The following is an 82630-nucleotide window of genomic DNA, read 5'->3' on the forward strand; positions in this document are numbered from 1 at the left end:
GCACGCTTCTGGCCCACGCCGTTGGCGCTGTCGTAGGCCTCGATGCGCAGGCGCCCCTTCTTGCCGATGTTCAGGTACTCGGCCAGGGCCTTGGCCTGGTTGCGGGCGCCACCCGACAGGCTGGAGGCGCCTGCGGCGAACGCGTCACCACCGAAGGTGAAGACCTCACCGCGAGCGTCGAACTTCGAACCGGGCAGCTTCTGCCCGGACACCAGCTCGGCTTCCTCCCGGGCCAGCCTGGCAGCGTTCTGCTGTGCGGCGCTCAGACGCTGCTGCTGCTTGCCGGCCACGCTGGTCAGGGCGTTCTCGGCGTCCTGGCGGGCCAGGGTCTCGGCTTCGGCGGCCTGGCGCAACCGTTCGGCCTCCTCGGCCTGCATCTGCGCCTGCATGCGCAGCTGCTCGGCTTCCTGGCGGGCACGGGCGGCATCGCGGCGGCTGGCCTCGATCAGCAGGTCACTGCGGGTACGATCGAGGCGATCGACCTCACGCGCGGCCAGTGCGGTACGCACGGCCGTCTCGGCGATCTCTACCCGGCGCTCGGCCAGGTACGTGGCCAGCTCCTGGTCGCGGCGCTTGGCCTTGTCCAGGGTGGCGATGGCCTGCTGCGCCTGCATGCGCTCGAAGGCGCCCAGCTCAGCGGTATCGGGGTTGGCCTGGATGGCCATCAGGCGCTGGCTCAGCTGCGCCACCATCGGGTTGTCGGCGGCCGTGGCCAGGGTCGGCAGCGCCAGCAGCGCGGCCAGGGTTGCGGCGGTCATCGGCTTCACCGGCGGTCCTCCCCGGTCGACAGCTGGCGTTGCAGCTGGTTGACCTCGTTGCGGCGCAGCTGCAGCTGCGCGCTGACGGTGGCTTCCTCGCTGCGGACGCGGGCCAGGTCGGCATCGGCGGCGGCGCGCAGGGCCATTGCCGGCGCATTCTTGCGCTCGCGGCGGTCGCCTGCGGCGCGCTGGGCCTGCTCCAGCCCCTGCCGGGCCAGCCCGATCAGGTCCGGGGCGTACTGGTCGGCATCGGCCTGGGTGGCCTTGTCGACCGCCTGCCGGGCCTGCGCCAGTTCCAGGGCGGCGTCCTGCGCCCAGGCGGGGGCAGACAGTGCGAATGCAAACGCCATCACATACAGGCCATGGCGCATTCGTGCGAAGCTAAGTCGTTTCATTGGGGAGGCCGTACCGGTTGTCGGTTCACGGCCATTGTCGTCAAGCCGACACCGTGCTGGCAACGGGCGTCGGCCGTTTCGTTGGGGAAAATTCGCAATGGATATCGGCTACTTCCTGAAGCTGATGACCGAAAAGAACGCTTCGGACATGTTTTTGACCACCGGGGCACCGGTCTACATCAAGATCGAGGGGAAGCTCTATCCGCTGGGCAACACCGGCCTGCCGCCGGGCATGGTGAAGAAGATTGCCTACTCGCTGATGGACGAGGGCCAGGTGCCGCAGTTCGAGCGCGAACTCGAGCTCAACATGGCCATCGCCCTGCCCGACGCCGGGCGCTTCCGCGTCAACGTGTTCAAGCAGCGGGGTGAGGTCGGCATGGTCATCCGCGCCATCCGCAGCCGCATCCCGAGCATCGAGGAGCTGAACCTTCCGCAGGTGCTGAAGGACGTCATCATGACCCCGCGCGGGCTGGTGCTGGTGGTGGGGTCCACCGGCTCCGGCAAGTCCACCTCGCTGGCGTCGATGATCGACCACCGCAACAGCACCACCACCGGTCACATCCTCACCATCGAGGACCCGATCGAGTACCTGCACAAGCACAAGATGTCGATCGTCAACCAGCGCGAGGTCGGCCTGGATACCCATGCCTTCCACAACGCGCTGAAGAACGCGATGCGTGAAGCGCCGGACGTGATCCTGATCGGCGAGATCCTGGATGCGGAAACGATGGAGGCGGCCATCGCCTTCGCCGAGACCGGCCACCTGTGCCTGGCCACCCTGCACTCCAACAACGCCGACCAGACCATCGAGCGCATCCTGAACTTCTTCCCGGAAAGCGCGCACAAGAACGTGCTGATGAACCTGGCGCTGAACCTGCGCGCGGTGATCAGCCAGCGCCTGGTGAAGAACAAGGAGGGCCGACGCCTGCCGGCCACCGAGGTGCTGATCAACACGCCGATGATCCGCGACCTGCTGCGCCGCGGCCAGGTGCACGAAATCAAGGCGGCGATGGAAGCCTCGCTGGAGGAAGGCATGGAGAGCTTCGACCAGTGCCTGTTCCGGTTGGCCAAGGCTGGCACCATCGAGCAGGAGGAGGCCCTGCGCGCGGCCGACTCGCGCGATGGCTTGGCGCTGAAGTTCCGCCTGTCCGAAGGCAGCAGCGGCGAACACGACCCGTACGCGGATTTCTCGGCCGGCGCGCCGAGCATCACCCACGGGTTCTGACCTGAAGGGTTCAGGGGCGGTCTCATCCAATGAGACCGCCGATCCGTAGGTTTCCGCAATGGAAACCATCCGCAAGCTTGCCATCCTGGCTGACGCCGCCAAATACGATGCCTCCTGCGCCTCCAGCGGCTCGGGCAAGCGCGACTCACGCGCCAGCGGCGGTATCGGCAGCACCGAGGGCATGGGCATCTGCCACAGCTATACACCGGATGGCCGCTGCGTTTCGCTGCTGAAAATCCTGCTGACCAATTTCTGCGTCTACGACTGCGCCTACTGCGTGAACCGGGTCTCCAGCAACGTGCCCCGTGCACGTTTCAGCGTGGATGAGGTGGTCACGCTCACCCTGGACTTCTACAAGCGCAACTACATCGAGGGCCTGTTCCTGTCCAGCGGCATCATCCGCAATGCGGACTACACCATGGAACAGATGGTGGAAGTAGCCCGGCAACTGCGCGAAGAACACCGCTACGCCGGCTACATCCACCTCAAGACCATTCCCGAGGCCTCGCCGGAACTGCTGGCCAGTGCCGGGCGCTATGCCGACCGCCTGTCCATCAACGTGGAACTGCCGACCGAAGCCGGCCTGAGCGCCTTGGCGCCGGAGAAGACGGTTCATTCCATCCGTGGCGCGATGGGCGAACTGCGTTGGCGCATCGAGGAAGCCAAGGAAGCTCGCAAGGCCCCCACAGCGGTGGCACCGACGTCCATCCGCAGCACTCGCCCGCGTCCTCCCCGTTTCGCACCGGCCGGGCAGAGCACCCAGATGATCGTCGGCGCGGACGGGGCAAACGACCGGCAGATCCTGGCCAGCGCCGACAGCCTGTACGGCAGTTACCGCATGCGCCGGGTCTACTACTCCGCGTTCAGCCCGATTCCGGACGCCAGCCGGCAGTTGCCACTGCAGCCGCCACCGCTGCAGCGCGAACATCGCCTTTACCAGGCTGACTGGCTGCTGCGCTTCTACGGGTACGGCGTGGATGAGATTACCGATACCACCCAGGACGGCATGCTCGACCTGGATATCGACCCGAAGATGGCCTGGGCGATCCGCCATCCCGAGCGCTTTCCGGTCGATCTGAACCGGGCACCGAAGGAGATGCTGCTGCGGGTGCCCGGCCTTGGCGTGCGCAACGTCAAGCGCGTGCTGATGGCACGCCGTCACGGGCGGCTGCGCGTGGCCGACATCGCGCGCCTGAAGGCACCGATGAGCAAGCTGCTGCCGTTCGTGCTGCTGGCCGACCATCACCCTCGCAAAGCACTGGACGACCCGGCGGCGCTGCGCGCGCAGCTGGCCCCGCCGCCGCGACAGGCTTCGCTGTTCGATGCCCCGTCCGCGGCCTGACGCGCAGCGCTGGTCGCTGCGGGTGGATCCACCATGGTCGCTGGAGGCCTGGCGCAGCGGTGCGCGCGAAGCCCTGCTGCGCGGCGTCGCGCCGGAGCAGCTGGACTGGCTCGAGGGCAGCGACGCATCACTGCTGGACGCGCCCGCGGTCACCTCGGCGCCCGCACAGGCCGATGCTGGCGCACCGACGGTACCGCGCGACTTCCTGGAACTGGCGGCCACCTGCCTGTGCCATCGCGACGGACAACGCATGGCCCTCCTGTACCGGTTGCTGTGGCGCATCGCCCATGGCGAACGCTCGGTGCTGTCAAACCCTGCCGATGCCGACGTACTGAGGGCGATGGCCATGGCACAGGCGGTCCGCCGCGACACGCACAAGATGAAGGCATTCGTGCGCTTCCGCGAAGTGCCTGGCCAGCCTGATGCGTTCATCGCCTGGTTCGAGCCGCAGCACCACATCGTCGACCGGGTCGCGCCGTTCTTCGCGCGCCGTTTCACCGGCATGCGCTGGGCCATCCTCACGCCTTCGCGCAGCGTCGCCTGGGATGGGCAGGCGCTTGCCTTCGGCCCCGGTGCACGGCGCGAGGACGCCCCGGCCGAGGATGCACGCGAGTCGCTGTGGCAGACCTACTACGCCAGCATCTTCAATCCGGCGCGACTCAACACACGGATGATGATGCAGGAGATGCCGGCCAAGTACTGGCGCCACCTGCCTGAAGCACAGTTGCTGCCACGCCTGGTGCGCGACGCCGCCGACCGCGTGCAGGAAATGCATGACCGTCCCGCGCAGGCACCGCAACGCAGGATTCGCCCACGTGCGAACGCTGCGGCGCCGGCAACCGATGCCAGCAGTCTGGACAATCTGCGCGGACAGGCCAGCGCCTGCCGCCAGTGCCCGTTGTGGGAGCAGGCCACGCAGACCGTGTTCGGCCAGGGGCCGGCAGGGGCCGGGGTGATGCTGGTCGGAGAACAACCCGGCGATACCGAGGATCTGCGCGGGCAGCCGTTCGCAGGACCCGCCGGCCAGGTGCTGGACCGCGCACTGGCGGAGCTGGGAATCGATCGCGCCCAGCTGTACCTCACCAACGCGGTGAAGCACTTCCACCATGAGCGGCGCGGCAAGGTGCGGCTGCACAAGCGACCGGAAAGCCGCCACATCCAGGCCTGCCGCCCCTGGCTGATGGGCGAGATCGCGCGTGTGCGGCCCCAGGTGATCGTATGCCTGGGCGCGACAGCGGCAGCCTCGGTATTCGGTCGTGACTTCGACCTCTCACGCGACCGCGGACGCTGGCACACCCTCGAAGATGGCACGCGCGGCTACGCCACGGTGCACCCGGCGTGGGTGTTGCGGCAGACCGACGATGCACGCCGCGAGGCCGGCTATCGGCTGTTCCGGGAAGACCTTCGGCAGATGTTGCGAGGGGATGGGGCATCCGCCGGGCATGGCCCGGCGCTACCACGGACCGGGGACCGGTAGCGCCGGGCCGCGCCCGGCGAGCGAAGCGGCCCGTCAGGCGGCGTCGGGCTGGTGTTCCGGACGCGCGCGGTCGAATGCGTCCAGCGCTTGGCACGCCGCTTCGATGCGGCGCAGGGTCGGGTACGGTGCCAGGTCCAGGCCAAAGCGGTGGGCGTTGTACAGCTGCGGCAACAGGCAGATGTCGGCCAGGCCAGGACGGTCGCCGTGGCAGAAGGTGCCGGTGTCGCGGCTGTTGGCCAGCATCGCTTCCATCGCGTCAAAGCCTTCGGCGATCCAGTGCAGGGTCCACTGCGTGCGGGCGTCGGCGGGCAGCTGCAGGTCGCGTTCCAGGTACTGCATCACCCGCAGGTTGTTGATCGGATGGATATCGCAGGCCACCAACTGGGCCAGCGCCCGCACCCGTGCGCGGCCCGCAGGATCGGCCGGCAGCAGCGGCATCTGTGGGAAGCGCTCTTCCAGGTACTCGATGATCGCCAGTGACTGGGTCAACGTGTGCCCATCATGCAGCAGGGTCGGCACCAGCTGCTGCGGATTGAGCGCGCGGTAAGCCTCATGGTGCTGCTCGCCACCGTCGCGCACCAGATGCACCGGCCGCGCCTCCCAGGCCAGGCCCTTCAGCTCCAGGCCGATGCGCACGCGGTAGGCGGCGCTGGATCGCCAGTAGGTGTACAGCACGATGCCGTCGTCGACCGGGATCTCCATCGCCGCCTCCATGCTCAGGGCCTGGCCGCCTGTTCGATGCGCTGCTCGATCGCACCGAAGATGCTGTTGCCGGCAGCGTCGAGCATCTCGATCCGGACCACGTCGCCGAAGGACATGAACGGCGTGCTCGGCTTGCCGTCACGCAGGGTCTCGACCACGCGCTGCTCGGCGAAGCATGAGGCACCCTTGCTGGTGTCTTCGTTGGCGATGGTGCCCGAGCCGACGATGGTGCCGGCACCCAGCGGGCGGGTCTTGGCCGCATGCGCGACCAGCTGGGCGAAGTTGAACTGCATGTCCACGCCCGCCTCCGGCGCACCGAACCACTGGCCGTTGATGTGGGTCAGCAGCGGCAGGTGCACCTTGCTGTCCTGCCACGCAGCACCCAGCTCATCGGGGGTGACGAACACCGGCGACAGCGCCGAACGCGGCTTGGACTGCAGGAAGCCGAAGCCCTTGGCCAGCTCGCCCGGGATCAGGTTGCGAAGCGAGACATCGTTGACCAGGCCGACCAGCTGGATGTGGCTGGCGGCCTGTTCCGGGGTGGCCGCCATCGGCACGTCGTCGGTGATCACCACGATCTCCGCTTCCAGGTCGATGCCGTAGTCCTCGCTGACCACCTTGACCGCATCGCGCGGGCCGTAGAAGCCCGCACTGGTGGCCTGGTACATCAGCGGGTCGGTGTAGAAGCTCTCGGGCACCTCGGCACCGCGGGCGCGGCGCACGCGCTCGACGTGCGGCAGGTAGGCGCTGCCATCGACGAACTCATAGGCACGCGGCATCGGTGCGGCCAGCGCCTGCGGATCGAGGTCGAACACGCCATCGGCGTCGCCAGCGTTGAGCGATTCGTACAGGGCGTTCAGGCGCGGTGCGATGTGGCTCCAGTCCTCCAGGGCCTGCTGCAGGGTGGCGGCGATGCCGGTGGCGCGCACGCCGTGGCGCAGGTCACGCGAAACGACGATCAGGGTGCCGTCGCGGCCGCCTTCCTTCAAAGAACCAAGCTTCATGGGTGGGTGTCCGGAGTCGTGGGCAAACAAGTTTCAAGTGTAATCAAATCTGCGGCGGCGCCAAGCTGCAGCGCGGCATCGGCCCACCCTACCGTAGTGGGGGCTTCGGCAGGGCTTGCAGCCCTGCACCTGCTTCAAGCCAGGGCAACAGCCGAAGCAACAGCAACAGCGGGCATTCCGTGGGATGGCGAGGCACTGTGGGTTTGCGGGGACACCGTAAACCCATCCATGGGGGCTTGGTCGCGGCATCCATGCCGCTCACACCCCGCAAACCCACAGTACCCCGCCTTCGACAGTAGGCCGGTGGCCAGTAGATCCACGCTATGCGTGGATGAAATCTGTCAGATATCGAATGAAATTCCGGGGTCAGATCCGTTTTCCTGCGGAAAACGGATCTGACCCCATGCCATTCCGACAGATCGCAGGAAACTGTCGAAGGCGGGGTGGGTCCGGTGGCGGGAGTGTCCGCGGCATGGATGCCGCGGCCAAGCCCCCAGGGACGGGTTTACGGCGTCTCCCGCCACCGGACCCACCCCGCCATCCCTCAGGAAACCCGCTTTTGACGTTGACGTCGCTTTGGCCTCTGCAGGTGCAGGGCGCAGCCCTGCAGAGAGAACCCCTTACCTGAACGGGGCTTTTTGCGCGAGGTCTCAGCCATCGGTTAGACTAGGCAGGTCTGCAGCGGCCGTCCGTTTCCCTCCGGGACCGCCGGCGACCAGGGTCCGCCCTCTTCGCCCGCCCCCACTCCGACGCCGTTCGTCACGCATTCCAGCCGGCGCTTCGTGCCGGCTGCACCCAACTTCTCGCAGCGCGGTTCACGGGAACGCTCCGAGTCAGCCGATCACTTTGATCTGCCCCCGTCTGTCCGTTCGGACAGGCGTTTCTTGTACTTGGAGCAATCTCAATGTCTTTTGAATCGCTGGGCCTGGCGCCCTTCCTGCTGCGTGCGCTTGCCGAGCAGGGCTACGAAAATCCGACCCCGATCCAGCAGCAGGCGATCCCGCTGGCGCTGGCCGGTCGCGACCTGCTGGCCGGCGCACAGACCGGTACCGGCAAAACTGCCGCGTTCGGCCTGCCGTTGCTGCAGCACCTGGGCACCGCCTCGCAGGAAGTGCGTGCCGGCCCGCGCAAGCCGCGTGCGCTGATCCTGGCCCCGACCCGCGAACTGGCCACCCAGGTGCATGACAGTCTGCGCGGCTACAGCAAGTACCTGCGTATCCCCAGCGCCTGCATCTACGGCGGTGTCGGCATGGGCAACCAGCTGGACATCCTGCGCCGTGGCGTGGACCTGCTGGTGGCCTGCCCGGGCCGCCTGATCGACCACCTGGAGCGTCGCAGCGTCGACCTGTCCGGCATTGAACTGCTGGTGCTGGACGAAGCCGACCGCATGCTCGACATGGGCTTCCTGCCGTCGATCAAGCGCATCCTGGCCAAGCTGCCGAAGCAGAACCGCCAGACCCTGCTGTTCTCGGCCACCTTCGAGGACAACATCCGCCAGCTGGCGCTGGAGTTCATGCGCAACCCGGAACAGATCCAGGTGACGCCGAAGAACACCGTGGCCGAAACCATCACCCACCGCGTGCACCCGGTCGATGCCGGCCGCAAGCGCGACCTGCTGCTGCACCTGCTGGCGCAGGACAGCCGCGAGCAGACCCTGGTGTTCGCCCGTACCAAGCACGGCAGCGACAAGCTGGCCACGTTCCTGGAAAAGTCGGGCATCAAGACTGCGGCGATCCATGGCAACAAGAGCCAGGGCCAGCGCCTGCGTGCGCTGGGCGACTTCAAGGCCGGCCGCGTGACGGTGCTGGTGGCCACCGACATCGCTGCGCGCGGCATCGACATCAACGAGCTGCCGAAGGTGATCAACTTCGACCTGCCGATGGTGGCCGAGGACTACGTGCACCGCATCGGTCGTACCGGCCGCAACGGCGCGACCGGCCAGGCGATTTCGCTGGTGGCGCAGGATGAAGTGAAGCTGCTGCGCGCGATCGTGCGCCTGCTGGGCCGCGACATGGACATCCGCGATGTACCGGGCTTCGAACTGCAGGTTCCGATCCGCTGGGGCAACAGTGCGCCGGGCAAGGCCGAGCACGATACCGGTGAGCGCGCACCGCGCAAGAGCCACGCGCGCCGTCCGCACGGTGATACTCCGCGCCATGCGCATGCCGGCCCGAAGAAGGCCGGCGGTGGCCGCCGCGAAGGCGGAGGAAATGGCCAGCAGCGTGCAGGTGCCGGCCAGGGCCAGCGCCGTGGCGGTGGCGGTAATGGTGGCGGCCGTGGTCGTGGCCAGGGCGGCGGCGGTGGTCGCGCTGGCTGATCCCAGCTGACATGGAGGGTGCTTCCCGCTGCGCGGGGGGCTATCGAAGGACGGCGCTGACGCGCCGTCCTTTTTTGTTGCTGGCTACCGTGAGTAGAAGCCGGCGGTGTGCTGCGCTGAGGGCGGATGGGCGTGGGGCCAGCGCAAAACACGCCGTAAACCCATCCATGGGGGCTCGGTCGGCGCATCCATGCGCCTCACGGTTTTGCGCTGGCCCCACGCCCATCCGCTTCAAGCATTGCCTGCGCCTTCTTCTCCCGCCGGGTAGCCGGGAGAAGAAAGATCAAATTCAAATTCAAATTCAAATTCAAATTCAAATTCAAGTTCAAATTCAAAGGCAAAAGCCGAAGTCGCAATTCCTGGCTTTGCTTTTGCTTTTGCTTTTGTATTTGCCCTTGCTCCCGCCTTGGGGTCTGATGCGTCCGCGCCCGCAGGAAACTGTCATGGGAGGCAGGGGGCCTCAGCCAGGACCGTTGGCGCCAAGGATGGCGCCATCGAGCCCCCATGGATGGGTTTACGGCGTGTCCTGGCTGAGGCCCCCTGCCTCCCAAGCACAACAGAAACTCGGCGCCAAACACCTCAACCCCGCGCTTTCGCCGGATTTACCAGATTCCCGAAGAAGATCGCGTTGATCAGCAGCCGATCCGTCCCGTGCCAGTACTTGCGGTGCGCCGGGTCATCGGCAAACAGCACCACGTTGCCCTGCCCCTGCGCCGACACCAGCAGCCACGCGCTGCCCGCTACCCGCGCACGGTTGCGCTCGGAAAGATAGCCATTCACCCGCGGCGGCGTGTCGATGCGTACCACCGTCGAGAATGGGTTCGCACTCGGCTGCAGCGTCACCGTGTTCTCCTTGTTGATCGCCAGTTGCCGGCGCGGCACGCCGAACGCCAGCGGATGACTGGTGTCCACATCGGCGCTGAGGATGTTGCCGCTGACCCGCTCGATCGCGGCGATGTCGCGCTGGTCGCCGAATGCACGGCGGCTCTCGTCGGCAGTCTCTTCGTCCTTGCCGAGCTTCTCGCCGTCGGCGAGCTTCTGTTCGATCGCCCACTTCGAGGCACTGCCATAGGTCACCAATGAACCACCGGCCTGCACCCAGCGCTTCAGTGCAGCCACCGCCGCGGCATCGACGCCGGTATAGGTGCCACCGGACAGCACGATCGTGGTGTAGCGGTCCAGGGACACTTTGCCCAGCTGCTGCGGGTCCAACTTGCTGGCAGGCAAGTGCAACTGCTGGTCGAGCAGGAACCAGGCCGAGCCGATCTCGGTGGCGGCCACCCCCTCCCCCATCACCAGCGCAACCGCGGGTTTGCGCAGCGCCTTGACGCCGTCACTGCCCAGATCGATGCCTTCGCGGCTGCGGCCACTGGACAGCGCGTGCACCTGCACACCTGCCTCGCGCGCGGCCGATGTCACTGTCTCAAGCAGGCCCGCGCCCTGCAGCGATTGCCCGGCAACCGGAATCACCAGGCTGCCGGCGGCGAAGCTGACGTCGCCCTGCGCGGTCGCGGTGGTGAACGGCTGGAATGCCGCACGTGCGCTCACGCCTTTGCCCTGCAGCGCGGCCAGCGCGCGCCCGGCGTTGTAGTCGCGCCAGTCGATCGCGTATGCGAATCCGGCCTGGCCGCCCAGCACCGCACCGTGCTCCGCCGGGAGCGCGGTCACGCGTGCGCCGCCTTCGATGCGGCTGCGGCTGCCCGCGAAGGCCACGCCGTAGGCCGGTGCGATTGCGTAGCTGGTGCTGCCGTAGAACACGTCGCCCTTGATCGGCGGCGTCTCGGCAAAGATCGAATGCACCAGGCGGAACTGCGCCTGCTGCATTGGCACCACGTAGGCGCTCCCCGCCTCGAAGCGCAGGCCATCGACGCTGACCGCACGGTCCAGCGCGCGCACCTCGATGCGGTGCAGCAGCAACAGTTCCAGCAGGCGACGGGTCAGCGCCGGATCATGCGTATCGCCGAACACGAAGCTCTTCACCGGCTGCTGCGCTGCCTGCTTCAGCGCACTCTGGAAGAACTGCTTCTGCAGGTCGAACAGGCCGCTGCGCTCGGCCACCGCGCCACGCACCGTGCCGAGGCCGGTAGCGACCTGGTTGCGAATGGTGAACGGGAAAGTCAGCAGGCCGTTCACCGATTCCTGCGCGCGGCCACGTGAACTGGCCTGCTCGACGGTGACGCCGACCGCGCCGTGGAAGTCCGGATAGGTCGAGCCGTACACCGGCGAGAAGTTGTCGAAATTCTCGCCGGTGTAGTACAGCGAACCCAAGGCATCCAGCGCCTGCGCGTGGTACTTGGCCAGGGTCTTGTTGAACTCGTACGACGGCGCCGGAATCAACGGGCTGTGCATGCTCTTCGGCGAAGGCTCGAAGTAGTACGTGCTGTCCTTGCCCATTTCGTGGAAGTCGATCTGCACGTTCGGGTACCACTGGTGGAACACCTCCACCTTCGGCCGCGAGTCCTGCTGGGTCAGGGCCAGCCAGTCGCGGTTGAGATCGGTGAAGTAGTGGTTGGTGCGGCCCTGCGGGAACGGCTCGACGTGCTCCTTGTCAGCCGGGTCGGCCGAGGCCGGATCGGAGGCCCACGCGTTGTGCCAGTTGGCGGCGCGATCGCGACCGTCCGGATTCTGCGCCGGGTCGAACAGCACCACCGCCTGCTGCAGCCATTGCTGGGTCTCGGCACTGCGGTTGGCCACCAGGTAGTAGGCGGTCAGCATCGCCGCCTCGGCGCTGGAGGTCTCGTTGCCATGCACGCTGTAACCCAGCCACACCACCACCGGGCTGTCGCCCGCCGCACTGCGCGGCTGCGCCGGATCGACCAGGGTCGCGTGCTGCTGGCGGATCTGTTCCAACCGCGCGTGGTTGCCGGCAGCGGTTACCGTGGCGATCAGCAACGGGCGGCCCTCGTAACTGCGGCCGATCTCGCGCACGCTGATCTTGTCCGAGCGTTTCGCCAGTTCCTGGAAGTACGCCACCAGCTGGTCGTGCCGGGTGTAACGGCTGCCGATCGGGTAGCCGAGGAACTGCTCGGGTGTGGGAATGGACGTATCGAACGCGGCCGCGTCGACGGCCTGCGGGAAGAAGTACGCACTCTGTGCCTGCGCTGGCTGCGGGCAGGACAGTGCGGTGGCGGCGGCGATCAGCAACGGAAGAACGGCACGACGATGCAAGGACACGGTGACTCCCCAGGACACAACGGCAGACGGTCGCGCGGCCGGCTCCCTGAAGAAACCGGCCGCAGCGGATGGATCAGAAGCGGTAATCGAAGCCCAGCGTGAAGTAGCGGCCGCGCAGGTCGTACTGGCTGAAGTCGTATGGCGCGCGGATGCCCGGGAACGAAGCGTCGTACGGCGGCGTCTTGTCAGCCAGGTTCTGCACCTTGGCATACAGCGTCAGCTTGTCGATGCCGGTGTAGCCCAGGTACAGGTCGTACTGGCTATAGCTGCCGACGCGCTGCTGCACGGCCTTGGCTGCGGTGCTGGCTTCCTGGCGGTAGCTGCTGGTGTAGTACCAGGTTACTGCGGCGTTGAAATCACCGTACTTCCAGTCCAGCGTGGTGGTGGCCTTGTCCTTGGGCAGGGTCGCGCCCAGGTTGCTGCCGGCGTAGTCCACCAGCGGGCCACCGACCACGGTCGGGCGACGGTAGTCGCGCACGTGGGTGTAGGCCGAGGACACGGTGAAGTCACCCAGCGCCGCGGTCGGGATGCGCTGGCGCAGTTCGACGTCGATACCCGAGGTCTTCAGCTCGCTCAGGTTCTGGTAGCGGTTGTAGACCGCCTGCAGCTTGCCGCGCTCATCGCGCTGCACCGCGCCAGCCACGTTGTCGTTGACCAGGGTCTGGGTATTGTTGGTGCCGACCAGGTTGTCCAGCTGGATGCGGTAATAGTCCACGCTCAGGTTGGTGTTGGCCCACGGTGACAGCACCACGCCGAAGTTCACGCTCTTGGTTCGCTCCGGCTTCAGTGCGTTGTTACCGACGGTGAAGAAGGTCGGGTTCTGGCGCGAGCCCGGCACGTCCGGATCACGCGGATCAACCACGCTGCCGTAGGCGATGCTGGTGCTGTTGGAGTTTTCCGACAGCGACGGTGCGCGGAAGCCCTTCGAAGCGGACGCACGCACCAGCAGGACATCCAGGGGCTGCCAGCGCAGGCCGATCTTCGGCGAGAACGCATCGCCGAAATCGTCGTAGTGGTCGGCGCGCGCGGCGGCGGACAGCTCCAGCGTCGAGGCCAGCGGCACGTTCACTTCGGCGTAGGCCGCACTGACCTGGCGCTTGCCGTGTACTTCGGCAATGGCCGGGCGCACCTGCAGGCCGGCATCGATCTGCCACGGGTTGTTGGAGTCGAGCTTTTCGCGGCGCCACTCGGCACCGGCCGCGAAGCCGATCTCACCCGCCCAGGTATGGCCCAGGCTGCCGGAAATCTTCGCATCGATACCCTGCAGCTTGGATTCGGCCGGACGCAGCGTGGCGATGTTGATCGAATCGCGCACCGACTGCGGCGTGGCCGCCGGGTTGAGCAGGTTGTAGCTGCCGGTGGCCAGCGCGTCGGCCAGCGCCCAGCGATTGGCGAAGCCGCCGGACACGCTCTCGCGCTCGCTGCTGCGTGCGCCGAACGCGGCCACTTCCCAATCCCACGACGCGGTGGTGCCACGCAGGCCGAACACGCCGCGGTAGGCGGTGGAACGGTTGGTCTTGATCGTGCCGCCGAGGTCGAAGAAGGTGTACTCGATCGGGATCGCGCGGCCGTACGGGTTGTACGGATTGTTGGCCGGCAGCAGCGACGACACCGGCTCGGCCAGGCCGCTGTTGGCGTTCAACGCGAAGCGGCCGCTTTCCAGGGTAAAGAACGGGCTGCTGCCGAACCAGGCGGCGCTCTTGATCTGGCTGTACAGCACTTCGCCAAAGGCCTCGACGTTGTCGTTCAGGCGGAAGGTACCGTTGGCATAGGCCTGGTAGCGCTTGGTCGAGGGAATCAGCGTGGTGAACGGCGCCTGGTTGAAGCCGCAGGTATCACCGGACAGGCCATCGATCGGCGCGCTGGCAACGCGGGTGGTGCCGGCCGGGCAGTTGCCGTTGGCATCGAGCATCGGCACCGAGACGCCGTTGACCAGGTAGCGCGCGCCCTTGGCCGACCAGCCGTTCCAGCGGCCACCCGGCTTGTCGGTGTAGATGCCGCTCCTGGTCAGGTTGCGTTCGTCCTGGTCCAGGCGCTCACGGTTGTACCCCTGCAGGCTGAAGAGGATGTTGTAGCCATCGGTGTCCAGATCACCCAGGCCGCCGACGAACTTCAGGTTCTGCTCGTGCAGGCCGCCCTGGTCGGCACCGCCGAAGCTGCCGCCGATCTCGGCGCCTTCGAAGTTCTGCCGGGTGATGATGTTGACCACGCCGGCCACGGCGTCGGAGCCGTACACCGCCGAGGCGCCGTCCTTGAGCACCTCAATGCGCTCGACCGCGACCAGCGGCAGCGCATTGAGATCGACGAAGGTGTCGGACAGGCCACCGGCCGGGAAGCCGTAGTTGGCCAGGCGGCGGCCGTTGAGCAGCACCAGCGTGTTCTTCTGCGACAGGCCGCGCAGGCCGATGCCGGCCGAGCCGGACGCCCAGCCATTGTTGGTGGTTTCGTTGGCAGCGTTGCCGGTGTTGGCCGAGATCGAGCGCAGCACGTCGGCGACGGTGGCCTTGCCGGTCTGTTCCAACTGCTGGCGGCCGATCACCTGCACCGGGTTGGAGGCCTCGGTATCGGTGCGCTTGATGTTGGAACCGGTGACGCGCACGGCGGCCAGGGTGCTGGCTTCGCCACTGGCGTCGGCGGAGGTTTCGGCGGCGGCGGACAAAGGCGCGGCCAGAGCGACGGCCAGGGCCGCCACGAGCAGGGTGTGCTTGGGCATGACGATGTGGGGGAGGTGGAAAGGGCGACGTAGTTCCGCAGTAGTCCATGCCAAGCCGGGGTCCGGCCAATAACATCTCTTCATACGGATATAAGAGAAACTATCATCTCTTCATCCGGATGGAAAGAATTACTTCACGAAAGTCCAACAATCGCTCAGGATGGCCGGCCACCTGCGGCGTACAATCGCGCCATGGAAATCTTCAAAGTCTTCATGCTCGAGGCGGCGCACCGCCTCCCCAACGTGCCGCCGGGGCACAAGTGCGCGCGCCTGCACGGCCACTCGTTCCGGGTGGAACTGAAGGTCGAAGGCGAGCCCGGCGCGCAGACCGGCTGGATCATGGACTTCGGCGACGTGAAGGCGGCTTTCCAGCCGATCTATGACCGCCTGGACCATCACTACCTCAACGACATCCCCGGCCTGGAGAACCCGACCAGCGAGAACCTGGCGGTGTGGATCTGGAACGAACTCAAGCCCAGCCTGCCGGCGCTGAGCGAGATCACCGTGCACGAAACCTGCACCTCCGGCTGTCGCTACCGCGGCCCGACGGCCTGATCAACCCATTGATCTGAAAGGCTTTTCAAAGGCGCCCTGAGCGCCTTTGTTATTTTTGTTGCATTGCCGCATCAACGGCGTATGCTGCAATGCATCAAGCCACTCCCTGATGCCCCCATGGCCGCCGCCTTCAGCGATCGCTTCAGTGATGCCACCCGCCAGTTCGCCGCCGCCGCAACGCGCGCAAACCGATTGGCGTTGGAGAACGCGGAAAGCATGTTCGGCGTGCAGTTGAAGGTGATGGAGCGCAACCTGACCGCGACCGGCGGCTGGCTGGGCGAACTGGCCCGCAGCGACGACGCGGCCGGGATGCTCAACAAGGGCGCACAGCTGTGGCAGGACAACCTGCAGCGGCTGGGCCAGGCCCAGCAGGACGTGGTCGGTCTCGGCCTGGTGGCCAGCAAGGCGTGGTCCGAACTGGTGCAGGGTTACAACGAATCAACGGCGGACGCGAGCAACCACTGACGCGACGCAACGCTCATTGCGTGGGTCCCTCCCCCCATGCAATCCGGACCCGGCAGATCCCTCCCTCTGCCGGGTCTTTTTTTGCCTGGCGTCCGGATTCCGGAGTGCGTCTTCGTCCGATGTCTCTGCGAACTGAGGGGCCCCGCCGGGACAGGCAGGGGCCTGGGCAAATGTCCCGGCGCCGGCCGTTGGCCGCCACCTCCTCCTTTACTTTGCCCAGCCCCCCGCCCGCCCCGACGAGACTCGGCTTACGGCAGGTAAAGCGCAGCGCTCGTGGCGCCTTTCAACGAGGCGCCGACGAACTCCGAACGCAGGGCGGATGCCCTTGCGTACGAAGTAAAGGGGGAGGTGACGGCCAACGGCCGGCGCCGGAGGACATTCGTACGCAAGGGCCTCCGCCCTGCGCCGCGCAGGACAACCCGCGAAGGAACCTCAGCGCCCGCGACCACCATGCCAATGCTGGTGCCACGCCTGGAACATCAGCACGTTCCACAGGTGCGTGTGCCACTTGCGCTCGCCGCGCAGGAACGCTTCCCAGATGCCGCGCACGCGTGCCGCATCGAAGCAGCCCTGGTTGCGAAGCAGCTGCGGGTCCAGCAGCGCCTCCGCCCAATCGCGCAACGGACCGGCCAGCCAGCGCGCCATGGGCGGGCCAAAGCCACGCTTGGGACGGTACACCAGCGGCTCGGGCAGGTAGCGTGCCAACAGATTCTTCAGAATGAGTTTGTGTTCGCCATCGTGGTACTTCAGGTGCTGCGGCAGGCGCCAGGCCAGGCGCACCACCTCCATGTCCAGCAACGGCGCACGGGTTTCAACGCCCGCCGCCATGCCCGCGCGATCAACCTTGGCAAGGATGCCCTCGGCCAGGTCCATGCGGAAATCCAGCAGCTGGATGCGCGCCTCGGCCGGCAGCGCCGTGTCCTGCTGCTGGAAGATCGTCAGCGGCTCACGCGCACCCAGCACTACCTGCGCCGGCTGCCGCCAGCGCGTCACGCGCTGCAGATAATGCCCCTCCACATCGTTGGCAGCCACCTCGGCCACCAGCGCACGCCAGCCACCCAGGCGGCCGCGCTCGGGATTCATCCGGTTGCCGCTGCGCCGTGCCAGGTCACGCACCCAGTCCGGCAGGCCGCCGCACAGGCGTGCATTGCGCAGCGCGCGGCCGTAGCTGGGGTGACCGAAGAACAGTTCATCGCCGCCATCACCGGTCAGTGCAACCGGCTTGCGAGCGCCCAGCAGTTCGCTGGCGAGCAGGGTCGGCAGCTGCGAGGCATCGGCGAACGGCTCGCACCAGACCTGCGGCAGGCGCTGCAGCAGGTCCAGGCCCTGGCGCGCGTCCATGCGGTGCAGGTGGTGCTGCACGCCGAGATGCCGCGCGACCTGCGAGGCCCAGTCGCTCTCGTCATGGCCGGGATCGTCGAAACCGACCGTCCATGCCTCGATCGGGAGGGTCGACTGCGCCTGCATCATCGCGGTCACCAGCGACGAGTCGGTGCCACCGGACAGGAACGCGCCGCAGGCCAGCGGCGAATGCATGCGTGCGGCAATGGCCTTCTGCAGTACCGTCTCCAGCTTGTCGGTAGCCTGCTCCAGGCTGGGTGCCGGCTGCAGGGGTTCCTGCAGTGCGCTGTGCATCGCATCGCGTGCGCACCAGTAGCGTGAGCCGCCCTGTGCGGCCTGGCTGGAACCGCCAGCCGCATGGTCATTCAGATCGATGCGCAGCATCGCGCCGGCCACCAGCTTGTGGATACCGCGGTAGATGGTGTGTGGTGCCGGCACATAGTCATGGCGCAGCAGCAGGCTCAGCGCATCCTGGTCGATGCCAGGGGCAAAGCCGGCGAAGGCCTGAAGCGCCTTCAACTCCGAGGCAAACAGGAACTGGCCCTGGTACCAACCGTAGTACAGCGGCCGCTCGCCGACCCGGTCGCGGGCCAGCCACAGTTCGCGCGCCTCCCGGTCCCACACACTGAAACCGAACGCGCCCTCGATGCGCGACAGCGCCCGCTCCACGCCCCATTCGACGATCGCCTGCAGCAGCAGCCGCGCATCGCTGCAACTGCGTGGCAGGTCGCGCAGCTGCGCCTGCAGGTCACTGCGGTTGTACAGGCGGCCGTCCAGGCACAGCACGTAGCGACCGCAGTCCGAGCTCAGCGGCTGTAATGGCGTATCGGTGGGCGCCCGGCAGTGGCCCAGTGCCAGGCCGGCCCCGGCGTCGGTCCAGTAGCCAATGCGGCCCCGGCCGCGCTGCTGCAGGGCGCGCAGCATCGGTGCCAGGCGCTGCAGCAGGTGTTCGTCCTCGGCAGGTGGCAGCCAGGCCCCGACCACGCCACTCATCGGGCACCTCTGCAGCGGCAGCGGCGGGACGGGTTCAGCAGGTAGAGGGCGGGCAACATGGGAACGGCACGCGGAGCGGAGGAGACTCCATGCTCTGCGCCCTGACGGCCCCGCGTCAGTCGCGTTGCTGTCAGCGATGGTCACCAGACGTATCACGAAGGTAACGCTTTGTAACAGCCTCAGGCTATGCTCAACGCCAAGCTGTTGCCAGGCCTGGAGTGCGGCCCCAGCGCCAGCAACCCCGGCTGAATGGCGCCCACCCGCTGGACCCGGGCGGCCCGCAGGCTGGGATAGCATCGCCGCGCTCGTGCCGTGGCGGTACGTTTGCGTCCACGGAGGCCTTGGAAATGCTGGATATCGTACTGGTCGAAGACGATGCCCGCCTGGGAACGATGGTCAGTGACTACCTGCAGCGGCATGGCTACCAGGTCGCCCATGAACGCAGCGGCGAACGGGCAGTGGCCCGGATCCTGGCGGAAAAGCCGGCGCTGGTCCTGCTCGATGTCGGCCTGCCCGACCAGGATGGTTTCGAAGTGTGTCGGCAGATCCGGCCCCACTATGACGGCATCATCTGCGTGCTGACCGCCCGCACCGACAACATCGACCAGGTGCTGGGCCTGGAACTGGGGGCCGACGATTACATCGGCAAACCGATCGAACCGAGGGTGCTGCTGGCCCGGCTGCGTGCCCACCTGCGCCGCCACCGCCGGGTCGAGCCACGTGACGGCAGCCTGCGCTTCGGCGAGCTGAACATCGACCCTTCCACCCGCAACGTACACCTGCAGGGCGGCCTGCTGGAGCTCACCACGGCCGAGTTCGACCTGCTGTTCCTGCTGGCCAGCAACGCCGGCCAGATCCTGGACCGCGATGCGCTGCTGCGCGGCCTGCGCGGGATCGCCTTCGACGGCCTGGACCGCTCGATCGATGCCCGCATCTCGCGCCTGCGCCGCAAGCTGGGCGACAACCCGGAGCAGCCAGAACGGATCAAGACCGTTCGCGGCCGCGGCTACCTGTTCAGCCGCTCGGCATGGGGATGACGCGCACGCCGTCGGCGATGCGCGGCCACGCCTTCCACTTCCTGCGCTACGGCATCGGCTTCCTGCTCGCCCATCTGTTGCTGATCGTGCTGGGCCTGTGGGCCTGGGATGCCCTGCTGGAAGACCGCACCGAAGCCGGCCTGCAGGCCGAGATGCGCGGCACGCACGCGCTGCTGCAGCATCGCTTCGCCGAAACCCCGCGTGAACAGTGGCCGGCGCTGGCCCGCGAACTCGACGCTGATTTCGCCTATGCCCTACGCCTGGTTCCTTTGGCCGAGGCGGTGAAGGCGCTGCAGTCCAGCCAGCGACCGCCATTCAACAACGGCCGGGTGCAGATCGACCTGGAGCACATGCGCAGCCTGCAGCGCATCGGTGACAGCGGCTACGCGCTGATGCTGGGGCCGCTGGACGAAGCGCTGCCTGACGAAAGCTGGCAGGACAGCGAAGTCTCCGGCGTGGCGATCCTGCTGCTGATCCTGATGGTGGCGGTGGCACTGCCGATGTACGTGATGGTCTACCGGCTGTGGCGCGACGTCTCGCAGCTGGCCCAGGCGGCGCGGCGGATGCGCGACGGCCAGCTGGACACGCGTGCGCCGCGCGCCGGCACCGCACTGGTGCGGCCGCTGGCCAATGCCTTCAACCACATGGCCGAGCAGCTGCAGCAACTGCTGGAAAGCCAGCGGGTGCTCGCGCAGGCGGTGGCGCACGAAGTCCGCACGCCGTTGGCACGGATGCGTTTCGGCCTGGCCGAGCTGGAAGACAGCGCACTCGACGACGTGCAGCGCGATGCGCTGGGCGGCCTGCGCACCGATGTGGATCGGCTGCAGCACCTGACCGACGCCGGCGTCGAGTACGCCGCACTGGGTCGCTGCCATCAGCTGACCCGCCAGCGCCTGCAGCTGGCGGCGCTGGTGCGCGGCGTGGTCGCCCAGTTCGCGCCGCTGCCGGTGCCGGTGCAGCAGGCGCTGTCGCCGGTGGGCCTGGTCAACGTCAACCGGCACATGCTGGAGCTGGCACTGCGCAACCTGCTCGGCAATGCACTGCGTTACGCGCGCCGGCAGATCCGTATTGCCAGCACCGTCAATGACGGCTGGCTGTGCCTGCAGGTGGAGGACGACGGCCCCGGCATCGCACCCGAACTGCGCGGCCAGGTACTGCAACCCTACGTGCGGCTGGACCCGGGCAGCCCGGGCTTCGGCCTCGGCCTGGCGCTGGTGCAGGTGGTGGCCGACAAGCACGGCGGCCACGTTGAAGTGACCGACTCCGAACTGGGAGGTGCGTGCATCCGCCTGAAACTGCCGCTGGAAAGCGGCGGTGCGGTGACGGGCGAACCGGCCTGCTAGGCCGCCGGTTCGGCGCGTGGCAGGGCAAACACGAACAACGCGCCGCTCGCGCTGTCACGCAGTTCGATCCTGCGCCCATGCAGCTGCACGATGCGCTGCACGATCAGCAGGCCCAGCCCGCCGTTGTCGCCACGCCGAGCGCCGAGCGCGGCCGGTGCCTGGAACAGGTGGGTGCGCAGCGCTGGCGCCACCCCGGGGCCATCATCGGCCACGCTCACCTCCACGCTGTCATCGGTTGCGCGCAGGCGCACCTCGATCTGCCCACCCTCGGGTGCATGCCGCAGCGCGTTGTCGAGCAGGTTGGTCAGCACCCGCTCGACCAGGCCCAGATCGGCACGCACCAGCGGCAGGCCGGGCGGGAACTCGGCGTGCAGGTGCTGGTTGCGCGCCTGCGCCGCCAGCTCGAATTTCTGCAGCACATCCTGCAGCAGTTCCGGCAGCGCGAACACTTCCCACTCCAGGCGCACTTCGCCATGTTCCAGCCGCGCCAGCTCGAACAGCGCGCGTGCCAGCCGGCCGACCTTGGCACTCTGTGCCAGCGCGATGCCGAGATAACGGCGCCGCTCGTCCGGCGACAGCGTGGCGTCCTTCAACGCCAGTGTTTCCAGGTAGCCATGCAGCGACGACAACGGCGTACGCAGGTCATGCGAGATGTTGGCGACCAGCTCGCGGCGCTGCAGATCCTGCTGGCGCAGCTGCTGCCACTGCTCGCCCAACCGTTGCGCCATCTGCGCATGCGCATGTTCGAGGATCACCAGTTCATCGCGCTCACCCGGGCGCAGCGGCTCCGCCGGCGGCAGTGGCGTGGGTGCATCGATGTCGAAGGCCTGGATGCGCCGGGTCAGCCGCCGCAGCGGGCGTGTCACCCAGTAGAAGGCCACCAGCCCGGCCAGCAGGCCGAGGCCACCAACGAGTGCCACCGACCACAGCGTGGTGTTCCACTGACTGCCGGCGGCGAGGTCGTCGGCCAGCATCTGCCGGTGTTCGCCCACCAGCACCACGTACACATAGCCGGCCTGGCGGCCCTGCACGATCAACGGTGCAGCACTGAACACCTTGCGGCCATCGGCGCTGCGCGGATCATCACCGAGGATCGGCAACGGTGCTCCCGCCAGCAGGCGGCGCAGCGGCGCCACGTCCACCCGGGTGCGCACCAGGTGCCCACTGGGCGCATCGTGGCCAAGGATGCGGCCCTGGTCGTCCAGCAGGTAGACCTCGACGCTGGGGTTGACCGCCATCAGCTGGCCGAACAGCGCGCGCACGGCGGCATCGCGCATGCCGCTGGTATCCATCAGCTCGCTGCGCTGGGCAATGTGCTCGGCCAGGCCCAGCGACAGCCGCTGTACCACCTCCTGCTCGTGGCGGGTGTTGGCCCGCATCTGCAGTGCAAGCAGCGCCATGCAGCACGCCAGCATCAGCGCAGCGGTCACCACCGCCAGCTTCTGCCACAGGTTCGGCTTGATCACGCCGCCGCCCCGGCCGGATCGACCAGCTTGTAGCCGCGGCCCCACACCGTCAGCAACCGCCGTGGGTTGGCCGGGTCCGGCTCGATCTTGCTGCGCAGGCGATTGATATGGGTGTTGACCGTGTGTTCGTAGCCATCGTGCTGGTAGCCCCAGACCTGGTTGAGCAGTTCCATGCGCGCGAACACCTGGTCCGGATGACGGGCGAAGAACAGCAGCAGGTCGAACTCGCGCGGGGTCAGCTCCAGCGCGTTGCCATCCACCGAGGCGGTGCGCGCGACCGGATCCAGCTGCAGGCCGCCCAGTTCGATCGCGCCGGCATCGATGCGTGCGCTCTGCGCCATCGCCTCGGCGCGGCGCAGCAATGCGCGCACCCGCGCTACCAGTTCCGGCATCGAGAAGGGCTTTGCCAGATAATCGTCCGCGCCCAGTTCCAGGCCGACGATGCGCTGGGTTTCGCTGCCGCGCGCGCTGATGATGATGATCGGCACATAGCGCGCCATCGCGCGTGCACGCTGGCAGACCTGCAGGCCATCCACGCCGGGCAGCATCACGTCCAGCACCAATGCATCCCACGGACCTTCCTGCTCCAGCAGGCGCAGGCCGGCATCGCCGCTGGCGGCATGGGCCACGTCGTAGCCCTCATCGCCCAGGTGCATGCGCAGCAGGTCGGCGATGTGGGCATCGTCTTCAACGATCAGCACGCGTTTGGTCGACATCGGCAGCTCGGGGCCAGTGGGGAGGCTGGCAGCATTGTGGCGCGGGACGGCCGCCGATACCTCACGAAAAATTGAATCCTGCGTGAGGATTCGTTGACCCGGGCGGGCGCAGCATGGCCTCGTCATCCCCTTCCCGGAGTCCGCCATGTCCCTGTCCCGCCGCCATCTGCTGGGCCTGGGAGGTGTTGCCACCGCCGCCGGCCTGCTCGGCCTGGGGGCCTGCAGCCGCGCCGCCCCGGCCGCCGCCGAAGCGCGCCCGTCGCGACAGTTCGAGGTCATGCACAGCGATGCCGACTGGCGCCAGCGCCTGACCCCGGCGCAGTACGCGGTGCTGCGCCAGCAGGCCACCGAACGGCCGTGGAGCAGCCCGCTCAACAAGGAACACCGCCAGGGCACCTTCGCGTGTGCCGGCTGTGCGCTGCCGCTGTTTTCCTCCTCCACCAAGTTCGAGAGCGGCACCGGCTGGCCCAGCTTCTGGGCGCCGCTGCACAACGCCATCGGCGAAGACCGCGACGTCACCTTCGGGATGCTGCGGGTGGAGGTGCACTGCCGTCGCTGTGGCGGCCACCTCGGCCATGTGTTCAACGATGGCCCACGCCCGACCGGGCTGCGCTACTGCATGAACGGTGCAGCGATGGTGTTCGTTCCCGGCGCCACGGATGGCACTGCCGACGGCTGGCGGGTGCCGGTCGGTTCTTCCCCTGTTTCCGGAGCCTGACGATGCTGCTGTTGCTGCTTGCCTATCTGGGGGGCGCGCTGACCCTGCTCAGTCCCTGCATCCTGCCGGTGCTGCCGTTCGTGTTCGCGCGTGCCGACCGTCCCTTCCTGCGCAGCACGCTGCCATTGCTGCTGGGCATGGCGCTCACCTTCACCGTGGTTGCCAGCCTGGCCGCGGTGGGCAGCCAATGGGTGGCACAGGCCAACCAGGTCGGGCGCTGGATCGCCCTGCTGCTGATGGCACTGTTCGCGGTCGCCCTGCTGTGGCCACGACTGGCCGACCATCTGCTGGCGCCGTTCCAGCGCGTGGGTGCCCGTCTGAGCGCGCGCGCCGATGCCGCGGATGCCGCTGGGCGCGGCGGCGCGTGGACCTCGCTGCTGATCGGCATCGCCACCGGCCTGCTGTGGGCGCCCTGCGCGGGGCCGATCCTCGGCCTGGTGCTGACCGGTGCCGCCCTGCATGGCGCCAGCGTCGGCACCAGCACGCTGCTGCTGGCGTATGCGCTGGGCGCGATCACCGCGCTGGCACTGGCGGTGTGGGTGGGCGGCCGCGTGTTCCGCGCACTGCAGGCGCGGCTTGGTCTCGGCGACGCACTGCGCAAGGTGCTGGGCGTGGCCGCGCTGCTGGCGGTGGTGGCGATTGGTCTGGGCTGGGATACCGGCCTGCTCACCCGTCTTTCGACGGTCAGCACCGCACGCATCGAGCAGGGCCTGCTGGATGCGGTACCCGGCGCGCAGCCGGCGGCACCGCCGATGATGATGATGGCCGGTGCCAACGCCGCAGCCGATGCACCGCTGCCGGTGGAAGGCACCCTGCCCGCGCTGGACGGCGCCACCGGCTGGCTCAACAGCCCACCGCTGACGGCCCAGCAGCTGCGCGGCAAGGTCGTGCTGGTCGATTTCTGGACCTACTCCTGCATCAACTGCCTGCGTGCGATGCCGTTCGTTCACGAATGGGAGCGCCGCTACCGCGACCACGGCTTGGTGGTGATCGGCGTGCACACGCCGGAGTTCGCCTTCGAGCGTGACCCGCGCAACGTGATGAAGGCGGTGCAGCAGCTGAAGGTCGAGTACCCGGTGGCGCTCGACAACCAGTACACGATCTGGCGCGCGTTCAACAACCGCTACTGGCCGGCGCAGTACTTCGTTGATGCGCAGGGCAACATCCGCGGCCACCAGTTCGGCGAAGGCAACTATGCGCGTTCGGAACAGATGATCCGTCGCCTGCTGACCGAAGCCGGGCAGACGAACCTGCCGCCACCGGCCGATCCCGCTGCCGCCGACCTGAAGGGCGTGGCCGTGCAGGCCGACATGGGCAACCTGCGCTCGCCGGAAACCTACCTCGGCCACGCCCGTGCCGAGCAGTTCGCCTCACCCGGCGGACAGCGCAGCGACAGCGCGTTCGACTACACGCTGCCGACCACCCTGGCGTTGAACCAGTGGGGACTGTCCGGCCACTGGACCATTACCGACGAGGCCGCAGAGCTGCAGCGGGCCGGTGGCCGCATTGCCTTCCAGTTCCATGCGCGCGACCTGCACCTGGTGCTGGCGCCCAGCCGCGACGGCAGGCCGGTGCGCTTCCGCGTCTGGCTGGATGGCAAGGCGCTGCCTGCCGCCGATGCCGGTAGTGATGTCGGCGCCGATGGCAGTGGCGTGGTCGACGAGCACCGCCTGTACCAGCTGGTGCGCCAGCGCGGCACGGTCGGTCCGCACCGCTTCGAGATCGAATTCCTCGATGCGGGCGTGCAGGCCTATGCCTTCACTTTTGGTTGAAACGGGAGGACATGATGAAACTCTCCTTTGAACAGGGCATCGCCGCCGGTGTCGCCGGACTGGTGGCCACCGCATTGATCGCCGGTGTGCTGCTGGTCGACCACGGCGCGGCTGCGGCGCCGGTCGAAGCCAGCGCGCAGACCCAGGCAGTACCGGCACCCACGGGCGATGCGGCGTTCCGCGATGACGCGACCCACGCCAGCGTGGTGTTCGCCGGCGGTTGCTTCTGGGGCGTGCAGGGCGTGTTCCAGCACGTCAAGGGCGTGAGCAATGCGGTGTCCGGCTACATCGGCGGCAGCGCCGCCGACGCGCGTTACGAGCGGGTCAGCAGCGGCCAGACCGGCCACGCCGAAGCAGTGAAGATCGACTACGACCCGCGCCAGGTCAGCTACGGGCAGTTGATGCAGGTGTTCTTCTCGGTGGTGCACGACCCGACCCAGCTCAACCGCCAGGGGCCGGACCACGGCAGCCAGTATCGATCGGCAATCTTCACCGATGACGCCCGCCAGCAGGCAGCCAGCCGCGCCTACATCGCCCAGCTCGGCCAGGCCGGCAGCTTCCGCGCACCGATCGTCACCCAGCTGGTCAGCGGCCAGCGCTTCTACCCGGCCGAAAGCTACCACCAGAACTACATGACCAACTACCCGCAGGCGGCCTACATCCGCTACTACGACGCACCGAAGCTTGCGGCGCTGGGCAAGCAGTTCCCGGCGCTGTACCGGCGCGAGGCGGCGCTGGCGCCGATGCGGTAGCCGGCATTCCCCCTTGGGCTTACCGACGCTCGGCGATGCTCTCTGTAGAGCCGAGCCCACGCTCGGCTGCTGTTGGCGGAAGTGCAGCCGAGCATGGGCTCGGCTCTACACACAAAAAAAGACGCACGGCCATCCAGCCGTGCGTTTGGGAAGTATCGGCCGTGCCCCGATCAGGCCCGGCCGACAACGACATGCTAGGCTCGCCCTCATCATGGGTACAGCACCAGATGGCGGGAAATTCGATGGATACAGATGACCAGAGCGCGATGATCCCACCCCGCTACCAACGGCTGTCCGACGAACTGGCCGAGGCCATCCACGGCGGCCGGCTTCCAGTAGGCAGCCGCCTGCCCTCGCTGCGACAGATGGCCCTGCAGCGCAGGCTCAGCCTGAACACGGTGATTGCCGCCTATCGCCAGCTGGAGGACGCCGGACTGGTGATTCCGCGGCCGAAGGCGGGCTTCGAAGTCGCGCCGCGGCTGTCGGTGCCGGAGCGTTCGCTGCGCGACACCCCATCCGCGCCCACCGCGCCGCTGCAGCAGGTCCTGATGGCCCGGGTACTGGAAGCACAGCGCCGCCCGGGTGTGGTCGATCTGGCCTTCGCCGGCCCACGTGGTCGCCAGTTCTATCCCGGCGCGCAGCTGGCCCGGCATACCGCGCAGGTGCTGCGCCACGGCCAGCAGACGGTGGAGACCTATGCGAGACCCAACGGCTCCCCCCGGCTGCTGGCACAGATCGTGCGCCGCAGTCCGCGCATGGGACTGCACACCCACGCCGAGCGACTCCTGCTGACCCATGGTGCGATGGAAGCCCTGCAGCTGGCGTTGCGCGCGGTCACCCAGCCCGGTGACGCGGTGGGCATCGAGGCGCCGTCCTACTTCAACCTGTATCCGTTGCTGGCCAACCTCGGCCTGCAGGCCATCGAGTTGCCCACCCACCCGCAGCACGGACTGGACGTGGATGCACTGGATGCGCTGCTGGAGCACAGGCCGCTGGCCGCACTGGTGGTGATGCCGACCGTGCACAACCCGCTCGGCTGCACCATGCCGACCGCCGCCAAACAACGCCTGGCCGAGCTGGTCAACGCACGGCAGCTGCCGCTGATCGAGGATGCGGTGTACGCCGAGCTGCAGTTCTGCGAACCACCGGCACCCTTGCTGAAAGCCTTCGATCGCGATGGCTGGGTGATGGTGGTCGGTGGCTTCTCAAAGACACTGGCGCCGGATTACCGCATCGGCTGGCTGGATGGCGGCCGCTTCGCAGAGCGCATCGCACTGCTGAAGTTCCAGTCCACCGGCGGCGAGCCGCAGCTGCTCGGCGATGCGGTGGCCGCGTATCTGGAAGCAGGCAGCTACGAGCACCATCTGCACCGCATGCGCCGCCTGTACCGCGAACAGGTCGGGCGGCTGCGCCAGCTGGTGGCCGAACACTTCCCGGCCGGCACCCGCGCCACCGAACCGCAGGGCGGCTTCCTGCTGTGGCTGGAACTGCCGGGCGTGGACACGCGCGAGCTGTTCGAGCGAGCGCTGCTGGAGGACATCGTGTTCATGCCGGGCCAGGTGTACTCGCGCGGCGCACGCTACCGCCACTGCCTGCGGCTGTCGTGCTGCCAGAGCCTGGATGCGCGCTTCATCGGTGCGGTGGAGCGGCTGGGTGCGATTGCGCGGGAGCTGGCGGCTGCAGCACGGTAGTGCCGGCCGCTGGCCGGCAACTGCATGGACGTGATTCATCGAGGTTGCCGGCCAGCGGCCGGCACTACCCCAGGTCGTCGAACAGATGCGCGCTCAACGCGTCACCATCCGCCCCCGGCAGATGCGGCAGCCGTCCCCAGCACGGCATCGGCAGGCGCTGCTGCAGCGTGGCGATGTTCTCGTCCTGGCGCTGCATCGCAGGATCAATGTGGTTGCCGATCCAGCCCAGGCGGTCCACGCCGCTGGCCTGCAGTGATTGCGCAGTCAACCGCGCATGGTTGACGCAGCCAAGCCGCATGCCCACCACCAGCAGCACCGGCAGCTGCAGCGCACGCACCAGGTCGAGCTGGTCCAGCGTGGCCGAAACCGGCGCCAGCCAACCGCCAACCCCCTCCACCACCACGATATCGGCCTGCGCGCGCAGTCGCGCGAACGCGGCCACGATCGGCGCCAGTTCCACCTGCACGCCGTCCTCGGCCGCCGCCAGCTCCGGTGCCAGCGGCTGCCGCAGCGCATACGGGTTCAGGTCGGCATAGTCCGGCACCGGCCAGCTGGCCGCCTGCAGTGCCAGCGCGTCCTCGTTGCGCAGGCCCTGCCCCAGGTCTTCGCTGCCACTGGCCACCGGCTTCATGCCGACCGCACGCAGGCCGCGCCGGCGCAGCGCATGCAGCAGCGCAGTGCTGGCCGCGGTCTTGCCGATTTCGGTGTCGGTGCCGGTAACGAACAGGGCGGGCGGCAGCGTGGCAGGCAACGGCATCGATTGGCTCCAACAGGGCAACAGAGCGTGCATTATCGCCGGCCCGTCGCGCTTGCTAGACTGCGGGCATGTTCGCCAATGCCTCGCTCACCGGCAGCAAGCCGGAACAATACGCCCAGCTGCTGGAACAGGCCCGTGGCCTGGTCTACGCCGAGTCCGACCGCATCGCCAACGCGGCCAACCTCTCCGCACTGGTCTACCACGCCCTGCCCGACCTGAACTGGGTGGGTTTCTACCTGTACGATGGCAAGGAACTGGTGGTCGGCCCGTTCCAGGGCCTGCCGGCCTGCGTGCGCATCCCGCTGGACAAGGGCGTGTGCGGTGCCGCCGCCAGCCAGCGGGTCACCCAGCGCGTGGAGGATGTCGACGCCTTCCCCGGCCACATCGCCTGTGATTCGGCCTCGCGTTCGGAGCTGGTGGTGCCGCTGCTGCGCGGCGATGAACTGATCGGCGTGTTCGACATCGACAGCCCGAAGGTGGGCCGCTTCGATGCCGACGACCAGGCCGGCCTGGAAGCCATCGCCCGCGTGTTCGTCGAGGCGCTGGGATGAACGCACCCAAGCTGCGCAACATCGGCCCCAAGAGCGCGGCCTGGCTGCGCCAGGTCGGCCTGCGCAGCCGCGACGACCTGGTCGCGATCGGAGCGGTCGGTGCCTTCGTCAAGGTCAAGCGTGCCGGCTTCAAGCCCAGCCTGAACCTGCTGTACTCGCTGGAGGGTGCGTTGTTGGACTGCCACTGGCAGGAACTGAGCGAGCCGCAGCGCGATGCGCTGGTACAGGACTATGAAGCGCGCATCGCCGCGCATCCGCTGAAGGCGGCCGGCCCGGCGTCGGGCCCGGTGCATGAGCAGCGCTTCGATGCCGACGATGAGGCGGAAGACAGCGTGACCGAGCGCGCGGACGAGGATTGAGCCGCGCCCTCCTGTAGAGCCGAGCCCACGCTCGGCTGGCCTTTCTGATCGAAGTGCAGCCGAGCATGGCTCGGCTCTACAAGAGCAGCTCAGGGCTGCTGCAGTTCCAGCAATTCGCCCACCAGCCCGGCCTCACCGCGCTCCAGCCACACACGCAGGCGCGTGCCATGGTCGATGCGCAGCGCCCAGCACAGCGACATCGGCAGGCCGCAGACCTTCGACAGCACCATGCGCAGCGGGCCGCCATGGCTGACCACCAGCGTCGGCACCGGATCGTCATCATCGAGCAGGCGATCCAGCGCGCGCGCGATGCGCCGCTCGAAGTGGCCCCAGCTTTCGCCGTTCGGCGGCGGGAACGCATGCGGGTCAGCATGGAAGGCAGCCAGTGCATCCTCCGGCAGGTCGAACAGCGACCGCCCGTCCCAATCGCCGAAATCCAGTTCTTCCCATTCCTCGTCCGCTTCCACGTCCAGCCCGCGCGGCGTGGCCAGCGCCATTGCCGTGTGCAGCGCGCGCAGCCGCGGCGAACTGATCACCCGCTCCCAGGGCTGCGCGGCGTAGGCGTCGACCAGTTCCTGCGGCAGGCGGGCCAGCTGCGGTGGGTCGCTGCGGCCATCGAGGAACTCATCGCGACCGTTGCCGGCATGGCGGACCAGGTCGAGGATCATGCGTGCGTTCCGTACAGGCAACGCGGGGACAGCGGAAAACGGGCGGACATCGGCAACGGCACCACGGGATCGAGGGACCATTCTAAGGGCACAGCAAAGGCAGTCGAGCAGGCGCGACGCAACGGGAGTGCCTGCGATGCCGTAGACTGCGCGCACTTCCAGGTGACCTGCGGCCACGGCCGGCAGGTTGAAACGGGAAGCCGGTGACGCGTGATTCCACGCCAGGCCGGCGCTGCCCCCGCAACGGTAAGCACGTCAGTTCCGGGCAACACTGCCACTGTGCCTCAGGCATGGGAAGGCGCCTGGACGGCGGCCTCGCGCCGCCCGGCGGCAAGCCCGGAGACCGGCCCGGAAGCCTCAGGTCGCGATGCGGTGGGCATGGCGCTGGATGACCGTGGCGTGCGCTGCGGCATCGGCGCGTGCCTGCCTTCGCGGCTCCTCCCCTTCGCCACGCGGGCGTGCGTGGCACCTGGAGTCCCCCATGAAGCTGCAGTCCCGAATGTTGTCCCTGGCCGTGCTGGCCGCCCTGCCCGCGCTGGCCCAGGCCGCCAATGACACCACCGCGCTCGACCAGATCCTGGTCACTGCGACCCGCACCCCGATCGCCCTGCAGGACAGCATCGCGCCGGCCCAGGTGATCGACCGCGCGCAGATCGAATCCAGCCAGGCCACCTCGCTGCAGGAACTGCTGCGCGGCCGCGCCGGCATCAACCTGACCAATGCCGGCGGCTTGGGCAAGCAGAGCTCGCTGTTCCTGCGCGGCACCAACTCCGGCCACACCGTGGTGCTGGTCGATGGCGTGCGCATCAACAGCGCCGACCTCGGCCTGGCGATGTACCAGGACCTGCCGCTGGCACAGATCGAGCGCGTGGAGATCGTGCGTGGCCCGCAGTCCAGCCTGTACGGCGCGGACGCCATCGGTGGCGTGATCCAGATCTTCACCCGCCGCAACCAGGGTGATTTCGCCCCGCACTTCCAGCTCGGTGGCGGCAGCAACGGCCTGCGCGAAGCCAGCGGCGGGATCGGCGGCGGGACCGAACGCGGCTGGTTCGGCGCTGACATCGCCTACCAGCATTCCGATGGCATCGATGCCTGCCGCGGCTCCTCCTCGGTGTTCACCGCGGGCTGCTTTGCCGACGAGCATGACCGCGACGGCTACCGCAACCTGTCCAAGAGCCTGCGCGGTGGCTACACCTTCAACGACCAATGGACCGTGGAAGGCAGTGCATTGCGTGCCGACGGAAAGAACCACTACGACGGCTACTACAACTATTCGGAAACCCGCCAGCAGGTGCTGTCCGGCAAGCTGCGCTACACCCCGTCCGAACGCCTGGCGTTCACCGCCAATGTCGGCCGCAGTGACAACGAGTCGGACAACTTCGGCGACTTCGATGCCCGTGGCAGCGCCCAGACCCATCGTGACAGCGCCTCGCTGCAGGGCGACTTCGGCATGGCCGAAGGCCAGCTGCTGAGCACCGGCGTGGACTGGAGCGAAGACAACCTGGATGGCAGCAGCGCCGGGTACCTCGTCGACAGCCGTCGCAACACCGGCGTGTTCGTGCAGTACCAGGGCCGCTTCGGCCGCCACCAGCTGCAGGTCAGCGCACGCAACGACGACAACCAGCAGTTCGGCAACCACGCCACCGGCAGCGCCGGCTGGGCGATGGAACTGGGCCACGGCCTGCGCCTCAACGCCAGCTATGGCACCGCGTTCAAGGCGCCGACCTTCAGCGATCTGTACGACCCGTGGAGCGGCGTGCCGACGTTGAACCCGGAGAAGTCCAAGAGCGCCAACCTGGGCGTTTCGCAGCAGGGGCAGGGCTGGCACTGGGGCCTGGACGTATATGAAACCCGCATCGATGATCTGATTACCTACGATGCGGCGACCTTCAGGATGCAGCAGGTGGAGAAGGCCCGCATCCGCGGTGCCGAACTGACCGGTGGCGTGCTGCTAGCCGGCTTCGACATCAACGCACAGCTCAGCTACACCGACCCGCGCAACCGTACCCATGGCAGCACCCAGTTCGACAACTGGCTGCCGCGCCGCGCGCAGCAGACCGCACGCCTGGACCTCGATCGACGTTTCGGGGCCTTCCGCGCAGGCCTGACGGTTCAGGGAGCGGGCAAGCGCTATGACGATGCCGCCAACGCGGTGAAGGTGGCGGGTTACGGTACGCTGGACCTGCGCGCCGAGTACGCGCTGACGCCGTCGTGGACGCTGCTGGCGCGTGCCGCCAATGTGTTCGATCGCCGCTACGAGACCGTGGCGTGGTTCAACCAGCCCGGCCGCGAGTACCAGCTGAGCGTGCGTTACCAGCCGAAATGAAGGCGCGCGCCGGGCATCGCCCGGCGCCTCCTGATGCCATCGACGCATGGCGTCGATCTACTGTAGAGCCGAGCCCATGCTCGGCTCACGCAATGAAGCAGCCGAGCGTGGGCTCGGCTCTACGCCCGAACGCCCGCGGCCAACCCCGGCAACTCACGCAGGTCGTCGATCACTGCCACCGCGTGCGCGCTGCCCAGGTCCAGGCCGCGCGGATAGCCGTAGCGCACCAGCGCGATCGGCATGCCCGCATCTTCGGCGGCGCGGTAGTCGGTCAACGAATCTCCCACCATCAGACACGCCTCCACCGGCAGCGCGAAATGCGCGGCGATGTGCCGCAGCGGTTCGCCACTGGGCTTGCGCTGCGGCAGCGAATCACCGCCCAGTATCAGCGCGAACGCATCACCAATGCCCAGGTGCTGCAGCAGCGGCGGCACCAGTGCTTCGGGCTTGTTGGTGCAGATCGCCAGTGGCACGTCGCGCGCGCGCAGCTGCGCCAGTGCGTCGGCCACGCCATCGAACAGGCGCGGGCTGCGCAGCAGGCATTCACGGTAGTGCACCATGAACACCGGCATCACTTCGGCCAGGTCGACCTCGCGGCCTGCCGCATGCACGGCCTGTTCGACCAGGCGGCGCACACCGTCGCCGATCCAGCCGAGCACGGTGGCTTCCGGCACGCGTGCCATGCCGATGTCCTCCAGCGTGCGGTTCAGCGCTTCGGCGATATCAGCTGCGCTGTCGACCAGCGTGCCATCAAGGTCGAACACGACCAGTGGATAGGGATACGACAAGGAACGGCACCTGCACGACGTGGGCCCCCCATTGTACGCCGCTGGTTTCCGCGCCGATCCGCCTCAACCGATCCGGCGCGCTCGGGTGGCCAGGAAGGTGGGAAGATAACGGTCGATCAGGAAGCGCGGCCGCGGCTGCCAGTCTTCCATGAAGCGATCAATGACGAAGCCGGCATCCAGCTGGCCACCAATCAGCTCGGTCAGGCTGTGGCCAAAGGTCAATGCGTCGCCACGGGCCAGCTTCGCCTCGCGTTCGGCTTGCGGCAGGTCTTCCAGGTCCGAATAGGGAATGGCGTACTGCGGACGGATCAGGCCCTGTGCATCCAGCTGCGGATCGCGCGCACCCACGAACAGCACCGGATTGTAGAAACTGGCCATCAGCATGCCATCGCGCGCCAGCACGCGGCGGCATTCAGTCCATACCGGGCGCACGTCAGGGACGTAGAGGTTCGAGATCGGGTGGAACACCACATCGAAACTGTCATTGGCAAACACGTGCAGGTCGCGCATGTCACCCTGCACGGTGCGCAGCTGCAGGCCATCGCGCGCGGCGACCGCGCGGTCCTGTTCAAGCTGCCCGTCGGAGAGGTCGAACACGGTGACATCGGCGCCAGCGGCAGCAAGCACCGGTGCCTGTTGGCCACCACCCGAGGCCAGGCACAGGATGCGACGGCCGCGCACGTCGCCCATCCAGTCCAGCGGCAACGCGCGCGGCGTCAGGTGCACCTGCCAGCGGCCTGCGCGCGCGGCAGCAATCGTTGAGCTTTCCACCGGGCGCGACCATTCGCGCGCTTCACTGGCCTGGCGGTCCCAGGCAGCACGGTTGTGGTCGATCAAGGCCTGTCCATGGTTCATGTGTCCTCCGTGCCCGGCGGGCGCCAATCCAGATCCTGGAAGGCCGGGCCGGCGAAGCACTCGCCCAGGAAGTCCAGGAATCGCCGCATGATAGCGGGCTGCTGTCGCCGTGATGCGTACACGGCATGAATGCCGAGCTCGTCCAGACTGAATTCGGGCAGCAATTCGACCAGTTCGCCACTGCGCAGCATCGGCGCCACCTGGTAGGTCGGCAGCATGGCGATACCGGCACCGGCCCGCACCGCCTCCAGCAGCAGCGATGCCTCGTTGGCACTGATGTTGCCGCCCACAGCCACCGACAGCGAACGGCCATCGCGGTGCAGCTGCCACAGGCTCTTGCCGACGTAGTGGTGGGTCAGGCAATTGTGCGCGGCCAGGTGTTCGGGAGCGGTTGGCGTACCGCGCGCCTCCAGGTAGGACGGCGTCGCGCACAGCACCGAGCGGCAGGTCGCCAGCCGCCGTGCGATCAGGCTGGGATCGATCTGGCGCGCGATGCGCACGGCCAGGTCCACCCGTTCCTCCACCAGGTTCACGGTGCGGTCGACCAGCAGCAGTTCGATGCGCGCGGCAGGATGGCGCGCGACGAAACCGGCCACCGCTCGTGCCAGGTGGCTCTGCCCGAACGACACGCTGGCGGTCACCCGCAGCGTGCCGTGCGGTTCGGGATCATCGCTGGCCAGCTCGCCCTGCAGTTCCTCACTTATCGCCAGCATCTGCCGGAAGCGCGCCAGCGCCGCTTCGCCGGGGCCGGTCAGGCTGACCCGCCGTGTGGTCCGGTGCAGCAGGCGCGCGCCCAGCCAACCCTCGACCTCGGCCAGGTAACGGCTGACCATCGCCCGTGACATGTCCAGCACCTCTGCCGCTGCGGTCAGGCTGCCGCGCTCGGCCACCTCGACGAACACGGTCATGGCGGTCAATCGGTCCATATGCTCGATCCATGCAACAAACAAGCGCGTTATACGCTGTTTTTCGAGCGACTGCAGCGGCCTACAGTGGCCGCGTCCCCCCCACACCGCCCCACGGAGTCCTGCCATGAAGATCGCCCTCGTCGGTTCCACCGGCAACATCGGCCGCCAGATCGCCCGCCACGCGCTGGCGAACGGCCACGAACTCACTGTCATCGTGCGCAGCGCGCAGGATCTTCCGGCCGAACTGGCCGGCGCCCATCCGGTGGTCGCCTCGCTGGATGACCAGGACGCGCTGGTCGCCGCCATCGCCGGCCACGACGTGCTGGCCAGCGCCTACGGCCCACGCCCGGGCGATGACATCGGCCGCGTCGGCGAGGTGGCCGCACAGCTGGCCGCGGCCGCGCGCAAGGCCGGTGTACCGCGCCTGGTGGTGGTCGGCGGTGCCGGCAGCCTGGAAGTCGCACCCGGCGTGCAGCTGGTCGATACCCCCACCTTCCCGGAGGCCTACAAGCCATACGCGCTGGCCCATCGAGAAGCCTTCAATCGACTGCAGGCGGTGGACGACCTGGACTGGACCTTCTTCTCGCCGGCCGCCGAAATCGGCCCGGGCGAAGAGCGTGGCCATTACCGCGTGCAGCCCAAGGCGTTCCTGGCCGACGCCAGCGGGCACAGCCGCATCAGTTATGCCGACTACGGCGCCGCGTTCGTCGCCGAGCTGGAAGCGCACAAGTACCCGAAGCAGATCATCACGGCAGCGTATTGATCATGCCGTCCGCCGGGCATGGCCCGGCGCTACCTCCCTGTAGAGCCGAAGGCAACGGCAGGAGCCGTTGCCAACATCGCTTGCGACGGCCCGTAGGGGGCCGGGCAAGGACGCCCGGCATAGCCCGCGCTCGGCTCTACGCGAACATGCAGCCGGGCATTGGCCCGGCTCTAGACAAGGAATTCCCATGCGTACCGCTGCCCTGCTGCTTCCCCTCGCCCTGGCCGCCACTTTCACCAGTGCGCCGCTGCTGGCCGCACCGGCCACCGCGGCGCCGACCACCGCGACGAAATCCCAACTGCACCTGCAGACCTTCCATCCCGGCCCGCAGGCAATGTTCTCGGTGTCCTCGGTGCTGATCGAAGGCCGCCACGACGCGATCCTGGTCAATGCGCAGTTCGGTGCCAGCGACGCGCGCAAACTGGTCGAGCTGATCCGCGCCAGCGGCAAGCAGTTGACCACGATCTATATCAGCCACGGCGATCCGGACTACTACTTCGGCCTGGCCACGCTGCAGGATGCGTTCCCGCAGGCGCGCATCGTCGCTACCGCGCAGACCGTTGCCCACATCCAGCAGACACAGGCCGGCAAGCTGGCCTACTGGGGCCCGAAGATGGCTGCCGACGTGCCCGCGCGCATCGTGCTGCCGCAGGTGCTGGAGGGCGATGCCCTGCAACTGGAAGGCCAGCGCCTGCCGCTGATCGGCCTGGACGGACCGACCCCGGACCGCACCGTGCTGTGGGTGCCGTCGCTGCGCGCGATCGTCGGTGGCATTCCGGTGGTGGCGGGCGAGCACGTGTGGATGGCCGACACGCAGACGCCGAAGTCACATGCCGACTGGCTGCAGACCCTGCAGCAGCTGCAGGCGCTGAAGCCGAAGGTGGTGGTGCCGGGGCATTACGCGCCAGGTGCGGCGCTGGATGCCAGTGCACTGCGCTTCACTGCGGACTACATCCGCACGTTCGATATCGAAGCGGCAAAGGCGAAGGACAGTGCGGCGCTGGTGCAGGCAATGCAGTCGCGCTACCCGAAGCTGGATGGCGTCGCATCGCTGGAGCTGAGCGCGAAGGTGGCCAAGGGCGAGATGCAGTGGCCATGAGGTAGGGAGTTTTCTTTTGCAGGGCTGCGCCCTGCACCTGCTCAATGCAACGGCAACAGCCGAAGCAACAGCAACAGCTGGCTATCCGTGGGATGGCGAGGTGGGTCCGGTTGCGGGGGACGCTGCAAGTACGTCCATGTAAGCTCGGTCGCCGCATCCATGCGGCTCACGCCCCCGCAACCGGCCCCACCCCGCCTTCGACAGTTTCCTGCTGCTGATGGAACCTGCTGCTGTTGGTGGGTGCCGACCGTTGGTCGGCACGGCAATGATCAGTGCTCGAACAATTCCCCCTGCACCACCGGTTCCTTTTCGCGGAAGCCACCCAGGCCGACGCCGACCAGGCGGTAACGGGTCTCCGCCGGCAGGTCGACGCGGGCGCGCAGGGCCAGCGCGATGTCGCGCAGTTCTTCCATCGATTCCGGCGGGCGCTCCGGGGTGAAGCTGCGGGTGAGGATGCGGAACTGCGCGGTCTTCAGCTTCAGCACCACGGTGTGGCCGACGCGCTCGGTCTTGCGCGTGGCCTTCCAGGTCTTCTCCGCCAGTTGCACGATCGCCTCGCCCAGGTCTTCCAGCAGCAGGTCCTCGGCAAAGGTGTCCTCCGAGGAGATCGACTGTACCTGCTGGTCCGGTTCCACCGGCCGCTCGTCGACGCCGCGTGCGCGGTTGTACAGGCTGCGGCCGAAACTGCCGAACGCCTCTTCCAGATCGGTCAATGCCCATTGCCGCAGATCGCCGCAGGTGGCGATGCCGCGCGCGGCAAGTTTTCCTTCCATCACCTTGCCGACGCCGGGCACCCGGTTCACCGGCAACGGCTGCAGGAACGCGTCCACCCGCTGCGGTGGAATCACGAACTGGCCATCGGGCTTGCGCCAGTCCGAAGCGATCTTGGCCAGGAACTTGTTCGGCGCGATCCCGGCTGAAGCGGTCAGGTTCGTCTCCTCACGGATCTGCGCACGGATGGTGCGGGCGATGTCGGTGGCCAGTTCGATGCCGCTCTTCGGCTCGGTCACGTCCAGGTAGGCCTCGTCCAGCGACAACGGCTCGACCAGGTCGGTGTGGCGCAGGAAGATCTCGCGCACCTGGCGTGACACCGCCTTGTAACGTGCAAAGTCAGGCGGCACGAAGATCGCGTCCGGACACAGGCGTTCGGCGCGCAGCGCCGGCATCGCCGAACGCACGCCGAACACGCGTGCCTCGTAGGACGCCGCACACACCACCGAGCGCGCGCCGCGCCATGCCACAACCACCGGCTTGCCGCGCAGTGACGGATCGTCGCGCTGCTCCACCGACGCGTAGAACGCGTCCATGTCGACGTGGATGATCTTGCGCAGTCGGGTCATGTCAGGCGGAAAGGGCGGGGGCGTGCCGAACGGGCCACACGCCGAAGTATGGTCGTTGCACATCAACAGGATGCGCGTATTCCATTGAAAACACTACGGTTGCGTACGGTTGAAATGTTTGATCGGCGCAGTTTCCACGGGCATCCTCGAACGCTTGTTTCCCTGTTTCCCCGCTTCCAGGATTGTGCTTCATGACCCGTCTCCACGCGTTCAACCGCGAACAGCTGCTGGCCAGCGCACGCGGTGAACTGTTCGGCACCGCCGCCGGCCGTTTGCCCAACGATCCGATGCTGATGTTCGACCGCATCACCGACATCCACGAGGACGGCGGACCGCACGGCAAGGGCATGGTACGCGCCGAGCTGGATATCCGCCCGGACCTGTGGTTCTTCGGCTGCCACTTCATCGGCGACCCGGTGATGCCAGGCTGCCTGGGCCTGGATGCCATGTGGCAGCTGACCGGCTTCTTCCTGACCTGGCTGGGCGCCCCCGGCAAGGGCCGCGCGCTGGGCTGTGGCGAGGTGAAGTTCACCGGCCAGGTACTGCCGGACGCCAAGCTCGTACGCTACGAGATCGACATCAGCCGGGTCATCAACCGCAAGCTGGTGATGGCCCAGTCCGATGCCCGCATGTACGTGGATGATCGCGAAATCTACAGCGCCCGCGACCTGCGCGTCGGCCTGTTCACCGAAACCGGGAGCTTCTGATGCGTCGCGTCGTCATCACCGGCATGGGCATCACCTCCTGCCTCGGCAATGATCTGGATACCGTTTCGGCCGCGCTGCGCGAAGGGCGCTCGGGCATCACCGCCCTGGCCGACCACGCCGAAGCGGGCCTGCGCAGCCAGGTCGGCGGTCGTGTCGACCTCGATCTGGAGGCGCTGATCGACCGCAAGCAGAAGCGCTTCATGAGCGACGCGGCGGCCTTCGCCTACCTGGCCATGCGCGATGCCATCGCCGATGCCGGGCTCAGCGCCGAGCAGGTCAGCAGCCTGCGCACCGGCCTGATCGCCGGTTCCGGTGGCGGCTCCAGCGAATGGCAGATCGGCGCGGTCGACCTGCTGCGCGAACGTGGTGTGCGCAAGGTCGGCCCGTACATGGTGCCGCGCACGATGTGCTCGACGGTCTCGGCCTGCCTGGCCACCGCCTACCAGATCAAGGGCGTCAGCTATTCGTTGTCGGCCGCCTGCGCGACCTCGGCGCACTGCATCGGCGCCGCCGCGGACATGATCCGCCATGGCGCGCAGGACATCATGTTCGCCGGTGGCGGCGAAGACCTGCACTGGTCGATGAGCGTGATGTTCGATGCAATGGGCGCGCTGTCGACCAGCTTCAACGAGACCCCGGCCAGCGCCTCGCGCCCGTACGACAAGGACCGCGACGGCTTCGTCATCGCCGGCGGTGGTGGCATGCTGGTGCTGGAGGACTACGACCACGCCGTTGCGCGCGGCGCGCGCATCCATGCCGAACTGATCGGCTATGGCGTGACCTCCGACGGCGCCGACATGGTCGCCCCGTCCGGTGAAGGCGCGGTGCGCTGCATGAAGATGGCACTGCAGGGCGTCGATCGCCCGCTGGATTACCTCAACACCCACGGCACCTCCACGCCGCTGGGCGACGTCACCGAGCTCAACGCCATCCGCGAAGTGTTCGGCGATGCGGTGCCGCCGCTGTCCTCGACCAAGGCGCTGTCCGGCCATTCGCTGGGTGCGGCCAGCGTGCACGAGGCGATCTACTGCCTGCTGATGATGCGCGATGGCTTCGTTGCCGGTTCGGCCAACATCGGCGAACTGGACCCGAAGGTGGAGAGCTTCCCGATCCTGCGCGAAAGCCGCGCGCAGACGCTGGACACGGTGATGTCCAACAGCTTCGGCTTCGGTGGCACCAACGCCGCGCTGGTGTTCGGGCGGGTGTGATGGGGGCAGGTGTGCCGACCAACGGTCGGCACCCACCAATAGATGTAGAGCCGAGCCATGCTCGGCTCAGTGCCGGCTAACGGTCGGCACCTACCGCTTATTTCGGCAGCAGCGGCAGCAGCAACGCGTGCGCATCCACCAGCGAACCGACAATGCGATGGCCAAGCGCGCGCAGCTCTTCGTCAGGATGCACCAGGTCCGGTACCTGGATCACGGTCATGCCAGCGGCCAATGCCGCGCGCGTGCCAGCGGGTGAGTCTTCCAGCGCCAGGCAGCGCCCAGGCACCTGGCCCAGTCGCTGCGCGGCCAGCAGGTAGATGTCCGGTGCCGGTTTCGGCCGCGCCACGTCGCCACTGGTGATCACCGCGTCGAAATACGGCAGCAGTCCGGCCGCCGCCAGCTTGCGGTTGGCACGCGGCTGCCGCGTGGTGGTGGCCACCGCGCGCGGTACCGCGTGCGCCTTCAGCAGCTCCAGCAGTTCCAGGATGCCCGGACGCAACGGCAGGCCGGTCTGTGTGCGTCCTTCGTACAGTTCGTGGCAGCGTGCAGCGACCGCCTCGATCACGCTGTCCTCGATACCCTGCGCACGCAGCAGCGCGTGCGAATCCCGGTCGCCGAGGCCGACCATGCGCAGGAACACTGCCTCGTCCAGGCCCAGTGCGAATTCGTCGGCGGCCTCGCTCCAGCAGGCCAGCGAGACGCGCTCGCTGTCGATCATCAGGCCGTCCATGTCGAAGATGACGGCGTCGGGGAGGAACGGCAGCGCAGCGATGGTGGTCATGGAGCGAACAGCGTATCCAGGTCGGTGGAAGTGAGCTGCCGCCATTGCCCCTCGTCCAGTCCCTGCAGGTCCAGCCCGCCAACACGACTGCGGTGCAGGGCCTGCACGTGGTTGCCGGTGGCGGCGAACATGCGGCGTACCTGATGGTAGCGGCCTTCGTGCAGCACCAGGCGCGCGCGACGCGCATCCAGCACTTCCAGTTCAGCCGGCAGCAGGGGCGTCTTCTCGGACTCCAGCATCAGCGTGCCGCTGGCGAACAGCGCCACCTCGTCGCCGCGCAGGTCCTCGCTCAATTCGACCTCATAGACTTTCGGCAGCTTCGACTTCGGCGAGATGATCCGGTGCAGCAGGCTGCCATCGTCGGTCAGCAGCAGCAGGCCGCTGGTCTCGCGGTCGAGGCGGCCCACCGTGGACAGCACCGGATCGCGGTCGCGGAAGCGCGGCGGCAACAGGTCGTAGATCAGGCGCCCGGTGTCCTTGGTCGAACAGGTGTAGCCAGCCGGCTTGTGCAGCGCGATCGACAGGCCCACCGGCGGGTCCAGCGGCTCGCCATCAACCCGGATCACCTCGTGCGGCACCTGGTCGTCGGCGTACAGTACCTCGCCGTCGGCGTCGGTGATGCGGCCTTCGCGGAACATCCACTGCACCTGCTTGCGGCTGCCATAGCCCAGATTGGCAATGTGCTTGACCAGTTTCACTTGCCTTTCCCCTTCACCGCTTCAACCAGCTTGAAGCCGTCGCGCTCGGCGACCACGCGCACCGCGCCGAAGCTGTCGTTGAGGGTGTGCTCGTACGGCAGGTGGCGATTGGCCACCACGTACAGGCGCCCGCCCGGGCGCAGCGCCTGCGCAGCCACGGCAATGAAGCGCTGGCCGATGTCCGGGCGGTCGGCACGCGATGGGGTGTGGAACGGCGGGTTGCTGATGATGACGTCGTAGCCCGGCTCGATGCCGGCGGTGACGTCGCGCCACAGGAAGCGCAGCGGCAGCGGGCGCGGCGGCGGCGCCAGGTTCAGCTCGGCCAGCGCCAGTGCGCGCTGCTCGGCTTCGTACAGGTCCAGCGCGGTGATCTTCGGGCAACGCTCCAGCAGTTCGCGTGACAGGTAACCGTAGCCAGCGCCCAGGTCGGCAGCACGCCCGGCCAGCTCGGCCGGCAGGTGCTCGGCCAACAGTGCCGACGCCGGGTCGATGCGATCCCAGGCGAACACGCCCGGACGACTGAGGAAACGGCCGCCGACGATCGGGCGCACCGCGTCCAGTGCCGACCAGCGCTTGGCCAGGTCAGCGTCGTGCTGGCCCTGCAGTGGGGCGGTCCAGTACACGCGGCAATGGTTCTTGGTCAGGCTGCCGCCGAGGCCGGCCAACTGCTTGAGGTCGCCTTCGCCGGAGCGCGCGCCTTCGTTGTTGGACTGGCAGGCGACGATGCGGCCACCGTCGGCGACCAGCGCCAGCGCGCGCGCAAACAACGCACGAGCCTCTTCGCGCTGGCGCGGCGGCAGCACCAGCACCAACGGGTAGCGGCCCTTGCCGGCCACATCATCCAGCTGGCCGCTGACGGTCCAGCCGGCGGCCTGCTGCAGCGGCTGCGCGAACGGGGCGAAGCTCTGTTCACAGTGCACCTCGCGGTTGCCGGCCGCTTCGCGCAGCGGCCAGCCGTCGCGGGCCCGCAGGAAGGCCACCGGACCTTCCGGCCAGCGCAGGGCACCTTGTGAAAACGGCAGGAACAGGGTCTGCAGGGGGGCGTCGTCGCTGGAGGCCATCGGCGCGGGTACTTCAAGCGTGAGGGCCGTCCATTGTACCGGCTTGACCGGGCCGGCCCCGGCAGCCGCTTTGCGAAACCCGAACGGGGCTTTGATCTGCCAGCAACATTGAAACGTTCAGGGTAGAGGCTCCCCCGGAAACCCAGGAGAACCTGCATGCGAGCCTTGTTCGTCGGTGGCGTGGTCGACAACAGTGAAATGGACCTGGAAGGCAGCCATCCGCCCGTGCATTACCCCGAGGACACCGGCGGCGGCCACTCACGCTACCGGCTGCACCAGGTCGGTCATGGCGCCGACGGCAGCGTTGCCTACGCCGTCTATGGGGCACCGGACCTGGCCGATGACGAGGTGGCGAGGGTTGCAGAGGAGCGGGCGTACGCACGCCGGTTCGAGGCGACGCCGACCCTGTTCGAGCACTGACACATCTGTAGCGCCCGAGCCCACGCTCGGGCGGCGGCAGAGCCGAGCGTGGGCTCGGCTCTACATCGGATCAAGGCGCCTTGGGTGGCAGGCGGTTGATACTGGCGATCTCATCCAGCCACACATGGTGCTGCTGCACCGGCGTGTCGTAGTCATCCAGGCGCAACTGGCCGTTGCTGCCTTCATCACCCGCGGCGTTGCGGTATTGCTGCACAGTTGGCCTCACGGCCACCGTGCCGAGCAGGCGGCGGCCATCGTGCAGAATCAGTTCCACCTGCGTTTCGCCATCCAGCTGCGGCAGCAGGGCTTCCAGGCGCGCGATCTGCGCCGGATCGGTGTGGATACGTGGAGCTATGCGGGACATCGGCGACCTCCTGACTGCAGGGTCGCCGATCGGCCGTGAATGCTCAGTGCAGCGCGCTGTCCGCGCGCGCCACCTGCACCTTGCGCACGGCAGCCACCAGCTGCGCTACCGAGTACGGCTTGGCGACGTGCTCCTGGAAGCCCGAGGCCAGCGCGCGGCGGCGGTCGTCGGCACGCGCCAGTGCAGTCACCGCCACCGCAGGCAAGGTCGCCGCGTCCACGCCCATGTCCTCGCGCAAGGTGCGCACCAGCCCATAGCCATCCATGCCCGGCATGCCGATGTCGGTCAGCAGCACGTGGTACTGCAGGTGGCCGGTGTCGGCCAGCAGTGCCAGCGCTTCGCCGGCCGAGCTGGCCGCCGCTACGGTGGCGCCCTGCTCTTCCAGCATGCGGCGCAGGTATTCCAGCACTTCCGGCTGATCCTCCACCGCCAGCACGTGCATGCCGCGCAGCGGATAGGGTTCGACGACCACCGGCTCCAGGATCGGCCCACTGATCACTTCGCGCAGCGGTCGGCGCTCTGCATCCGGCAGGTGCTGGGGCAGGCGCACGGTGAAGGTGGCGCCATGGCCATGCCCTTCGCTGGCGGCAGTGACCGTGCCGCCATGCAGTTCGACCAGCTGCTGCACGATCGCCAGGCCCAGGCCGAGACCGCCATGACGGCGCGTGGTGGTGCCATCAGCCTGCCGGAAGCGGCTGAACAGATGGTTGAGGAATTCGGGCGCGATGCCGTCGCCGGTGTCGCGCACGGTGATCACCCAGTGATTGCCATCGGCCTGCAGCTGCAGGTCGACGCGTCCTTCGGCCGGGGTGAACTTGATCGCATTGGACAGCAGGTTCCACAACACCTGCTGCAGGCGGGTGGCATCGCCCAGCACCAGGCACGGCTGTTCCGGCAGCAGCAGGCTCACATCCAGCGCCTTGCCTTCGGCGACCAGCTCCTGCGCGCCGATGGCTTCGCTCAGCAGGTCGCGCAGGTCCAGTATCTCCACCTCCAGCTGCACCTTGCCCAGCAGCATGCTGCTCAGGTCGAGCATGTCCGAGATCAGCCGCTTCTGCGCACCGGCGCTGTTGGCGATCACGTTCAGGCCCTTGTACAGCGGACTGGTGTTGTCCACGCGCTGCAGCAGCAGTTCGCTCCAGCCCAGGATGGTGGTCAGCGGCGTACGCAGTTCATGCGACAGCGTGGCCAGGAACTCGTCCTTCAGCCGCGCCATGTTCTCCGCAGCGCTGCGCGCGGCACGCTCGGACTGCAGCAGCTCCTCGCGGGCCAGTTCAATTTCGCGTCGTTCGGTGACATCCGGACTGCTGCCGGCCAGGCCGATGAAGCGGCCCATCCGCGAAAAACGCGGGCGGGCGTTCATCTCCAGCCAGCGCCACTGGCCATCCGCGCGCCGCGCACGCACCAGCGCGTGCATCGAACGCTGCGCCTTCAGCGCTTCCTGCAGTTCGTATTCGAACACGGACGCGTCATCCGGATGCACGAGACCGCGCCAGACATCTTCCGGCACACGCGTTTCATCACCACCGAAGAACTCGCTGAAGGCACTGTTGACGAAACGCGCATGGCCGCGCTCATCGAGCACCCACACCGGCATCGGCAGGCCGTCTGCCAGCGCGCTGAAACGGGCTTCGCTTTCGCCCAGCTCCACTTCCATCTGCTTGCGCGCGGTGATGTCGAAGAACAGGATGCCGACCTTGTCTTCTCCCGGCCGCCCCACCCGCACCGCGTCGACCGCGAACGAGCGGCCCAGCGCACGGGCTTCCATCTCGAACTGAGCGGGGCGGCCGCTGCGTGCGACTTCGCCATAGATACGGAACCAGTCCTGCTCGTGGTTGGGTTCCAGCGCAGTCATGCACTTGCCACGCGCGTCCTTCAGCCCAGTGTGGCGCTCGAACGCGTCGTTGACTTCGATGAAACAATAGTCGACCGCACGATCACCCTCGAACAGCACCTGGATCACGCAGAAGCCGGCGTTGATGCGCTCAAGCACGCCACGATGCAGGTCGGGTTCTGGCGCCGACACCAGCATCGGTGGGCGCTCCACGAGGGGCGGCAGTGTGGACAAGGGGGTCTTTGCAGGCCAGGTTGGGAGCACAGCATCTTCCAAAGGGCGTATTCACAGCGTCAAGCGCCGTCAGTCATGGTTGACGTCGATGAATTGGCGGCAACCGCTCTTGCCCACGACGCAATCGGCCATTGCGGTCGTCCGGCAGCAGGCTCACACTCGATCCGTGATCAACACCCCCCCAGCGCGGGGACGCAGGAGACCGTCATGAAACGCTCACTCGCGATTGCCCTGCTGGCAGGCGCCCTGGCGGCCGGTGGCGCCAATGCTGCGCCACGCACCGTGACCGATGCAGACGCGCCGCGTGCGTTGCAGGCCGATGGACCGGTCAGCGTGAAATGGGAAGATCCGGCCAAGTTCACCGAAATACGCCAGAGCAGCAACCGCTTCGAGGCCGAACGCGGTGACTGGGTGCAGCAGCTGGCCCGCTACCTGCAGACCACCGCAGCCAAGCCGCTGCAGCCTGGGCAGACCCTCGATGTGACCCTCGTCGACATCAAGCGTGCCGGTGACTACGAGCCTTGGCACGGCCCGCGTGGCCGCGACATCCGGATCATGCGCGACATCTACCCGCCACGGATCACCCTGCAGTACACGCTGAAGGATGCCAGCGGCCGTATTGTCAGCGAGGGCGATGCGCGCCTCAGCGATACCGGCTACCTGCACAACGTGGGACTGAAGAGCGACAGCGATCCACTGCGCTACGAGAAGCGTCTGATCGATGACTGGGTGAAGCGCCAGCTGGCCAGTCAGGCGACCGCCGCGCGTTAGGTCCCCCGGCAGGTGTCGACCTTGGTCGACACCCATTCACGGCGCCGATCGAGGTCGGCCGCTACCGGTGCCGAGCGCGGGCTCGGCGCTACACGTACACCTTCGCCACGCGCTTGACCGCGCACGGCAGCTGGTAGGCGCTCACGCCACAGCGCGGCGCCAGCTCCGACAGGGTCGGCGCAGAACCCCACAGTTCCACCACGCTGCCGATGCCGGCCTGCGCATGCGCGGTCAGGTCCACCGTCAGCATGTCCATCGACACGCGCCCGATCAGCGCACCGGGCTGGCCGTCGATCAGCACCGGAGTGCCGTTTGGAGCGAACTGCGGATAACCGTCGGCATAGCCGAGTGCAACCACACCCACGCGGGTGCGCGCCTTGGCCACGAAACGCGCGCCATACCCCACCGGTTCACCGGCTTCGATCCAGCGCTCGGCGATCACCTTCGACTGCATCGTCATCACCGGGCGCAGCCGCTCGGTCAACACGGTGTTGTCCGGCAGCGGGTTGGCGCCGTACAGCATCAGGCCCGGGCGCACCCAATCACTGCGCACATCCGGCCAGCCCAGCAGCGCAGGCGAGTTGCACACGCTGGTCTCGCCTGCCAGTCCATCAATGGCGCGGGCGAAGGTCGCCGCCTGTTCGTGGGTGCGTTCGCTGTCCAGCTCGTCGGCACGCGCCAGGTGGGTCATCAGCACGACGCGTTCGACGTGCGGCAGCGCCGACAGGCGCGCGTGCGCCGCGCGGAAGCTGTCCACGTCCAGGCCGAGGCGGTGCATGCCGCTGTCCAGCTTCAGCCACACCGTCAACGGGCGCGGGCTGTCGAACGCCGCCAGTGCCTCCACTTGCCACGGTGAACCGACGGCGAACCAGAAGTCATGCTCGGCCACCAGCGTCATGTCGCTCGGCTCGAAGATGCCTTCCAGCAGCAGGATCGGCGCACGGATGCCGGCCTGGCGCAGCTCCAATGCCTCTTCGATGGTGGCCACGCCGAATCCATCGGCCTCGCCTTCCAGCGCCTGCGCACAGCGCACCGCGCCATGCCCATAGGCGTCGGCCTTGATGATCGCCAGCGCCTTGCCACCGCCCAGTTCACGGGCGAGGCGGTAATTGCTGCGCAGGGCGCCCAGATCGATCAGCGCGCGGGCAGGACGCATGTGCGGTTCTCGTGTTGCGGCGCGTGACCGTACTGGCCGTAGCGGAAAATATCCAGGCCTTCGGTGCTGATCTGCGGCTGTCGCGCGCTCATCAGGTCGGCCAGGTAGCGGCCCGAGCCGCAGGCCATGGTCCAGCCCAGCGTGCCGTGTCCGGTGTTGAGGTACAGGTTGCGGAACGGCGTGGCGCCGATCACCGGCGTACCGTCCGGCGTAGCCGGGCGCAGGCCGGTCCAGAACTGCGCGCGCGACAGGTCGCCGCCCTTCGGATAGAGATCCCTGACCACCAGTTCCAGGGTCTCGCGGCGGCGCTGCGACAGCGACAGGTCGAAGCCGGCCACTTCGGCCATGCCACCGACACGGATGCGGTCGTCGAAGCGGGTCACCGCCACCTTGTAGCTCTCATCGAGGATGGTCGAGGTCGGTGCCATCGCCGGGTCGGTGATCGGCAGGGTCAGCGAATAGCCCTTCAGCGGGTACACCGGCAGGCGCATCCCCAGCGGTGCGACCAGCGCTGGCGAGTAGCTGCCAAGCGCGACCACGAAGCGGTCGGCGGTTTCCAGCTTGCCGTCGATGCGCACGCCGGTGATGCGGTCGCCATCGAACTCCAGGCCGGTGATGTCCTGGTCGAAGCGGAATTCAACGCCGGCATCCATGCACAACTGCGACAGCCGGCGGGTGAACAACTGGCAGTCGCCGGTCTGGTCACGCGGCAGGCGCAGCGCGCCGACCAGGCCATCGACATGGGCCAGGGCCGGTTCGGCCTGGATGATGCCGGCGCGGTCCAGCACCTCGTACGGCACGCCGTACTGGGCCAGGATCTCGATGTCCTGCGCCGAAGCATCCAGCTGCTGCTGGGTGCGGAACAGCTGGGTGGTGCCAAGGTCGCGGCCTTCGAATTCGATGCCGATCTGCGCGCGCAGCTCGTTCAGGCAGTCGCGGCTGTACTCGGACATGCGCACCATGCGCGCCTTGTTGATCGCATAACGCTCGTGGGTGCAGTTGCGCAGCATCTGCCACAGCCAGCGGTACTGGGCCAGGTCCATGCCCGGGCGGATCGCCAGCGGCGCGTGCTTCTCGAACAGCCAGCCGATAGCCTTCTTCGGCACGCCCGGGGCCGCCCACGGCGAGGTGTAGCCGAACGACAGCTGGCCGGCATTGGCGAAGCTGGTTTCCAGCGCCGGGCCGGGTTGGCGGTCGATGACCGTGACTTCAAACCCGGCCTGTCGCAGATACCAGGCACTGGTGGTACCGATCACGCCGCTGCCGAGAACTAGGACTCGCATGGGACTTCTCCAACCCGATCATTCCCTGCACTGGAGCGCACAGGGACCATAATTGGGGAAGTATAGACAGCCATTCCCAGTTGATTTGCCTGTTTTGAAATCAACCGGCAGGATGTTCCACTTCAATTCACTCCCGAAGGTTGACGGTCATGGCCACCCGGATCCGCGAACTGGACAAGATCGACCGCAAGATCCTGCGCATCCTGCAGGCCGAGGGCCGCATCTCCTTCACCGAACTGGGCGAGCGGGTGGGCCTGTCGACCACCCCGTGCACCGAGCGCGTGCGCCGGCTGGAGCGCGAAGGGGTGATCACCGGCTACCACGCCCACCTCGACCCGGCCGCAGTTAAAGCGAGCCTGCTGGTGTTCGTGGAGATCAGCCTGGCGTACAAATCCGGCGACATCTTCGAGGAGTTCCGGCGCGCCGCGCTGAAGCTCCCCAACGTACTGGAATGCCATCTCGTATCGGGCGACTTCGATTACCTGCTGAAGGCGCGGATCAGCGAGATGGCCTCCTACCGCAAGCTGCTCGGCAGCACGCTGCTGACACTGCCGCATGTACGTGAGTCGAAGAGCTACATCGTGATGGAAGAAGTGAAGGAAACACTGAGCCTGCCGATTCCGGACTGAGGCTGCTGCTGGGTGGGGCCAGATCCCGTACAGCGGGCTCTGACCCCGATCATGGCGACAGTCAGCGCTGCTGCGGATGCTTATGCGGGCGCTGTTCCTGCTGCCTGCCGCCCTTGTGCTGCTGCGGCTCCATCTGCTGTTGCTGCTGTTGCTGCTGCGGGTTGCGGCCCTGCGGTTCCTTGCCGGGATGACGGTTCTGCTGGTTTTTCATGGTCGCGATCCAGTGGACGAAGGACATGCGGCGGCGGGATGCCGGCGCAGGGCCACGGTGGCCCCGGAACGGTTAATCGCAGGCGAAAAAGCAGTGATCGGCTGGACGCTGTTTTCGCGCGTTCAGCCCGCTCAGCGCCAGCCAGCAGCCAACCTTGGTGGCACCAGGGTTCAGCGCTTGATCTGCTGGCCATCGCCGGCCGGCACGCTGTCGTAGTAGCGGCCGGTGCGCGAGTCGAACACGCGGTTCGGGCCGGCCGGGCGCACGCCGGGCACGATGCGGCCGTTGCGGTCGTAGACCTTGTCGGCCGGCCTCGGTGCTGGCGGCGGCGCGACCTGGGCCGGACCGGTGGACTTGATCGGCTGCGCCGGTTGCGGCGTAGGCAGCAACTGCGGCTGCGGCCGGGCCGCCTGTGGCGGTGGCGCCACCGGCTGCGGCGCCACGGTGGTCGCGCTGCGGGTGGCCGTGGGGTCGGGGGTGGGCACCTGGGCCAGCGCCAGTGCCGGCAACAGGGCGATCAACAGCAGGGGAAGGGTCGGCTTCATGGCACGCTCCGGCGTCTATGACACCCACCTTGCTCCCGCACCCGTGTGCCACCCATGAACGGCCATCACACTTGCAAGCGCGCGCCGGCACCCCCACGTTTTCCGGCATCCCCAGGCCATCGACCCCACGGAGCGCCGCCATGACCGCCTTCGATCTGACGCCCCCCACTGCCACCCAGACCGAGGCGCTGGTCGCCGGCCTCAGCAGCGAGGAACGCCGCGTGCTGTTGCAGCATGGCACCGAAGCGCCGTTCTGCGGCGTGTTCCTCGACAACAAGCGCGAGGGCGTCTACTGCTGCCGGCTGTGCGCGCTGCCGCTGTTCCGCTCCAGCACCAAGTTCGATTCCGGCACCGGCTGGCCCAGCTTCTTCGCCCCGTTCGACCCGGCGCATGTGCGCGAGATCCGCGATACCAGCCACGGCATGGTCCGCACCGAGATCACCTGCGCGCGCTGCGGCAGCCATCTGGGCCACGTGTTCCCGGACGGTCCGCCGCCCACCTACGAGCGCCACTGCCTGAACTCCGTCTCACTTTCCTTCGTCGGCAATGGCGAGCCCTGGCCCGATCCGCTGCAGCGTGGCGGCGCCGAAGCCGGTGTGGCCGGCTGAAACACCCCGCTGACCGATTTCACAGAATTCCCTCTTCAGAAACCCGGGCGACGGGCCGACAAGGAGATATCCCCTCTCCCTGCGTCGCCCCATGCTCATCATCGTTGGATTCCTGGTCGTCATCATCAGCGTGATCGGGGGCTACCTCGGTGCCCACGGCCGCCTGGGCGCCCTCTGGCAGCCCTACGAGCTGGTCATCATCGGCGGCGCCGCGCTCGGCGCGTTCCTGGTCGGTACCCCGGCCAAGACGGTCAAGCAGACCCTGCAGGCCATGGTCGGCGTGTTCAAGGGCCCGCGCTACAAGCAGCAGGATTACATCGATGTCCTCAGCCTGCTCTATGAACTGCTCAACAAGGCGCGCCGCGAAGGCTTCATGGCACTGGAAGACCATGTCGAACGCCCGGCCGAGAGCGCCCTGTTCGCCAACTACCCCAAGGTGCAGGCCGACCACCACCTGATCGACTTCATCACCGACTGCCTGCGCCTGATGATCGGCAGCAACATCGAGCCGCACGAGCTCGAGCCGCTGCTGGAGCTGGAACTGGAGAAGCACCACGCCGAGGCCATGGCACCGTCGCAGGTGCTGACCAAGGTCGCCGACGGACTGCCCGGTTTCGGCATCGTGGCTGCGGTGCTGGGCATCGTCATCACCATGGGTTCGATCGGCGGAGACATCGTCGAGGTCGGTGGCCACGTGGCCGGTGCGCTGGTCGGCACCTTCCTCGGCATCCTGCTGGGCTACGGCTTCGTCGGCCCGATGGCGGCGGCGATGGAAGCCCGCGCCGAACAGGACAGCCGCATCTACGAATCGGTCAAGACTGCCCTGCTGGCCTGCCTGCGCGGTTACAACCCGAAGATCGCGCTGGAATTCGCCCGCAAGACGCTACCGTCGAACGTGCGCCCGGCCTTCTCCGATTTCGAGCAGCACCTGAAGACGGTCAAGTAAGCCATGGCCGAGAACAAGCCCACCGTCATCGTCCGCCGGGTCAGGAAGGCCGGCCACGCCGCTCACCACGGAGGGTCGTGGAAGGTGGCCTATGCCGACTTCGTGACCGCGATGATGGCCTTCTTCCTGGTGCTGTGGCTGATGGCCACCACCAACAAGAACGACCGTGCGGCCATTTCCGAGTACTTCCGCAACCCGAGCCCGCTGAGCGGGCAGAGTGCCACGCCGGCACCCGGCATGGCCGGCCCGGGCGGCGCCAGCACATCGATGATCAAGCTGGGCGGCGCCACCGACATCTCGCGGGGCAGCAGCAACGATCCCTTCCAGAACCAGAAGGAAGCAGTGCCGCAACCGGTGGACCAACAGCAGCGCGACAAGCAGCAGCTGGAAGCACTGATGAAGGAGCTGCAGGAAGCGATCAGCCGGAGCCAGGCACTGGAACCCTTCAAGGACCAGCTGCTGCTGGACCTGACTCCGGAAGGCCTGCGCATCCAGATCGTGGACAAGCAGAACCGGCCGATGTTCGACCTCGGCAGCGCTACGCTGAAGCCGTACACGCAACAGATCCTGCACGAGCTGGCCGAGTACCTGAACCACGTACCGAACCGGATCAGCCTGACCGGCCACACCGACATCACCGCCTATTCGGCCGCACGCGGCTACGGCAACTGGGAACTGAGCGCCGACCGCGCCAACGCTGCACGCCGTGCACTGGTGGACGGCGGCCTGGAGGACAGCAAGATCACCCGCGTGGTCGGCCTGTCTTCATCGGTGCTGTTCGACAAGGCCGACCCGCAGAACCCGATCAACCGCCGCATCAGCATCGTGGTGATGACCAAGGCCGCCGAGGAGGCAGCGCTGGCGGGTGCCGGCCCCCAGGTGGGGCTGTCGGCGCCCACCGCCGACCCGGACGTGCAGGCCGCGCAGGGGCAAGCGGAATAAGCTGTGGGTGCGCGCCTTGGTCCGAATCCACAGGGCCATGCCGGGCGAGCGCACCACGCCGCACCCGCTACAATGGCGGTCTTTCCGTTTCCAGGTGATCTCACCCCCATGTCCCAGAACTCCAAGGCCAAGCGCGACAAGCGCAAGAAGCAGCAGGGCAAGCGCCCGTTCCTCCGCCTGAACGCGCAGCAGCAGGTGCAGAACCATGCCGTGCTGACCAACGAAGACGGCCAGGTGGTGGCGGCCATCGGCCTGCAGGGCCGTGAGTGGCTGCTGGCCATCGGCGGCCAGACCATGGGCAACGCCGAGAACCCGGTGCCGATGCTGGCCATGCTCAAGCACCTGGCCAACGTGCAGGAGAAGGAAGGCCGCAAGGTCAACCTGGAGTACTCCGAACTGCTGCAGAAGCTGCTGGACACCCTGGCGGCCGAATCCGAGCAGACCGCCGACGAATACCTGGACAAGCTGGTGTCCGAGTTTGAAGGCGTCGACGCTGCTGAAGGCGAAGAAGGCGAAGCCGTCGAGGGCGACGCGGCCGAAGAAGCCGCTGCCGAGGCCGCCCCGGCCGCTGACAGCGACAGCAAGCCGCAGGCCTGAACCGGCCGCGGCGGTGACGGTCTACGTCGATGATGCAGTGCATCCCTGGCGCGGACAGCGCTGGGCGCACCTGATGGCCGACACCCTGGCCGAGCTGCACGCAATGGCCGCGCAGCTCGGCATTCCCCCGCGCGCCTTCCAGAACAAGGCCAGCGGCGCCCACTACGATGTCACTGCCGGGCTGCGCGCACAGGCCATCGCGCTCGGCGCCCGGGCGATCTCACGGCACACCGACCGCGAGCTGGTCAAGGCGGTGATTGCCAACGCCCGGGCGCAGTACCGGCCGTAGGCTCGGCTGCCGTGTGCCTCCTGTAGTGCCGAGCCGATGCTCGGCTGCTCTACGCGAAATGCAGCCGAGCGTGGGCTCGGCTCTACAGGCCCGATCAGAACGGGTCGCTGCCCAGCCGGATTTCCACGTTCAGCAGCGAGCACAGCGCAAGCATCGCGTCATCGTCGCGGGTCAGCGCCATCACCCCGGTAAAGCCATCACTGCCGGCATCCACGCTCCACAGCGTGTAGTTGTGCTCGCGCAGGCGGTCGAAGGCGGTGGCCATCAGCTGCACGCCGTCCAGGCCTTCGGCAAAGTCCTCGTCGTCCAGGTCGCCACCCCAGTCCAGCTGCAGGTTGAAGCGCGCCGAAAGCTCGTTCACCGCCGACTGCAGCGACTCCAGGTCCTCACGCTCCACATCGAAACCGGACTGCCAGGCGATGGCGGTGAACAGCGCCGGCAGCCAGTCGCTGTCCGCTTCCAGCGGCTGACCGTCCTCGGCCAGGTGCTCGCGCCAGCGGTTGAACTGCTGCAGGGCCAACTCTTCGTCACCCGGGTTGATCAGCACCAGCAGGTTCCAGACCCGCGCCTCGAAGCCCTCCTCGTCGAAGTCGTGGATGTCTTCCTCGAAGTCGAAATAGTCGCTGTTGTCGGGCATGGCGGAACGTCCTCTGGGGCAGGTCGGCATTCTACGGTTTATCCTGTGCCGCTGAAGCCGGCCTTGGTGGCCGTCACTGTGAATGAAGCGATGAGCGATACCCCTCCCGACCACCTGGCGATCAACCCGGCCAGCCCCTTCCATGATGCGCAGGCGCTGGAGCGCGGCGTTGGCGTGCGTTTCAACGACATCGAGCGCGACAACGTCGAGGAATACTCGGTCAGCGAAGGCTGGATCCGCGTGCAGGCCGGCAAGGCCCGTGACCGCCGCGGCAACCCGATGACGATCAAGGTCAAGGGCAAGGTCGAGGTGTATTTCCTGGACCAGAAACCGGAATAACCGGCACCGGCATGTAGAGCCGAGCCTGTGCTCGGCTGCTTTTCGTTCCGGGTTCATGACGCCTGAAGCAAGCGTAGCCGAGCATGGGCTCGGCTCTACATGCCAGGGCGGAATCCGCGTCAGCGTCAGCAACGCCCGGTCCCAGGCATCATTCGCGCTTGCGCGATTCCAGCAAGTCCAGGTTGCGGATCAGGCGCCGCGAGATCTCATCGGAGATCACCCCGCGCCGGGTCAGCCGGAACAGTTCCTCGCGCTCGGCGTTGAGGCCGGCGCTGCGCAGCTGGCGGTAGCCCAGCTCCATGCGCCGCACCTTCTCCGGGTCTACGTCGGGCCCGTCGTTGTCCTTCTCCAGGTGCCGCTGGTACAGCAGGCTCACCCGCGAGGCGGCATCGTTGTACAGCTGCACGTTCTCGGTGTTCTGGTTCATCACCAGCTGCTGGCGCATGCGCTCGACCCCGGCCAGCGCCGCCTTCGACGACAGCCGGCGCGCCAGGTCCTCTTCCTTGCGTTCACCCGAATCGGCCGGCAGCTGCAGGCCCTTCAGCAGCTGCGGCAGCGCGATGCTGGCGCCGAGCAGCGAGAACAGGATCACCGAGGCGGCCAGGAAGATCACCAGGTCACGTGCCGGGAACGCACTGCCATCAGGCAGGAACAGCGGCAGGGTCAACACGCCGGCCAGGGTGATCGCACCACGCACGCCGGCCACCGAGGTCGCCACCACGATGCGCCAGTTCGGCGCTTCGCCCCGCTCCAGTCCGCGGCGACGCGCGCGCAGCAGGTTCCAGCGCAGCGACAGCCACACCCACAGCAGGCGCAGCACGACCAGCGCCAGGTTGATCACCACTACGTACACCAGCAGCCACCACGCGCTCTGGTGGCCGGTCTCGTTCATGGTGGTGGTGGCACGTTCGACAATACCGGGCAGCTGCTCGCCCAGCAGCACGAACATGATGCCGTTGAAGCTGAACTGCAGCATGTTCCAGACCCCGGCACGCTGCACGCGCATGCTGCCGGAGACGCGGCCGGTCAGCTCGACGTAGCTCATCGCGATACCGGCGGCGACCGCGGCGAGGATGCCGGAGGCGTGGATCTCTTCGGCCAGCAGGTAGGCCGCGAACGGAATGAGCAGGTTGACCAGCATCGCCGCGCCCGGCTCCTCGCCGAAGCGGCGCCACAGCCAGCGCTGGAAGGTCGACACACCAAGGGTGACCGCCACGCCCACCGCAAGGCCGGCCACGGCCACCCACACGAAGGTCAGCGAGGCCGTGGCCAGCGAGAACGTGCCGGTCATCACCGCAGCCACCGCGAACCGGAAGCAGACCAGGCCCGATGCATCGTTGAGCAGCGACTCGCCTTCCAGGATGTGCATCAGGCGCTTGGGAATCGGCGCCTTGGAGGCGATCGCCCCCACTGCCACAGGATCGGTCGGCGACACGATCGCCGCCAGCGCGAAGCACACCGCCAGCGGCATCACCGGAATCAGCCAGTGGATCAGGAAGCCTGCGCCGATGACGGTGAACACCACCAGGCCGAACGCCAGTTCGAGGATCGCGCCCTTGTCGCGGAACAGGCCCTGCTTGGGAATGCGCCAGCCATCCAGGAACAGCAGCGGCGGCAGGAACAGCAGGAAGAACACTTCCGGCTCCAGTGCGTGGCCGCGGTTGAATACCCCGGCAATGACCGCGCCCAGGCCGATCTGCACCAGCGGCAGCGGCAACGAGAACGGCAGGACGCGAACCAGGTAGCCGCTGGCGACAACGGCCACCAGCATCGCCAGGACGACTTCAATGGTATGCATGCTTCTTCCAGGAAGCGGCGCGTGGGGCGGCTTGAAGGCCAGCGCCGGAAACCCGGAAAAAACTACCACATGCGGCCATGACCGCGACGACGGGAGCCGCCGCGCGTCAGCCCCGGCTCATGCCGCCCCATCGAAGCGGTACAGGTCCATGGCCAGGAAACCGGCGTCGATGCCGGCGTCGATGCGGCGTGCGCCGAAACCACCCTCGCCGGCCGCGCCCATCGCAAAGAACAGCGGCAGCAGGTGCTCGTCGGTCGGGTGCGCGCGCTCGGCGAACGGCGCCTGCCGGCGATAGTCGAACAGCGCCTGGCGGTCATCAGCGGCCAGGCGCTGCTCCACCCACTCGATGAAGGGGCGCACGTACGGCGCTTCCTTGCCGTCCTGGTAGTCGCCCCAGTCGTGCAGGTTGTGGGTGATGCTGCCCGAGCCGACCAGCAGCACGCCTTGTTCGCGCAGTGGTGCCAGCGCGCGGCCCAGCGCGAACTGATGCTCGGGGCCGAGCAGCGGCTGGATCGACACCGGCACCACCGGGATGTCGGCCTGCGGGCGCAACAGCCGCAGCGGTACCCACGCGCCGTGGTCGAGGCCACGCTGCGGGTCGATGGCCACTGGCAGTCCTGCGGCGGCGATGCGGCCGGCCACTTCTTCGGCCAGTGCCGCGTCACCCGGCGCCGGGTACTGCAATTCGAACAGCGCGCGCGGGAAGCCGCCGAAATCGTGGATGGTTGGCGGCTGCGGATGCGCCCCGACCAGCGGCTGCCGGCCCAGCCAGTGCGCCGAGGCCATCACGATGGCGCGCGGCGTGGGCAGGTCGCGCGCCAGCTCGGCCAGGCGCACACCAACCTGGCCCGGATGCAGGGCGGTCATCGGCGAACCATGGGAGATGTACAGCGAAGGCAGGCGGGACATGGAATTCTCCAGTTGCAGGATCAGGCGGCGATCAGCGCGAACGCAGGGTCCACTTGCCATCGCCGACCAGGAACAGCACCACCAGCGCCAGCGCCCAGAACGCCGGGTATTCCCAGCCGCCGCCGGCATTGGCGAAACCGAAGCCGTTGGCGCCGTGCACGGTGACGATGGTGCCCAGCAGCAGCGGCACGCCGACCAGGCCCACCCAGCGCGCATAGATGCCCAGCAGCAGCGCGACAGTGATCACCAGCTCGACGCCGATAGTGAGGTAGCCGAGCACGCCGGGCAGGCCCAGCGACTCGAAGAACGCTGCCGTGCCGGCCGGGGTGAATACCAGCAGCTTGGTCAGCGCATGGACCAGGAACAGCACGCCCAGGGCCAGGCGCAGCAGGGCGGCGCCATACGGGGCCAGCGGCGAAACAAGAGCGGTCGTGGCGTGCATCAGAAAGCACCTTGAAGGGAGTGGGCTCAGGTTATTGCGCCTTCACGGGCCGATAAATACGATCGATTGACCGTATTTATTTCAGAAGGCGCAACAATGGACACCCTCGAGGCGATGCGCGTGTTCGTGGCGGTGGTCGAGCGCAACGGCTTCAGCGCCGCCGCCCAGGCCCTGGACATGTCCACCGCCGGCGTTACCCGCCAGGTCGCCGCGCTGGAAAAGCGTTGTCCACCCGCCTGCTCCATCGCACCACGCGGCGGGTCAGCCCCACCAGCACCGGCGCCGCCTACTACGCCCAATGCGTGCGCCTGCTGGCCGAGTTCGACGCGCTGGAGGCCAGCATCGGCGCGCAGGCGCTGGAGCCCTCCGGCACGCTGCGCATCAATGCACCGGTCAGTTGGGGCATCGCCCGCCTCGGCCCACTGCTGGCCCGTTACCGCGAACGCTTTCCGCAGGTGGAACTGGACCTGGCCCTGTCCGACCGCCTGGTGGACATGGTCGAGGAAGGCTACGACGTGGCCATCCGCATCACCCGCGAGCCGGGCCCCACCCTGATCGCCCGCCGCCTGGGCGAATCGCGGGTGAGCCTGTGCGCCGCGCCGGCCTACCTGGCCGCACGCGGCGCCCCGCAGACCCCGCAGGACCTGCAGGCGCACGCGTGCCTGGGCTACAGCTACTGGGCCGCTGGCGACCACTGGCCGTTGCACGGGCCCGCAGGCGAAGTAAAGGTCGCGGTGAACAGCCTGCTGCACGCCAACAACGGCGACGTGCTACGCGAAGCGGCGATTGCCGGCATGGGCGTGATCCTGCAGCCGGATTTCCTGCTGGAAGACGCGTTGGCCGATGGCCGGCTGGTGCGCGTGCTGCCCGAATGGGAGGCCGCCCCGATCGGCATCTTCGCGGTCTATGCCAGCCGCAGCCACCTGGCACCGAAGGTGCGCAGTTTCATCGACCATCTGGTCGAAGCCGGGGTGTAGCCGAACCTGGTGCCTGCCGGCCAGCGGCCGGCACTACCGTCATGCTTCGGCCGGGTAGTGCCGGCCGCTGGCCGGCCAATACGAACCCGATCAGGCGGGGACTTCATCCAACGCGTCGATGATCCGCTCCAGCGGTGCCGGCCGCCCCAGCAGGTAACCCTGCACCTGGTCACAGCCGTGCGCGGCCAGCCAGTCCAGCTGCCCCGGTGTTTCCACGCCTTCGGCAATGATGGTCAGGCCCATGCTGTGGCCCAGCGACAGCAGCGCGCGACAGATCGAGGCGTTGCGTGGATTGGTTTCCACGTCCGCCACGAAGCTGCGGTCGATCTTCAGGATGTCCAGCGGCAGGTGCTGCAGGTAGGACATGCTGGAATAGCCCGTGCCGAAATCATCCAGCGACACGCTGATGCCCTGCTCATGCAGGCGCTGCATGGTCTGCATCGCCTGCGCCGGCTTGCGCATCAGGCTGCTCTCGGTCAGCTCCACGTGCAGCGCACCGCGGGCGAGGCCGAATTCCTGCTGGGCGCGGGTGAACTCGGCCACCAGATCGCTGTTGAAGAACTGCACCGCAGACACGTTGACCGCGATCGGCAGCTCACCCCAACCGGCCTCGACCAGCCGGCGCTGCGCCTTTGCCGCGGCGCGGATCACCCAGCGGCCCAGCGCCAGGATCAATCCGGTGTCCTCGCACAGCTGGATGAACTCGTTGGGCGGGATGAAGCTGCCATCGGCCTGCGGCCAGCGCAGCAGGGCCTCCAGCGCGGCCGGGCTGCCATCACCGGCATGCCGGATCGGCTGGAAGTACAGCTGGAACTCGTTGTCGATGGCGGCATGGATGCGCCCGGCCAGGCGCAGGCGGTCGGCCAGGCGCGTGGTCACCGCCGCGTCGAACCAGACCACCACGTTGCCCTCGGCGCGCGCCGCATGCGCGGCCTGCGCGGCCATACCGATCACCTGCTCGGCCGTGTGCCCGTCACCGGCAATGTGCACGGCCACGCCGATGCGCGGCTCGAACTGGTGCAGCGAGTCCTTGCCGCGCATCGGCGCCGAGACGATCTGCAGCAGGTCGTCCAGCACGCGCTGGGGATCGTGCCCGGCACCAATGGCCAAGACGAAATCTTCGGCCGGCTGGAACGCCAGCGTGCCATAGCGCGCGCCCAGGCCCCCGAGCCGGGTCGCCATCGACTGCAGTACCGCATCGCCGATCTCGCGGCCAAGCGTATCGGCCACCAGCTGCAGGCCGCGCAGCTGCACGAAGGCGATGGTATAGCCCTCGCCCTGCCCATCCAGCTGTTCGGTCAGGGCGCGCACATTGAGCAGGCCGGTGGCCGGGTTGTGCCGTGCCTGGTAGGCCAGGTCGCGCTCGTAGGCCAACCGTTCGCTCACATCCTCGGCCAGCACCAGGCACGCGGGCTGTCCGTCGAAATCGAGTTTGGACAGGTGTGCGCGCACCTCGAACACGCTGCCGTCCTTGCGCCGGTGCAGGCGCACGGTCGCGTCCGGAGGATCGCCCACCTGTGCGCGCTGGATGGCACCACGCACCTCGTCCCAGCCCTCGCGCGGGCGGATGTCGAGGATGCTCATCGCCAGGAACTCGTCGCGGCTGTAGCCGTACTGGCGCACGGCGGCATCGTTGACCTCGATGAAGCGCAGCGTGTCCGGGTCGAATACCCAGAACGGCGCCGGATTGCGGTCAAACAGCAGGCGGAAGCGGCGTTCCACTTCGCTCATCTGCTCGCGCGCCTGATAGCGTTCGCTCAGGTCGGTCAGCGCACCGATCATGCGCCGCTCGCTGTCGGCCACTTCCACCCGCTGCCCACGTGCCCCGACCCAGCGCACCTCGCCTCCGGGCAGCACCAGGCGGAATACCTGGTCGAGCACCGCGCCGCCGGCGAAGGCCTGGTCGAAGGCCTGCTGCAGGCGTGCGGCGTCGTCGCGATGCACGCGTGCGAAGAAGTCGGCCACCGGCAGGGCATCGGTCTGCACGCCGAAGATCTCGCGCGCCAGGGGTGACCAGCGCAGCAGCGCGGCATCCTCGTCCACGTACCAGGTGCAGACACGCCCGACCTGGTGCGCAAGGCGCAGCTCGGCGTGGCCGGCCTTCAGCTCTTCGGCCATCGACTGCTGGCTGCGGGTGGTTCGGCGCACCGCATACAGCAGCACCAGCAGCACCACGATGTAGGCCAGTACGATCGCCACCGATGCCTGCAGGTAGGGCCACCACGGTGCCAGCACGTCTTCGTCGGCCAGGCCCACCTGCACCGCCAGCGGACTGCGTTCGAGCGTGCTGATGGTGAGGATGCGCGGTACGCCATCCACCACGCCCGGCATGCTGCCCAGCTCGACCACTGCCTGCGTGCCGAGCAGGTCACGGCGTGGCAGGTCATAGCGGTGGCCCACCGTGCCATGCGGATCAGGCACGCGGGCCAGCATGTAGCCTTCGGCATCGCTGATCGAGACCAGTCCCTTGGGGCCGACGTCGAGGCCACCGACGATGCGCTGCAGTTCGCCGCAGCGCAGCCGTGCCAGCAGCCAGCGTTCGCCGGCCATCGGCAGCGCCAGCGGGACCACCCAACCGCCATCGCTGGCCCGCTGCGGCGGGCCGATGTACAGCGCGCTGCCCTGGCCACGACGCTGCGGGTCGGTCCACAGCGGCAGCTGCAGGTCGCCCTCGCCGGCCGTCAGCGGTCGGCCATGGCGGTCGAGCACGGCGATGCTGTGCAGTTCGGCATGCCGGCCCAGCACCCCGCCGATGGATGCATCCAGCAGGGCCGGCGCCTGCGCCGGCACGCTGCGGAACAGCTCGGCGGCGTCGGCGGCGATGCCGGACATGGCCCGCTCCAGGTTGCGCAGTTCCAGCGCCAGCAGGCGCTCGCTGCCCACCGCCAGCGCGCGGCTCTGGCGCTGCGCCGCTTCCAGGCGGCGGTGGTAGTCATTGACCAGCATGAGGGTCAGCCCGGTGACCAGCAGCACGCCCAGCAGCACTCCGCCCCAGGTAATGGCGCGCAGCGGCCGGGCCAACGCGCGTTTCAGCGCGGGCATCGGCGGGTGTTCCTTGTGCAGTCGGCTGGCTTCATGCGCGAACGAATCCTCCACGTCCCCGACCTCAACGGCCGGTGGACGCCATTCTTGACGCCTGACCCGCCCCCGCATGGTCACCTCCCCGTGTCCGCGCAGGGTTCCAGGGTCCAGCATGCACCACGTCGCTCACGGCGTGAAGGTCGGTTCCACGTGTTCAGCCAGATCCTGCACAGCACAGGACGCAGCACAGGGCCGCCAGGCGGGCCGGCGCAGATTAGACTTGGCGTTTTCCGCCGCAAGAGAAGTCCATGTCCAAGCTGCGCCGTCCCACCCTGGCGCTGGCCATCGTTGCCAGCCTGTCCCTGGCCGCCTGTGACCGCCCGGCCGAGCCGGCCGCCACGGCCACCGCGCCGGCCGATGCCACCCCCGCTGCGGCCAAGCCGATGCTGGGCAGCTTCGGCTTCGATGCCAGCGGCATGGACCGCAGCATTGCCGCCGGCGATGACTTCTTTGGCTTCGCCAACGGCACCTGGGTCAAGAACACCGAGATTCCGGCCGACCGGTCGCGCTTCGGCAGCTTCAACGTCATTGCCGAGAAGACCCTGGCCGACACCCGCGCCATTCTCGAAGGGGCCGCCGGCAACACCCAGGCCAGCGGTGACGACAAGCTGATCGGCGATTACTACGCCGCTTACATGGACGAGGCCGGCATCGAGCAGCGCGGCGTTGCACCCGTGGAGCCGCAGCTGAAGGCGATCGATGCCATCACCGACAAGGCCGGCCTGGCACGCGCCCTGGGCGGCGATGTGCGCGCCGACGTCGACCTGCTCAATGCGACCAACTTCTACACCGACCGCCTGTTCGGCCTGTGGGTGTCGGTGGACCTGCTGCAGCCGGACCGCAATGCGCCCTACCTGGTGCAGGGCGGCCTGGGCATGCCCGACCGCGATTTCTACCTGGGCGGCGGCCGCATGGCCGAACTGCGCAAGCAGTACCAGGCCTACATCGCACAGATGCTGCAGCTGGCCGGGGTCGCCGATCCGGCCGGCAAGGCACAACGCATTCTCGCGCTGGAGACGAAGATCGCGCAGGCACATGCCACCCAGGAAGAAACCAATGATGTGACCAAGGGTGCCAATCCCTGGACCCAGGCCGACTTCAATGCCAAGGCGCCCGGCATGGACTGGAACGCCTTCCTCGACGCGGCCGCGCTGGGCAAGCAGCAGGACTTCATCGTCTGGCAGCCCAAGGCCGTGGCCGGCCTGTCCAGGCTGGTCGCCACCGAGCCACTGGAGGTGTGGAAGGACTACCTGGCCTTCCACGCGCTGGACCGTGCCGCCGCCTACCTGCCGAAGAAATTCGCCGATGCCCGCTTCGCCTTCCACGGCACCGCGCTGAGCGGCACGCCGCAGCAGAGCGATCGCTGGAAGCGCGCGGTGGACGACGCCAACCACGCAGTGGGCGAAGCGATCGGCAAGCGTTACGTCGAAAAGCACTTCGACGCGAAGACCAAGGAACGCGCGGACGAGATGGCCAAGAACATCATTGCCGCCTTCGCCAAGCGCATCGACGCGCTGGCGTGGATGTCGCCGCAGACCAAGGCGAGCGCCAAGGCGAAGGTGGCCGGCCTGACCGTGGGCATGGGCTATCCGGAAAAGTGGCGCGACTACACCGGCCTTGAGATCCGCCGTGATGACCCGCTGGGCAATGCACAGCGCGCCGAGCTGTTCGAGTACCAGCGCAACATCGCCAAGCTGGGCAAGCCGGTCGACCACGGCGAGTGGGCGATGCTGCCGCAGACCATCAACGCGATGAATGTGCCGCTGGAAAACCGCCTGGTGTTCCCGGCCGCGATCCTGCAGCCGCCGTTCTTCGACGGCGCCGCCGACGACGCCGTGAACTATGGTGCGATCGGCGCCGTGATCGGCCACGAGATCAGCCACGGTTTCGACAACGCGGGCGCACTGTTCGATGAAACCGGCAAGCTGCACAACTGGTGGACCGCCGAGGACCTGAAGCAGTTCAACGCCGCCGGCGATGCGCTGGCCGCGCAGTTCAGCAGCTACGAGCCGTTCCCGGGCGTGCATGTGAATGGCAAGCTGACCCTGGGCGAGAACATCGCCGACGTGGCCGGCCTGGGTACCGCCTACGACGCCTACCAGCTGTCGCTGCAGGGCAAGCCGGGCCAGACCCTGGAAGGCTTCACCCCGGACCAGCGCTTCTTCCTGGGCTTTGCCCAGGCCTGGCGCAGCAAGAGCCGCGAGCAGGCGCTGCGCAACTCGCTGCTGACCGATGTGCATGCACCGGGCCAGTTCCGCGCACTCACCGTGCGCAACATCGACGCGTGGTACCCGGCGTTCGACGTGAAGGAAGGCCAGAAGCTGTACCTGGCCCCGGACAAGCGGGTCAAGGTGTGGTGATCTGACTGGAACGGGCGCCGCAAGGCGCCCGTTTCATTTCCCGGTAGCGGCCAACCTTGGTCGGCACATGCCCCGCTCCGGTGGGTGCCAATCTTGGTTGGCATGGCGCGGATCTACCTGCCGGTGGTGGCAACCATCAGCAAAGCACTCCCCGCCAACACCGCCGCAGCCCACAGCGTGGCGTGCAGCCCGATGCCATCCAGCAGCAGTCCACCGCCCCACGCCCCGAGCGCGATGCCGATGTTGAATACACCCACATACAGCGCGGTGGCGATCTCCACGGCCTGCGGCACCGCTTTCATCATCCAGCTCATCAGGCCCACCGATACACCGCCATAGGCCAGGCCCCACAGCAGCAGCACCGCGATGCCAGCGGACGGTGTGTTTCCCACCCACAGGAACAACAGCGGCGTCAGCATCAGGCCCGATGCGATCGCCAGCACCGTGCCACGTGGATGGCGTGCTGCCAGCGGCCCGGCGATGAAGTTGCCGGCGATGCCGGCCAGGCCGTAGGCAAACAGCAGTGCACCGATCCACGACGCATCCATGCTGGAGAGGCACGTCAGCAGCGGCCGCACATAGGTGAAGGCGATGAAGTGCCCGGACACCAGCAGCACGGTCAGCCACAGGCCACGCCGCAGGTCGCGCTGGCCAAGCTGCTGCACGAACTGCCGCAGCCGCACCGATGTACTGACAGGCAACGCAGGAACGACCCGCAGATGCAGCAGCATCACCGCCGCACTGAACAACGCCAGCGCCACGAACGCGCTGCGCCAGCCCAATGCATCCCCGATCAGCGCGCCCAGCGGCACGCCCAGCACCGATGCCGCGGCCACGCCACCGAAGATGATCGAGGTGGCCAGGCCCATGCGCTGCGCAGGTACCAGGCGCGCTGCCAGCCCACCGGCGATGGCCCAGATGCCGCCCATGCAGAACCCCACCAGCACGCGCGCGGCCAACAGCCAGCCGATGCCCGGTGCCAGCGCCGATGCAAGGTTGGCGACCAGCAGCAGCCCCAGCAGCGCGCACAGGATGCGGCGACGATCGATGCCACCGGCTGCGATCACCACCAGCGGTGCGAACAGCGCCGCGAGCAGGGCCGGCAGCGAGATCATCAGACCGGCGGTACCAGTGGACGCACCGAGATCTTCGGCGATAGGGGTCAGCAGGCCCACCGGCAGCATTTCGGTGGTGACCACCGAGAAGGTGGCGAGGCCGACGGCGGAAACTGCCCACCACGGATGGCGGGGCACAGGCGCGGCGTGCGCAGGCGATGAACCGCTCACGGGATGATTCCTTCAGGGGATGTGGATGCAGCAGAAGGGCGCAGTGCACGTTGCGCGAGCAGGGCGAACAGCAGCACGCCACCGCCTGCCAACAGCGCAACGACAAAGCCGCTGCGCACGCCCCCCGCATCGACGCTCTGGCCGGACAGCGCCGCGCCCAGTGCCACGCCGATGTTCAAACCGGCCAGCAACCAGGTCATGCCCTCGGTCAGGCGCGATTCGGGCACGTGCTGTTCAACCAGCGACATCGCCACGATCATCGTCGGCGCGAAGAACACCCCGGCCAGCAGCACGGCAAAGGCCAGTGCAGGCAGGTTGCCCACCCACAGCAACGGCAACGTGGTCAGTGCGGTGGCCGCTGCGCCGGCCAGCAACAGGCGCGGCAACGGTGCCTGCAGCTTCAGGGCACCGAACAGCAGGCCCGCTGTGCAGCTGCCCAGCGCATAGGCCGACAGCACTGCACTGGCGGCAAGCGGCTGGCCCCGCTCTTCGGCGAACGCCACGCTGGTGATGTCGACGGTGCCCACAATCACGCCCATCGCCAGCATCAGCAACGCCAGCAAGCGGATCTCCGGCTGCCGCAGCAACGAACGCGAGGGTGCGGCACCTTCGCGATGCTGCAGCGGCGGCTCGGTGCCACGCTGCATTACCAGTGCGGCCACTCCAATCACCAGCAGCAACGCTGCCGCCAGCACGCCCGCCTGCGGCCACACCGCAACCGACAATCCCACCGACAACGGTGGCCCGGCGATGAAGGTCACCTCGTCGAACACAGTCTCCAGCGAATACGCGGTCTGCAGCTGCGCGCGTCCGCGATGGATCGCGGTCCAGCGCGCGCGCACCATCGCCGACACGCTGGGCATGCAACCGGCCAGCATCGCCGCAATGAACAGCGTCCAGTCCGGCGCAGCCAACAGCGTGCACGCGACCAGCAACAGCAGCCCCGCCGCACTGGCCGCAGTAGCCCATGGCAGCACCCTGCCCTGCCCGCGCCGGTCAACCCAGCGCGACACCTGCGGTGACAGCAGCGCGTAGGTCAGCACGAAGGTGGCCGACACCGCACCAGCCAGTGCATAGCTGCCGCGCAGCTGCGACAGCAGGGTGATGATGCCGATGCCGGTCATCGGCAGCGGCAGGCGGGCCAGCAGGCCGGCCAGGGCGAGGCCGGCGGTGCCAGGGGCAGCGAACAGGTCGCGGTAGGGGGTGGCCATCAGGATCTCCAGGGCAGCGGCTTGCCTGGCGCACCCGGCGCCACGACAATACATACAGAGCGTATGAATAAGAGGCTACATTCATACGCTTCGTATGTAAACAATCATGCATTGTGTATCTAAGGAGTTCCGGATGGTCCGTCGCACCCGCGCCGAGATGGAAGAAACCCGCGCCACCCTGCTGGCCACCGCCCGTCGCGTCTTCAGCGCGCATGGCTATGCCGCCACCTCGATGGATGACCTGACCGCCCAGGCCGGGCTCACCCGCGGTGCGCTGTACCACCACTTCGGCGACAAGAAGGGGCTGCTGGCCGCGGTGGTCGCCCAGCTGGATGCCGAGACCGACCAGCGCCTGCAGGCGATCAGTGACAGCGCCGACGATGCCTGGGAGGGCTTCGTGCAGCGATGCCGCGCCTATCTGGAGATGGCGCTGGAACCGGAGATCCAGCGCATCGTGCTGCGCGATGCACGTGCGGTGCTCGGTGGCGCCTCACCGGAATCGCAGCGCCACTGCGTGCACTCGATGCAGCGGTTGATCGAACAGCTGATCACGCAGAGCGTGGTAGCACCGGTGGACGCGCAGGCGCTGGCGTCGCTGATCTACGGCAGCCTGGCCGAGGCCGCGTTCTGGATCGCCGAAGGAGAGGATGGTGATGCGCGACTGCGTCAGGCGACGGCGGCGCTGGACCTGCTGTTGCGTGGGTTGAAGTCGGCGCGGTGACACGCATCCATGCATGGCATGGATCTACTGCGGAATCCGCTCTGGTAGATGCCAACCTTGGTTGGCGCTTCCGCGGCACCGCGTGAAAGGCATGCCAACCAAGGTTGGCACCTACCAGGCAACCGCAGGCCACTCGCGCAGGATCTCCACCGGCACGCCCATCCGCGCGCAGGCGCGGCTGGCCAGGCCATCGGGCAGCGCGCGGCGGAACAGCGGCGCCATGCCCTGCATCAACTTCGCTGAAGCTGCCGCCTGCGCACGCTGGCGTCCACTGCGCTCGAGCATGCCCTCGGCCCAGTCCGGCAGCAGCGCCGCGCCTGCACCCAGGAACACCTCGCGCGACAGCCCCGGCACCGGTACCGGCAGGCGCACGCCGGACAACACCTCCAGCACTTCACGCGAGCGCTCGTCCACACGCAGCTCCGGTTGCCGCGCGCAGAAGTACGCCGCCACCTCGGCTTTGCTGCACGGCACATCCACTGCACCCAGCGCCTCGGCCACACGGCGGTACTCATCGTAGTAGCGGTCGGCGATGTTCCCCGGCACCTCGCGCCCATAGCGGCGGAAACCCTGCAGGAACCCGAAGGCTTCGGTCACGTGCACCCAGGTCAGCAACTGCGGATCGTCGGCGGCGTAGGGCTCGCCCTGCGCGGTCTGGCCGCGGATCCGTGCATGAATACGGCGCACCTTGGCCACCAGCGCCTCCACTTCGCCAGTGGGCGCGTAGCTGGTGCCGGCAACGAAGGCGGTGGTGCGGCGCAGGCGTCCCACCAGGTCCTGGCGGAAATTGGAGTGGTCGTAGACCCCGGCCAGCGCGCGTGGGTGCAGTGTCTGCAGCATCAGCGCGCACAGGCCACCGGCGAGCATCGAGGGAAATTCGGCGTGCAGCCGCCATGTGACGCTGTCCGGGCCGAACCAGCCCGGGTCGCCCTGCGGATGGTCGTAGTCGATGCCACTCTGGCCGCGCGGGAAGGCGTCCAGTACCCAGCGCCGGATCGGCGCGGTGACGGGGCGGTAGAGTCGCTGCAGCAAAGCCGGCATCACGGGTCCAGGAAAGTCGGAAGAACGGTCGCATCTTGCGCGGTCGGCCCCGATTCTCGGCGATCACGGCGCAGGCGGCGAGCCTCCACGCTCATCGACCGTTTCATGTGCGGCCGCAGCACGTTTCACCCTGCGACATCCTGTCGCAGGCTGTGACCGCGATGATGCAATGCATCAATTTTCACTCCCGCCGGGCAAACCCTTGCGCCGCTTGGCATTGCCCCCGTTGCACCGCCCGCTGGAAGTGCTAGAACTGGACCCGCCACACCGTCCAATGCTGATCGACGCACGTTCCACAAGGAGCCAGCCATGATTGCCTTGTTCAAGGGTTTGGGAATTCTGCTTCGCGACAACGAGCTCTACAGCAGCCCGTTCGACAAACAGGTGGCGCACTGGCGCAACCTCAGCGAGCAGCAGATCCGCGATGAAGTGGCGGTGCTGGCCCAGGCCAAGTGCCAGTGGCTGATCGCATCGATCATCGGCTGGCAGGCAGCCTCTCTGCTGATCCTGGGCCTGATCGCCAACTACCTGTGGCGCGATGACTTCCATATCACCTTCACCCGCGTGGTGATCGTGTTCGGCTCATGGGTCTCGATCCTGTTCGTGATCTGGTTCATGGCCAACATGTTCGATCAGCAGGCCGGCTTCGAGCGCTGGATGAAGGCCTTCAACAGCCGCGCCCGCATCAGTTCCAAGGCCGACAGCGTGGAGCACGTGGCCGAGGCACTGGACCTGGCCGAGCACTACCCGGAAGTGCTGGACTACAAGCAGGCGGTCACCACCAAGCGCGAACTGCGCCACGAGGACATCCGCATCATGACCGAGATCGGGCGGATGAAGCAGCACTCGGAGCTGGTCGGACGCCTGAACCACGTCGGCGAAACCGAACACCATCACGAGCTGACGCTGCAGCCTGCCTACTGACCCTTCAGCGAAGCGGTGGGATCCACACTGCCACCGTGATCACTCGCGGTGGCAGTGTTCTATCGGGTCCTGGCTGACGCACTGGCGGAAGCCGTCGGCTGGCCACGCATGGCCTCGGTCTTGCCTGCCGCAACCGCAAACCGGCGCAGCGGCGGCGTGGTGCACGCGGCATCGGTGCTGCACGCTGGGTCCAGCACCAGGTAATGGCAGTGGCCACTGCTGCTGGCAATGCACTGAAAGCGCGCCTCGCCGTCGACCACCGTACTCTTGCTGTACAGCGTGTCCACGCCGTTGGCATGGGTGCGGGTGATCGAGGTGTTGCGGGATTTTTCGCAGCCGGCCAGTGCCAGCACGGCAACGCACGCAATCAGCAGACGGGACATGTTCATTCCTCGGTGCAGGGGGGATGCGGCTGCGGCTACATGCCGCGGAACAGGCTCATGAACGGTTGGCTGACCACCAGCGTTTCCGTTCGGCCACGCAGGCGCAGCACGCCCCGCCCGGTATCGTCGCGGCTGACCGCCGCCACGGCCTTCATGTTGACGATGGTCGAGCGGTGGATCTGGCGGAAATGCTGCGGGTCGAGCACTTCCAGCAGTTCGCGCAACGGCGTGCGCAGCAGGCTCTCGCCGGCGGCAGTGACCACGGTGGTGTACTTGTTGTCGGCGCGGAAGTAGGCCACCTCCTCCAGCATGATCAGCTGCGTCTCGCGGCCGTTGCTGGCGGTGATCCAGGCCAGCGGCGGTCGCTCTGCAGTGCCCTGCGATGGGCCCAACCGCTGCAGCAGGCGCTCCAGCACGGCATCGTCCTGCCGCGTCGATGGCAGCCGCGACAGGATGCGTTCGCGGGTGGCAAGCAGGCGCTCGTCGCTTACCGGCTTGAGCAGGTAATCCATCGCGCCCTGCTCGAATGCATCGATGGCGTACTGGTCGTAGGCAGTAACGAACACCACCTGGGTGCGCGGACTCAGCTCGGACAGCGAGCGCGCGACCTCGATGCCGCTGATACCGGGCATGCGGATATCGAGGAAAGCGATGTCCGGCTGCTTCTCGGCCAGCTGCTCCAGCGCGCTGGCGCCGTCCTCGCACTCGGCCACCAGCTTCAGGTCCGGCCACAGCCGGCGAAGTTGCTCCACCAGCGACTGCCGCAGCAGTTCTTCGTCTTCAGCGATCAGTGCCTCAAGCGGCATGGCTGCGCTCCTTGTGCGACTGCGGCAGGGTCATGGTCGCGGCCACGCCGCTGGGGAAATTGGCCACGATCGCCACACCGGCCTGCTCAACGCAGGTCAGGCGCAGGCGCTCGCGCAGGTTCTTCAGGCCGATGCCGGTACCGCTGGTGCCCTGCCCGAAGCCGAGCCCGTCGTCGGCGACGGTCACGGTCACGTGGTCATCGAAACCACGCGCGAGGATCCAGATCGTGCCACCGCCGGGCTTGGGTTCCAGGCCGTGCTTGATCGCGTTTTCCACCAGTGTCTGCAACGCCATCGCCGGCAGGTGCACGCCATGCAGTTCGTTGGGTACCTGCACTTCCACCGCCAGCCGCGCGCCCATGCGGATACGCAGAATCTCCAGGTAGGCGCGGGTGCGCTCCAGCTCCACGCCCAGCGTGGACACCGATTCGTCCACCTGCGGCAACGAGCTGCGCAGGTACTGGATCAGGTGGCCGAGCATCTGTTCGGCACGCGCCGGGTCGGTGCGGGTCAGCACCTGCGCGTTGGCCAGCGTGTTGTACAGGAAGTGCGGTTCCACCTGCGCGTGCAGCAGATTCAAGCGCGCCACCGACAGTTCCTTTTCCACCTGGGTCTGTTCGGCGGCGGCCTGCTCATCGCGACGCTGGTCGGCCACGCGGCGGCTGATCGCACGGGTGACCGCTTCGGCGTTCTCGAAGTTGCTGCCCTCGTCCAGCGCCAGCAGGTCGGCCCACCAGCCCGCATCCGGTTCAAACAGTAGGGTGACGGTGCTGGTGCCCTGCCCCGGCGTGACCGTGGCCAGCACGCTGTTGCGCTTGATCGCCAGCCGCGCCGGCAGGTTCCAGCGCGAGGGCTGACGCCCATTCCAGAGATCCACGCGGCGAACATAGGCGCGCACCTGCAGGCTGCCGGCCGAGCTTTCCACATCCTCCACGCGGGGAAGTTCGGCGATCGCCGCTTCCACTACCGAGAACGCGTGGCCGGCGTCCATCGGCAGTTCGATCTGGCGGCGCTGGCGCCCGGACAAGGTGGTGGCATCCAGGCGACCGGCCACCAGCCAGACCCGGCGGATATGGGTGATGGCACTGCCCAGCGCGGAAATGATCAGGAACATCGCCAGCAAGCCGAAAATCCAGCCCGGGCCATCGTTCATGCCACTGAAGATGCCGCTCCAGACCATGCCTGCGACGAACAGCGCCGCAGCCCAGGCCAGCAGATGACGTAACAGGAGAGAAAGGCTGGCGAACACGGCGGCGCCTTGGAGGAAGGGGGTGAGCCGAGCATAGGGCGGCCCGCCGGGCAAGCAAGCGGGCTGCGACGAAGGGCGGGAAAGCGGGGATGGAAGCGGCTCTGGCAGTGCCGGCCGCTGGCCGGCACCCCGTCATCGCCGCAAGCCTCGCAGCAATGCCGGCCAGCGGCCGGCACCACCGGTGCTTCTTATTTGCGCTGGTCGGCGCTGGCGTCGCGTACGGCGCGGAACGACTCGTCCTTGCTCCAGTTCGGCCAGGCACGGGAGTTGGCCAGCTGGTTGCCCAGCGTGTACAGCACTTCCAGGTCGCGGGCGGCACCGGCGAACACCCAGTCCGGCTGCCATTCGTCGCCCTGCTGGTGGTAACGCTTGGCGGTGTAGTCCTCGGAGGCCTTCTTGCCCGCAGCCACGCCACCGTCCACCCAGTCCTGGCCGGCCGACCACGACAGTGCCGGCACGCCACGCTTGGCGAACGGGAAGTGATCGGAGCGGAAGAACAGGCCCGCTTCCGGCTTCGGGTCCGGCGTGTAGCGGATATCCCAGCCCTTGGCCACGTCCTTCAGCTGGTCCAGCAGCTCGAAGCGCGCGGCGCCGTAGATGCCGAAATCGCGCGACGGACCGAACGGCGCCATGCCATCCATGTTGATCACCGCCACGGTCTTTTCCAGCGGGTACAGCGGATGAGTGGCGTAGTACTCCGAACCCAGCAGGCCCTTTTCCTCGGCGGTGACTGCCAGGAACAGCACTGACCTCTCCGGGCGCTTGGCCTTGGCGAAACCACGGGCCAGCTCGATCAGCGAGGCAGTACCGCTGGCATTGTCCAGCGCACCGTTGAAGATGCGATCACCGCGCGCGTCCGGCTCGCCCACGCCGATGTGGTCCCAGTGCGCGCTGTAGACGATGGTCTCGTCCGGGTGGCGGCTGCCTTCCAGGCGTGCGGCCACGTTGTGCGAGGTGATCACTTCGGTCTTCACCGCGTACTTCGCGTCCAGACTGGCGCCGGTCAGCGGCACCGGGGTGAAGTCGCGCTGCTGCGCCTTCTTCTTCAGCGCTTCGAAGTCCTGCCCGGCCGAGCGGAACAGCTCCACGGCAAGGTCGCGCTGGATCCAGCCTTCCAGCAGCGGGTGGCTTTCCGCCGGGTTGTCGCGCACCACATCGAACATAGTGTTGGTGTTGGAGCCGGCCACGGTGGCCCAGCCGTACGACGCCGGTGCGGTCTCGTGCACGATCAGCACGCCCAGCGCGCCCTGGCGGGCACCTTCTTCGTACTTGTAGGTCCAACGGCCGTAGTAGGTCATGCCCTTGCCGTCGAAGTCGCCCTGGCCGGTCTCGAAGTCCGGATCGTTGATCAGCACGACGGCGATCTTGCCCTTCAGGTCCACGCCCTTGAAGTCGTCCCAGTTGCGCTCCGGGGCCTTCACGCCGTAGCCGAGGAACACCAGCGGCGCCTTGCTGATATCGACGTTGCTGGCGTCGTTCATGGCGGCGCGCACGGCGATCTGCTTGCCCTGCTCCAGCGCAACGGTCTTGCCGCCCTGGTGCAGCGCCAGCTGCGGTGCGCCGACGATGTCGCCCTTGCGCAGCGGAACGGCCTGGGTCCACAGGCGCTTGCCATCCTTGAGGTCACCGCCCGGCTGCAGGCCGGCATCGGCGAACTGCTTGCTGAGGAAGGCGATGGTCTTTTCTTCGCCGGCGGTGGCCGGGGAGCGGCCTTCGTAGGCGTCGGAGGCCAGTTCCTTGACGTCGGCCGAGATCCGCGCGCCGTCGAATTTCGGGGTGGCGGCCATCAGTGCGCTCGACACTGACAGGGCCAGCACGCCCAGTGCTACTCGCTTCATTGCTCTCTCCAGCAGGGAAATCTCTCTGGAGTGTAATGGGATTCGGCAGGGCTGCGCCCTGCACCCGCCGAAGCCAGGGCAACAGCAACAGCAACAGCCAAAGCCAAAGCCAAAGCAACAGCGGCATTCCGTGGGATGGCGGGGTGGGTCCGGTTGCGGGGGACGCTGCAAGTACATCCATGTAAGCTCGGTCGCCGCATCCATGCGGCTCACGCCCCCGCAACCGGACCCACCCCGCCTTCGACAGGTTCCCGCTGCTGTTGGTGGAAGTCGACCTTGGTCGACACACCGCTGTTGGTGGGTGTCGACCTTGATCGACACGCCGCTGTTGGTAGGTGTCGACCTTGGTCGACACGGACGGAAACACGAAGGGGTCAGGTTCCTTTCCCTGCGGGAAAGGGCTCTGACCCCATCTATGTGTTGCTTGAGCCTGTTACCAGTTCGGATCTTCGGCCGGCGCGGCAGCGGGCTTGGGCTTCGGCTTGGCGGCCGGGCGTGCGGCAGCTGCGGGAGCGGCCGAGGCAGTCGCTCCTGCGGCGGCGGCCGCCGGCTTGCTGCCCAGCTTCTGGCGCAGTTCGATCTGGCCCGGACGGAAACCGCCGCGCATCGCGTCGACGCCGTCTTCGATGGTGCCGTATGAGGTCTGTGCAGCGACGCGGTCGATGCGGATGGTGCAGCACGGGTGTTCGCTGCGGCCCAGCGAGCGGCCGGTCTGCGGGTCCTTCAGTTCTTCGCCCAGGCGCACGGCCTGCCAGCGCTGGCCGGCCTGCACGGTGTCACCGCCCTGGCTCAGCACCACCTGGTCACCGTCCACCGACACCACCGATACCGGGAACAGCGTGGTGACGATGCTGGTGCCGATCTGGCCGGACAGCGATTCCATCATCGCCGCGGCCATGTTGCGGCCGTTGACCACACGCGGCAGGGTGCTGGGGCCGGTCGAGGCCAGCTGGTGGTCGAAGCTGTCGGACATCACCACCTGGCCGGTGGTGGCGTTGACCAGGCGCAGGGTGATGCGGCCGCCACCGGAGTACGAGGTCACCTGGCGGTCGGACATGCGCAGGTTGCGCACGCTGCGCGGGTACTCGAAGCGTTCGATGGTCGGGATCAGGATCAGGTCGGTCGCCAGCTGCTGGCCGACACGGGCAGTGTCCTGCAAACGTACGTTGCCGCTGTTGATGTGGTCGATCTCGGCCTGCAGTTCGTCGCCGAACTCACGGTCCAGCACGATGAAGCGCTGGGTCTGGGTCAGCGTGTCGGACAGGCGTGCGCGGATCGCGTCGGCCACTTCATCGGCGCTCACGCGGCCATCGCCCACGGCATAGCTGCCGGCCTTGGTACGCGGCAGCGCGACCACGATCTTCGGCTTGCCCTGCTCGTCCGGTGCGCGGTACTGGGCGATCTGGGCACGTACGCGTACCTTCCAGTAGCTGCGCATGCTGCGGTGGGTCACGTCGGAATCGAACGAGCTGGCGCCACGCTTGGCATCGACGTTGACCTTCTCGTCGTAGCTCTGCTTGACACTGGCCGAAGCCGAACCGCTCTTGGCCGAGGCTTCGCCGGACGCACTGGCCGACGCCGAGCCCTTGAAGCTCCAGCCTTCGTCGCTGGCGCGCACACGGGCGATGGTCTCCTCGTCCAGCTGCCGCACTTCGTCCTGCGACAGGATTTCATAGCCCCGCACCGCGCCCTGCGAGCCGGCGATCATCTGCTGGGTGAACGCGTCGGCGCGGATGTCGCCGACGTGTTCGTCATCCACATCCACATGCAGGCCTGCACGCAGGCCCTGCATCTGGCTGGCCACGCGTACGCCGTTGACCTGCGCCACCGCCGACTGCAACGCCGCCAGCACCGCCAGTTCCGGGGTGCTGCCGATGCCGTCGGCCTCGCGCGCGACCTGGGTGGTGCCGCCGAAATCCGGCGTGCCACGCAGGGGCGCCTCTTCCACTGGCGCATTGCTGGCCAGTGCACTGGTTGCCTTTTCCTTGGCGGGCGCGGCAGCCGGGGCGTCCTGCTCGCCACAGGCTGCAAGCAGCGCGGCAACCAGGCCCAGGCCGATCAAACGGTAGGTCATACGCATGAAGATTCGCCTCGGATCAGAGCGTGTCGAGCATCGAATCGGCGTTGGACGGCACCTTCACCTTGCTCTTCCTGGCGAAGGTCACGGCCGACTTGGTCGAGCCGTACAGGCCCTGGATGAAGCCCGGCGATTCCTTGGCCACCCATGCACCGGCGGCCAGCTTGCGGCCGACGGTCGCCAGCTGGGTCGCGCCCAGGTTCTTCATGCCGGCGGTGAAGTTGCTGGCCTCGCCACCGAGCTTCTGTGCTTCGGCGGCCGACGCCAGCAACGAGACCAGGCCTTCGGCGTAGTGCTGCTTGGATTCAGCGTTCAGTTCCGGCTGCGCGGCCTGGCGCTCGTTGATCGCCGCCTGCGCCGCTTCGCTGACCGACACCGACTTCTTCATCGCATCGACGCTGACCGAACCCGACGACAGCGCCTGGCGCTCGGCTTCCAGCAGCTGCACCTGCTCGGCCAGGCCGAAGGCACGGGCAAACGAGGTCTGGGCCTGCAGCGAGTGCGACTGCGAGCTGACGAAACGACGCACCAGCGCTTCCTGCGCGGCTTCGTCCGGGGCGGCGGCGCTGGAAGCGCTGCTGCTGGAGGTGCCGGTGGCGGCACCGGCCAGGTCCTTCAGCTTGCCCAGGCCGGCGTGGGCCGGCATCGACAGGGTGGCGGCAGCGATGGCCACGACAAGAGCAGTATTGCGGATCATATGAGTGTCCTTTGGGAGAGACGGCCGCCAAGCGGCACGTGGGAATCGGTAACCCCAGGCCGATGCCGAGCGGGCTCGGCACCCACCGGGGCGGCGGATCAGCGGACCGCCTTGACGTTCAGTTCGTTGATCATCTGCTGGGCGGCCTTTTCGGCAGCCAGCTGCAGCGCGTTGGTACGGGCCACGGTTTCATTCGGGCCGGTGCCGGAGAACTGCACCGGGCCCACCGACGACACGGTGCGCGGGAAGCGACCGGTCACGTCCAGCACCTTGCCGGTGACCGTGACGAACACGCGGGTGTTGCCACTGGCCGGATCGCGGTCGCGCATGCCGATGTCGAGGGTGCCGACGGCGATGTACGGAATGTTGGCCGCACGGATGCCGTTGGCGGTATCGCGCAGGGTGGCCGGGGCCAGGTCGTTGCCGGTGCTGAAGTCCTTGCGGATGCGCTCGATGCTGAGCAGGCCGCGCGACTCGCCCTCCACGTATTCGGCTTCAACCACTTCGTAGCCGGCGGCGCTGAAGGCACCGGTCATCGCGGTGTTCACTTCGGCGGCGTTGGCCACCTTCCAGGTGATGTTGTCGGCGCGTGCGGTGGTGCTTCCGCCGCTGGTGACCGACACCGAACCATTCTGGTTGATGCTGCCGTTGGTGCTGACCGAGTTGCCGCGGAAGCTGTCGCCCTCACGGGTGTTCTCGCTGTAGCTGCTGCTGGCGTCGACGCGGCGGTATTCCTTGTCCTGGAACGACTGCACGGTGTCCTGCGAGCGCGCCATGAACAGGAAGGTCAGCAGCGAGCGCTGCGCGGCGGTGGCACCGGCCACGGCCGAACCCGCATCCAGCTTGGTCTGCAGCAGGGTGGTGTTGATCTCGGCGCGGACGGTGACGGTGTAGGTCTTGGCCTTCTTGTCTTCGGTGTCCGACAGCTGCACGGCGCTGAGCACGTAGCGATCGATCTCGCCGATGAACTCGGCGCGGCGCGCTTCGAACAGGCGCAGCTTGGCCGCACCGGTTTCAGCGATGTACGCCTCCAGGGCATTGACCTTGGCCTTGTTCAGGGCCTGGGCACGGGTGTCGGCACTCAGGCGCAGGCCGTAGCTGGCCGAACCGGTACCGCGCGAGCTGGCGGTCTGCGCAGCGACCGGCGAGGCCACCACCAGCGCGATGAGGATGAGCAGGATGGTACGCATCAACGACATGACTTGATCAACTCCTGGAGGGCTTGGGTCTGCTGCTGCAACGGGCGGCCGCCCGGCTTCTGTTCGTCCAGCCAGGCGCGCGAATCGGCACGCTTGGCGGCGGCGCCGGCGAAGGCATCGAGCCCGGCCAGCAGGGTTTCGTAGCTGGCCGACCACTGGTCGACCTGCCACTGCGTGACCGGCACCACCTTGGTGGCCCCCTTGCGCAGCGGCTGTTCGAAATAGACCTTGCCGGAGAAGGGCTCGGTCACTTTGGCGGTGAAGAATGCGCCGAACAGCATCGTCTTCATCGCCGGGGTTTCATTGATGACGCCGTTCTTCAGCGCATCGACCTGCACAGTGATGACGTAGTCCGGCTCGGGGATCTTCAGCTGGTAGACCTTGCCGTCGGCAAAGCGGGCGGCCATCGCACCACCGATCGCCTGGCCCGAGGCCGGCGGCAGCAGGCCGACGCCGGTATTGGACGACAGCGTCTTGGACAGTTCATGGGCCAGCGTGGCGCGCAGCGGGGTTTCCCACTTCGGGTCGGGCAGCTTGGCGCGGACCGCGTCGGACAGGGTTACGCCACCGACCTGCAGGCGACGCACGGCGGCATCGGGCAGCTTGGCCTGGGCGAGACTGGCGGCCAGCACCTGCGACAGACTGGTATCGGCGCTGCCGTACAGCAGATCGGCGACGATCGCGTCGATATCGTCGTTGTCCGGGCGGTAGTCCTGCACGTCGATGCGCTGCAGGGTCAGCGGATAGGACGCGATCACCTGGCGCTCGCGGAAGTCGAAGAACAGCGCCTGCAGCGCCACTTCCACCAGCACCTTGTACTGGTCACCGATCGGCTCGACCGAGACCAGTTCGCGGTCCAGTGCCGCGGCCAGCACGGTCGCGCTGGTGGTGCCGTCGAGCATCGCCACCGGCTGGTCGATCAGCTGCAGGTGGGCCGGGGCGCGGCGCTTGAGCGACTGTGCCAGCGCCTGGTTCAGCGGGACCAGGCCACGCCGTTCCAGCACCGCATGCGCATGTGGCGTGGTCGCCTGCACGGCGGCGGCGTCAGCGGTATAGGCGAAGCCTGCCCAATAGGCCTGCTGTGATTTGTCTGCCGCCTGCGTGGCCATCGGCCACACGGCCAGGCACAGGGCACAGGCAAGCAGGCGCGCAAAAGCGCGCGATGCGCTCTTCGTCCTTGAATACATCCAACCGCTCCTCGGTCAATACGCACGGAATGCGGACGCTGATGCGTCCGCTGGGCGCGAAACATAGCCGCTCAGGCGCGCGGCGACAAGTGCTGTCCTTGTCGGCTCAGTCTGTGCGGGGCAGGCCCGCCCGTTGCCGCAGCAATCCGCGCTCGGCCCGGTTCTGGCTGAGCCGAGCTGCCTCGCCAAAAGCGTCACGCGCATCCTGCTCACGCCCCAGTGCCTGCAACAGCTCGCCACGAACCACCTGCAGCGGCGCGTAGTCGCGCAGGCGCGCATCAACCAGCAGCGGCTGCAGTTGTACCCATGCAGCGAACGCGCCCTCGCTGCGCAGTACCGCCACCACCCGGTTCAATGCCACCACCGGCGAAGGTTGCACCTGCAGCAGCTGTGCATAGAGCGCGGCGATACGCGGCCAGTCGGTAGCGTCGGCGCGCCGCGCCGCCGCATGGCACGCTGCGATGCGCGCCTGCAGCACATAGGGATCGTCACCGCCACCGGCGGCCAGCGCGCGCGCCAGCACCTGCTGCCCGCGTTCAATCTGCAGCCAGTCCCAGCGCGCGCGGTTCTGTTGGTCCAGCAGCACCGGCACGCCCTGCGCATCGGTCCGTGCTGCGGCACGCGAGGCCTGCAGCTCCATCAGCGCCAGCAGGCCCAGCACCGGCGGCACCGGCAGCCGGTGCGCCAGAATGCGCGCGAGTCGCAGTGCCTCGTCGCACAGCGCCGGACGCATCCAGTCGTCACCAGCACTGGCCGCATAGCCTTCGTTGAAGACCAGGTAGATCGCCTCCAGCACCGATCCGAGCCGCTCAGGCATCGCGTCAGCACGCGGGACCTCGTAGGGCACCTGCTTCTGCGCCAGGGTGCGCTTGGCGCGAACGATGCGTTGGGCGATGGTTGGCTCCGGCTGCAGGAACGCACGTGCGATCTCGACGGTGGTCAGGCCACCGAGCAGGCGCAGGGTCAGTGCCACCCGCGCATCGGCCGGCAGCACCGGATGGCAGGCCACGAACATCAGCCGCAGCAGATCGTCACCCAGGTCATCCTCCAGCGCCTGGCTGTCATCGGGTGCCGGCAGCGCGGCCGGATGCAGTTCCTCACCCCACTGCGCATGCTGCTGCGTCACCCGCTGGTGCTGGCGCAGCACATCGATGGCGCGGTTGCGCGCGGTGGTCATCAGCCAGGCTCCGGGGTTGTCCGGGATGCCCTGTTCCGGCCAGCGCTCCAGCGCGGCCAGCCAGGTGTCCTGGGCCAGCTCCTCGGCACGGCCGACATCACCGCCGAGCAGCCGCGCCAGGCGCGCGATCAACACTGGCGACTCCATCCGCCAGAGGGCTTCCAGACGCTGCGTCAGTGCGGGATCGAGCATGCGCCGATCACAACACGCACGCCCGGCCCGCACAAGCGCCGCAGCTCACGCTTCAACAATCGGCTTGAAGCCGCCCCAGAACATGCGCTTGGTATCGAACGGCATGTCCTTCGGGCCCAGCGACGCCAGCCGCGGGTCGGCCATCACCTTGGCGTTGATGCGGTCGCGTGCCGCGCGCGAGCGGAACACCACGAAGGCGACGATCACCGTCTCGCCCGGTTTCGCCTTGACCGCACGCGGGAACGAGGTGCTCTTGCCCGGTTCCACATCGTCAGCCACGCATTCCATGTACTGCAGCGCGCCATGGTCCTTCCACACCGCGCCGGCCCTGCGGGCAAGGCGGCGGTAGGCCGCCACCTTGTCCTGTGGGCACGGCAGCACGTAAGCATCCACGTAGGCCATGTGGGTTCTCCCTTGCGGCGGCCGTCAGCCCGGCTCGCCGTCCATGTGTGCGATTTCCCAGAGATGGCCATCCAGGTCCTGGAAGCCGCGCTGGTACATGAAGCCCAGGTCGCGCGCCGGCTGCGGTTCGCTGGCGCCGGCGGCCAGTGCCTTGTCCAACAGCTCGTCAACTGCCTTGCGACTGGGTGCCGAGAGTGCGTTGATCACTTCCGTGTGGGTGTGCGCATCGGCAATCGACTTGTTGGTGAACTGCCGGAAAAAAGGTTGGGTCAGCAGCATCACGTAGATGCTCTCGCTGATGACCATGCCAGCCGCATCGTCATTGGTATAGGTTGGATTGAAGCTGTAGCCCAGCGCGGTGAAGAACGCCTTGGACTTCTCCAGATCCTGCACGGGCAGGTTGACGAAGATCATCTGCGGTTGTGGTGCACTCATTGGTAACGCTCCTTGTGGATGAAGAGGAAAGAGGGAGGGATCAGGGCTGCTTCATGCAATTGACCATCCACGGCTTGCCGTAGCGATCAATCAGCATGCCCCAGCGGTGCGCCCAGAACGTTTCGGCGATCGGCATCTGCACCTGGCCACCTTCGGCCAGCGCCGCGAACACGCGCTCGGCTTCCTCGATGCTGTCGACATCGACATTGATGGTGGTCGAGCCACCCTCGCCACCGCCGGGGCCATCGGCGGCCATCAGGATGGCGTTGCCGATCTCCAGCTGGCTGTGCGCAACGTGGTCGAGGGTTTCCGGCGGCATCTCGTTGCAGCCGGGCGACCCATCGGAGGGCGGCATGTCGCGGTACTTCATTTCCGAGGTGACCTGGGCACCGAGTGCCTTGGCGTAGAACGCCATCGCATCGTGGGCCTGGCCGCTGAAGCCGAGGAAGGGAATCAGTTTCATGGCAATACTCCGTTGTGCGGTTCAGGGCAGTAGTGCCGGGTCCTGCCCGGCAGGGAGATGAATCGGGTCAACCTTCCAGCTGTGCACGCAGACGCTGTTCCTGCTGCTGTAATTCGGGGGTGAAGGCTTCACCGAAGTCTTCTGCGGAGATCAGGGGACGCAGTTCCAGCGTGCCTCCCTCGCCGAACGGCGCACGGCTGGCCCATTCAACGGCCTCGTCCAGCGACCGCACCTCCCACAACCAGAAGCCGGCGATCTGTTCGCTGGCAGGACCGAACGGACCGGCCTCGACCTTGGGTGCCCCGCCGCCGAAATGAATGCGACGGCCGCGCTGGGTGGCGTGCAGGCCTTCACCGGCCAGCATGATGCCGGCGGCCACGAGCTGTTCGTTGAAGGCGCCCATTTCGGACAGTTCCTGTTCGCTGGGCATGCGGCCGGCTTCGGAGTCGGCGTTGGCCTTCACGATCACCATCACTTTCATTGCAGTCTCCCGTGGGGACGCGTGATGCGTGCCCTTCACTGGGTACAACGAACCAGGGGGCTGGGAATCGACACGTCTGTTGGAAATTTTTTCTTCCGTGGAAGGCGCGCCTTCGGCGGGAGTCGGCGAACGGCGGAGCCCCTCCGTGGTGGGGTTGGGTTGGTCGCTGAAAGCTGGGTTCCCGTAGGTGGGCCGGGCGGGTGGGGGTGGCGGGGACGCCGTGAACCCGTCCTTGGGGGCTTAGCCGCGGCATCCATGCCGCGGATACCCCGCCACCCCCACCCGCCCGGCCCCAGACAGATTCCGGTTGCCGATCCACCACGGGAAGATCAAGAAAAAAGGCAGAAGCAAAAACAACGGCAACGGCGGATGGCTGGCGGCCTCGGCTTTGTGAGCGAAGCGACCCGCTTTTGCTCTTGTTTGTGATTTTCCGTGGTGGACGCCGCAGGAACCTGTCCAGGGCCGGGTGGGTAGGCGGGGCGGGGGTGTCCGCGGCATGGATGCCGCGGCCAAGCCCCCAAGGTGAAGTGACCCCCGAGACTTGGACAGGGGTCAGGCGGCCGATTGGGCCTGTTGGGCCTGCTCCCGGTACTGTACCGGGCTCAGGCCCTTCAATTTCAATTTGATTCGCTCTTGGTTGTAGTACTGGATGTATTCCACCAGC

At 67.6% G+C, this 82630-nt stretch carries 76 protein-coding genes, 2 pseudogenes and 1 riboswitch (1 of these 79 running past the window's edge); of the genes and pseudogenes, 32 read left to right on the forward strand and 46 right to left on the reverse strand.

The genetic code is table 11. The features are described 5' to 3' along the window. Window positions 1–767, reverse strand: partial view of an OmpA family protein gene (locus tag AC5P6A_RS11470; protein WP_180877041.1) — the 5' portion only. It extends 118 nt beyond the left edge of the window; 767 of the gene's 885 nt are visible here — the first part of the coding sequence; it begins with the start codon at window positions 765–767; the stop codon falls past the left edge of the window. After that, a complete protein-coding gene (locus AC5P6A_RS11475; protein ID WP_019660954.1) occupies window positions 764–1129 on the reverse strand; it encodes a DUF4398 domain-containing protein in 366 nt (121 codons plus the stop codon). Before AC5P6A_RS11475 ends, AC5P6A_RS11470 begins: the two co-directional genes overlap by 4 nt. Window positions 1130–1250: 121 nt before the next feature. On the opposite strand from AC5P6A_RS11475, the gene AC5P6A_RS11480 reads away from it, so the two are divergent. From AC5P6A_RS11480 to AC5P6A_RS11490, 3 genes are read left to right on the forward strand one after another with little or no spacing between them, the layout of a single operon-like run. Beyond that, complete coding sequence (locus tag AC5P6A_RS11480; RefSeq protein ID WP_049416904.1) at window positions 1251–2378, forward strand: PilT/PilU family type 4a pilus ATPase; 1128 nt, start codon at window positions 1251–1253, stop codon at window positions 2376–2378. Window positions 2379–2436: 58 nt separating this feature from the next. Then, window positions 2437–3720 (forward strand): putative DNA modification/repair radical SAM protein, encoded by a 1284-nt coding sequence (locus AC5P6A_RS11485; RefSeq protein WP_346714945.1) that lies wholly within the window; start codon window positions 2437–2439, stop codon window positions 3718–3720. Beyond that, complete coding sequence (locus tag AC5P6A_RS11490) at window positions 3701–5197, forward strand: UdgX family uracil-DNA binding protein (RefSeq protein ID WP_346714946.1); 1497 nt, start codon at window positions 3701–3703, stop codon at window positions 5195–5197. Before AC5P6A_RS11485 ends, AC5P6A_RS11490 begins: the two co-directional genes overlap by 20 nt. 33 nt (window positions 5198–5230) lie before the next feature. On the opposite strand, the gene maiA is transcribed toward AC5P6A_RS11490, so the two are convergent. Together maiA and AC5P6A_RS11500 are read right to left on the reverse strand one after the other, a co-directional pair. Continuing rightward, window positions 5231–5899 carry a maleylacetoacetate isomerase gene (gene maiA, locus AC5P6A_RS11495; protein ID WP_111103843.1) on the reverse strand — a complete coding sequence of 223 codons (669 nt, stop codon included), beginning with the start codon at window positions 5897–5899 and terminating at the stop codon, window positions 5231–5233. A gap of 14 nt (window positions 5900–5913) precedes the next feature. Further along, on the reverse strand, window positions 5914–6903 hold the full coding sequence (locus AC5P6A_RS11500; RefSeq protein WP_019660949.1) for a fumarylacetoacetate hydrolase family protein: 990 nt from the start codon (window positions 6901–6903) through the stop codon (window positions 5914–5916). 904 nt (window positions 6904–7807) lie between these two features. On the opposite strand from AC5P6A_RS11500, the gene AC5P6A_RS11505 reads away from it, so the two are divergent. Next, window positions 7808–9220, forward strand: a complete 1413-nt coding sequence (locus tag AC5P6A_RS11505; RefSeq protein ID WP_180877039.1) for a DEAD/DEAH box helicase — start codon at window positions 7808–7810, stop codon at window positions 9218–9220. A 579-nt stretch (window positions 9221–9799) separates the two neighbouring features. Here the strand turns inward: AC5P6A_RS11505 and AC5P6A_RS11510 are convergent. Both AC5P6A_RS11510 and AC5P6A_RS11515 read right to left on the reverse strand, forming a co-directional pair. Further along, window positions 9800–12394, reverse strand: coding sequence for a M14 family zinc carboxypeptidase (locus tag AC5P6A_RS11510; protein ID WP_346714947.1), 2595 nt, complete (start codon window positions 12392–12394; stop codon window positions 9800–9802). 73 nt (window positions 12395–12467) lie between these two features. Then, complete coding sequence (locus AC5P6A_RS11515; RefSeq protein WP_019660946.1) at window positions 12468–15107, reverse strand: TonB-dependent receptor plug domain-containing protein; 2640 nt, start codon at window positions 15105–15107, stop codon at window positions 12468–12470. Window positions 15108–15299: 192 nt separating this feature from the next. Here AC5P6A_RS11515 and queD point away from each other — a divergent pair, with 192 nt between their 5' ends. Both queD and AC5P6A_RS11525 read left to right on the forward strand, forming a co-directional pair. Next, window positions 15300–15662 carry a 6-carboxytetrahydropterin synthase QueD gene (queD, locus tag AC5P6A_RS11520; protein WP_005407953.1) on the forward strand — a complete coding sequence of 121 codons (363 nt, stop codon included), beginning with the start codon at window positions 15300–15302 and terminating at the stop codon, window positions 15660–15662. Window positions 15663–15779: 117 nt separating this feature from the next. Continuing rightward, a complete protein-coding gene (locus AC5P6A_RS11525) occupies window positions 15780–16127 on the forward strand; it encodes a phasin family protein (protein WP_019660945.1) in 348 nt (115 codons plus the stop codon). A 432-nt stretch (window positions 16128–16559) separates the two neighbouring features. Here AC5P6A_RS11525 and asnB read toward each other — a convergent pair whose 3' ends face one another. Next, window positions 16560–18461, reverse strand: coding sequence for an asparagine synthase (glutamine-hydrolyzing) (gene asnB / locus AC5P6A_RS11530; protein WP_180877029.1), 1902 nt, complete (start codon window positions 18459–18461; stop codon window positions 16560–16562). 347 nt (window positions 18462–18808) lie between these two features. On the opposite strand from asnB, the gene AC5P6A_RS11535 reads away from it, so the two are divergent. Both AC5P6A_RS11535 and AC5P6A_RS11540 read left to right on the forward strand, forming a co-directional pair. Beyond that, the gene (locus AC5P6A_RS11535) at window positions 18809–19498 is read left to right on the forward strand and encodes a winged helix-turn-helix domain-containing protein (protein WP_010484092.1); all 690 of its coding nucleotides are present in this window, start codon (window positions 18809–18811) and stop codon (window positions 19496–19498) included. Further along, window positions 19495–20841: an ATP-binding protein gene (locus tag AC5P6A_RS11540; protein WP_111102060.1), complete on the forward strand. Its 1347-nt coding sequence runs from the start codon at window positions 19495–19497 to the stop codon at window positions 20839–20841. The genes AC5P6A_RS11535 and AC5P6A_RS11540 overlap by 4 nt, the downstream gene beginning before the upstream one ends. On the opposite strand, the gene AC5P6A_RS11545 is transcribed toward AC5P6A_RS11540, so the two are convergent. Beyond that, on the reverse strand, window positions 20838–22307 hold the full coding sequence (locus AC5P6A_RS11545) for a sensor histidine kinase (protein WP_180877027.1): 1470 nt from the start codon (window positions 22305–22307) through the stop codon (window positions 20838–20840). The two genes, AC5P6A_RS11540 and AC5P6A_RS11545, sit on opposite strands and share 4 nt — an antisense overlap. Then, window positions 22304–23023 carry a response regulator transcription factor gene (locus AC5P6A_RS11550; RefSeq protein ID WP_005407947.1) on the reverse strand — a complete coding sequence of 240 codons (720 nt, stop codon included), beginning with the start codon at window positions 23021–23023 and terminating at the stop codon, window positions 22304–22306. The genes AC5P6A_RS11545 and AC5P6A_RS11550 overlap by 4 nt, the downstream gene beginning before the upstream one ends. A gap of 145 nt (window positions 23024–23168) precedes the next feature. Here AC5P6A_RS11550 and msrB (AC5P6A_RS11555) point away from each other — a divergent pair, with 145 nt between their 5' ends. From msrB (AC5P6A_RS11555) to AC5P6A_RS11570, 4 genes are all read left to right on the forward strand, one after another. Continuing rightward, on the forward strand, window positions 23169–23741 hold the full coding sequence (gene msrB, locus AC5P6A_RS11555) for a peptide-methionine (R)-S-oxide reductase MsrB (RefSeq protein ID WP_005415145.1): 573 nt from the start codon (window positions 23169–23171) through the stop codon (window positions 23739–23741). A 2-nt stretch (window positions 23742–23743) separates the two neighbouring features. Continuing rightward, a complete protein-coding gene (locus AC5P6A_RS11560; RefSeq protein ID WP_180877024.1) occupies window positions 23744–25513 on the forward strand; it encodes a redoxin family protein in 1770 nt (589 codons plus the stop codon). A 14-nt stretch (window positions 25514–25527) separates the two neighbouring features. Next, window positions 25528–26265: a peptide-methionine (S)-S-oxide reductase MsrA gene (gene msrA, locus AC5P6A_RS11565; protein WP_164144244.1), complete on the forward strand. Its 738-nt coding sequence runs from the start codon at window positions 25528–25530 to the stop codon at window positions 26263–26265. Window positions 26266–26507: 242 nt separating this feature from the next. Beyond that, a complete protein-coding gene (locus AC5P6A_RS11570; RefSeq protein WP_171953376.1) occupies window positions 26508–27956 on the forward strand; it encodes an aminotransferase-like domain-containing protein in 1449 nt (482 codons plus the stop codon). Between the two features lie 64 nt (window positions 27957–28020). Here the strand turns inward: AC5P6A_RS11570 and bioD are convergent, their stop codons facing one another. After that, window positions 28021–28713, reverse strand: coding sequence for a dethiobiotin synthase (bioD, locus tag AC5P6A_RS11575; RefSeq protein WP_180877017.1), 693 nt, complete (start codon window positions 28711–28713; stop codon window positions 28021–28023). 68 nt (window positions 28714–28781) lie between these two features. Between bioD and AC5P6A_RS11580 the strand changes: the two genes are divergently transcribed. Continuing rightward, window positions 28782–29264, forward strand: coding sequence for a GAF domain-containing protein (locus AC5P6A_RS11580; RefSeq protein ID WP_005407940.1), 483 nt, complete (start codon window positions 28782–28784; stop codon window positions 29262–29264). Beyond that, entirely contained in the window at window positions 29261–29623 is a 363-nt protein-coding gene (locus AC5P6A_RS11585) for a TfoX/Sxy family protein (RefSeq protein WP_134731081.1), read from the forward strand. Before AC5P6A_RS11580 ends, AC5P6A_RS11585 begins: the two co-directional genes overlap by 4 nt. A gap of 89 nt (window positions 29624–29712) precedes the next feature. On the opposite strand, the gene AC5P6A_RS11590 is transcribed toward AC5P6A_RS11585, so the two are convergent. Then, window positions 29713–30291, reverse strand: coding sequence for a histidine phosphatase family protein (locus AC5P6A_RS11590; protein ID WP_180877016.1), 579 nt, complete (start codon window positions 30289–30291; stop codon window positions 29713–29715). Window positions 30292–30434: 143 nt separating this feature from the next. Continuing rightward, window positions 30435–30657, forward strand: a riboswitch (cobalamin riboswitch). Window positions 30658–30772: 115 nt separating this feature from the next. On the opposite strand from AC5P6A_RS11590, the gene btuB reads away from it, so the two are divergent. Continuing rightward, window positions 30773–32617, forward strand: a complete 1845-nt coding sequence (gene btuB / locus AC5P6A_RS11595) for a TonB-dependent vitamin B12 receptor (RefSeq protein ID WP_346714948.1) — start codon at window positions 30773–30775, stop codon at window positions 32615–32617. 119 nt (window positions 32618–32736) lie between these two features. Here the strand turns inward: btuB and gph are convergent, their stop codons facing one another. The 3 genes from gph to AC5P6A_RS11610 form a co-directional block, all read right to left on the reverse strand. Continuing rightward, window positions 32737–33405 (reverse strand): phosphoglycolate phosphatase, encoded by a 669-nt coding sequence (gene gph / locus AC5P6A_RS11600; RefSeq protein ID WP_019660933.1) that lies wholly within the window; start codon window positions 33403–33405, stop codon window positions 32737–32739. Between the two features lie 63 nt (window positions 33406–33468). Beyond that, window positions 33469–34260 (reverse strand): class I SAM-dependent methyltransferase, encoded by a 792-nt coding sequence (locus tag AC5P6A_RS11605; RefSeq protein ID WP_019660932.1) that lies wholly within the window; start codon window positions 34258–34260, stop codon window positions 33469–33471. Next, entirely contained in the window at window positions 34257–35186 is a 930-nt protein-coding gene (locus tag AC5P6A_RS11610) for a LysR family transcriptional regulator (protein ID WP_019660931.1), read from the reverse strand. Before AC5P6A_RS11610 ends, AC5P6A_RS11605 begins: the two co-directional genes overlap by 4 nt. A 106-nt stretch (window positions 35187–35292) precedes the next feature. On the opposite strand from AC5P6A_RS11610, the gene AC5P6A_RS11615 reads away from it, so the two are divergent. After that, window positions 35293–35931, forward strand: coding sequence for an NAD(P)-dependent oxidoreductase (locus AC5P6A_RS11615; protein ID WP_111097720.1), 639 nt, complete (start codon window positions 35293–35295; stop codon window positions 35929–35931). A gap of 187 nt (window positions 35932–36118) precedes the next feature. Beyond that, window positions 36119–37030 (forward strand): MBL fold metallo-hydrolase, encoded by a 912-nt coding sequence (locus AC5P6A_RS11620; protein ID WP_111097721.1) that lies wholly within the window; start codon window positions 36119–36121, stop codon window positions 37028–37030. A gap of 269 nt (window positions 37031–37299) precedes the next feature. Here AC5P6A_RS11620 and dinB read toward each other — a convergent pair whose 3' ends face one another. Beyond that, entirely contained in the window at window positions 37300–38370 is a 1071-nt protein-coding gene (dinB, locus tag AC5P6A_RS11625) for a DNA polymerase IV (RefSeq protein ID WP_134734979.1), read from the reverse strand. A 191-nt stretch (window positions 38371–38561) separates the two neighbouring features. Between dinB and fabA the strand changes: the two genes are divergently transcribed. Both fabA and fabB read left to right on the forward strand, forming a co-directional pair. Next, window positions 38562–39077, forward strand: coding sequence for a 3-hydroxyacyl-[acyl-carrier-protein] dehydratase FabA (fabA, locus tag AC5P6A_RS11630; RefSeq protein WP_014035851.1), 516 nt, complete (start codon window positions 38562–38564; stop codon window positions 39075–39077). Continuing rightward, complete coding sequence (gene fabB / locus AC5P6A_RS11635) at window positions 39077–40285, forward strand: beta-ketoacyl-ACP synthase I (protein ID WP_019660927.1); 1209 nt, start codon at window positions 39077–39079, stop codon at window positions 40283–40285. The genes fabA and fabB overlap by 1 nt, the downstream gene beginning before the upstream one ends. Window positions 40286–40382: 97 nt before the next feature. Here the strand turns inward: fabB and AC5P6A_RS11640 are convergent, their stop codons facing one another. From AC5P6A_RS11640 to AC5P6A_RS11650, 3 genes are read right to left on the reverse strand one after another with little or no spacing between them, the layout of a single operon-like run. Then, window positions 40383–41066, reverse strand: coding sequence for an HAD family hydrolase (locus tag AC5P6A_RS11640; protein ID WP_021204381.1), 684 nt, complete (start codon window positions 41064–41066; stop codon window positions 40383–40385). Continuing rightward, on the reverse strand, window positions 41063–41764 hold the full coding sequence (locus AC5P6A_RS11645; protein ID WP_019660925.1) for a pseudouridine synthase: 702 nt from the start codon (window positions 41762–41764) through the stop codon (window positions 41063–41065). The genes AC5P6A_RS11640 and AC5P6A_RS11645 overlap by 4 nt, the downstream gene beginning before the upstream one ends. Beyond that, on the reverse strand, window positions 41761–42825 hold the full coding sequence (locus AC5P6A_RS11650) for a class I SAM-dependent methyltransferase (protein WP_019660924.1): 1065 nt from the start codon (window positions 42823–42825) through the stop codon (window positions 41761–41763). The genes AC5P6A_RS11645 and AC5P6A_RS11650 overlap by 4 nt, the downstream gene beginning before the upstream one ends. A gap of 156 nt (window positions 42826–42981) precedes the next feature. Here AC5P6A_RS11650 and AC5P6A_RS11655 point away from each other — a divergent pair, with 156 nt between their 5' ends. Next, window positions 42982–43245, forward strand: coding sequence for a hypothetical protein (locus tag AC5P6A_RS11655; protein ID WP_005407925.1), 264 nt, complete (start codon window positions 42982–42984; stop codon window positions 43243–43245). 70 nt (window positions 43246–43315) lie between these two features. Here AC5P6A_RS11655 and AC5P6A_RS11660 read toward each other — a convergent pair whose 3' ends face one another. Continuing rightward, complete coding sequence (locus tag AC5P6A_RS11660; protein WP_019660923.1) at window positions 43316–43609, reverse strand: DUF3247 family protein; 294 nt, start codon at window positions 43607–43609, stop codon at window positions 43316–43318. A 43-nt stretch (window positions 43610–43652) separates the two neighbouring features. After that, entirely contained in the window at window positions 43653–45641 is a 1989-nt protein-coding gene (locus tag AC5P6A_RS11665; RefSeq protein WP_111102066.1) for a hybrid sensor histidine kinase/response regulator, read from the reverse strand. A gap of 243 nt (window positions 45642–45884) precedes the next feature. On the opposite strand from AC5P6A_RS11665, the gene AC5P6A_RS11670 reads away from it, so the two are divergent. Next, window positions 45885–46448: a DUF3016 domain-containing protein gene (locus AC5P6A_RS11670; protein ID WP_019660921.1), complete on the forward strand. Its 564-nt coding sequence runs from the start codon at window positions 45885–45887 to the stop codon at window positions 46446–46448. A gap of 88 nt (window positions 46449–46536) precedes the next feature. On the opposite strand, the gene alr is transcribed toward AC5P6A_RS11670, so the two are convergent. Together alr and AC5P6A_RS11680 are read right to left on the reverse strand one after the other, a co-directional pair. Continuing rightward, window positions 46537–47604 (reverse strand): alanine racemase, encoded by a 1068-nt coding sequence (gene alr, locus AC5P6A_RS11675; protein ID WP_019660920.1) that lies wholly within the window; start codon window positions 47602–47604, stop codon window positions 46537–46539. Then, complete coding sequence (locus tag AC5P6A_RS11680) at window positions 47583–48887, reverse strand: D-amino acid dehydrogenase (protein WP_058980697.1); 1305 nt, start codon at window positions 48885–48887, stop codon at window positions 47583–47585. Before AC5P6A_RS11680 ends, alr begins: the two co-directional genes overlap by 22 nt. Before the next feature lie 149 nt (window positions 48888–49036). Between AC5P6A_RS11680 and AC5P6A_RS11685 the strand changes: the two genes are divergently transcribed. Next, on the forward strand, window positions 49037–49516 hold the full coding sequence (locus AC5P6A_RS11685) for an Lrp/AsnC ligand binding domain-containing protein (RefSeq protein WP_019660918.1): 480 nt from the start codon (window positions 49037–49039) through the stop codon (window positions 49514–49516). A 61-nt stretch (window positions 49517–49577) separates the two neighbouring features. On the opposite strand, the gene AC5P6A_RS11690 is transcribed toward AC5P6A_RS11685, so the two are convergent. After that, window positions 49578–49754, reverse strand: a complete 177-nt coding sequence (locus AC5P6A_RS11690; protein WP_058980698.1) for a hypothetical protein — start codon at window positions 49752–49754, stop codon at window positions 49578–49580. A gap of 143 nt (window positions 49755–49897) precedes the next feature. After that, window positions 49898–50272: a classical arabinogalactan protein 4 gene (locus tag AC5P6A_RS11695; RefSeq protein ID WP_111178403.1), complete on the reverse strand. Its 375-nt coding sequence runs from the start codon at window positions 50270–50272 to the stop codon at window positions 49898–49900. A gap of 140 nt (window positions 50273–50412) precedes the next feature. On the opposite strand from AC5P6A_RS11695, the gene msrB (AC5P6A_RS11700) reads away from it, so the two are divergent. From msrB (AC5P6A_RS11700) to AC5P6A_RS11720, 5 genes are all read left to right on the forward strand, one after another. Further along, window positions 50413–50880, forward strand: coding sequence for a peptide-methionine (R)-S-oxide reductase MsrB (gene msrB, locus AC5P6A_RS11700; protein ID WP_021204375.1), 468 nt, complete (start codon window positions 50413–50415; stop codon window positions 50878–50880). A gap of 91 nt (window positions 50881–50971) precedes the next feature. Continuing rightward, complete coding sequence (gene motA / locus AC5P6A_RS11705; protein WP_014645799.1) at window positions 50972–51826, forward strand: flagellar motor stator protein MotA; 855 nt, start codon at window positions 50972–50974, stop codon at window positions 51824–51826. A 3-nt stretch (window positions 51827–51829) separates the two neighbouring features. Next, window positions 51830–52768, forward strand: a complete 939-nt coding sequence (gene motB / locus AC5P6A_RS11710; protein WP_346474812.1) for a flagellar motor protein MotB — start codon at window positions 51830–51832, stop codon at window positions 52766–52768. A gap of 108 nt (window positions 52769–52876) precedes the next feature. Continuing rightward, window positions 52877–53365, forward strand: coding sequence for a hypothetical protein (locus AC5P6A_RS11715; protein WP_019660912.1), 489 nt, complete (start codon window positions 52877–52879; stop codon window positions 53363–53365). A 13-nt stretch (window positions 53366–53378) separates the two neighbouring features. Beyond that, entirely contained in the window at window positions 53379–53654 is a 276-nt protein-coding gene (locus tag AC5P6A_RS11720) for a DUF4031 domain-containing protein (RefSeq protein ID WP_019660911.1), read from the forward strand. Window positions 53655–53748: 94 nt separating this feature from the next. Here the strand turns inward: AC5P6A_RS11720 and AC5P6A_RS11725 are convergent, their stop codons facing one another. Further along, window positions 53749–54291, reverse strand: coding sequence for a DUF6630 family protein (locus AC5P6A_RS11725; RefSeq protein WP_019660910.1), 543 nt, complete (start codon window positions 54289–54291; stop codon window positions 53749–53751). A 90-nt stretch (window positions 54292–54381) separates the two neighbouring features. Here AC5P6A_RS11725 and AC5P6A_RS11730 point away from each other — a divergent pair, with 90 nt between their 5' ends. Continuing rightward, the gene (locus AC5P6A_RS11730) at window positions 54382–54630 is read left to right on the forward strand and encodes a DUF3297 family protein (RefSeq protein ID WP_026347120.1); all 249 of its coding nucleotides are present in this window, start codon (window positions 54382–54384) and stop codon (window positions 54628–54630) included. A gap of 148 nt (window positions 54631–54778) precedes the next feature. Here AC5P6A_RS11730 and AC5P6A_RS11735 read toward each other — a convergent pair whose 3' ends face one another. The 3 genes from AC5P6A_RS11735 to AC5P6A_RS11745 form a co-directional block, all read right to left on the reverse strand. Next, window positions 54779–56428 carry a Na+/H+ antiporter gene (locus AC5P6A_RS11735; RefSeq protein WP_019660908.1) on the reverse strand — a complete coding sequence of 550 codons (1650 nt, stop codon included), beginning with the start codon at window positions 56426–56428 and terminating at the stop codon, window positions 54779–54781. A 117-nt stretch (window positions 56429–56545) separates the two neighbouring features. After that, complete coding sequence (locus tag AC5P6A_RS11740; RefSeq protein WP_164144225.1) at window positions 56546–57337, reverse strand: DODA-type extradiol aromatic ring-opening family dioxygenase; 792 nt, start codon at window positions 57335–57337, stop codon at window positions 56546–56548. A 31-nt stretch (window positions 57338–57368) separates the two neighbouring features. Beyond that, window positions 57369–57779, reverse strand: a complete 411-nt coding sequence (locus AC5P6A_RS11745) for a DoxX family protein (RefSeq protein ID WP_164144223.1) — start codon at window positions 57777–57779, stop codon at window positions 57369–57371. A 96-nt stretch (window positions 57780–57875) separates the two neighbouring features. Between AC5P6A_RS11745 and AC5P6A_RS11750 the strand changes: the two are divergent. Continuing rightward, window positions 57876–58756 (forward strand): annotated as a pseudogene (locus AC5P6A_RS11750) (LysR family transcriptional regulator). A gap of 90 nt (window positions 58757–58846) precedes the next feature. On the opposite strand, the gene AC5P6A_RS11755 reads toward AC5P6A_RS11750, so the two are convergent. Further along, a complete protein-coding gene (locus AC5P6A_RS11755; protein WP_164144258.1) occupies window positions 58847–61909 on the reverse strand; it encodes an EAL domain-containing protein in 3063 nt (1020 codons plus the stop codon). A gap of 176 nt (window positions 61910–62085) precedes the next feature. On the opposite strand from AC5P6A_RS11755, the gene AC5P6A_RS11760 reads away from it, so the two are divergent. Beyond that, on the forward strand, window positions 62086–64197 hold the full coding sequence (locus AC5P6A_RS11760) for a M13 family metallopeptidase (RefSeq protein WP_021204370.1): 2112 nt from the start codon (window positions 62086–62088) through the stop codon (window positions 64195–64197). 113 nt (window positions 64198–64310) lie between these two features. On the opposite strand, the gene AC5P6A_RS11765 is transcribed toward AC5P6A_RS11760, so the two are convergent. Both AC5P6A_RS11765 and AC5P6A_RS11770 read right to left on the reverse strand, forming a co-directional pair. Beyond that, complete coding sequence (locus tag AC5P6A_RS11765) at window positions 64311–65483, reverse strand: MFS transporter (protein ID WP_111102070.1); 1173 nt, start codon at window positions 65481–65483, stop codon at window positions 64311–64313. After that, window positions 65480–66694, reverse strand: coding sequence for an MFS transporter (locus AC5P6A_RS11770; RefSeq protein ID WP_155028896.1), 1215 nt, complete (start codon window positions 66692–66694; stop codon window positions 65480–65482). The genes AC5P6A_RS11765 and AC5P6A_RS11770 overlap by 4 nt, the downstream gene beginning before the upstream one ends. A 133-nt stretch (window positions 66695–66827) precedes the next feature. Here AC5P6A_RS11770 and AC5P6A_RS11775 point away from each other — a divergent pair, with 133 nt between their 5' ends. Then, window positions 66828–67415: a TetR/AcrR family transcriptional regulator gene (locus AC5P6A_RS11775; protein ID WP_058980715.1), complete on the forward strand. Its 588-nt coding sequence runs from the start codon at window positions 66828–66830 to the stop codon at window positions 67413–67415. A 111-nt stretch (window positions 67416–67526) separates the two neighbouring features. Here the strand turns inward: AC5P6A_RS11775 and AC5P6A_RS11780 are convergent, their stop codons facing one another. Beyond that, on the reverse strand, window positions 67527–68456 hold the full coding sequence (locus tag AC5P6A_RS11780) for an oxygenase MpaB family protein (protein ID WP_346714949.1): 930 nt from the start codon (window positions 68454–68456) through the stop codon (window positions 67527–67529). Window positions 68457–68765: 309 nt separating this feature from the next. On the opposite strand from AC5P6A_RS11780, the gene AC5P6A_RS11785 reads away from it, so the two are divergent. Then, window positions 68766–69380 carry a hypothetical protein gene (locus AC5P6A_RS11785; RefSeq protein ID WP_021204368.1) on the forward strand — a complete coding sequence of 205 codons (615 nt, stop codon included), beginning with the start codon at window positions 68766–68768 and terminating at the stop codon, window positions 69378–69380. 39 nt (window positions 69381–69419) lie between these two features. Here the strand turns inward: AC5P6A_RS11785 and AC5P6A_RS11790 are convergent. The 14 genes and pseudogenes from AC5P6A_RS11790 to AC5P6A_RS11855 all read right to left on the reverse strand — a co-directional run. Further along, window positions 69420–69763: pseudogene (locus AC5P6A_RS11790) on the reverse strand (hypothetical protein). A gap of 35 nt (window positions 69764–69798) precedes the next feature. Further along, on the reverse strand, window positions 69799–70569 hold the full coding sequence (locus AC5P6A_RS11795; RefSeq protein ID WP_021204366.1) for a LytR/AlgR family response regulator transcription factor: 771 nt from the start codon (window positions 70567–70569) through the stop codon (window positions 69799–69801). Then, window positions 70559–71818, reverse strand: coding sequence for a sensor histidine kinase (locus tag AC5P6A_RS11800; protein WP_495222315.1), 1260 nt, complete (start codon window positions 71816–71818; stop codon window positions 70559–70561). The genes AC5P6A_RS11795 and AC5P6A_RS11800 overlap by 11 nt, the downstream gene beginning before the upstream one ends. 188 nt (window positions 71819–72006) lie before the next feature. Beyond that, a complete protein-coding gene (locus AC5P6A_RS11805; RefSeq protein ID WP_346714950.1) occupies window positions 72007–73656 on the reverse strand; it encodes a M28 family metallopeptidase in 1650 nt (549 codons plus the stop codon). A 433-nt stretch (window positions 73657–74089) separates the two neighbouring features. Beyond that, window positions 74090–75736, reverse strand: coding sequence for a CsgG/HfaB family protein (locus tag AC5P6A_RS11810; RefSeq protein WP_495222316.1), 1647 nt, complete (start codon window positions 75734–75736; stop codon window positions 74090–74092). Between the two features lie 16 nt (window positions 75737–75752). Next, window positions 75753–76430, reverse strand: a complete 678-nt coding sequence (locus AC5P6A_RS11815; RefSeq protein WP_021202156.1) for a hypothetical protein — start codon at window positions 76428–76430, stop codon at window positions 75753–75755. A 98-nt stretch (window positions 76431–76528) separates the two neighbouring features. Further along, on the reverse strand, window positions 76529–77629 hold the full coding sequence (locus AC5P6A_RS11820) for a hypothetical protein (RefSeq protein ID WP_032953880.1): 1101 nt from the start codon (window positions 77627–77629) through the stop codon (window positions 76529–76531). Beyond that, window positions 77620–78816 (reverse strand): hypothetical protein, encoded by a 1197-nt coding sequence (locus tag AC5P6A_RS11825; protein ID WP_134734987.1) that lies wholly within the window; start codon window positions 78814–78816, stop codon window positions 77620–77622. Before AC5P6A_RS11825 ends, AC5P6A_RS11820 begins: the two co-directional genes overlap by 10 nt. Before the next feature lie 106 nt (window positions 78817–78922). After that, window positions 78923–80185, reverse strand: a complete 1263-nt coding sequence (locus AC5P6A_RS11830) for a sigma-70 family RNA polymerase sigma factor (RefSeq protein WP_171953360.1) — start codon at window positions 80183–80185, stop codon at window positions 78923–78925. Window positions 80186–80230: 45 nt separating this feature from the next. Beyond that, complete coding sequence (locus AC5P6A_RS11835) at window positions 80231–80587, reverse strand: DUF1428 domain-containing protein (RefSeq protein WP_346714952.1); 357 nt, start codon at window positions 80585–80587, stop codon at window positions 80231–80233. A 24-nt stretch (window positions 80588–80611) separates the two neighbouring features. Beyond that, entirely contained in the window at window positions 80612–81022 is a 411-nt protein-coding gene (locus AC5P6A_RS11840) for a VOC family protein (RefSeq protein WP_134731121.1), read from the reverse strand. Between the two features lie 40 nt (window positions 81023–81062). After that, entirely contained in the window at window positions 81063–81485 is a 423-nt protein-coding gene (locus AC5P6A_RS11845) for a VOC family protein (RefSeq protein ID WP_134731123.1), read from the reverse strand. 67 nt (window positions 81486–81552) lie between these two features. Further along, complete coding sequence (locus AC5P6A_RS11850) at window positions 81553–81966, reverse strand: YciI family protein (protein ID WP_053500761.1); 414 nt, start codon at window positions 81964–81966, stop codon at window positions 81553–81555. Between the two features lie 552 nt (window positions 81967–82518). Next, a partial coding sequence (locus AC5P6A_RS11855) for an IS3 family transposase (protein WP_288042072.1) occupies window positions 82519–82630 on the reverse strand: 112 nt, incomplete at its 5' end.

It is taken from the genome of Stenotrophomonas sp. YJH_SMC_20, from assembly GCF_059367845.1.

Bases quoted from the DNA above. Each gene is read 5' to 3' on its own strand.
- AC5P6A_RS11475 (WP_019660954.1), bottom strand. From the start codon at position 1,129: ATGCGCCATGGCCTGTATGTGATGGCGTTTGCATTCGCACTGTCTGCC.
- AC5P6A_RS11480 (WP_049416904.1), top strand. From the start codon at position 1,251: ATGGATATCGGCTACTTCCTGAAGCTGATGACCGAAAAGAACGCTTCG.
- AC5P6A_RS11485 (WP_346714945.1), top strand. From the start codon at position 2,437: ATGGAAACCATCCGCAAGCTTGCCATCCTGGCTGACGCCGCCAAATAC.
- AC5P6A_RS11490 (WP_346714946.1), top strand. From the start codon at position 3,701: ATGCCCCGTCCGCGGCCTGACGCGCAGCGCTGGTCGCTGCGGGTGGAT.
- maiA (WP_111103843.1), bottom strand. From the start codon at position 5,899: ATGGAGATCCCGGTCGACGACGGCATCGTGCTGTACACCTACTGGCGA.
- AC5P6A_RS11500 (WP_019660949.1), bottom strand. From the start codon at position 6,903: ATGAAGCTTGGTTCTTTGAAGGAAGGCGGCCGCGACGGCACCCTGATC.
- AC5P6A_RS11505 (WP_180877039.1), top strand. From the start codon at position 7,808: ATGTCTTTTGAATCGCTGGGCCTGGCGCCCTTCCTGCTGCGTGCGCTT.
- AC5P6A_RS11515 (WP_019660946.1), bottom strand. From the start codon at position 15,107: ATGCCCAAGCACACCCTGCTCGTGGCGGCCCTGGCCGTCGCTCTGGCC.
- queD (WP_005407953.1), top strand. From the start codon at position 15,300: ATGGAAATCTTCAAAGTCTTCATGCTCGAGGCGGCGCACCGCCTCCCC.
- AC5P6A_RS11525 (WP_019660945.1), top strand. From the start codon at position 15,780: ATGGCCGCCGCCTTCAGCGATCGCTTCAGTGATGCCACCCGCCAGTTC.
- asnB (WP_180877029.1), bottom strand. From the start codon at position 18,461: ATGAGTGGCGTGGTCGGGGCCTGGCTGCCACCTGCCGAGGACGAACAC.
- AC5P6A_RS11535 (WP_010484092.1), top strand. From the start codon at position 18,809: ATGCTGGATATCGTACTGGTCGAAGACGATGCCCGCCTGGGAACGATG.
- AC5P6A_RS11540 (WP_111102060.1), top strand. From the start codon at position 19,495: ATGACGCGCACGCCGTCGGCGATGCGCGGCCACGCCTTCCACTTCCTG.
- AC5P6A_RS11550 (WP_005407947.1), bottom strand. From the start codon at position 23,023: ATGTCGACCAAACGCGTGCTGATCGTTGAAGACGATGCCCACATCGCC.
- msrB (WP_005415145.1), top strand. From the start codon at position 23,169: ATGTCCCTGTCCCGCCGCCATCTGCTGGGCCTGGGAGGTGTTGCCACC.
- AC5P6A_RS11560 (WP_180877024.1), top strand. From the start codon at position 23,744: ATGCTGCTGTTGCTGCTTGCCTATCTGGGGGGCGCGCTGACCCTGCTC.
- msrA (WP_164144244.1), top strand. From the start codon at position 25,528: ATGAAACTCTCCTTTGAACAGGGCATCGCCGCCGGTGTCGCCGGACTG.
- AC5P6A_RS11570 (WP_171953376.1), top strand. From the start codon at position 26,508: ATGGATACAGATGACCAGAGCGCGATGATCCCACCCCGCTACCAACGG.
- bioD (WP_180877017.1), bottom strand. From the start codon at position 28,713: ATGCCGTTGCCTGCCACGCTGCCGCCCGCCCTGTTCGTTACCGGCACC.
- AC5P6A_RS11580 (WP_005407940.1), top strand. From the start codon at position 28,782: ATGTTCGCCAATGCCTCGCTCACCGGCAGCAAGCCGGAACAATACGCC.
- AC5P6A_RS11585 (WP_134731081.1), top strand. From the start codon at position 29,261: ATGAACGCACCCAAGCTGCGCAACATCGGCCCCAAGAGCGCGGCCTGG.
- AC5P6A_RS11590 (WP_180877016.1), bottom strand. From the start codon at position 30,291: ATGATCCTCGACCTGGTCCGCCATGCCGGCAACGGTCGCGATGAGTTC.
- btuB (WP_346714948.1), top strand. From the start codon at position 30,773: ATGAAGCTGCAGTCCCGAATGTTGTCCCTGGCCGTGCTGGCCGCCCTG.
- AC5P6A_RS11605 (WP_019660932.1), bottom strand. From the start codon at position 34,260: ATGAACCATGGACAGGCCTTGATCGACCACAACCGTGCTGCCTGGGAC.
- AC5P6A_RS11610 (WP_019660931.1), bottom strand. From the start codon at position 35,186: ATGGACCGATTGACCGCCATGACCGTGTTCGTCGAGGTGGCCGAGCGC.
- AC5P6A_RS11615 (WP_111097720.1), top strand. From the start codon at position 35,293: ATGAAGATCGCCCTCGTCGGTTCCACCGGCAACATCGGCCGCCAGATC.
- AC5P6A_RS11620 (WP_111097721.1), top strand. From the start codon at position 36,119: ATGCGTACCGCTGCCCTGCTGCTTCCCCTCGCCCTGGCCGCCACTTTC.
- dinB (WP_134734979.1), bottom strand. From the start codon at position 38,370: ATGACCCGACTGCGCAAGATCATCCACGTCGACATGGACGCGTTCTAC.
- fabA (WP_014035851.1), top strand. From the start codon at position 38,562: ATGACCCGTCTCCACGCGTTCAACCGCGAACAGCTGCTGGCCAGCGCA.
- fabB (WP_019660927.1), top strand. From the start codon at position 39,077: ATGCGTCGCGTCGTCATCACCGGCATGGGCATCACCTCCTGCCTCGGC.
- AC5P6A_RS11640 (WP_021204381.1), bottom strand. From the start codon at position 41,066: ATGACCACCATCGCTGCGCTGCCGTTCCTCCCCGACGCCGTCATCTTC.
- AC5P6A_RS11650 (WP_019660924.1), bottom strand. From the start codon at position 42,825: ATGGCCTCCAGCGACGACGCCCCCCTGCAGACCCTGTTCCTGCCGTTT.
- AC5P6A_RS11655 (WP_005407925.1), top strand. From the start codon at position 42,982: ATGCGAGCCTTGTTCGTCGGTGGCGTGGTCGACAACAGTGAAATGGAC.
- AC5P6A_RS11660 (WP_019660923.1), bottom strand. From the start codon at position 43,609: ATGTCCCGCATAGCTCCACGTATCCACACCGATCCGGCGCAGATCGCG.
- AC5P6A_RS11665 (WP_111102066.1), bottom strand. From the start codon at position 45,641: ATGCTGGTGTCGGCGCCAGAACCCGACCTGCATCGTGGCGTGCTTGAG.
- AC5P6A_RS11670 (WP_019660921.1), top strand. From the start codon at position 45,885: ATGAAACGCTCACTCGCGATTGCCCTGCTGGCAGGCGCCCTGGCGGCC.
- alr (WP_019660920.1), bottom strand. From the start codon at position 47,604: ATGCGTCCTGCCCGCGCGCTGATCGATCTGGGCGCCCTGCGCAGCAAT.
- AC5P6A_RS11680 (WP_058980697.1), bottom strand. From the start codon at position 48,887: ATGCGAGTCCTAGTTCTCGGCAGCGGCGTGATCGGTACCACCAGTGCC.
- AC5P6A_RS11685 (WP_019660918.1), top strand. From the start codon at position 49,037: ATGGCCACCCGGATCCGCGAACTGGACAAGATCGACCGCAAGATCCTG.
- AC5P6A_RS11690 (WP_058980698.1), bottom strand. From the start codon at position 49,754: ATGTCCTTCGTCCACTGGATCGCGACCATGAAAAACCAGCAGAACCGT.
- AC5P6A_RS11695 (WP_111178403.1), bottom strand. From the start codon at position 50,272: ATGAAGCCGACCCTTCCCCTGCTGTTGATCGCCCTGTTGCCGGCACTG.
- msrB (WP_021204375.1), top strand. From the start codon at position 50,413: ATGACCGCCTTCGATCTGACGCCCCCCACTGCCACCCAGACCGAGGCG.
- motA (WP_014645799.1), top strand. From the start codon at position 50,972: ATGCTCATCATCGTTGGATTCCTGGTCGTCATCATCAGCGTGATCGGG.
- motB (WP_346474812.1), top strand. From the start codon at position 51,830: ATGGCCGAGAACAAGCCCACCGTCATCGTCCGCCGGGTCAGGAAGGCC.
- AC5P6A_RS11715 (WP_019660912.1), top strand. From the start codon at position 52,877: ATGTCCCAGAACTCCAAGGCCAAGCGCGACAAGCGCAAGAAGCAGCAG.
- AC5P6A_RS11725 (WP_019660910.1), bottom strand. From the start codon at position 54,291: ATGCCCGACAACAGCGACTATTTCGACTTCGAGGAAGACATCCACGAC.
- AC5P6A_RS11730 (WP_026347120.1), top strand. From the start codon at position 54,382: ATGAGCGATACCCCTCCCGACCACCTGGCGATCAACCCGGCCAGCCCC.
- AC5P6A_RS11735 (WP_019660908.1), bottom strand. From the start codon at position 56,428: ATGCATACCATTGAAGTCGTCCTGGCGATGCTGGTGGCCGTTGTCGCC.
- AC5P6A_RS11740 (WP_164144225.1), bottom strand. From the start codon at position 57,337: ATGTCCCGCCTGCCTTCGCTGTACATCTCCCATGGTTCGCCGATGACC.
- AC5P6A_RS11745 (WP_164144223.1), bottom strand. From the start codon at position 57,779: ATGCACGCCACGACCGCTCTTGTTTCGCCGCTGGCCCCGTATGGCGCC.
- AC5P6A_RS11755 (WP_164144258.1), bottom strand. From the start codon at position 61,909: ATGCGGGGGCGGGTCAGGCGTCAAGAATGGCGTCCACCGGCCGTTGAG.
- AC5P6A_RS11760 (WP_021204370.1), top strand. From the start codon at position 62,086: ATGTCCAAGCTGCGCCGTCCCACCCTGGCGCTGGCCATCGTTGCCAGC.
- AC5P6A_RS11770 (WP_155028896.1), bottom strand. From the start codon at position 66,694: ATGGCCACCCCCTACCGCGACCTGTTCGCTGCCCCTGGCACCGCCGGC.
- AC5P6A_RS11775 (WP_058980715.1), top strand. From the start codon at position 66,828: ATGGTCCGTCGCACCCGCGCCGAGATGGAAGAAACCCGCGCCACCCTG.
- AC5P6A_RS11780 (WP_346714949.1), bottom strand. From the start codon at position 68,456: ATGCCGGCTTTGCTGCAGCGACTCTACCGCCCCGTCACCGCGCCGATC.
- AC5P6A_RS11785 (WP_021204368.1), top strand. From the start codon at position 68,766: ATGATTGCCTTGTTCAAGGGTTTGGGAATTCTGCTTCGCGACAACGAG.
- AC5P6A_RS11795 (WP_021204366.1), bottom strand. From the start codon at position 70,569: ATGCCGCTTGAGGCACTGATCGCTGAAGACGAAGAACTGCTGCGGCAG.
- AC5P6A_RS11805 (WP_346714950.1), bottom strand. From the start codon at position 73,656: ATGAAGCGAGTAGCACTGGGCGTGCTGGCCCTGTCAGTGTCGAGCGCA.
- AC5P6A_RS11810 (WP_495222316.1), bottom strand. From the start codon at position 75,736: ATGCGTATGACCTACCGTTTGATCGGCCTGGGCCTGGTTGCCGCGCTG.
- AC5P6A_RS11815 (WP_021202156.1), bottom strand. From the start codon at position 76,430: ATGATCCGCAATACTGCTCTTGTCGTGGCCATCGCTGCCGCCACCCTG.
- AC5P6A_RS11820 (WP_032953880.1), bottom strand. From the start codon at position 77,629: ATGTCGTTGATGCGTACCATCCTGCTCATCCTCATCGCGCTGGTGGTG.
- AC5P6A_RS11825 (WP_134734987.1), bottom strand. From the start codon at position 78,816: ATGTATTCAAGGACGAAGAGCGCATCGCGCGCTTTTGCGCGCCTGCTT.
- AC5P6A_RS11830 (WP_171953360.1), bottom strand. From the start codon at position 80,185: ATGCTCGATCCCGCACTGACGCAGCGTCTGGAAGCCCTCTGGCGGATG.
- AC5P6A_RS11835 (WP_346714952.1), bottom strand. From the start codon at position 80,587: ATGGCCTACGTGGATGCTTACGTGCTGCCGTGCCCACAGGACAAGGTG.
- AC5P6A_RS11840 (WP_134731121.1), bottom strand. From the start codon at position 81,022: ATGAGTGCACCACAACCGCAGATGATCTTCGTCAACCTGCCCGTGCAG.
- AC5P6A_RS11845 (WP_134731123.1), bottom strand. From the start codon at position 81,485: ATGAAACTGATTCCCTTCCTCGGCTTCAGCGGCCAGGCCCACGATGCG.
- AC5P6A_RS11850 (WP_053500761.1), bottom strand. From the start codon at position 81,966: ATGAAAGTGATGGTGATCGTGAAGGCCAACGCCGACTCCGAAGCCGGC.